The organism is Methanothrix soehngenii GP6 (assembly GCF_000204415.1).
Classification (GTDB): Archaea; Halobacteriota; Methanosarcinia; order Methanotrichales; family Methanotrichaceae; genus Methanothrix; species Methanothrix soehngenii.
The window spans coordinates 856,232-971,574 of record NC_015416.1 but is presented as its reverse complement, the minus strand read 5'-3'; the positions used below and the strand labels follow the sequence as shown (position 1 = coordinate 971,574).

Below are 115,343 nucleotides of genomic sequence, written 5' to 3'. Positions count from 1 at the left end.
ATGGTTCTCTTTTATCTGAATAACCCTTCCTGAGACCTCGGGGCTAGATTAATTCAGAGCCCGGCACGCTTGACGATTACGTCGGCCACCTGCCTGGCATCTTTAAATGGGAAATCGCTGGCTTTCAAGACCTTTCCTGCATCGCCCGCTGTAATTTCCACGTCTCCTGCCTTGCATTTGGTGGCAGCACCCTGGGGCAGGGCAGCCATAAGCTCTTCAGGCGTTTTTATGGGAAACTTTGCTTCCTTTAAGGCACCAACAATTTGGGCATGTATCTCGTCTTTTGCACTCATTGTGTTTCACCAATCCTTCTATTGTCTGGTTACGAATATATACTTTAGCGTTATAAAACTATACAAGGTATAATTGAATACACAAGGTTAACTCTCAGATACATAATAGAAACCTTTTTATCATCGCTTCAGTTTGATGATATCATGAATGCGGATCTTCTGAAGGATGTCAACGCCATAAAGTCGAAGCTAGATATCATGCACGAAGACATGAAGAGGTTCATGGAACGCTCAAATCAGCAGCACTTGAATTCTATTGTCGATGGCTGCAGAAGCGATTTTTTTGATGTAATCCGGGGATACGCAACCGATGAGATAGAGAGCAGCTTGGAAGGCAAGATATCGAAGGACTGTCATATGAAAAATGCTTGCAAAGCGCTGTTCTCAGATCTTCTGAATAGCAGCCTGGATCAGATAAAAAGGGGCGAGGTATCAGCGGATTCCATCAACGATGCGAAATCGAAGCTGGAAGAGATGCGCAGGAAGTCTCCTTATGATCAGTGCAAAACATGCTTTTCTGAGGTGGCCAGGCTATTGGATAAGCAGATAGATCTGATGCGTTCGCTTAGGGTATACCGAGAAAATGATTTGACGGGTGAATCGATGGAGTCCCTTCCCGAAAAAGAGACTGTCGTCGAGCTCCTCGAGCCCCTGAGCAATAAACAGAGACTGCAAATTCTAAAGGCCCTTTTCGCTGAGACGAAGACCTTTTCTGCCCTTGCTGAGCTCACAGGATTGCGGGGCGGCAATCTGCTCTTCCACTTGCAGAAGCTGCAGAATGGAGGAATGATTTTGCAAAGAAATGAGAGAGGGGACTATATGATTAGCGAGAAGGGATATCGAGCCCTCAGGGGAGTTGCAGAGTTATATTCGGACCTGGGCTCGAAAAGGATCAGCTCCGAACCGATAAAAAGGCCATAGAAATGGCGCAAGGGAACTCCGGTCTTCAGGCCGGAGAAGCTGACGAGGTAGATAGCCTTTGCCTTCGGATCCTCGGGGGCGGTCCGCGTTCCTATTGCTCACGAAGACCTCTCATTCCGGCGGCCTGCCTTCGTCTCTGGCCCGGACTTGCAGCCATCCCATATCTACAATTCCATTATTCATCCGCATGCCAGACCTCTGCTCCCCCATTCTCTCGCCAGGATTTCCAATTACCTATTCCTATCTTTGGGAAAGATCTCTGCCACTGTATCTTCTGCATCCTCCAGCCAGGCAGTTCTCTTAACCGGCGTGCTGGTCGCAATCACACAATAGGTCTTCCGATAGAACTCCTCCACCCCGCAGAGCCCAAAGATGCAGTCCTTCCACAGCCTCTGCAGTGGATCGCCAAAAGCCTCGCGCTCCCGGTCCGGGAAGGTGTTGGAGGTGTTGAACACCAGCGCCTTTCTGGCTTTCAAGAGGCCCCTTGGCACTCCTTCGCCGCTGTCCCCCTCCAAAAATTCGTAAGCTACCCCCGGCCGGATCACCCTGTCCACCCATCCCTTGAGGATGGCGGGAGGCATGCCCCACCAGTTGGGGTGGACGATTATGATCCCATCTGCAGAGACGATCTCACCGCAATGCTTCATAAGATTTGAATCTATATCCGCGCCTTTGGGAATCTCCCCATAAGGCAGCACAGGATCGAATCGTTCCCGGTAGAGGTCGTGAAATCTGACGCTGTGGCCGTTGCCGTCAAGGGCGTTGATGGCTGCAATAGCTATGGCATGGTTGAAGCTTCCCTGGTTGGGGTGAGCGAGGATAAGTGAGACATTCATTGGGGATCGTCCTATCGGTAGACTCTATTTGGTTATTTATTGCCATTAATATCCTATTCACTCAATGGGCCATTTTGGTATGGCCTTGTCTATCTCTTCCATAAGGCGCATGGTTTCCTTTAGGGCACGATGATTTGATGAAGATCGAGGCCGCCCACGCCCTGGTTATGCATGCATCTGCTGCCCGAGGCGGAGCCCACCGTCTACTGGCACCGGACTCTGGGGGACATCGTCAACTACTCCGGTCTAAAGACCGGAACTTGTAACTGAGGTAAGATGTTTCCCCGCTACAATAGGCTGGTTGACTTCAGCCCTAAAAGCGATGTTCATCGCGGCAATGTGATCTGCAGGCCCAGCGAAGCCACAGGACTCACATCTGAACTCATCTCTAGTTGGCCGGTTGGCTTTAGAAACATGCCCGCAAGAGGGACATGTCCTGGAAGTGTTCCTGGGGTCAACAAAGACCAACGGAACACCCGCAACCTTAGCTTTGTATTCAACAAACGTCCTAAGCAACCCGAAATTCCAAGTATGCAAGCGACGACGCTGAGCCTTCATAACCGTGACTCTGGATCGGATGCCTTGAAGATCTTCAAGGGAAATGGATCGCAGAGTGTCTTTGGCTTTCGTAACTATATGCTTGGAAATGCAATGGTTGACATCTCTAGAGAACCTGGCAGTCCTGCCAGACAGCTTCTTAAGATGTCGTTTGGCCGATTTAGTGCCTTTGCTCTGGAGTCGGGCTTTCAGAGAATCAAGTCTCTCTCTGGTCTGGTTGATTTGCTCACCGGAATGCACTTCTCCATCAGAATCAACAGCAAGGTACTTGATACCGAGGTCAACTCCAAGGGTTCCTTTAGGGTCGTAAGGAGTCTCTTCGTCAACCTCTACAACTACGCAAAGGTAGAAGATTCCGTTAACCAGAATCAAATCAGCCTGTCCTCGGATTCTGTCGAGCCTTGCTTTCTGGTATTCTCCAAACCGAATAGGGATAGCCTGCCTTCCTTGCAGCGTGATCAAAGAGACCTTCTCAAGTCCTTTCCAGGAAAGGATACGCTGATCATAGACGATCGCACCATCAAGATGGAACTCTGGCTTAATGGACTTGTCTCTCTTGTAGGCTTCGCAGACCTTGGAAATGGCCCTAATAGTAAGCTGAGAGGAAAGACCGAAATGTTCTCTAACAGGATAGTAAACCGTCTTATGGATTTCAACCTTGTTGGCACTATGCATAGCAAATACAGTCTCTGCTATGCGATTACAAGCCTCGTTAAACCTCTTCATAGTTTCACAGAGCATCTTATGTTGCTCCGGGGAGGGATCGAGTTTTACCATCAAGGTCTGAAGCATTGCATTGAAGATTATATTCAATGGATATATAGTTTTCGATATCAAGGGCGGGGTACGCTCCTCCCCGGCCTGAAGGCCGAGGTTTCCACTACCCCTGCACCCCGGAGGACTCTATGAACGAGCTGATCTCCTGCGGCTTTCAGATCGCCAGGGTGATCGAGCCCGAGCCCCCGGAGTGCTGGAGAAGCATGTGCCCGGATCGGATGGATGGCGCTCGGATACCTGATTTTCTGCTCCTGGTCTGCAGGAGAACGCAGCCAAGCAGGACTTAAGGGGAAATCTTCTTATCCTGCACATCCCAAAAGCTGACCGGATATGAGCAGCAATGCAGGACCTGGCAATGCAGGACTCTTGATAGCATTGGGATTTCTCCTCCTGCTCTCCCTGGCAAACTCCTATTACATCTACAGCCTGGAGGGCGAGATCTCCGCCTTGAAGGAGGAGGTAAGAGAGCTGTCTGGCCCCCTGGGGTTATCGGTCTACAGCCAGAGCGATCCTCCCGGGGGGAGCATCACCATGGCCCAGAAGAGCATACCGATAGTGGCGGTATCTGATGATGAGATCGGTGTCATGGGCAAGATGAACCTGAGGCTGATTCCAGGCAGCAATGACATCCTGATCGACACCAATCCCTTCTCCGAGCCCGAGGTTCAATATGCCGTAAAGAAGGCGGTGGCCGTTGCCCGGTCCCGCTATCCCGGCGCCAAACTGGATATGGATTTCGTCTTCAACTTCACCTCCACCAGAGCGCAGCTCATTGGCGGGGAGAGCGCTGGAGCGGCAGCGGCCATCCTCACCATTGCCGCCCTGGTGGACAGGGATATCAAAAAGGATGCGGTGATAACCGGAACCATAAACGAGGACGGATCCATAGGCCAGATCGGCAGCGTGCTGGAAAAGACAAAAGCGGTGTCAGATGCCGGCTACAAGTACTTTTTGATCCCCGAGGGCCAGGCCGATGTTATCTATTATGAGAGGCAGGTTGAGCGCAGGTCAACCGATCTAGGCTTCGATATCATGAGGTCCAAATATGTGCCCAGAACTCTGAACATCTCCCAGGCGGCATTTGAGGAGCTGGGCCTGAATGTGATCGAGGTCTCCAATATCGATGAGGCTCTGCCCTATTTCTTTGAGGATTGACCTTTTGGGACTTAGGGGGATAGGAATATCTATTTTCAGGTGCTACAATCTATATTGGGGTTGATCATATGGATGAATCGGATCGAATTATGATTAAGGATGCTGTCGCATCGATGGACCTGGGCCAGAAAATCCTCCTGTATGAGTCGATGAAGAAGAACGTTGGATTGATCACTCTGATCAGCATCTTCATTCCCGGAGGGGGCCAGATATACCTGGGCGAATATCTGAAAGGTCTGCTGATCCTGCTCCTCGCCTGGCTCGTCCTGCCATGGCTCTACGGCATCTATGATGCCCATACCACAGCAAGCGGCTTCAACCGCGAACTGCACGATCTTATCTACCCGGGACAGATGCTGGCGGAGGCGGAATCGGTGAAGGTTCCCGTGCAGGAGGAGTAGGCAGGGGAAGAGTATTCTTCAGCTGGCTATCTTGTTATCACGATCTATTTGATCCTATCCTCCACCTGCTTGAAGTCGATGAACCCAAGATTCACATCCACCGAGATCAGTTCTACAGTGACCTCATCTCCCACATCGATTCCCTTTCTTTTTCCTTTGAGCATCCCTTCCACTGGAATGTCAAGCAGCCGCACCCAGGTGCCCTTCTCCGATGAGCCGGTGACCATGGCGCTAAACCTCTCCCCAATTCTCGGCTCGAGCAGAAGTGCAGCAGCTGACTTGCTCACCTGCCGCTCCACCTTGGCCACGATATCCTCTTTCCTGGTGCAGTGGTCGGCCAGACGGTCCAGCTCACGTATTGAGTAGGGCAGGGGCTTATTCTCAATGGCTGCTTTGAGCAGCCTCTGGGTGATCAGATCGGGATAGCGCCGGTTGGGGGCGGTGGAGTGGGCGTAATCCTTGACCGCCAGGCCGAAGTGGCCTATGGGCTCCGTCTCGGGCAGTTCTGCCACGTACTCGCCATTTCCCAGCAGCTTGATTACCGCCAGGGACAGATCGGGGAAGCGGAGGGGATCTTTCTTCTTCATCATGTTCAGGAATATCTCCAGCTTTCTTGAGCTGGGGTTGGGGGGAAGCTTGAAGGCATGCTGAGCGGCGATCTGGACGATCCGGTCCCATCTCTTGGGAACCCGCACCACTCTGCGAATGGAGGGCATATTTCGCTCGGTCAGATAGCGGACGGTCACTCCATTGGCGGCGATCATGAAGTCCTCGATGATCTGTTTGGCCCGGTTAGTCTCCTCCACTAAAAGGTCGCAGAGCCTCTCCCCCTTGAAGACCGGTTTGGCCTCAATGGTCTCCAGGCTTAAAGCGCCCTCTTTATGGCGGAGGCTCTTCATATTCTGGGCCACTTTATCCTGGAGGAGAAGGTTCTCCGCCAGGCCGTCCATGGCGCTAACCGCTTGGGGCATGGGCCCAGTTCCCTCCAGCCAGGCGGCCACGCTGTTATAGGCCAGCTTGGCGTGGTTATGCACCACCGCCCGGTAGACGTCTGAGTCGACCAGCGAGCCGTCGGGGGCAACGGTCATATCCACCACCACCGCCAGGCGGTCCTGGTCTAGGTTAAGAGAGGTGAGGTTGGTGGAGAGCTTCAGAGGCAGCATGGGGAAGATCTGGGCGGCGGTGTAGACGGAGGTGGTGTTGGCCTGAGCATCAAGGTCGATGGCAGAGTCCTTGTGGACCAGGCTGTCCACGTCTGCCACTGCTACCCTGATCCTGGCCTTTCCGTCGTCCAGGGGCTCGGCCACGGTAAGCTGATCCAGGTCCTCGGAGTCATCGTTATCTATGGAGGCCCAGAGCAGCCCTCTCAGGTCGCGGATATGGGGGGCGCCATCAGCCTTGGCTGGACCGTTGATACGGGCGAGCTCGGAGAGGCACTCCGGCGAGAAATCGGTTTGAAGGCCCCGCATGAGCATTATTCCTCTGGCGACTTTCTGCAAGATGGTCCGGTTCTGAGCTTCTGGTCTTTTGCCCCTGGTAATCATGAATTATTCCGAAAGAACTCAATTGATATAAATTGTTCCACCTATCTTTTTCATATACTTCTCCAGCTTCTCCTCGCACTCCTCCCAGGTCACATCCACTCCCAAGTGGTCCATGATCTCCACGAGCTGCAGCTTTACCTCCTCCCAGGAGTACTTATTCTCTGATGAACACAGGTCGGTCAATAGCCTCATGGTGGGGACGAAGGCCTTCTTGAACTCCGCCCGGATGAATCTCAGGAAAGGCTCGGACAGATCCCTCCGACCATAGGACCTCAGCTCATCCAGGAGCTGATACTGGCTGGCGCAGGGATCTGAGAAGGGGTCTCGCAGGTCCTGACCGGTTGATTCAGAGAGGTTCCGGTAGGCCTGGGCGAAGATCTGGTCCACAAATGCTTTGTTGTATGCCTTCTCCCCGATCTCGGCGATCAGGCCGTAGGCCACGATCCTGCACCTCAAGAGCTGCACCTTTGCCTCCTCTGGGGGGAGCTTCAGGTGGATCTTGGTTACATACTCCTCCAGATGCATCAATCTGGTGCGAGGCTCAAAAGTAACCGTCATGGCAGATATCGCCTCCCTGAACAAAATTCGCATCATTTATCATGAATGAATGTTCTGGCTCTGATCACTTTTAAGCTTTCTCCAGCCGGGATGGAACCGGGAGAATGACGCTTTGCCTTTGATTCGAAAAATGGAGGTATGGTGTGCAGTTTTTTCAGTCAGGCGTCCGGGGCATTAGCGAATCTAGAGTTTCAGGATAGTTCAAGGCTTGGACACTAGCCTCTCCAATGCTCTTTTGCCCTCTTAAATATCTCTTCTGTGTTCTGATTTTCATATAGTCTTCTTGAGATCTCTACGTAATCAGTAGGTTCATGGTGGAATAGAGCAAGGAATCGGAGCGCTTTGGCTGGACCCAAAGCCTTATTCAAGGCATCTATCCCAACGAGTCTCAGTTCAGCATCATCGAGCGTCTTGGCCCTCTCAGTCATATATCCTCCAATCTGATGTAGTCCACTGGATTTGAGATCACAATTTCCAGTTCTAGTCTCTTGGCCTGATTTAATAATCTGTTGTCGCAGCTTAAGAAGTAATCGGCTCCGATGAAATTGGCAGATGCAAGATGGAGGGCATCTTTTGGTGTTATTCTGGATTTTCTCTGATATTCCAGAGCACACTCATAGATTTTATCATCAGGTCCAATTCTGATCTTGCAGAGGGTGGATAGTATGAAAGCTACATTCATTCTATTTGGAAAGGGGCAGAGTAAGGTCTCGTCCTCATGCATGAAGGACCAGGCCAGTTGGATCTGTTCAATCTCCGCTCTCAGAAAGATCTCTTCACAGGCTAGAGCCTCAAGCTGGATCTTGATCTGGCTGGTATCATCAAATCTTCTTTGAAAGCAATTGTAATCAAGATATATCAGATCCATTGAATATTCCTTCTCCTGTAACATGCATCTTCACGCTGAATTTCCTTTCACAATCCCGATCTCCTCATCCGTCAGCCCGTAGAGCCTGTAGACCACGGCATCGATTAGCTCATCCGTCTTCTCGATCCTCTCCATCAATGGGTCGAGCTTCTTTTTGGACCCCTCGAACTCCGACCGCAGCAACTCCCCCGGCTCCCGGCGGGAGGGGTCGATCGTCAGCTTCTTTTTGTTCTTCTTAAGAACCGCCAGCAGGCTCTCATAATCGCTATCATAGTAGCTCAGGATCCCGGTCTTGGGCTTGAGATCCTCAATCTTCGCCCCTAAATAGCCCTCCAGCCAGTCCAGAAAGCCCCGGATCTCCTGCTGCTTTTGCTTGTTCATCTCCAGCATCCTCTCCGCCAGGAAGGCGAGAAGATCGTGCACCACATCCGACTTCTCCTGCTCGGTGATGAAGTTGCCCGCTTCGTCCCTGGGCAGGCATGACTCCACTCCGGCCAGGATCTCATCGTGCTTTCCTTCGGCATAGAGCTGCTGCAGCTCCGCTGCCAGGCGGGCGCGCTCTGGGGCGGGAGTGGTGAAGGAGATGCGACGGATGGGTGTCTGTTCAACAAAAGCAGCAGAAAAATTGAAGCTATCGCCCTGCAAGTCAGTGCATACGCTGTGAATAAAGATGCGGAGTAGAGATGAATTTAATAGAGCTAATATAAAGAAGTCGCTGTCTGAAATTATGTAGGCTTTATTATTAGCATAGAACTTGGATGCGTCAAAGGTGAATCTCGCACTTCCAGCAATTTCGGGCCAAAAGAGCTTTGGATTTTCAAATTCATCGTAATAGTCACATGGACGGAGTTCCCACCAATATTCTCCTTTATCGTACCTCTTTTCTCCAAATTCTGCAAAAGGTGATAAATGACTGCAAATTGCCGGATAATCTTCTCTAAATTTGCTCCAAACGTCTGCGGATTCGGGATATTTAAGGCGAGTCCAGCCATTTGGTATTAATATCAGGAACTGATCGCTTGCAGGTGGTTCGTATCTCTTAATATCCTTACCAACTAAAAATGGTTTAATAAATTCCGCACTTTTAGGATCTTCCGCAATTAGTTGATCTTTTGCCTTCGCTCCAATCACAAATGCACTATTAAGCCCGGTTAATATCCCTCTATAAACTTTACATCTTGGGTATTTGCCTAATGGAACGCCCGATGATTTCAACTTATCAAGTATTTTTTGAGTATTCTCATTGGCCAGTGACCAGCTATCATCACCTAGAGATGCGCAATTGACGTGATAGCGTAGTTTTGATAGGTAATTCTCCAAATCTCGAAACTCAAGCGTCTCTACTTTTGCCGCATTGAAATTCGATCTCGGAGATGAGTTTGAGATGCGTATAATGCATGGATAAGTAGTGGCAGTTTCAAAAACAGCCAGGTCACCAAAATCAACTATCTCTTCCAAACTCTGCTCTCTCATCCATACCCGTAGAGGCTTGCCGTAATTTGCCTTCATCCATTTATTTGCTACGATGTAGGAAAAGACTCCTCTAGGTCTCAGCAGCAAAACACCACGTTCAATAAAATAAACATAAAGATCAGCGGCGCTTTGATAAGATCTATACTCGTTTTGCAGATAGAGCTTATCTTCTCCCAAATATTCTTGCCTTACATACGGTGGATTCCCAATCACCACGTCAAAGCCGCGCTCCTCTCCTAAAAACGCCTCCGGAAACTCCAGCTCCCAGTGGAAGAACCTCTTCTCCTCCGCAATCTCCTGCGCCCGCACGAACCACTCCTGGCTCCGCAGCCCCGCCCAGTCAGGGAACTTCTCCGGGCTGAGGTGGCCTTGCAGCTCATAGTAATCGTCCTCTTTGACCTTGTTTCCAAAGAACGTGGACAGCCAGACATTGGCCAGCTCCGCCAGCCTCCGGGAGAGCTCCGACTCCTTGATCTGCCTGAACTGCTCCTCCTTCCACTTCACCATCTTAAGGTTGTCATCCGGCAGAGCGGACATGAGGCTGTATCTGTGCAGAAGGCTGTCCGTATGGCTCTTCAACCCAAAGCTCCACAGCGGCGGCTCCTGGGCCTTCGTGCCCGGCAGGACGGAGAGCTTTTCCAGGTCTGCGCCGATGAGGGAGTTTCCGCATCGCAAATGGTGGTCCAAGAAGCTGAGCGGCTTGTTTGAGGCCACCGTCTTGAGCCACAATGAGAGCTTGGCCAGCTCCACCGCCATGGGGTTGAGGTCCACCCCGTAGATGCAGTTTCTCACCACCTCTCTTCTCGCCCAGTGGATGTCGTTCTCCGCTACTGCATCCGAATCCTCATCCTCCTGCCTGGCGATCTCACGAGCATGAATGATCTCCCGGGCGATGTAGTCCGTGGCCTCCACCAGGAAATGGCCCGAGCCCATGGCCGGATCGAGCACCTTTATGGAAAGCAGCTTTCGCAACAAATCGGTCCTGAGATCTGCATCCATCGAGGCTTCCTCCATCATGGGCTTGATGAGAGGTTCCAGGGTGTTCTTCACAATGTACTTTACAATATACTGAGGGGTGTAAAAGGAGCCTGTGGCCTTCCTCTCTCCTTTGTCCGTCACCAGATACAGGCCGCCCGCCTCCACGCTATCCGAGACCTTCTTGCCCGTTGCCTCTCTCTTCGGCAGCCAGACCTCCTTTCCCTTCTTGCTCTTCTCCTTGACCGCCACCATCGATTCTGTGGCGATGTTCAGCCTGTACTCCAAAATGCCCTCATAGATCGATCCCAAATGGCGGATATCTAAAGAGGAATAGTCGACGAAGACCGGGCCGTTCTCTCCCTGGGACCGGGCCAGCAGATCGATGGCCTCCGCCAGATAGGAGTTTCCGATCCTCTTCTCTCTTAGGAATGGATTTTTGGTCGGATCGAACAGGCCTCCATTGTAGGCCGGAATGTAAAACTCCTCTTTGGAGTAGCCGAAGGCCTCGCTCCCGTCATTGATCAGCCGGAAGAGATCCCTCAGGCTCTCCCAGTAGGTGGACTGGATGGCGAGGATTTTTTCACCTCGATCCTTCTTGCCTGCTATCTCCTCCTTCAGCCGACGCAGGCTCATCTCTCTGTAGTGGCGGTTGTCTACTTTGAGGAGCCTTCTGCTCTCCGCATAGAAGATGAATAAAAGGCGGTAGAGCAGACGGAGTGAGTTCTCCTGAACCTCTCTGAGCATCTGCTCCTGATCTTGCGGAACTGTCAGTGGCCATAGCGAGTTTGCCGGCTCATAGATGAAGCCCTCCGCCAGGACCTTCATCGCCCGGTAGACATTCTCCTGCAGGTCCTCGCCCACCTTCTGGGCATATGCTAAGCTTTCCTCCCGAATTTTATCCAGGAAGGAGGGTCCGAGTGGAGTCTCGGGAAAAGCCTCCCTCCGGAAGAAGAGATAAAAATACTTGAATATTGATAGGTCACCAGTCTCTTCGATCCGGGCGATCAGATCGGGAAGGTTCACCTCATAATATGAGTCCATGCTCACGCTTGAGTCCTCATGGTAGAGCCTCCACAGCCTGCCATTGGTGAGGATCGCCCATTTGGGCGGGGTTGCCCTCAGGTAGTTGTCGATCTGAAAGCTGGGGTTGGTCATCTCCCGCAGCACCCTTCCCTGACGGCTCTTATCTAGAACCACATTCCAGGCCTTGGCATCTCCAACGGCCACCGACCTCTTATAAAAGTCATCCGAGCCCTTTTGGGAATAGGCCTCATTCAGCGCCTCAGCATCGGGAAAGAAGGCATAATCGGGCTTCAGGGGATCATGATGCAGGCTCTCCTGGACGCCATAATGGTGGCCCAGGGCGTCTAAGACCGGGCGAATCCAGTTGTGCTCCAGATCCGCCTCAACATACCGAGGAAAGTTCTTCTCCTTCTCAAAGAATCTGTCCTTTATCCTGGTGTAGGCCTCCAAAAGACCGGATTCATCATCCCACTCCGAGGACTTCTGGACCATGTTCTCCAGGTAATGGTTGGAGAAAAGGTTGCTGTTGTTGAACACGTGCTCCTTAATGGTGACCTCTGCCGCTTCATCCAATCCGCTTCCCTCGATCTGCATTAACCATCGCTTGTAAGAAAAGCTTTTGGATGAATGATCTCAAATCAGCTTTACCTTCCCAGTCGATTTGTCCCTTTCGTATAGACTGCTATCCAGAGTCACCAGCGGCACACTTTTTATCCAGGCACAAGAGATAATCCATTATGATCGTCTGGTGGGGTTGGCTGCCGGAGCCGGTCCCTCCCCTACAATTTTTCCGCAAATGATCGCAGTCTATTAATAGGAATAATTATATTAGCACTTTCGCGAGAAAACCGAGGCGCAGCGGATAAATGCCCAGCACAAAATATACCAGAATAGAGATCACCCCCGAGGCTTACAGGGCCCTTGAAGCCGAAGCTATTCTGCAGGAGAAGACACTGAAGAAGCTAGCCTCCGAGCTGATTTTGCGGGGCATTTCCAAAGAGGCCCTCGATTTTATCAAGAAGGCAGGAGAATCCAAAAAAAATCGCCGGGCACTGGACAGCAGCGCCATGGAGAGGGCTATCGAGGAGATCGGGGCCACCGGGATGAGCTTCGATCAGTCTATTCTGGAGAACATGCACGATATCATTCAGGATGAGGGCTATTCCGAGGGAATGCTTTATGCCGTTCAGAACACCGCCTCTATGCAGAGAGATGAGCTTCACCGGGTGCTGAACATTTGCGAGCGCCACGGCCTGACCAACATTCTGGCAGCGGATATCATCCTGAACCTGAACAAGATCGAGTCCGGCACGAGATGAGAATTTGATCAAAATCGGCTCAGGGATTATGGATCTCCGCCCGCACTCTGCCCATCAACCTGTTCCTTTTTGGCCAGGCCAAGGCCGATGAACATCAATGGCGCCCCCAGTGTGACCCAGAGCCCTGCCAGCATGCTCCTAATGTAGTCGAGGGCCCAGTCGGCTGCCTCTATCTGCATCGCCTCTTTCAATCCATACCAGATCAGGACCACTCCTATCATTCCCAGAAGATAGCGGACCAGACGCCTGGATAGTGGACCGTCTGCCAAGAAGCCTCCTCTCCTCTTTAAAATAGCATAGCCAGAAGAGATACCAAGCATCATCCCTGCAGCACAGAATGCATCAACCGGGCTGACTGGATCGATGGGCTCTCCAGTTGCAGCCAGAGCATTGGCCTCCCAGGCAGAGGGCATCTGCCAGGCACCCGTGCCGGCCAGGCCCAGGAGATAAAGGGCGATGATGGCGAAAGAGGCTAGGGCGGCGAGCAGGATCTGGCCTTTCAGATTCATTCTTCCGATCTTCTCCTCCATAACTGGCATTGCCTTGATGGATGAGCCCAGAAGCACTGCACCCACGCCCCAGCCTACAAGCACATCTCCCAGGAAGTGGACCCCCAGATAGGCTCGAGAGAGACCGATTAATAAGCAGGTGCCAGCGGCCAGGAGATAGGCCCAACGCTTGTGGATGAGTTGTGCGGTCAGGCCCCAGATGGAGACGGCATTCTGGGCGTGCCCGGAGGGCATGCCAAAGGAGGGTTCAGTGCTCCAGGCCTGGACATTGGGATCGACCCAGTAAGGCCTGGGGCCGTGCAGAGCGATCTTCAGGGCAGAATTCAGCCCATGGCTCGTGACCAGCATCAGTCCCACCCTGAAGCCCCATTTTGCATCCCAGCACCAGAACAGGAAGGGCATAAAGAGGAGCATGAACTCCAGCGATCCCAATGAGGTGGCCAATCTCATTATCGGGATGGCCCAGTCCTGGCCCTGCAGGAATAGGATTATGGAGAGGTCCGTATCCATCATATTCCAAAAATATCTCTGTCCTATTGCGCCATCTCGTCCGTCTGCATCATGCCGAAGATGTTCTTCTCGCTATCCAGGCAGTAGGCCAGCCAGCCGACACCCATAATTGGCATCTTGGGGACTGCAACCCTTCCCCCTGCCCGAATAACCCGGTCGATATGCTCGTCAAGGTCAGGAACTTCTATTGTGCAGATGAATGAGTTGACCGATTGTCCCTCTGCCGGAGGAGGACCGCGGCGGAAGACGAGACCGCCGTTGATGCCAGGCTCAGCCTCACTGCCGGTCGTAACCTGCCAGTAACGATTCTCATCCTTGATCTTCACTTTTGGGATCAGCCATTCATCGATCTGCCAGCCGAAGACCTCCCGGTAGAAGCTCGCTGCTCTCTCGGGATTCTCTGCCTGTATCTCAAAATGGACTACTCGGTTCATGCGAAATGCATTATTTATGCATTATATTTAGATTAATTGGCTTGCTCCTCTTCCTGAGAGTGATCGTTCTCCGGCACTGGACAAGATGATGCCTCGACCGGCTGCTTCATGATTATGACATTCTGATATGGATACGGGATCTCAATTCCCTCTGCATCAAACCTTTTTTTTACTGCTTCCCTTATGTCGCACCCGGCATCGTATGCCATCCCCCGGCTGGGGGCGTAGAAGGTCAGGCGCAGGTTCATGGCAAAGTCTCCCAGCTCGATGAGGCGGACATTGATGCCCTTCTCCTTCAGAACATGGGGGTGGCTCTCGGCCACCTCTGTGATGATGCTTCGTGCCTTATCGATATCCGATGAGTAGCCTATTCCAAAATTAACCGGCCAAACGGTCTCCGGATTGCCGATGCTCCAGTTCACAATGAAGTCTGAGCCCATCAGCTTGTTCGGCACTATTATTCTCCTCTGGTCCCAGGTGCAGATTATCGTATGGCGCAGAGTTATATCCTCTACATAGCCATACTCGCCTTTGAAGTCGACGTAGTCGCCAATTCGCATCGGCTTGAAGATGGCCAGAAAGATCCCGGATATTATATTGGAGAGGGAGTCCTGGGCGGCAAAACCAATGGCCAGGGTTGCCACACCAGCGCCGGCCAGCATGGCGATGGCAATTCTGTTCAGGGAGGGGATCAGGAGTATGGTCATTAAAAAGCCGATGGAATATATCGCCGCGACGATGAGCCTGCGGGTCATGGCATGGGAGGTCTCATCAAACTCTTTGCCAAGCCGGCTGGATTCCACAATTTTTGGGATCTGCTTCTCCAGCAGACCATTGACCAGCCGGGCGATTAAAATAGTTAAGATGATAATTATAGATATGGATATGATGGTCGAGATAATGTACCATACGTTCTCTGCCAGAGCGCTTCCAATATAACGTATATATATGTATTTAATTATTGATATAATATCCTCTGCAGGACCTCGTCCGGTTAATTGGGAGGAGAACTCTGGAATATCTGCAAAGGGCAAGGTCATAAACCAGATTTCGACATCTGCAATACATAAAGGTTTGTGTTATTCCATGCACCTACCCGGGCCGCTGACCAAAACCTAAAAAATGGATGGAAATCCTTTCCGGCTGTACACAGCTAATCGCATACAGCCGCTTCTGCCAGCGAGCGCAGCGGCACTACATAGGGCCGACCCATAGCGTTCATGACCATGGCCTCTATGCCGTAGACCTGGCTGATATTAACCTCATTAAGAAGGGCCTTCGGCTCTCCTGCTGCATAGACCTTGCCTTCTTTTAGCATCACCAGCTTATCTGAGAAGCGGGAGGCTAAGTTGAGGTCATGGATGGCCATCACTGCGGAGATCTTCTTCTCCTTGACCAGGCTGCTCACCGTCTCCATCACCTCTAGCTGATGGAGCATATCCAGGTTGGATGTGGGCTCGTCCAGGAGCAGGACTGCCGGTTCCTGGGCCAGAGCACGGGCGATGAGCACCTTCTGTTTCTGGCCGCCGGAGAGCTGGGAGAAGTCACGCATGGCCAGGTCTTCCAGATGCAGCCTCTCCAAGACCTCAGCCACCTTATCCAGGTCTGAGTCCTGTACCCTCCAGCCGATATGAGGCCTTCTGCCCATGAGGACGGTATCAAAGACGGTTGTTGCCAGGGGGGTGGAGCTGGACTGGGGCACATAGCCGATCTGCCTGGCTACCTCCTGCCGGCTCATTCTTTCTATCTCCTGGCCGTTCATGAGGATGCTGCCCTTGGGCTTAAGGATGCGGTCCATGCACTTTATAAGGGTGGTCTTTCCCGAGCCGTTTGGCCCCACCAGGCTCAAGATCTCTGAGCTTTTCACAATGATGTTTACTCCATCGAGTATCTTATGGCTGTTGTAGCCGAATACGAGGTTCTTGATCGTGATTTCCACCAAGGGGCTGCCTCCTTTGAATATCGGATATCTAAGACGATGCGGCGCACATCTCAGATGAAGCGCATCTAGATATTCTTCTGTGATCGATTTTGTTAATATCTATTTCCTAATTCATGCTATCTATTATGGATAAATAGCTGTTGGTGTATGGATGGAATTTCGCAAAAACATCTCATTGTAAATGGATTTCATGATAGATGATTATGGTATCATATATCATTTGTGCGCTGATCTCCGAAAATCAAGATCATGAGCTGCTAGCGTGGCAAAATTGCAGTATCAGAAAATGATATTAATTATGGAAAAAATAACATTTATTGTTAACATCTCCTTGGTGGAAAATCAGGATGCCCACTTCTCAAGTTTTTAAAAAAATTAAGTTATAAATAATTAGACATCTGTCAATGATAGGGTGTGACTATTCCATAGACAGTGGTGCCTGGTGGCACATTTATGATCTTCTGCACTCCTTTCTCGAAGTAAATATCCTTCGGGTAGTTGTGCTCTCCATCGAAGATCCTGATGTTGTGGATCATTCCGCCCACCACCTTGAACTTGAAGACACCATCCAGAAGATCGCCACCGGTTCCCTCTTTGCCAATGAGAACTCCGTCCACATAGACATCATAGCTCTTCAAGGTGGTCTGGATGGTCACCGGCGTGTCTCCCGCGACAATTGCAGGCACGGCAGGCTTTGCAGCCACAGCAGCCGGGTATTGAGTGGTGCTGCTGGCAGAGGTGGTCTGCTGGGCCGTTCCGCTGTATGTCTGCATGACGCTGGTTGTGGCTCCGGGGAGCATCTGCACCGCCTGCGTAGGCTGTACGGTTTGCATGGCCTGCACTCCAGAGGCTGCAGGGTTGTTGGTGGATGGTGGCATATCAGCTGCCACTGCCGTCTGCTGGGCTGGAGGGGCCTGGCTGATCACATCGATGATGATGGCGTTGCTGGGCTGATTATTGAGCACAAAGAGGAGAATGTGCCTGCCCACCTCATCAGCCTTGAAGTTCAGGCTGTTGTATCCGGGGTAGAGGTCCAGACGCTTGCTGGTGATGTTGAGGGAGTTGCTCTGAAGGATCCAATAGTAGTCCGCCTGGCCGCCCACGGGGGCAAAGGCGATGAACTGAATGCCGGATCCCGCAGGAACAATGGCGTACTGGGACCAGTCAGCTCCTTTCTGAATCCAGAGCTCATTTCCTCTGCTGGCGGCCACTGTAGATTGGTACTGGGTATATGCGATCCCCTTACCGCTGCCGAAATATATCCGGGAAGGAACATTTTGAGTCACATCGATCTTTACCGGAGCGAAGGTCTTGACCACTGGGACAGAGCTCTCCATATAGAACTCGGAAAAGAAGGTGGTGGCGGTGCTGACATCCTGGAACTCCGGGCCAAACCAGAAACCTTCCCCACCTTCGGTGCCGAACCCGAACAGGCTCTTGACGAATTCTTCATCGAAGTCAGTCTCGGAGACCTCCATGGACTGCGATATGGATACATCATATCCATTTGCCACTCCCAACCCTATGAACAGGGCCAAGAGACATAAGCATAGGCAATTGAATCTCAACTATTGCACCTCAATGAATACTGACTGGACTTGTGTCTATTTAGCCTTAAGTCTTGTATCAGGCTCATCTGAATCTCATGGAAGAGAACAAGAGTTATTTTATCCTGTTATGAAACACCCTCTTTGCCTTTCCTTCCTGGCGGGGCAAGCCTCCCAGGGGGAAGACGTCTCCTTTGGGGGAGAATCCCAGCGCCTCTTTGAGAGCCTTTTCCACCATATAGCCGGTCACTCCCGGTTCGGCTTCGACATTGACCCGGACGCTATTGACTCCGTCCTCCTCCTCCACTATGATCTGGTAGTTGTTGCCAATGCCCGGTATTCCCAGGAGGGTTTGCTCAATCTGCTTGGGGAAGAAGTTCACCCCTTTCACAATCAGCATGTCATCCCTTCGCCCGGTTATCGGTGCTAGACGGATGTGAGTTCTGCCGCATTTGCATCTGTCCCGGGATATGACATGGGTGAGGTCAGCTGTCCGGAAACGGATCATGGGCAGCGCCTCGCGGGTGAGCGAGGTGAAGACCAGCTCTCCCTCTTCTCCGTCATCCACTGGCTCTCCTGTCTTTGGATCGATGATCTCCAGGATATACTGATCCTCCCAGATGTGGATCCCGTCGTGCGCCGGGCAGTCCATGCCTAATGTGCCAACGCCTCCGGACTCAGTCATGCCGTATATGTCGAAGACGTCGATGTCCAGGCCCGAGGAGATCTTCTTTTTCATGGAGTCAGAGAAAACCTCAGCTCCGAAGATGCCTATCTCCAGGTCCGGCAGGCTCTCTTTCTCTTCGGCCAGCACCTCCATCAACCGGATGCCATAGCTCACCACTCCGGTGAAAACCCTGGTCTTCAGATCTCGAGCCAGGCGGATCTGCCGGGCGGTGTTTCCCGGACCGGCGGGGATCACGAACAGTCCTGCTGCCCGAGCGCCATGATACATGCCAAAGCCACCATTGAAAAGGCCGAAGAGGGGTGTGATCTGGGTGGGGTCCCCAGGCTTCGCCCCGGCCATACGGTAGCAGCGGGCCATGCATTCCGCCCATTGATCAAGGTCTGAGCGGGTGTAGGGCATGACTACCGGGGTGCCGGTGGAGCCGCTGGACATATGCATCTCCACGATCTGATCGCGGGGAACGCAGGCCATATTCAGGGGGTAGCTCTCCCTGAGGATGTCCTTGCCGGTGAAGGGCAGTCGGACCACGTCCTCTGCCGTCCTGATATCCTCAGGCCGGACGCCTTTCTCGTCGAATAGACGCCGGTAGATCGGATTGGATTCATAGACGTGACCGACGATGGCCCTCAGCCGCTCGGACTGAATCTGGGTGATTCTCTCTCGGGAGGCCGTCTCCATCGGTTCATTGTGAAATTTGCTCAATTCTGTCATGCTTTGCTCCTGCCAAGTGAAAATGCTCTCAAATTGAGATCTCGGAACTTCTCCCGGACGCACAGGCCGATGGCCTCCTCCCAGGATTCCAGGGGGAGGTCCAGCCCACGGGATATCGTCCCCAATAGTATGATGTTCGCTGCCCTGCTGTCGCCCAGCTCTCCTGCCAGCTTCGGGGCGTCGATATAGACCAGCCGGGGAAAAGCCCTGGCCAGCAGTTCCTCCGCATTCTCTGGGTAGCGGGCAAGACCGGAGGAGACTGTCACCGGCACAATGGCCTGGCTGCTGACTGCGGCCAGGCCGTCCGGCCGGAGAAATTCCCAGTACCGCAGGGCTTCCACCTTCTCCAGCGCCCCCAGGATATGAGCGCCCTTTTTGGAGACCAGGGGGCTCTTGACCTCTTCTCCATAACGAATCTGGGCCATCACCGAGCCTCCTCGCTGGGCCATGCCGTGCACCTCATTGGTCTTGACCTGGTAGCCCTGAATCATCGCTGCCTGGGCTAATATCTCGCTGGCCAGCAGTATCCCTTGACCGCCCACGCCGACGAGGACGATGCTCTTTGTGCCGTTCGAGTCCGGGTTGTCTGCGCTCTCCGTTCTCTCCCTGCTTTCTTTGTTCATCATTCCCTCTGTCCTCTCCGCCACCCTCTCGATCATACTCCCTCCCGGCTGACAATCGCCCCGGCAGGGCAGATCTGTTCGCACAGGCCACAGCCCGCACAGAGGGTCTGATTGATCTTCATCACCCCATCCACTCCCTCTATCGCCGGGCAGCCCAAAGAGAGGCACAGCTCGCAAGCCCGGCACTCCTCCGCCAGGATGGTTCTCATCGCCCCCACCCGTCTCCTCTCCCGCAGGGGGCAGGGAGCGCGGGATACAATAAGAGAGGGCTCAAGAGCCGCCAGCTCCTCTTTGATCGCCTCTCTGGCGTTATCCAGCTGGTAGGGATCTATCGACCTGACCCGATTGATCCCGCAGGCCCGGCCGATATCCTCGATGGAGACGGCGACTGTGGGCTCGCCGCCAATGGTCCTGCCGGTGCCCGGATGGTCCTGGTGGCCGGTCATGGCAGTGGTGCGGTTGTCCAGCACAATTATTGTGGAGTGGCCCTTATTGTAGACAATATCCAAGAGCCCCGTGATCCCGGAATGAAAGAAGGTGGAGTCTCCAACCACGCCCACCACCTTTCTCTTCTCCCCTGCTTTCTCCATGCCGTGAGCCATGGAGACTCCCGCTCCCATGCAGAGGATGCTGTCCATCCGGTCCAGGGGCGGAAAAGCGCCCAGGCTGTAGCATCCGATGTCCCCGGTGACCACCACATCCTCCCTGGAGAGGGCATAAAAGACCCCTCGGTGAGGGCAACCGGGGCAGAGCACCGGCGGGCGGGGAGGAAGAAGCTCTCGGAAAGGATCTTCTTCCTTTCGGGTGGCCTCTCCTCCATCCATCAGCCTTCTGGACTGGAGCAGTCGGTCCACGGACAGCTCCATGATCCCCGGCACGAAATCTCTCCCCTGGCAGGATATCCCCAGGGCTTTTACGTGCTCTTCTATGAATGGATCCAATTCCTCAACCACCAGCAGCCGGTCCACACCTTGGGCAAACTCCCGGATCAATGCGTCTGGGAAGGGATAAGAGAATCCCAGCTTCAGAACCGAGGCCTCCGGCCAGACCTCGCGGGCATACTGGTAGGCGATGGAGGAGGTGATGATTCCCAGGCCTTTTGACCGCCACTCAATGCGGTTTGCTGGCGACTTTTCAGAGAGCGCCTGCAGCCCTTTCAGCCTCTCTTCCACTCTCTGGCGCATGGGCCGGCCCCAGACCGGTATGGGAACGAACCGGGGCGGGTTCTTGACAAAGCCGATCTCCTTCTTCGCCTGCTCCCGTTCTCCCAGCTCGACCAGGCTGCGAGAGTGGCTGACCCTGGTGGTGGTGCGCAGGATGGCCGGGGTCTTGAACTCCTCCGAGACGGAGAGGGCGAGCATGAGCAGATCCTTGGCCTCCTGGCTGTCCGCCGGCTCAAAAAGGGGGACCCGGGCAAAGCGGGCATAGTTTCTGGTGTCCTGCTCATTTTGGGAGGAGTGCATCCCCGGGTCGTCTGCCACGCAGGCCACAAACCCGCCCTCCACGCTGATGTAGCTCAATGTCATGAGGGGGTCAGCAGCCACATTCAGTCCCACATGCTTCATGGTCACAATGGAGCGCGCCCCGGCCAGGGATGCTCCGGCTGCGACCTCAAAGGCCACCTTCTCATTGGGCGACCACTCGCAGTAAACCTCCGGACTGTACCGGGCCAGGTTCTCCAGGATCTCGGTGGAGGGAGTCCCGGGGTAGCCCGTGCCGATGGTTACACCGGCCTCGTAGGCCCCACGGGCTATGGCCTCATTGCCGGAGAGCAATCTTCTCAAATCCTTTTCACCTTCGCCTGAAATTACTCGTTATGGGATTTTTCGCTGGTTTATATTGATCTTTTATGCACATTCTTATACATCAGAGTATGATCTGTCCCTATGGATGAGGGGATATAATTCTTGTGGTTTGCGGGTTTGGAAGTCACAACGTCTAACCCCCTCTATCCCGGAGACAAAATGAATAGAATTCAGGATACGGAGCCACTGTGAATCTACAGCAGTATGTGCGCTACCAGAAGATTGAATAGCAGGAAGTTGAAATATATAGATTCTACACAAGGATGGAGACAATAGCATGAGTGCCAGCGAAACCATAGAATGTGTATACGAAGGCGGTGTCTTCAAGCCGATGGAAGATGTAAAGCTAGAGGAAGGCACAAAACTAAAGATCAAAATTGAAAAGGTAGATCTCTCGAAATACTACGGCATGTTTGGCAAGGCTTCTGCAGAGAGGCTCGAAGAGCTTGAGGGCGAGGTCTATCTGTGATATTCATCGATACCAATATATTTTATAATGCTTTCTTTGATACAAAATTTTCGAACTCCGCCAGGAGATTTATAGATCAAAATCATAAACTCGTCACATCATCCACGGTCATACATGAGCTGATTTTTGTATCGGTTAGAAATCTGTGCGAAGAGCGTTACGGAACGAAAAATCATGCCTCATTCAAGAGGTTCCTCATTGATAACGGCTACGCGCCATTTGAGAAAGAGATAGAAGCTATATTCCGCTTCATCGATGCAAGATGCATTTCCTTGGTGCCAATCAATGATGATATGAACCACTGGCGGGAGACCATGATACAATACAGGCTTCTGCCATATGACGCACTAATAGCTTCGACCTGCTATCGCAACGGAATCAAAAAGATCGCAAGCTTTGACCGGGATTTTCGAAGAGTTGACTTTTTGGAAGTAGTGGAACTCTAGGCGAAACCCCATCCGTCCTTCATCCAATTCTTTCCATCCACGCTGCTGGAGCTTAATGCGCATGTATCCACTCGTTGGAGCGATGAATGTGCTAAAATGGCCAACTTGTCCATTTTCTGCTCACGATCTCTCTTAAATAAAAAGACTTATTAAATCGCACGTATACCGTTCATGGCAAACTGATAAATCGTCTGCAGAAAGCAACAATAATCGGTCATGTGATTTGTGGATGTGGGAGCTATAGATACATGGAAATGTGCATAATTAGATGGCCTGAATTAGGCAGGTGGAAGTAATTGGGCTCCAATTGCAGTATTGAGGATAAGGCTCGAACACATCCGCCTGCCGACGATAGGGTCGACCTTTTCGACCGCTGGTTATCTATTAAAAAGGCAAATTTGGGCAAGCATGTGCTTATTATCTGTAAAGAGAATAACTGCTCGTGCGATAATATTTTCGATGAGCTCCAGAACGTTTTACTCAGTCACTATGTAGCACCAGAAATTACCGCAAAGAGACTTGCAGAATTAGGCGCTCCAAGAACTGCAGAATTGTTGAGGGAGCATTTGCCAACAACAAAGACGGCTCGTTCCGGTGACCTTGGGGAAATCCTTGCCATAGAGTTTACTGAGCGTAGGCTTGGATTTAGCGTCCCAATTCGAAGGCTTCGCTTTAAGGATGGACGCAATATGGCTCTTCGAGGCGATGATCTTATTGCCATCGATCGAGATCTTAAAGGTAGCTTAAAGTTCCTTAAGGGCGAATCAAAGAGTTACGCAAGACTGACTCCAACTGTAATCAAAGAAGCCGCAGATGCACTTGACCGATATCGTGGTCGTCCAAACAGACATTCGGTGCTCTTTGTGGCAGAACGTTTGCGAGACAAGGGAGATCATGACCTTGCCAAGGATTTGGATTATGCTGTGCTGCAGAGCTTCCGTGGTTGTCCTTTCGAGCATTTGCTCTTTACAGTGTCTGGCACCGATCCTAATACCCATCTATCCAATCATCTTAGGGAATGCAGGAATCGCACTCGCAGGTATGCAGTCGGAATTTATATCGTTAACCATGGCGATGTTATTGAGCGCTTGTTTTCGGAGCAGTAAATGACCGAATCTGCGATAGAACTTCAGAATATCCTCGAAAAGGCTATATCCCCTGGATTTCGGGATCGTTTGCTGGATAAGGGATTAGCTCGTGGTCTAATCTGGCGCAATGGGGAACTCCCTACCGGAGCACCATCATTTGGAGACAGTCTTACTGATGATCTTCTCGATTATGCCTACACGGTGCTTGCAATGGCACTGCGTCTGCGCTCGGTCAACGGGGATGAGATTTTATTGCAGCGGGCTTTCCTCGTTGCTGGCGAGGCAATCGAAGCAGCCGTGCGCAATGGAGATCCGTTTCGCATAGACCGCGGATTTAATCTGGTGAGTTCAGCCATCTCCTTTCACCTTGCGAGATATGCAGCACGTGCTTATTCCATGTTGCCTATTGGTGCTAACGACGGGAACCTAGCACCAACTGAGAAAGCCCTTGTCCAGCTTCTGAGGAAATCTCTTGATGAAATGCATGAATTTGTTGCGGCTTGGCTGCTTGATAAAGAGCAATGGGATGAGAGAATTGCAGAGCGCCTTCTTAATGATGCAGATTTCGATGAGACTGACGCGATAAGCGCGGTTATTACCAGATCTTTCATGCGCGGACTCGCACTATTTGACCATGCTATAACAACCGGTGAGGAGGTCTCTGCTATGGAAGCAAAGCGTCTGCTACTTTTTACGGCCGAGGCCGCTAAAGATATGCATGCTGTGAGCCATTGGTGGACTTCTACGATGGCATTCCACCTAATAGACGATCTCTGGCAAATGAGCCTCCACCGCCAAATTCCAAAGATACTCTCAGACGATGATGACATTGAAAAGTGGACTACCTTGCGTCAGGCCTATATTCAGCGACTGCGAGCAGCAAAGAAATCCGCAATCGAACTTTGGCCATCACAGATCGAGGCAGCTCAGCGCGCCATAGATCAATCTGATGATCTCGTAGTAGCGCTACCTACAAGTGCTGGAAAAACCCGAATTGCAGAGCTTTGCATCCTTCGAACATTAGCATCAGATCTCCGTATCATCTACGTCACTCCGCTTAGAGCCTTGTCAGCACAAGTTGAACAGGATCTTGCTGATACATTTCTTCCTCTTGGGATATCCGTATCCTCTTTATATGGATCTGCTGGGATCGAGAGTTCTGACGCTGATACACTTAGGGAAGTTAAGATTGTTGTTTCCACTCCGGAGAAGTTGGACTTTGCCCTCCGCGTTGATCCAACAATTATTGATAATGTTGGCCTCATTGTACTAGATGAAGGTCATATGCTCGGACCAAGCGAGAGAGAAGTTAGATACGAAGCACTCGTGCAACGGTTGCTTCGTCGATCCGATGCTGGTTCTCGACGTATTGTCTGCCTATCCGCATTATTTCCGCCACCCGAAGAAATGAGCGATTTGGTCTCGTGGCTTCGACGAGATGAGCCTGGAACTGCAGTGTATTCCACTTGGCGTCCTACTCGTCAAAGATTTGGTGTCATAAGATGGGTAAGGGATGCAGCGCGCCTTGACATTAAGGTTGAGACAGAGGGCCCCTTTGTGAAGCGATTTGTGGAAACTAAGGTGCCACCCGCGGGATCTCGGCGTTTTAATAGCTTTCCACATGATAAGGACGAATTGACTCTGGCAGCAGCATGGCAATTCGTTGACCAAGGAAAGGACGTCCTCATCTATTGCACAATGAGGAGGTCTGTAGAAAAACTAGGAAGGGTTATCCTTAAGTGTATCAGGCAGGGAATGTTAAAGCCGCTTCGCCTGATGAACCAGGATATTCAGGACGTGATGGCTGCAGGAGCTGAATGGTTGGGCCCCGATCATCCAGCGGTCCAGTGCCTAAAATACGGCATAGCCCTGCACCATGGCCATTTACCTCGTCAATTCTTGAATGAACTAGAAAAGCTTCTACGCAAGGGCGATATTCGTCTTACGATTGCTTCTCCGACGCTTGCACAAGGTCTTAATCTCTCGGCCAGCGTGCTTCTGGTCCCTTCAATATGGCGAAACAGGGATATTATTCCTGCTACAGAATTTGCAAATGTTATCGGTCGTGCTGGCCGCGCTTTTGTCGATGTTGATGGTATTGTATTGCATGTTATATGGGAGGACGATGGAAAAAGCGAAGCCAGAAGACTATATCATTGGCATGATCTCGTCTCCAAAGCAAAAGCGCCAGAAATTTCGAGCGGCCTTTTGCTGCTAGCTAACAAGATTTTCCAGAAAATCTCAGATATTGTCGGGGCGCCATTGGAGGAAGTCATTGAATATCTCACTGGGCATGGAGATGTTTGGGATTTTACTGATTCTCAATTAGAGCAAGTAGAAATGAAGCTTGAAGATTGGGAACATGATATAGCTTCCCTTGATGCGGCTATTTTGGCGCTATTGGACACAGGGATTGAAGAAGAATGTCTTGACAACGAACTTGATAATGTGTTAGAAGGGTCGCTCTTCTCTAGAAAGCTGGCATACTATGAACATAACATGCAAATGCTAGTGCGACGGTTCGTTAAAGCGCGAGCCCATTGTATCTGGAGGCAAACAAGTACATCTCAACGAAGGGGATATCATGTGGCTGGCGTCGGGCTACGAGCCGGTCGGTTCTTGGATGCTAACATTGCAAACCTAGTCGATCTCCTTCTTCGAGCAGAGGCAGCAGTGGTAGCGGGAGATTCGGCTGGTGCCACCGACTCCATTGTTGAATTTGCCAGACTTGTGTTTCAGACTGAGCCTTTTCGCCCCTCTGGGACTATGCCCGACTATTGGGAGAATGCACTACGAGAATGGATTGAAGGCAAATCAGCATCAAAAATTGTTGGCCTTGATTCTAGTAAAGGTGTTGACCTATTGCAGGAGGCCATATCTTACCGACTCCCTTGGGCGATGGAGGCTGTTAGAGTGCACGCAATAGCTGTCAGACAAGACGGTGCAGAGCAGATCAAAGGCCATGCAGCTATGGCAGCAGAGGTAGGAAACGCCAATCTCTCTGTCATAAAATTACTGCGTGCTGGACTGAATTCACGCGAAGCTGCAATCACGGCTGTTACCAAAACAGAAGCGGCTTTTATTGACTACAGAGAAATGCTCGAATGGTTGAGATCGGATCAGGTAGAGTCGATGTCCAAAATGGAGAACTGGCCGACAAAACAGAGCCGTCCTGCATGGCTACAGTTCTTCAGCACCAAGAAAGGAAACCGTCTTAAGTTGACATGCCAAACTCAAGTCGTGCAGGTAGAGTGGTTTATCGACGCACCACCAATCAACACGCATGTCATCGTTGAGCCAGACGCCAGGCTCGTTCTAACAACAGACTATGTAAGACTTGGTGTTCTTATCACTGAGCTTAGTATACAAAGCCATGATATCGTTAATGCATGGGTAGCGGACTGCCCGAATACAGTCGTCGTTGAGTATTTTGGCCCGTCGTAAAGATGATATAATCCAACATTATCAGGCAGATGGTCATGCCTGGCCAGAGCGTGCAATGCAGATCCTAGGATGCCGGCATCTCTAGCAACATATGAAAGTGCTTCTGGGCCTGCTCGCTGCCCCAGGCGAAGGCGAATCGCACAAATCTGCAGATCCATTGCATCGGTCTTGTAGAAGCAGCGCAGATAGTGAAGAGCCAGTAGGTTATCGCCTTCCTGGCTGAATATGACGCCCAGGTTCTTGAGTGCCAACGTGTTTCCGGGGTCGAACGGTCTAGGGCTTATGTAGAGTCCTCGTGGCCCGCATGGAGGTCGCCCTTCTTCTAGCAGCGATCCTCAGGGCCACGCAGGCCCGATAGCGCTGCCGCTCCATCTGCGGGCAGCAGCGCAGAAGCACCATGCTCCGCGCAGCCTCTCTCCGCCGGACTTCCCCTCAGTTTATCCTCGCTATTGCCGCCACCTCGTCTCCCGGCTTGACATTCATGATCCGAACACCTTGGGTCGACCGGCCCTGCACCCGGATGTCGCTTGCCGGTATCCTGATAATCACCCCGTCCCGGGTGGTGACCAATAATTCGTCCTCCTCGGAGACAGTGGTGGTGCAGCAGACATACCCCTTGCGGGCATCGATGTTCTTGACTCCCTTGCCCCCCCGCCTCTGCTGGGGATACTCCTCGAGCTCAGTCCTCTTGCCATAGCCCTGATTGGTGACGGTGAGCAGAGTTGAGCCTGAGCCGGGCTCAATCACATCCATGCTGATCAGCTCGTCGCCCATGTTCAGGCTGATCGCTTTGACCCCCATGGTCCCCCGGTTGGAGGCACGCACATCCCCCTCTTTGAAGCGGATGGCCTTTCCGAATTTGGTGGCCACCAAGAGCTCCTTTTCTCCATTGGTGAGCTTGGCCGAGACCAGGCTATCCCCCTTCAGGTTCACCGCCTTTATCCCTCCCTTGCGGGGATTGGAGAAGGCCTGCAGAGGCATCTTCACAATATTGCCGCTCCTGGTTACCAGCACGATGTATCCCGCCTGGAAGCTTTTCACCGGGATGGCTCCGGCGATCCTCTCATCCGGCTCCAGCTGGAGCAGGTTCACTATGGACTTGCCCCGGGCTGCCCTTCCCAAAGCGGGAACCTCATAAACCTTTAGCCAGTGGGCTTTGCCCTTGTCGGTGAAGAAGAGCAGATAGTCCTTGGTGGAGGCGGTGGAGACATCGGTCACAAACTCCTCTGTCTTGGTCTCGGCTCCTATAACCCCCCGCCCGCCCCTTCTTTGCATGCGGTACGTATTGACGGGCTGGCGCTTGATGTACCCGGAGCTGGTGATGGTCACCGCCACCTCCTCCTCCTGAATGAGGTCCTCATTAGTGACCTCACCATCGGCCTCGATGATCTGGGTCCGCCGCTCGTCGCCGTACTTGCTGATCAGCTCCGTCAGTTCGTCCTTGATGATGCTCAGGATCTCCAGATTGCTGGAGAGGATCTGTCTCAGGTGGGCGATGAGCTTCTCCAGCTCTGCCGCCTCGGAGACTATCTTCTCCTGCTCCAGGCCCGTAAGCCTCTGCAGCCTCATGTCTAAAATGGCCTTCGCCTGCTCCTCGGAGAGGAGAAATGCCTCTATCAGACCATCCCTGGCCTCCGCTGGTGTGGGGGCGGCCTTGATGATCCTTATCACCTCATCGATGTTCTTCAGGGCGATGAGCAGGCCCGCCAGGATATGGGCCCTCTTCTCCGCTGCATCCAGCTCGAAGCGGGTGCGCCTCTCAACCACTATGGAGCGGTAGTAGATGTACTGCTCCAGGGTCTCCTTTAAAGAGAGGATCCTGGGCATCCCGTCCACCAGGACCATGTTGTTGATCCCGTAGCTGGTCTGCAAAGCGGTGTGTTTATGCAGCTGGTTTAAGACCACATTGGCGTTGAATCCGGTCTTGATATCCACTACCATGCGGATGCCTTCTTTGTCTGACTCATCCCGCAGATCGGATATGCCCTCCAGGCGTCCCCCTTTGACCATCTCCGCCATATCCTCGATCAGCTTGGCCTTGTTCACCTGGTAGGGAAGCTCGGAAAAGATGATCCTGGTGCTCTTTGCTCCCTCCTCGATCTCCGACTTGGCCTGCATGATTATGCTTCCCTTGCCGGTCAGATAAGCGGACTCGATTCCCGCCCGGCCCACGATATATCCACCAGTGGGAAAATCCGGGCCCGGCAAATAATGCATCAGCTCGCCTACTGTTGCCTGGGGATTGTCTATCAGATGGATGATCGCCCCTGCCAGCTCATTCAGATTATGGGGTGGGATGTTGGTCGCCATACCCACGGCGATTCCAGTCGAGCCGTTTAAGAGCAGGTTGGGAAGCTTTCCCGGAAGGACTGTTGGCTCCTTGAGCGAGCCGTCATAGTTGGGCACAAAGTCCACGGTATTCTTCTCGATGTCTGCCAGCATCTCCTCGGCGATTTTAGAGAGCCGGACCTCGGTGTAACGCATGGCGGCAGCCGGATCTCCGTCGATGGAGCCGAAGTTGCCCTGGCCATCGATCAGAGGATAACGCATGGAGAAGGTCTGGGCCATTCTGACCATGGTCTCATATATGGCCGCATCACCGTGAGGATGGTACTTGCCCATCACATCGCCCACCACGCGGGCGGACTTCTTGTAGGGCTGATCGTGGGTCATGCCCTGCTCATACATGGCATAGAGAATGCGGCGGTGAACGGGCTTCAATCCGTCTCGGACATCGGGCAGAGCCCTCCCTACGATCACGCTCATGGCATAATCGATGTAAGAGGACTTCATCTCCTCGGTGATGTTAACCTGTACTTCTGTCACGATCCACCTCAGATATCAAGATTCTTCACATACTTGGCATGCTTCTCTATGAACTCCCGGCGCGGCTCCACCTGGTCGCCCATGAGGATAGTGAAGATCCTGTCCGCCTCCACTGCATCCTCCAGGGTGACCCGAAGCATGATCCTCCCCTCCGGATCCATGGTAGTCTCCCAGAGCTGCTCGGGGTTCATCTCACCCAGGCCCTTGTACCTCTGAATGACCGGTTTGTTCATGCCTGCTACCAGCTCGTTAAGCTGCTCATCGCTATAGGCGTAATTGGCCTGCTTTCCCTTCTTGACCTGATAGAGGGGGGGCTGGGCGATGAACACATAGCCGGCATCGATCAGGGGCCTCATATAGCGGTAGAAGAAGGTGAGCAGAAGGGTGCGGATGTGCGAGCCATCCACATCTGCATCGGTCATTATCACCACCTTATGATACCTCGCTTTACTGATATCGAAGTCATCTCCCACGCCCGTGCCGAAGGCCACGATCATATTGCGAATCTCGGCGTTCTTCAGGATCTTGTCCAGCCTCGCCCTCTCCACATTGAGGATCTTGCCCCGCAGGGGCAGTATGGCCTGAAAATGCCTGTTCCTTCCCTGTTTCGCACTCCCCCCAGCACTCTCGCCCTCGACGATATAGATCTCGCATTTCGCAGGATCATTGTCAGAGCAGTCGGCCAGCTTTCCGGGCAGTCCGCCGGAGCTAAGGGCGTTCTTGCGCCGGGTCAGCTCCTTGGCCTTCCGGGCCGCTTCCCGGGCGCGCATGGCTTCTGCAGCCTTCTCCACAATGGTCGTCGCAACAAGAGGGTTCTCCTCGAAGTACTCCCCCAGGCCCTCTGCTACCATCGACTCCACAATTCCCCGGATGGAGCTGTTTCCCAATCGGGTCTTGGTCTGGCCCTCGAACTGGGGGTCAGGCAGCTTTACGCTTATGACTGCCACCAGCCCCTCTCTCAGGTCCTCGCCCCCCAGCTTCATCTCGTTCTTGAATAGCTTGTTATTCCGGGCATAATCATTGACTGTGCGGGTTAAGGCGGCGCGGAAGCCCATGAGGTGAGTTCCTCCCTCGCGGGTGTTGATGATATTGGCATAGGAGAATATGTTCTCTGCATAGGAGTTGTTGTACTGCAGGGCCACCTCCACCTGGGTCCCATTCTTGCTGCGCGAGAAGTAGACCGGCTGCTCGTGCAACACCTCCTTATTCTTATTGAGGTACTCCACGAAGGAGATGATGCCTCCCGCGTACTGGAAGATGTTCTCTTTATCAGATCTATCGTCTTTTATGGTTATCTTAAGGCCGCGATTCAGAAAGGCCAGCTCCCTCAAACGGGAGGAGAGGGTGTCGAAGGAAAACTCGGTCTCCTCGAATATGCTGGTATCAGGCTTGAAGGTGATGGTGGTTCCGGTATGATCCGAGCTGCCCCGTTCCTCCAGATCCGAGACCACCTTGCCCTTTTCGAAGCGCTGCCAGTAGATCCTTCCGTTCCTGCGGACCTGCACCTCCATCCACTCGGAGAGGGCATTAACCACGGAGACGCCCACCCCATGCAGTCCGCCGGAGACGCCATAAGACTCGTGGTCGAACTTGCCGCCGGCATGCAACACCGTTAAGACGATCTCCAGAGCCGGCCGGTTAAACTGGGGATGGTTATCAACCGGGATGCCCCGGCCGTCATCCCGAATGGAGACGCTCCCTCCGGGATTGATTGTCACATCGATCTCGCTGCAGAATCCTCCCAGGGCCTCGTCCACGCTGTTGTCCACTACCTCGTAGACCAGATGGTGTAGCCCCAGGGAGTCTGTGCTGCCTATGTACATCGAGGGCCGGCGCCTGACCGCCTCAAGGCCCTCGAGAACCTGGATATGGCTTGCATCATAGCCTGTAGCTTCGCTCAAAATCAACTAAGCCTCCTTAATAATTAGGACTGTATCACACTCATTTGAGCAGATATAAGCTTTTCCCTGAAAAAATTCGCAAATTGGGAAAATACATTGATACAAAATGATGCCTTCGCAGGGGGAGTCTCATCTCATCTCAGAACTGAGAAGGAGCTATTTGACAAGCGCATACGAAAGAATGAGCTGATCGTAAAAAACTTGAAAACGAGAAGCCAAGGTCCGGATTCGAACCGGAGTGGTAATGCTCTGCAGGCATTTGCGTAGCCGCTCCGCCACCTTGGCATTAGGAAGGTCTCTCTCAAGAGTGCTGCTGATACCACCACCTTTATCGATGTGGGCTCACTCTGAGCAGAGATCCTGCTGCAACCTCTCCCCTTATAAAGATTGCCTTCGAAGGCCGATCCTCACACCTGGATACTATTCTTTCACACCGGGCACTTCTTCCATCGATTATGATCTCACGGCAAGTCTCGGAATGGGAGACTTCTTCGTCGCGCATCTCTTATACCCTCTAGGTGCGGTCAAGTGCCGGGTTGTGGGTGATGGTGCAGATCTTGCATACTATTTTTCGATGATCTTCCATGTCCAGGGTGGATACAGTTGATTTTGAGACGATATTCCGAATGAAGCGAGCAGGTTGTGTCGAGCTTGCCTTTGGCGTGGAGAGTGGAAGCCAGGCCATCTTAGACCTATTGAGGAATGGAATTACTCCGGAGCAGATAATCAGGACTTTTAAACAGGCGGATGAAATTGGATTAGTCTCAGATATGCTTCTGATTGTGGGAATTCCTGGAGAGAACCAGGAGGATATAGATATGACCAAGAGATTGATTGCAGAGTACAAGCCCGAAATGGGTGAATATCGCTTATTCCACTCCCATTCCCGGAACAGAGATTTATAGAGGGTGTGTTTGAGGCGGGGCTTAGGGAGAGGATGAAAGAGTAAATGGACTTTTATTTAGAGAAATTCAAGGGCAGGATTGATCCGAGGTTGAGCATATATGATGGCTCTATGATGGAGGATTAGAATTTGGTTTCCCAGTTCGTTATTTCATTTTATCTTGGCATGTTTCCTCATCGGCGATTGCTTCAGACGGAAACAAATATATACGTTGATGATCGTACTATTATCTGTGCAAAGGTCATATTTCCTATCCCTCCTATTTGAATGACTTTTGCCCCCCTCCTAATTATCTCTCCAATTGAGGTTCGATGAGCATCTCGACGTGCAGCCGAAAGGCTTAAGTCGTCGAATGCCGTATTAGTATGCAGGCAAAAGTCGACGGCCATCAATCCCTCCCGTACGGTGACTTTTGCCCCTCCCTCCTTTTCACAGAATCGGAAGCTCACGTTGATCGTCTACACCCAAAAGGTTTATATCGTCTTACGTCGAACCCCAAGGATGGCAAAAGTCAATCACCAATCCCTCCTACACTGACTTTTGCTGTCCCTCTTCTTCCCTCTAAGGAGGGCCGTTTTCCCTCTTCGTCTGGCCAATTGCCGCCATCCTCTCGCCTAATTTAAATATCGTATGCACTATAGCCCTCTTTTTATGCCAGATCCAAAGGAGAAGATCGAAGATCTGATCAGAGCTTTGGAGGAGCTGAGGCTGCATGTGGCCAGGAAGGATCTTGCCGTCGGCAATCAGCGGATCAACTCTCAGCTCTACTTCTCTATTGCCAACGCCTGCCTGAGAAACCGTGCCCTTCTCCTCTACGGTGGAATGGGTGCGAACAAGACCACACTGGTCAATCTGCTCGGGTCCTCATTCTTATCCCTCTCCTTCAGCGAGGTGGAAGACCAGATGGTGACCGGCTATCCGGAGCAGACGGAGGAGAAGATGGTGGGCTTTCTGGATCCCAGACAGTGGATGAGAGAGGCAGAAGAGCCCTGCACAGTGCTCTGGACCCCTTGGTCCAGGTCCCGCTGGAAGCTGATCAATGAGGTCAACCGCTTTCCTGGTGGCAAGCAGAACCTGTTCTTGGAGATACTGCAGAAGAGGAAGATCAGCTATGCTGGGCAGGTGTACGAGCCAGGAGATACCTGTTACTATCTGACCATGAACCCGGAGTTCTCCGCCACCTATCCCCTGGACGAGGCCCTGCTGGACCGCATATCCGTTTGTGTGCCCGCTTTTCAGCCCAACTTCCTGGCAGGGCTGGCCCTCTCTGAAAGGGAGAGGGATGTCGGGGAGCTGGCAGAGGAGCTGCCCCGCTTCACTCTCCAGGAGTTCGATTCCCTGCCTGGTCTGGTGGCTCAAAAGGAGATCGAGCCTCAGGTGGAGCTGGCAGTGCTCTGCCTGGTGAGGGACTTCACCCTCTGCGAGAGGGCGCCGTCATATGACAAGACCCAGCTATCCTCTGCCCGTCCATCGCGAGGCCTGTGTGCAGGCTGCCATTACAGCGGCAATCCAGAGGCCATCTGCTGGCAGGCGGACGAGGGGCTGTCAGATCGGGTGCGCCAGGATCTGAGATCCTTTTCCCGGGCTCTTGCCTATCTCTTGGATCGTGAGGCCGACCTGGAGGTCTTAAAGGCGGTGGCTCCCTATGTTATCTGGCACCGGATAAATCCCATCCGTTCCATTATCGATCGGCCTCCCTATTATGGAGCGAGAAAGCTGGCTTTTGTGGCAGAGCTGGTAGAAAAAAGCATCAACCGCACCATGAACGAGCGGGCGGATATGAACATCATCTTCTCCCGAGCGGTGGATGGGGAGACATCCGTCTGGAGGGCGATGGAAGAGCTGTCGATCTTTGACGATCCCATCGCCCGGCTGGACTTCATACCCTCCCTGGAGCAGATGAGATGAAGCTGGGCAGATTCATGGATGATGCCTACCGCGGCCTGAACAAGGGACGCAGTCTAAGGAGCGAGAAAGGGGACCCCATCTTCAGCCTGGATGACCTGGGAGAGAGGTTAGGGACCAGGCCCAGCCGGATGGAGGTGGAAGAGCTTCTGCCCCAGGATCCTGGGACCCTGAAAAGGCTGGTTGAATCCGATCCGGGCAATAGATATCAGGTCATCTGGGGGCATCTCTCCAGCATTGCCGCAGAGAGGAGTCAGCAGCCCCTGCACCTTTCGGCTGGGAACTATGCCGGTCTGGAGCTATCCCGGGGCACCATCATCCTGGAGATGGGAGGTGATCATGTGGGCGAGAGGATGAAAGGGGGGAGGATCTATCTTCGCCAAGCGGCAGGCGACTATCTGGGCCAGGAGATGACCGGCGGGGGGATAGTATCTAGAGGTGCTGGGAACTATGCCTTCCGCAGGATGAGCGGTGGTTTGGGAGTGATCAAAGGTGACTGCGGCAACTTCCTGGGACTGGGCTGCTCCGGGGGAAAGGTGGTCTGCCAGGGCAGCTGTGGTGAGAGGGCTGGCTGGCTGATGAGCTCGGGAAGCCTGCGCATTCACGGTGATGCGGGCGACTATCTGGGGCTCTTGATGAAAGGAGGTCGGATCACCGTTTTTGGCCGGGTAGGAAGGAGAGCGGGCTGGCGGATGAAGGGCGGCACGATCAGAGGAAAGGCTTTTGGCCCCGAGGCGGCGGATGGAGTCTTTGGGCTGGATTGAGGTCTGGCGGAGGTCTCGAGAAAGCTGGCACTGGCCTCTTCTTCCTCCTCCCGTTCTGGGCGAAAAAGGCAGGTCGGGCAGTTTTGCCTTCTCGAACTATCAGATCACCTTGGATCAAAAGGCTCTGCAGCTTGGGCCGCTGTATCTGGAGAACCTCTTCCATCATCTCATCGTTCAATACATCTTCTGCCCCCGATCACTGGAGAATGCGGGTATCCTCGCTCTGGCCGCGCTCAAGGGGCTGGGCCATCCTTCAGGATCCAATTCAACATACGTTTCGGCATATGGCTTGACACTAGGTATGGCATCGCAAATCGAGTCCGCCCACAGGATGGTGAATATCTTCTCAGATATTGTATCGGACTCATTTCGCCTGGAGAGGAGCGAGCGAGATGAAGAGCTGGTGCTGATGGGCTGGAGGAGGCTGGGGGAACTGGATGGCCGGTCCCTTAATCCTTTAGACCGAGTGGTTCTGGGCTTCTTAAGGGAGTTTTGGGGAGCTTCTTTTCCCTCCTGTCCCCGTCCGGAGGTCGAACATCTCCTGCGGATCTTCTCAGCTGGTATCAGGGACAAGAGCCTCTGGCCCAGGCAGTGCCAGGAGATGGCCCGTATCCTGGGGGCACTGGAGCCAGGCATCCTGGGTCAGGGACCGGTCCGGGCGCAGGAGATATTGAACGGCAGTGCAGACGCCGTGCCCCTGCTCTGTGCCGCGAACCTGGATGCCGGTGAGTATGAAGAGGCTCTGGCGGTGCTGGGGCAGAAAGGAGATCTAAAACGCTGGTATCGAGACCAGAGCTACTTCATTGAGATCAGAGAGGTTCCCAGGGCCCGCTCAGAGGTCACTCCCTCGGGCTTTGCCAAATGGAGGTTAACCGATCCCTGCTATGATCTGGATGTATCCTACTCCCTGAGCCTGAGCCCCCATCTCATTCCTGGGGTCTCGACCTACAAGAGGGATCATGAGACGAGCCCCATGATGCCGGAAAGAGCGGGGGTACCCGATCTGCTCGTAGTCCTGGACAGCAGCCGCTCCATGGAGGGGCCGCGTAAGGGCACCAAGACCCATAAGGCTACCCTGGCCGCCTTCAAGGCCTGCCAGTTCGCCCATTCCATGGGAGCGGAGCTGGCGGCGATAAACTTCAGCGAGAATTATCGGCTCGCCAGCTGGACGCGGGACCTTAACGCTGTTGAGGATGTCTTGGTCGAGTTCTTAGCCACCCGCACCCATATACCTGGAAAGAGGATACTGGAGCTGGCCCAAGGCCGGCCGGGCTGTCTTATCCTATGCATCACAGACACCCATATTCAAAATCTCTACCAGGAGTGGGAGGACATCAAGAGGGCCTCGGAGGTGGGAAGGTTCGTCCTCTTCTCGATAGACCCGGACTATAGGGATCGGCATGTGGAGGAGTCCCTCTCCAGTCTTGGCCAGATCTACTACATCCGGCAGCTTGATGATCTCATATCCTTAGTAGTGGAGGTTTCGGAGAGAGCCTACGGCGGGGAAAGTTTTATCTTCTCCTAATAGACTGGGATTCTGGCATGCCGGGATAGGGTAGTGGCTATCCTGAGGGACTGTGGATCCCTCGAGCTGGGTTCGAATCCCGGTCCCGGCCCCTTATTACTGATAGATCAAATGGTAATGGGCTTTTTATGCTCTGGCTATTCCTTTTTAGCTGAGCCCGGATTCAGATTATGCGAGACTATCAGGATATGCAATAATCCTCATCCAGCAGCACACCGCATTGAACAGTCTAAAAAAATGAATTAGATATGGATATAAGTGTATAAAACAAATTATTTCAAAAATTTTGGAGTAACAAAGCGCTGAAGTTTTGAGGTGATCGTGAAATGAAAATCAGATCGCATTGGAGTCTATGGGTTTTACTCCTATCGGGGATTTTGGCACTGTCTCTTATCCAGAATGCCACTGCCTATTCGTACGTTTATGTTGTGAACTCCTACGTCCATGGATCTAATCCTGACTGGTCCACCGTGGCTAAAATCGATGGTGAGGATCTCTCTCTTATCGAGACGGTTGAGGTCGGGGATAATGCTCATTCCATTGCCATGGTTCAAAGCCCCAACAGGTTGTGGGTCACCTGTCCGGATTCAGATCATATAGCGGTGATAAATCCCTCGACGATGGAATTGATTGACAACATCGAGATCGAAGGCGCACAACCCACAGGAATAGCCGTTTCCCCTTATGACAGCCGAGTCTATGTGACCTTTTCTGAAACCGGAGAGGTAGGCATTTTTAATCCTCAGGAGATGGAATTGATATCTTCCATCCATGTGGGGGGCAATCCCAGCAGCATCACCTTTACTCCCAGTGGGGCTAAAGCTTATGTGGTCGACTACCAGGAGCCGGCTGTATATGTGATTGATGCAGTGAGGAATGCTTTAATTACCACCCTGAATTTCCCTGGACACGCTATTCAGGATGCAATAGCCAGTCCGGATGGGAGCACAATTTATCTGGCTAATATGGACCAAAATAAAATAGAAGTTATAAGGACCCGCGATGACTTTATCCTGGCTCCAATGGAGACATCCTTGCATCCCAGAGGCATTGCCATATCACCAGATGGTCAATATCTGTTTCTGGGGCATTATACCGCTACAGATGCATATGTGGACATGATCCGTCTCTCAGACGGCCAGGTGGTTTCCACGGCTTCCATACCATCCAATCCGAGGTGCATCAAAGTGAGTTCCGACGGCCAGAGGATATTTGTGACAGAGCACAACGAGGATGCCCTCTATGCATATGATGTATCCGGAGAAACCTTGAGCCCCGCAAGCCATGTCGATTTGAACTCCGTTAGTGGCCAGCAAGCCTCACCAGTAGGCCTGGTGATTCAGGAGGTGGCTCTCATTCCATCTGGAAAGATGATCATTGAAAGACCTCCTCGGCCTCAAGATCTCCTTCCAAATGAGCCGATACGATTAATTGATACCCTGCCCATTAAATTCGAACGATACAAATATACCATGCCTCTAAAGACGCCACCTACTTAACCCTTGATGATGGAGAGACTCAAAAACGCCTTCTTGATGGTTCCATCAAGAGTGGATACCTTGGGGCTTCGTCCCCAAGGGATCTTTGCAGCCAAGAATCTATTTGATATCCGGAGAATACTGTACCTTTCTGGAGACCTTCCAGAGGTTGAAGGAGTCTAGGGAGTTGTCCACTGTGCACTGATAGACCCTGACAAAGCGATCAGAGTACGGCCTGGACAGCTCCTCATAAATGGCCTCATCAGAAAAGTCCACTCCCTGAGTGGCGGCGTCAAAGCGGGTGGCGGCGAAGAGCAGCATGGGGATATTGGCCCAGCAGATGGCAGCGTAGCACATGGGACAGGGCTCTGCGCTGCTGTAGATGACGCAGTGGGACAGATCGCCCGGCTGGGCGAGCTTTGACTCATCCTTTCTGATGCTTCCCAGGTCAAAGACCCCGAGACTTGCGCAGGCGCTTCGAATGGCCATGATCTCCGCATGGGCGGTGGGGTCCAGTGCCGATGTAACCTGGTTATGATTGATCCAGTACCTCAGGATCTGATCGGTACAGTTATCGATCTGCAGTATCAGCGCCGCAAAAGGACCGCCCTTCTCTTCCACCGACTCCCGAGCGGCCAGGCAGGCCAGTTGCATCCAGCGGTCGCCCTCTACCTCGATACCAGAGTAGATGCCGTTCACTTTGATATTAGCGGTCTGGACGGGATAGTACTTGCAGTCCTCTTGATCTTCCAGGGTGCATTTGGGGGCATATCCGCTCCAGGGCTGATGATAATCAACTCTGCCAGAGACGAGCGGAACGGGCTTGAATTCATATTCCTGGCCTTCTACCTCTGTGGGAGTGGAGAGATGGGCAGGGGCAACGGCGCCGCTCACCGAGCGCTGGTAGCCATATAGCAGCCTCTGGAATCTGGCCTTCCCCTCCTCCTCAACTGGCCGTCCTGACATATCTCCTCATATAAATTGTGGGCATTACAGCTGGCTAGTTTTCCTCTATTTTTAGCTTGCCGGCTTGGGGCCGTCTGCCTATTTGCATACCTGTATCTCGAAGGTGATGCTCTCTCCGGGTCCTGGCCTCATCCTGATCTGCTTCCACTTGTATAGATACGGCCCCAGGTCCCGCGAGAAGGCTTCCAGCCACATCCGTCGCTCATGCTCGCTCCAATCCTCTGCGCTCTTGTCCAGGTATTGTGCTTTTTCCAGAGCCAGATCTTCTATCATCTTCCGGCTCACGATGACCTGAACTGCACATCCATCGCCGTTCTCGTCCTCGACCACCATCATCTTGAAGCTTCCGACCTCCATCGACGATTCAGGAGCAAGCCTTCCCGCCCTTGCCTTCAGCGCCCCCTGAGCAATCGCCAGGAAGATCTCCTCCCTGGCGGCCAGTTGCACTGCCCTCATTCTCATCTCCAGCATGTCTCTTCCCCGAAAATGCCACTCGATATCGTAATGGAGCATTGTGAATGAGAACGGATAAATAATGATAGGTCACGATGAATCCATCCGGAGGAAGATATGGGCTGCTTTGAGAGCTATATGGAGTTTCGCGAAGAGTTAGAAAAGATCAAAATCAATCAGAAGAACCGCCCAGATCCGCTAAAAGGCAAAAAAGGTGCATCCGGAGACCTACCTCTCCGGAGGGAGATTGCCCCTGAATTTGATTAAACGATCTGGAAAATCCTGCCAATCTTGGGTCCAATCCTGATTCCCATCATTGCCCAGATCCTTTGATGGCCTTCTGTTCATATCGGTCACATTTACCCAGAGATGCAAATCCCTATAGGGGGCAGTGAAATTTCCCTCTTTGTATAGGAGGAACTGCAGCTTCTGCCGGTCTCCTGTTTCATCCAGGACGTAGGTTAAGGGCTGCTCCCAGGTATCGTTGTGCTGCAGGCTGAGGTTCATGCTCATTATAGGGATGATAGGAGCCGATCGGTCGTGTTCAAATGTGCTCAATGCAATGGCGGTATCATTCAGCTGAATATCAACTGCGGGGGTATTGTTCAGCAGAATCTCCATAGTGTAGTTGGTGAGCCTGTACTCATGGTTGACCACCCCTACGATAACTGTGCTGTTGTTTCCTGCTCTGACCTCTGTCGGATAGTCATAGGCCTTCCCTCCTGGGCCCAGGATATAGAACTCCGTGAACTTCTCTCCCTCCTTGGGAGTGACCACCACATAAACAAGGGCGACGATGGAAGCGATTATGGATAGTATCAGAATTATGGTTAAGGCCTTGTCCACCCAACCCCTCTCTCCCTCTGCTCGGATCTCATCTTTCAATGAGCCTATCCACTGGCGAAGATTAAGGGAGAACCTCTCCTCTGGAGAAAGAGAGATCCGCCGCCAGTAGGCAACTGCAGCCATCAGCAGGGTAAAGGCCACAATGGATAAAACAACCGGTATCAGCCTGATTCCCCAGGGGGTGTAGTTGAGGCCCAGACCGATCAGGGGGACAACGGCGATGCTCAAGCCGAAGCTAAGAGCTATCCTCTCAATCCCATCAAGGTCTCCCTTTTTTGGAAAGAGGGCGGCTATGAGCACATACCCTGGCACAAAGAGCACCATCAAAAGGCCGATGGGGATTCGCAGGAACAGGCTGCTCAAAGGGGTGAGGGTGAAGAGCAGAACCGCCAGGGCAAGCACCACCGCTGCCAGGAGATCAGCTGGCATCTGCTCTAGATCCCTCTCCATCCTTAGTTCCCCTCGAGTTCGCTGCCTATAGCCCCAACCACTCTGTCAGCTTGGAGATCACATCCTTAGTATCACCGGATTCTGCTGGCGGGGTGGCTTTCTCCTCTTTGACCGATTCTTCCCCCGCGGATTCGCTGGCAGCTACGCTGGGCTTTGTTTCATTCTCATCCTTATCTGTTGCTACCTTTTTCTCAGCCACACTGACATCTGAAGCAGATGAGCGGTTTTCTTCTTTGCTCATTATGCGCACGGTCTTCGCATCGCCATCTCCCTCGATCAGGTAATCGCTCTCCGGTATGCCAGTGGTGTCGATGACCAGCTTGTAGCTTCCACTGGAGTCGGCCAATACCCCCGTCTCGGCCTCAATGGTTATGGGAACCTCATTTGCTCCCGGCATAGCGTTGCCGGATACCTTGAGCCTGTACATTCCCGGGGGGATATCCGCTACAGAGAGATGCACCACCCCATCGTGTGATTCAAAGCTTTTGGTGATCCAGATTCCCATCTTCATCCCTGCATCGAGGTTCTGTACGTTTCTGGCCGTAACCGAAAAGCGGTTTGGCTTATTGGGGACTTTGATCTCGGTCTCGTAGTTGTACTTCTCAGAGGTCACAGGCAGATTCATTGTGAAGCTGGAGATGAACGTGTTCTCGCTGTTCGGCTCGCTCGTCCCGGTTATGATCAAATTGTCTCCGGCGGTAACGCTGTCAGCAGACAGCTCAAATGAGATTCCTGGCGATATCAATATGAAGATCAGCATCAAATTGATCGCCATGGCGATAGCCAGGCCCCTGCCTGCATTCCTCATCCATTCTGGTTTCTTTGCCATATTCCCTTCCTTCAGTCTCAGAATGCTCAAGCTGATTATCCAGGCTATTGCCTTCTTAACTCTTAACATATGCTTGGTCACCTCTAGAGATATTCAGGGATCTATTCCTGAGTCATATCATTTAATTCAGCTTTTCTCCTCAAGATTATAGTTGATTCTTTTGGAGATTGTTCTAATGCTCAATTCTATTGAATCTGATATCAGATAAAAACCTCACGCCACAATTGCCCAGAATGATTTGATTCATCATTCTGAAAAAGATAGGAATTACCTCAATATATATATATATAATTGATATAAAATATATCCAAAGCAAAAAATTTTAGAAAAAATTATAACGTCTTATTATAAATACTAATCAAGGGTGCTGGCGGATTAAATCACCTCTACAATTTTCTGCTTCAAACCCTGCAGCCCAACTTCCGGGGAATAGATGGCGCATACGATCACATACTCCCCCTTTTCCCATGATCCATCCGTCTGAAAGATGAGATCAACTGCGGATAGAGTGGCCTCCTGCAAGCTGATGGCGCCATTATCCGGCAGAAGGGAGATCATACTCATAAGCTGGTCTTGAGCAGTGGCGGGATTGACCTCGATCTCAGTGGATCTGCTGCCTATGGAAAGAGCGACAACCGGCCAGGTTTTTGATTCATTCGCGACCAGTCTCATTGTGGCATTATCATACTCTTTGCGCGGCATAATAGCTGCTGCGAATATCTTAGACCGGTTGTCTTCAGTCCCTGTGCTCAGATTGATCTTAATGAATTCATTCTCTGAAGGGATGCTATCTTCCATTTGCAGGACCGCCTCTCCTTCCGTAAAGATGAAGGCCTGAGCGGGGGCAATAGACGATCGATTTCCATCAAGAGCATATAGCGAATAAAAGCCGCTTCTCCTCTCGGCCGTTCTATCTGAAGCGATGCTGAAAGATAGATTGGCCTTCTTTGCTGCGCCATCATTCTCCGCGCTATCCATTACCACGGCCTCTGTGCAGATCGCTTCCTCAGATAACTGTACGTTGCCAAGATCTCCAGCCAGATATCCTGCCAGGCTGAGAGGAGCTATACAGATGTTGATTCCCGACTCGGAAGGGATCTGGAATGGGACTTGTTCTCTGGAGAATTCTATCCTCCCCTGTATCGGCATCCCTCGAGAATAGACGGCGAGCTCCTCTGGCAATAGCAGGTCCTGAGAGGTCTGGTTCTCTTGCAGTAAACGGCCAATTCTAGGCAATTGAATCCGATCGTATCCCTCTAGGCTCCAGAAGGCTTCAGCATTCTCAGAGCTTTCCTGTGATGAGATGTTCATCTGTACATAGTCCACTATCTCTGCGCCTGCTGTCGCGTTGTCCATTGATGCTGTGCCCACTGATGCTCTGTCCAATTGGGATTCATTCGTTGCCGTGCAATTCATTCCCAAGGAACTGATGAGAAGCATAAATAGGCATATCAAAAGCGATATCATCCTCATAGTTCCTAATAACATTTATAAAGTATTTATGCACTTCCCTCTGATATTAAAATGAAATCTGAGAACCATCGACCGATGATTATCTGCAAAAAAAGCTGGGAGTAAAGGACATCTATCGCTTCTTCGGCCAATACGATTTCTTCCTGGTGGGGAAGCCCGAAGATACTACCGGACCATTCTCAGGCGGAGTCGTTTTTCTTCTCCTCTCTCTCCTGGCAGCCCGGCTCAATCAATGGGGCGAACTTCGTGCCATAATAGATTATGCCCCTGTCACCCTCCTTTCCCAGGATTCTGAAGACCGCCCGGACCCTCATCCCGATCTTCACCTCTTCTTGGCTGGATACGATCTGGCCGGTGATCTTGGGCCCCTCATCCAGCTGGATTATTGCCAGATTATAGGGGGTGAGCCTCTCGAAGTCATCGGTGGCATTGTGAATGGTGGTGTAGGTGATGATGGTCCCCGTTCCCTTGAAGGCATGGCTCTCCAAGTGAGCGCCTCTGCGACAGTTAGGGCAGAGGTTTCGGGGAGGAAAGAAGTATTCGTTGCATCTATTGCAGTGCGTTCCCAAGAGATTGTATCTCTGAGGTATGCTTCGCCAGAATCTGGGAGCTTGGGTCGTCATCTTTACCTCGTGAATATATGGACCAAGGCAGTTCCCCCTGACCCACCCACATTATGGGCAAGGCCGATCTCCACCTCATCGACCTGGCGGCGTCCTGCTTCTCCTCTCAGCTGCAGAGCGATCTCATAGGCCTGCTTGATCCCGGTGGCCCCTACCGGATGGCCGCAGGCCTTCAGCCCGCCAGAGGTGTTGACCGCAACCTCTCCATCCAGTGCGGTCAGCCCTTCCTCGGCTGCTCTGCCACCATGCCCCTTCTCCACAAATCCCAGATCTTCAATCGCCAGGATCTCAGCGATGGTGAAGCAGTCGTGGACCTCGGCCACATCCACCTGACGGGGCTCGATCCCTGCCTGGCGGAAGGCAGAACGTCCAGCATGGACGGTGGCATCCAGGGTGGTCAGGTCGCGGCGGTCGTGCAGGGCCAGGGTATCGCTGGCCTGGGCGCAGCCCACGATCTTGATAGGAGTGTCGGAGAACCTGCGAGCGGTCTCGGTGGGAGCCAGAACCACCACCGATGCGCCATCGGATATGGGAGAGCAGTCCAGCACATGCAGGGGATCGGCTACCATAGAGGATCGGTTCACATCATCAATGCCGATCTCCATCTGATACTGGGCGATGGGATTCATGCAGGCATGATGGTGATTTTTCACTGCCACCTGGGCCATCTGGTCGTGGGTTGTGCCGTAGCGGCGCATATGCATCTTGGCCATCATGGCATAGAGCGCTGGAAATGTGGCGCCAAAGAAGCATTCCCACTCCCTGTCTGCTGCTGCTGCCAGGGCGTCGGCGGCGGTGCCTGAGGAGACGTCGGTCATCTTCTCCACCCCGGCGGCGATGACGATATCGCAGTAGCCGCTGGCCACAGCCATGACCGCCTGGCGGAGGGCCAGACCTCCTGAGGCGCAGGCGGCCTCTACCCGGGTGGAGGGGACATGCAGTCGCGACAGGCCGGCGCAGTCGGCGATCAGGGCTCCGATATGCTCCTGCTCTATGAACCGCCCGCCGCTCATGTTGCCCACATAGAGGGCGTCTATCTGCTCACCGGTGATCTCTGCGTCCTCAATCGCCAGGACCCCTGCCTCGGCGATCATGTCGCGCAGGGAAGAGTCCCATCTCTCCCCGAACTTGGTGCAACCTACACCAATAATAGATACAGACCTCATATTCTCAGCTTGCCCTTGTGCTTGGCGTACATTGCATAATCAAGATACTCAGCATCGCCGATATAGTCGCGAACGCTCGGAGCATTGCAGCGGATGTCCTCAATTCTGTCCAATACTTTGATGCTGAAGGCATCGCTGCCCGCACCGGAGCCAAAGCTGGTGACGAAGATCCTCTCACCCGGCCGGGCGATGTCCAGAGTAGCGGCCAGGCCGATGAGGCAGGATGCAGAGTAAGTGTTCCCTATCATGGGCACGACCAGCCCCGGCTCGATCTGCTTTTTGGAGAAGCCCAGCATCTTGGCCACTCGCACCGGGAACTTGCCATTGGGCTGGTGGAAGACTGCATAGTCGTAGTCCTCCGGCCTGGTTTTCATCCTCTCCATCAACCCAGTGGCGGCGCTGGTGACATGCTTGAAATAGGCGGGCTCCCCTGTGAACCTGCCGCTATGCTCTGGGTATGGCATCCCCTCTCTTCTCCAGAAGTCCGGGGTATCGGTGGTGAAGGAATAAAAGCCCTCGATCTGAGCCGCCAGATCCCTCTTTCCGATCAAATAAGCCGCTCCTCCGGCAGCTGCGGTGTACTCCAGCATATCACCTGGCGCTCCCTGGCTGACGTCTGCGCCGATGGCCAAACCCAGATCGATCATATCGGAGCCTACCAGGCCCAGGCAGGCCTGAATCGCCGCGGTCCCCGCCTTGCAAGCGAACTCAAAATCCGCAGTGGTGAAGGAGGATGAGGTGCATACCGCCTGGCCGACGATGGTCCCCGTAGGCTTGACCGCATATGGATGGCTCTCCGAGCCCGTATAGATGGCTCCTATTCGCTTAGGATCAACGTCGGCGCGATCCAGAGCGTTCCTTGCTGCCTCCACCGCTATGGTCACTGCGTCCTCATCAAGATCAGGCACGGATTTCTCGAAGACCCTCAGGCTCGAAGAGATGTCATCACCACCCCCCCATACCCTGGCTATCTCATCTGCCCTTATCCTGAATCGGGGAATATAGACCCCATAGCTGACAATTCCCGAGACCAATGGATTTCACCCTTTGCTCAGAGCACTGGTGATCTCATCCACGGAAAAATGTGTCGTCAAAAGAGGGATATTTTCAACCTCTGCGATCCTGACCGCAATGGGGTCCACATCTACTGGCTCCATTCCTTGCAGGACCACTGCCCCTGGTTTTAGATTGCTCACCCTCACCGCAACCATGCTCGATCGGCCGGTGTGAACGCCGGTGAATATCAGAGCCCTGGCGGTGCTCCGCCCATAGATCTTCTGGAACTGGTCGGGGAGCATCTCCACAATGGCCTTCAGGCTGTCTATCAGCGTATAACCCCAGATGGTGATATCCGTCCGGCCGTAGACGACCTCAGCATCAAGCTTCTTGGCGATATCGTTCAGAGGAAGGGGCTCTTGATACTCGCAGACGCTGCAGATGGAGTCCAGCCCCAGGATATCTCCCCACATATCCTCATAGGCGCGCAGGACATTGCAGCCCCGGCTCTCATCCAGCCTGAGCAGGGCATCGATTATCTTGCTGACTATCATTATGCCTGGGGACTTCCTCCTGCCGCTCTCATAGTCGGATATTACCGAAGGAGATATTTTCAGGTGATTGGAGAGGTCGGTCTGGGTTATGCCGAAGTTGCGCCGCCACTTTCTCAATGTCTCGCCAGGATTTTGGGATAAGGTGATCTCGCCTGCAATCTTCTCTGCCAGCAATCCTCGTGCATTGGAGATCTCCCCACCAGAATTCATGAAATATTAACTGGTGAAACTAGGATATAAATGTAGCGAAAAATATTCGGCATTTAACGTATTGGCTACCAGAATAGGCAAATCCAGAGGAATGAGGCCAAATAATGCGTCGACCGGGATTCGAACCCGGGTTGTAGGCTTGCTTCGCAGATTCTATTGATCTGCCTGGAAGGCCCAAGTCATAACCACTAGACCATCGACGCCCGCCCATCTAGTCTCACAACTTGAACTTAACTGTTTCGATCCGAATCCTCTTCCATCCAGGGCAAGGACGGGCCCTGTCGATCGGAGCCGGAGAAAAATGCATCAGTCGCGAATGCTGCGGCCCGGATAGGCGCTCTCCGCCTCTTCAGATCCGGGAATTGGCGGGTGCAAGCTATCGACAAAAGCTATCGGCAAAATATTATGCGCTGCACGAGCTGGGCGATCAGGTGAGATCGGGCTGAATGATCATCAACTTGATGTACTCTACCAGTATCGGAATCTCCCGAGCGACCACTGGCCTCCAATCCTCATCCACCATCGGAGTCCAACTCGTCCCTCTCCTCTCATAGACGAGGATATCATCCAGGCCGCAGAATCCCGAGGCGATTCCATCGGCCTTATTCAAATAAAAGCCAAAGAACCTCTTGTTTATTGGCCCCCACTCCGCTATATACCAGTGCATCTTCTCATCGTTGAAAAGGTGCAGATGGATGATCTCCTCACCAATCCGGCTGTGATCGAAGCACAGGCTGGGGAGCCTGGCCAGCTCTTTTGCCGTCAGATCGCTGAATCTCCTGCTCAAATAGATGCCTCCTTGGTAATGCTCTCCTCTCTTTTGCTTTTATCGAGCAATCATGAAGCGCATTCGCCCTCAAATAAAGGATATGCTACATCATATCTCACCTGCTTATATTTGCTGGCTGAATGAACATGCCCACCGATCTAATGCTGAGCATCAGATAATTTGATATATGGGGGTGACCGCGAAGGGAAAAAATAGAAAAGAAGAATAAACCGGAAAATAGGAAAAAGAATGATTGCCCTTATCGTCGCCTTCTGGCTGATGCTGCCTGCCTATGTGCCAAACAACTTCGCAGCCATTTTTGGGGGCGGAACGCCCCTGGACATGGGCCGGGTCTTCCAGGATGGGGAGAGAACCTTGGGCGATGGCAAGACCTTTCGGGGGACGATCGCCGGGACGGTTTGCGGCGTCCTGATGGGTCTGGTGCAAAACCAGATCGCGCCGTTCTTCGGCCTGCCGGTCTTTGGCACAGGCTTCGAGCAGCTCCCCATTCTCCTCGGCCTCTCCCTGGGGGCAATGCTGGGAGATATCGTGGCTGCCTTCTTCAAGCGCCGCCTGAGGATGAAACGCGGTGCTCCTCTCGTTCTAATAGATCAGATCGATTTTGTGATAGGGGCATGGCTTCTCACTATGTTAATTGCGCCGCTGTGGTTTTGGCATAACTTCACACCTTTGATAATGATAATAGTGCTGATCATCACCCCCATTCTCCACCGCATAACCAATATCATTGGCTACAAGATCGGCGCAAAGAGAGAGCCCTGGTAGAGGTTTCCTGGTGATATCCGCCTGAGAAATTTTTGCCTGCCAGAGATCGCGAAAGGTTTATAAGTTTGGGTAATTGATACCAAGAGCGTCATAGCCAATTTTATAGTGGAAAACTATGAAATTGGTAAAATGAAAAGGAGGAGGAATAAATGGACGCATTTAGCATGGGGCTTATAGCCGCAATGGGAGCCCTTGCGACGGTTGCTGGTGCCTCTGAAGATATAGAATCCGATGTAGGATCTCAGAGCAATCCCAACTCGCAAGTTCAGCTGGCTGCCCAGGTTGGCAACCCCCACAGGATTTATAATAAGGCCATCTCGGGCGAACCGCCGGCCAATGCCCTGTGGTGTGCCACAGCTGCTATAGTAGCCTATACGCTTATTACCGCCTTCCAGATGCCCGCATTGATGGCCCTGGTAGCAGGCGCATCCGTTGCTGCACTATTCAACGGTGTCTTTTCAATGAGCTCCTACTTTGGCAGGAACTCCAGCCAGGCCAGGTTCAACCAGTGGATTTATCTGGATATCGTCAGGTACACCACGCCATCGATTATGGCGCATGCCTGGATAACATCATTCTGTATTGCAACTATATCGTATATCATGGTATATATGCTGCCAACGCCACATCCCTTCCCAATGCCCATCATCGCTCTGATCTGGGGACTGGCTGTGGGTGCCATAGGCTCCTCGGTGGGAGATATTCATTATGGCGGCGAGAGGGAGTTCCAGAACCGGGCATTCGGCTGCGGTCTGAACACCATGCTCTCCGGCCAGATTGTGAGGAAGGCAGAGGCAGGTCTGAGAAACTCCATAGACAACGCCTGGTTCTGCACCAAGTTCGGCGGGCCGGCCACTGGGATGGGATTCGGCCTGACGGTCTTTCTGGACAACTGGCGGACAACGGTATTCGATCCCGTAACCCAGGCTTCTTATGCCATTCTCATGGGAGTCTTCTTCATTCTTGTTGAGGTCTCTTATAACCACTATATAGAGAGGTCCACCAGGAGAAAGTATGGACCATATCCAGAGTATAAGGGGGATGTAGCAGCATGATATTTGATGCAACTACCATTGTATACATCCTGGAGATCGTCGTGGGAGGGCTTCTGGTAGGCGTCGGCGTTCACTTCGTCCCTGTGGGCGGTGCACCTGCGGCCATGGCCCAGGCTACCGGCATCGGTACGGGAACTGTGCAGCTGGCAGCCGGATCGGGTCTCACTGGCCTCTTGGCTGCGGGCCTGATGATGTCGGTCACAGATAACATCTGGCTCGTCTTAGCTTCTGGAGCTGTCGGCGCAGGAATTATGGTGGGCTCCACCATGCTTACTGGCTCCTGGATATACGCTTATGCAGTAGGAGTGCCCTTTGTCTCGGCCAAGGTGACATATGATCCCATAACCGGATTCTCCCAGCCGCCTTATATCGCACCGGGAACAGTCGGCCATGGTATACCCACGGTCTGCTTTGTCAGCGGCCTAATCGGCGGCATGATGGGGGGTCTTGGCGGAGCCATGATCTACTATGCACTCTATTTGATCAACGGCAATGCCGCTTTGAGCGCCATGTTCGCCATTGGTATTTTCATGGTGAACGCTGTGATTGCCTCCTGGAACATCCAGGGTACAATCGAGGGCTTCCATGATCCGAAGTTCAAGAAATGGCCCTTCGCATTCAGAGCCTGTCTCATCGCCAGCGTACTGCTCGCTTTAGCATCAGTATTGATCACCGGAGGTGCCTAGAAATGTCTGTAGGAGGAAGTGCAGGCGGAGCGCCGTCTGCATATGAGCCCAAGAAGCTGAGAATGTACGGCCTGGTGGGCTCCATTGTGGGAATTTATCTGGGCTCAATACTCAATTCCGCCCTTAACACTGAGGTGTTCTCCTTTATCGGAGCGGTGGCTGCTATATTCGCCGTGGTCATGGGAGCTAATTCAGTGCGAAGAGTCTGCGCTTACGGTATTGGTACAGGAGTTCCATCGATCGGCATGCTCGCTTTGGGCATGGGAATCATCGCCGTTATGTTCGGACTCTCCGTAGCGGAAACACTGGGATTCGGGATGCTCGGTCCGATCATCACCCTGATCTATGCCGGTGTCTTCGGTTACATTATAGGCGTCATCGCCAATAAGGTCATCAAGTTCAACATCCCGGTGATGGAGGAGGGCAATGCCGATCTGTCCATGGCGGGTGCACTGGCCATTTTAGGCTGGAGCTTTGCCATATCTGGCACCCTCGGATATGACGATATCGTGAATGATGTTCTTATGACCGGCTACATCGCCATCATCTTCATCGCTGGAGGTCTGGCCATCCTGCATCCCTTCAATGCCAATCTCGGCCCGGATGAGAAGCAGGATAGGACCCTGGTCAATGCGATAATGGTGGGTGGACTGGCCATGACTGCCACTGGAATTGGGGCCTTGTTGACTCAGGGCCTGGGTGCAGGACTGCTGCAGATCATCATCGGCTTTGCCATATGGTACTACTTCTTCAAGATGTACTACAAGCTGGTGAAGAGGGATGCATCCGCGGTTGTCGGAACAGGATTATTGCCGCCAACGGTGCAGTGAGGTGTTCTAAAATGGGATTTGTTAGAGTTTCACCGGAACTGGGCCTGATCTTCGACCCCATGAAAGGGGTGGTCTCGGAGCAAAGGGCGGACGTGGTCTTGTTCACCTTCGACCCAGTTTATGAGAGAATAGAAAAGATGGACAAAGTGGCTGACGACCTCGTGAATCAGCTTGTGCCGGACAATGAGCTCCTGTCGTCTTACGCCAGAAGAGGAAAGGCATCGTACATAGCGGGCCTATACACCAACATCTGGGTAGGATTCATCATCGGACTGGTGCTGTCCTTCGTGCTGCTGCTGTCTATGGCGTTCACCAATCCGGCCACATTTGAGATCGTCAAGAAAGCTCTCGGAGGTGCTTAGAGATGGTGCTTAAAAAGAAGCCTTCCGACCCCTGGCCGACGATCACCGGCGAGTATGAGGTAGGAAATCCAGAGAGTCCGGTTGCAGTATGCACCTGCGGATCGCACCTTCACAATGCCGATCTGATCAAGGCAGGAGCAGCCCTGGCCGGGCCCTGCAAGACCGAGAACATCGGCATAGAGAAGATGGTGGCCAATGTCATCTCCAATCCCAATATCAGATTTGTCCTGGTCACGGGAATGGAGGTCAAGGGGCACATCACCGGGCAGGCGGTCGAGGCCTTCACCCAGAGCGGAATTGACAAGGAAGGCAGGATCATCGGAGCCAAGGGAGCCATTCCCTTCATCCAGAACCTGACCCCTGAGGCCATTGAGCGCTGGAAGAATCAGGTCGAAGCGGTCATGATGCTGAACACCGAGGACATCGGAGCTATAGCCGGCAAGGTCAAGGAGCTGGCCAGCAAGGATCCAGGTGCTCTTGATGTCGAGCCCATGGCCATTGAGATCAAAGAGGGCGGAGAAGAAGAAGAGGCAGGCGGCCTCAAGCCCATGGCGGCTGAGATGGTGGAGGTAAGGGGAAGGATGCGCGGCATAGACACCGCCGTGACCAACGTCGGCCTCCTCAATAAGCTCCAGGCGGGCATATATGTCGGCAAGATCGAAGGCATCGCCCTAGGCATGACCGTGGTCCTTGTCATCTTCGGATTGATTCTCAGAGTGGCAGGAGGAGTGTAAAATGGCAGAAGAGATTGCATATGGCCAGGGATTGCCCGCGGTGATAGAGCCGAATATGCCTATGATCGACGCAATAGTGGAGGATGTCCGGTACAAGGGCCAGCTTCTGGCCAGAGAGACCAAGCTGAGTTCTGGCGTTATGTCCACGGTCTCCGTAGGATTTGCCATAGGCTTTGTCCTTGCTATTGTGATGATGCTGGGGCCATTTGCCTTTATGGGAGGGATTTGAACCATGCCAGAACATATGCCAGAAGATACCAAGCCGGTAGTACCCGTTGCCGTGGTCGATCCTGATCAGCTCAGGGATGTGATGGCAAGGCTGGAGAAGATAGAGGAGAAGATAGAGTTCTACTCCTCAGAGAAGTACATGAGAGCCGGCAAATCCATCGGCAGAGATCTAGGCATGGCCTATGGTATCTGCGCAGGATTGATCCTGGTCTTAGCATACGTACTGTTCGTTTACGCAGGCAATTGGACGGCGGTGATTTGAATGTTCAGATTTGATAGAAAGCAAGAAGTCTTCGATTTCGGTAAATTCAAGTTAGGGGGCCAGCCTGGCGAGTACCCCACATGCTGCATTGGCACCATGTTCTATGCCAGGCATAAGATAGTCTCTGACCCCGAGCACGGTGTCTTTGACGTAGCAGCCGCAGAGCGGCTCTGGAATACACAGGTAGAGATGAGCGAGGTTACTGGAAACAGCTGCATGAACCAGATCGTGGCCGAGAGCAATGAGGCCATGGCCAAAGAGATAGACTGGTTCGTGGGCATATCCGACTATCCCTTCCTCATCGATTCCTCTGCCCCAGAGGTGCGGGCTTTCGGCGTCAAGCATGCCACTGAGATCGGAGTGGCTGACAGGGCCATCCATAACTCCATCAATGCCTCCATCACCCCCGAGGAGCTGGCAGCAGTCAAAGAGAGCGATCTGGACTCAGCGATCGTGCTCATCTTCAATGCCATTGAGAAGGGGACCAAGGGCAAAATGGAAATGATGAACAAGGCAGCAGGCGGCGCTCAGAAGCCCCTGATGGATTACGCAAAAGAGTGCGGCATCACCAGGCCTCTCATCGACACCGCAGCCATGCCCCTGGGAGCTGGATCCGGTGCAACCTACCGTGCCTGCATCGCAGTCAAGGCTATGTACGGCCTGCCGGTGGGCGGAGGATTCCACAACGGCGCTTCTGCCTGGGACTGGATGAAGAAGTGGAAAAAGCAGCATAAGGAGGCTTTTGCTCCTGTCGATATCGGCTCGAACCTGGTGGCCGGAATCGTCGGTGCTGACTACTACCTCTACGGGCCCATTGAGAACGCCCCCATGATCTTCCCCGCTGCGGCAATGGTGGATATCATGAAGGCAGAGTCCGCCCAGGAGCTGGGACTGGAAGTTCTGGCAGAGAAGCATCCACTGAAGACGACTCTCTAGGTCGCCTTCTCCTTTTCTTTTTTTTGAGGGGATTTATGCCCCGGGTTGTGGTAAAAGCCATATTTGGCAATATACGATTCCAGTGCCAGAGGTGCGGCTCATGCTGCCACCATAAAAGGCCTCTGGAGTTTGATGATCTCATCCCTGCAGAGCAGATAGAGGATTTTTGGAGAAGCTCCAACCTGATTTATCTCACTGAGAAGGATGTCCATGCCATCAGCAATAGGACTGGCATGAGGCCCCCGGACTTTGTGGATACTCTTTACGATTACAGTGAATGCTATGTGAAAATCGAGGACGAGGGCAGAAGGGTGATCCTCGACCTGCCGGTATTGAAAAGCAAAGAGGATACCACCTGCGTCTTCTACCAGGAGGGCTGCAGCATCTATTCCGTGCGGCCGATTGCCTGCCGGCTCTTTCCCTTTCGGGTGGAGGAGGAGACGCTGGACAATGGTGATATCCTTCTCAACATCAGCTACAATCCCACCTGTCCCGGGATTGGAAAGGGGAAGATGGTGGACAGAAAGAAGCTGGAGGGACTGGTGGCAGAGCAGTTCCTGCTGAGAACCGAGGATATCTCGCCTCATATCCAGAAGCTTAATTCCTCCGGAGAGATCGCCTCCGGGGCACGGATTTACAGAACTCTGCCCGGCAGAGGGAGAAAGAGATCCTCTTCGATTTGACCTATTATCGCCCCATTCTGCTCAGTTGAGAATTGGAGCTTGAGGGTGGCAGCATAGAAGGACGAAGAAGATCGTTCGGCCTTGGGTTCGGATTGGAGAATACAGCCAATCCGATCCCAGGCCGGGAGGTCAGATCTGGATGGATGGACTCATCTATGCCAGATGACCGGATAGTGCGGCAATCAAGAATATGATTGCGGATATGATGATGGCGTAAAATCCGCCGTCCTCTGATGTTAAAGATCCCTTGACCTGTACGTCCTTTCCCACATTGGGTGGTTCATTCTGCGTAAAGCCCGTCATATTCATCTCCTGTGCTCTGGACCAATCTTCTCCCGGGCCAGTTCACAATTACGAGGCATGCATTCCGGTTATTTAAAGTTTTTCAGATAACAGACAATTTTCCAATTTATGAATTAATCTATCGATCTGAATTTTTCATTGATGCCACCAAATAGTAAATATCCATTTAACAAAAAGGTTAAATTGCTTTTTACCATTTTTACCATTTTTTACTTTTCACCCAAAGTCCGTTTGAGCCCCAAATCCATGCTGCACTGGGCGGAAGATCCTCTAGCTGCCCAACATCTAGCAGCAAAAAGTTTATCATGGTCTGTACCTAAACCTATTTGGGATAATAATCAATTTCCGGAGGTGAGAAAAGATGGATATGATGTCTCAGATATACGCCATTATTCTATTTGGTGTGCTTGTCGTCGCCCTACCTACGCTCCTGAACAAGTGGTCTGATAGCAGGTCAGGAGTCAGGTAAAGATATGATTGCTTTTATTGCATAGTCCTGGCATCTGTCAGGACTATAATTATCATTCAGATGCTCATCTCATCTTGCACTTCTTGCCGTAATGAGGGCATCTGGTGTTGGTGCAGACATCACGCGATGCCTCGGTGAGATTGAGCAGAAGGATATCAAGGCGGTCGATCAACTCTGACCCCAATCCAGCAGCTTCTGCTCTGGCCATGGCAACCTCGACCTCCTCTTTTAGAACTTTAGCCTTCTCGCCCTTGATGTATGAAGCACGCTCCTCTAGATCCCGTATCTCTTTCTCGGTAATCGTCTCCATAAATTAGAGCTCTGTCCGCCGGACGGATCAACCTTCCTTTCCTGCCCTGACCCTCTCATCGACGGCAATTCCCAGGATATTCTCCTTTCCGGCGAATACATCCTCTGCTATCCTGGCGCAGCCCTGAGCAGCCGCCGATCTCTCCAGAGGGACGACCCTTCTATCCAGATGGGCGGATACCCGGGGCTCGATCTCCCTTGCCGGGCTTCCGGCCAGGAAGAGCTGGGGACACTCAAGACCCCGGTCGCGGCAGAGGACCAGAAGGGCAGCCATCTCCATGGCAGCGAAGAGGGCGAGGGTCTCCATGGCCAGATGGCGCTCCTCCGGGGAGCATTGATCAAGCCCCATCCTTTTCATCTTGGAGAGGATCCCCCCCCAGTTGAAGGCCTGGTTTGCGGTCAGCTTTCCGGAGTCGACATCTCTTATCGCCTGAACGTCCAGGGGACCCTGCAAGAGGCCGGGTGCGAAGATAGGTGCATCTATGGCTGCCACGATCTCGCCCCTCAGCACGGCGAAGCTGACGGTATTGGAGCTGGCGTCGCATACGATGAAGCTGGAGCTGCCCTGCCGGAAAACCCCATAGGCGAGGCCCACCTTCTCCGGGCTCATGCCGTGGCTGAATACCCGAAATCTGGGATCTATTCTGCTTGCGCGATGAATTCCGGGCAGAAGTATGGCCGGCCAGCCTGAGGCCCTGATGGCCTCGAAGACCTGGGTCCCACCACCCTGGTGCAAGCCCGCACCATCCTGACTTATCAGCCCCCGGTTAAGTGCGTCCTCGAGCCGGACGATCCTGGTCAGGCCGTCGCCCATGGAGTAGGAGAGGGCAACCAGGTCCACCCTTTCCGGTCCCAGGCTCTCTTCAATCCGGGATAATATCTGCTCGTAAGAAAGATCAGCGGCCGAGCTGCGCGAGAGCTCATAGATTGAGCCCTTTTCACTGGCAAACCTGATAGCTGTGGTGCCGTGGTCTACGCCTAAGAACATCCGATCAAATCCAGCAAGCCTTTCGCCATTGCCAGACTCTCATTTTTTGTCCTCATAAGGGTTTTCATGCGCACGCAGTCCCCAGTGTAGTCGCTCTTTCCGTCGACCACAAAGATGTCTACCTTGCCCAAAAGTGCTGCCACTCCTTCATCGCTGGCCGGAACTCCCCGGGCCTCCATGAGCTTTGCTGCCGGGCCGCTAACGGGCTTATTTCCTACAAACGGGCTTATGGCCACTACCTTCTTTTTCTTCAGGCGATCTCGCACCCCGGCAAGGGCGAGGATTGGACCGATGCTGGTGACCGGATTGCTTGGACCGATGATGACGGTCTCCTCCCTCTCCAAGAGATCCAGGAATCCCTGGCAGGGGAGGGCCTCTTCCAATCCGGTGAAGGTCACGGATTCGACCCTCGGCCTTCCCTTGAGGCTCGCCCAAAAGTCCTGAAAGTGCATCATCCCCTCTGGAGTGCCGATAACCGTGGATACGATGTCATCGGTCATGGGGACCACCCTCTGCATGACCCCCAGGGCATTGGCTATGGCTTCTGTGGTCAGGCTGAGCTTGACTCCCCGGCGGAGGAGATTGGAGCGAAATATGTGCACTGCCCGGTCCTTGTCCCCAATGGTCAGCTTCTCGTCCACTCCCATCATGAGGAGGAAGTCGTGGGTTAATGTCCGGTCCCCCTTAATGCCCCACCATCGCTTCTCATCGATCATATCCGCCAGGGTATAAAGGACGGAATCAATATCTGGCGATATATAGTTTCCAGAAATCCAGAGGTCTTCGGCGGTGTTCACCGCAACAGAGAGCTCTTGGGGCAAAACGAGCTCCTTTAAGCCTCTCAGGAGCTTGGGGGTTCCTGTGCCTCCGCTTAAGACCAGCATATCAGACTTCCAAAAGCATGATGCCTGTCTGGAGGCGGGCCATGTCCTCATCCGTCAGGGGCGATACTTTCACCTTTTCTGAGGCTATGGCGCTGTTCCCCAGTGGATCCTCGATGATCAGGGTTATGGGAAACTCTCCTTTGCGAGCGAGGGCGATGCTCTCCAGGATCTCTTCTCCTCTCCGAGCGCCATCCTGGTTATCTGCCGCCCGGGCCTGGGAGGTGGCAAAACAGACTATCTCTTCGATTCGGTCCAGCACCCCTTCCACGTTGGAGACATATGAGTCGGAGGCATACCCCGGCTCTACGTCCACCCCAAGCTCTGGCACTCGAATCGTTCCGCTTGATGAGCGAATGACCCTGACGTTCAGATCTTCTATTGTCTCCACCACCAGGGTATTTCTCACCGGCTCCTTCTGGGTCAAAAGAATGGTATCGCTATGCCGAAAGCCGCATTCGCAGACCCCGGCGATAAGCATGGCCTCGCCGAAATATGGTATATCCTGCGTCTCCCAAGAGAACTGCATCTGGGCAGAGCATACAGGGCAGTTGGCATTGGTCGTGAGATTCAATCCTTTCCTCCGACCACTTTTTCTCGGTCAATCTTTATGCCCTTTGGAACCAGAACTATCAGGTCGTCGCCGATGCCAGCAATATCTCCGGATACATCCTCGACTGCCTTCTTCAGCTCACCGATCGCTCTGTCCAGGGCGGCTTTATCCCTCTTCAGGCCGGCGATGTCCGCAAGGACTATATTGCCGTTGTAGATCTCCTGCTTAACCTCAGGCAGAACCTCAATCCGTCCCATCTCCGCCACCCGCAGGATGATCTCATTCGAGCCCCTGGGCTCTTCGAACTGGCTTAAATCCACCTCTATGTAATCCTGCTCGCTGGACTTTCCAATGAGCTTGAGCTTTTCCAGAAATCCTGCCATTTAAGAATCCCTCAAAGGAAAATGTGTATTATTATATTTATATTTAACGCAGCTACATATCATCCAGCTTCAATCCCACGATGCCCATGGCCACGATGAAGAGCAGGATTATTATGGCAAAGCTTGATCCTCTCTCCTCTGTGGGGAGGGTCATCTGCGCCCCCAAAATGAGGATGATCATCAAGAGCACCAGACCTGTGCTCAGCCCTATCTCAAGATATTTCTTATTCACAAAACTCACCACCATTCCCTGGAAGATATACTTTTTCGCCGCAGACCGTCCTCGCTGGCCAGGGCAGCAGTCAGCCTTCGGGTCTTTGAGCCATGCCACCCTCTCCTTATGAACCTTGGGTATACGGGCAGCCTTTCCTTCAGCTCATAGGCGAAAAGGCTCCTTTTCAGCTCCTCTTCCCTCGGCCAGGAGCTATTTGGATTTATCTCATCTCGGGTTATGGGACTGATCCCCCCCAGATCGTCCGCTCCTGCCTCTATCAGGGGCAGAGGGTCAGCCAGGTTGGGCGGGACCTGGACCGCTACCTCTCGAGGGAGTAGCTCGCGGGCAAGTCTTACCGTCCGGACCAGATCCTCCCGCTCGGGCCGGGGATGGGTTGACATGGCAGTTCCCGGCTTGGGGTCGAAGGGCTGCACAATGACCTCTTGAATATGGCCATGCTCATCATGAAGTCGGGATATGGCCTGAATGGATTGGATTCTGTCCTGCCAGCTCTCTCCTATGCCCACTAAAATGCCGGTGGTAAAGGGGATATGCAGCCTGCCCGCCCTGGCAATATGCTTAAGGCGCAGCTCCGGATTCTTGCCGGGAGATTGCTCATGAGCGTCGAGTTTGGCACAGCTCTCCAGCATCAGCCCCATGGAGGCATTATAGGGCTGCAAGGTGGCCAGGTCCTCTTCTGAGAGGAGCCCGGCGTTGGTATGAGGCAGAAGATCATGCTCTATCGCCAGCTCGCAAAGCTCTACCAGGTAGCCCAAAAGGTCCTCTCTGCCCTCTCCTGCCAGCATCAGATGAAAGCCTTCCACCTCCTCCGGCCTCTCTCCCAGGGTGAATAGGGCCTCGGAGCAGCCATGATCTCGCCCCTCTTCCAAAAGTTGCTGGGCAGCAGACCGGCTGATCAGATGGGCCTCATCCAGGTTTCTTCGAAAAGAGCAGTATTGGCAGCGGTTGCGGCAGAGGTTGGTGACGGGCAAAAAAATATTTTTGCTGTAAGTTATCAGCTTCATCTATCGGCGAAACTCCACCAGCTTCAAGATATTCCCCCGGGGGCAGTCCTCCGGCGCCTCACCCACCACCTCTACAATGGTGCACTTTTCTCCATCCTTCAGCCCGATGGGATGGCATATATCGTACATGCTGCAATTATAGTCATCGCATTTCATGGCCTCAAATACGATCTTGGATCCGGGGAATGCCTTTCTGGCATCGAAGGCCGCAATTATTGGGCTTTCTGCTACCTCCACTGCCCTGACTCCTGCCTCATGAATGGGGCACTCATGCACCAGCTCTCCGCGCGTTCCCAGCACCCGGTAGCGCCTCCTCGGCTCCAGATTGATGCAGGTATTCCTCAGCTTGCAGGATTCGCATTCGGGAGTGGGGCCCATGAAGGTGAACTCCATGCCAATGCTGGCAAGCTTTGTTCCAATCAATGTGATTTGGGTAGATGCTTCGGACATATTTCATTCTCCTTTTATTAATCATTATTATCCAATTATTATATATTTCATTGAGGTCGGTTTACCATACTAAATCACTCCCGTTGCCTCGGCCGCTCTGGCGGCTGCATCCCGGTTCAGTCCTGAGTCCAGGATGGTATAGCGCTCCGGCCTGATCCTATGGGCATTGACCAGGGCCTCTACCACGGTTTCTGCATCCAGCCCGATCTGGTCGGCTGAGGTGGGAGCTCCCACCTGGGCCAGTGCCTCTCTTATCATCTTCCAGTCTTTGCCGTGCAAATACATCATCATTATGGTTCCCAGGCCGCAGAGCTCACCATGCAGGCCCCTTCTCGGTGCTATGCGGTTGATCGAATGGGCGAACTTATGCTCCGAGCCGCTTGCCGGCCGGGAGGATCCGGCAATGCTCATCGCCACCCCGCTGGAGATCAGAGCCTTTACCACGATCTTGGCCGATTCCTCCAGCCCTGGCCGGATATCAGAAGCACGCTCGACGATCATTTTAGCGGTCATGCCGGAGAGGGCGGAGGCATACTCGCTGAACTCCTCGCTTCTCAGTCGGTGAGCAAGCTGCCAGTCCAGGATGGCGGTGTAGTTGGAGATTATGTCTCCGCAGCCGGCGGCCAGAAGCCTGGCCGGAGCCCGAGCTATTATCCCGGTGTCAGCGACGATGGCGAGGGGTGATTGGGCGGGCAGGGACACCGCCTCTCCGTTAACCGTCAATGAGGCCTGGGAGGAGCAGATGCCATCGTGCGAAGCGGCGGTGGGCAGGGAGAGGAAGGGAATATTCGTTCTCATGGAGGCGATCTTGGCTATATCGATGGATCTGCCCCCACCAGCGCCGATGAGAAAGCCGGCCTCAATCTCCCTTGCCCTGGCCTCTGCGCGATCCACCTCCTCAAGCTTTGATGCCGTGCAGATGAGGGTTTGGGGCTCGAAACCTCCTGAGTTCAGCAGCTCTAAGATGGTCTTTCCCACCACATCATCGGTATGAGGCCCGGTGACGATGAGTCCGGGCCCCTCCAGATGCAGATAAGAGCAGATCTGGGGCAGCTCCAATATCGCCTCGTTTCCCACGGCCACTATCCGCGGCAGCTCCATCCATCTCGATCCAGTCAACCGACTCACCCGCTTAGAAATGAGGTTAGAATTAGTGCTCTTTGGCGATATAAAACCATATCTCAGCAGCTGGCAATCTCAGTGCGCAGGTCGCAGAGGATGCGATCCCTTATCTGGTTGACCTCAGTGCTGGTCCTAGTCCTGGGCCTGGGGAGGGGGATCTGAATTATATCCTTTATCCTTCCCGGCCGGGCAGACATGATCACTATTGCATCCGCCAGATATATGGCCTCGTCAACGCTGTGAGTGACGAATAGTACCGTCTTCTTCTCCTCCTCCCAAATTCTGAGCAGCTCAGACTGCATGGTATTTCGGGTCTGAGCGTCCAGGGCTCCAAAAGGCTCATCCATGAGCAGGGCCTTGGGGTCGTTGACCAGAGCTCTGGCGATGGCCACCCTCTGCTTCATTCCCCCGGAAAGCTCATGAGGATAGCGCTTCTCAAATCCCTCCAGGCCGACCATCTTCAGATACTGTCTTCCCCTCTCCTCTCTCTTGGCCTTATCGATGCCCTTGAGCTCCAGGCCGAATACGGTGTTATCCAGGATTGTCCGCCAGGGAAAGAGGGAGTACTCCTGGAAGACCATGCCCCTCTCAGGCGAAGGGCCTACTATGGGCTCTCCATCTATTGTGGCGGCGCCAGAGGTGGGCGCCTCCAGGCCGGCCACTATGCGAAGCAGCGTTGTCTTTCCGCATCCCGACGGTCCTATGAAGCAGACGAATTGATTCTCTTCGATGGTCAGGTTGATGTCATGCAGAGCCTCCATCTCCTTGCCATCTGCGAAAAAGTGCTTGTATACCCCTTTGATCTGCAGCAGAGCCATTATCTGGGAACAGGCAGTAGGATGCTTTATCTCTTTCCATAGAGAAGACAGGTGAGCAAATCAAGGGGAAGGCAGCCTTCCATCCCAGAAGCGTGTAGGGGCAGGGCTGCGTTTCTTCCTTTACTGAAATGAAGCTTTCTCATATGGCTATTTATCCTCAACCCGCGCGGGGCGAAAGTATTTGCCTAGATCTTCTCCGGCTTATCCAATAGGCTCAGCTTTTGCATGAGCTCTCCCGTTCTGGCATGGGGTTGGCGAGAAACGGTATCATTCGACTTTTCCAACTCTCTGGCCTCATCAGCCAGACGGGCAGCAGCCCGCATGACCTCGTGCCCTGCTGCAGCGGTGAGGGCGATCGGCTTCAGCTCCTTTAAGCGGAAGCAGGCTGCGGCATCTATGCTGGCAACAGTCTGAGCCATATAAAGGGCGCCCATCGCTTTGGCCTGGGCATAGGGATTAGAGAAGTGCATTCTCTCGGCGCACTTCTCCGGGGTGGCAAGAATTGTGGGCAGCTTGGCCTGTCCGGAGATGATGCTGGCTATGGTCCTGTCCAGTTCCTCCTCCACCAGACGGATGGCTCCGCAGGCGGCCAGGACGCGCAGGGCATCGGAGTTGAAGAGTGCCATCTCCGCTGGATCAAGGAACTCCCTCTTCGCTCCGATGAGGGGATCCATGGGAAGAATGATGTAGCCGTAGCCTTCGGCTGATAGAGCCTCTCTTGCCTCCTTTTTGCTCGGACCGTCGGAGATGATGATAGTTGGAATGCCACGGTACGCCTCCCGGGCGGCGGTGGGGCCTGCGGTAGCAGCATTGGGGCTGCTGATAACCACCAGTTGAGGCTGCCAGGCCTTCAGCTCTTCTGCACCCTTCCCTTCCTTCTCAGTCATCTTGGGCCCGAAGCTGATGATCTTGAACTCTATATCCGTTCTCTCTGCGATCTCATCCAGGGATAGATCGATAGCCGTAGATGTGGCTATGTTTCCCAGCTTCACAAAGCCGATCTTGAACATGCCGGTAGGGAAGTCATGGGGAAGATAAAAGGATTTTGTTTTCTTATTGGGTAAAAGTATTTATCTTTGAATGTGAATGAGCCCACCCCAATATAGTAATGATCAAATGTGTAACAGATCGACAGGCAGCCAATTTGGTATTCGGGAGGGGTATACTATTCCATTTGCAGTCAAATCCGAAAACTCCGGTGGGGAGAGAAAATCTCTCTTTATCAGGCATAATCATCATATCACAGACAGAGGCAACGGTCAGAAATTGAATAAAATTAGTTTACTATTTATATTATTATTCCTAATTTATGATTTGACGCCCGGAAGCGCCGTGGTATTCTGCCCCGACGATCGCTTTCTTATGCCCATGAGCAACTCGCTTCCGTGGGGAGCTGTCGGCTACATGGATAACGGCTGCACGGCGACTCTGATAGATTCCAGGCATATAGTGGCTGCTGCACACTGTTTCTGCTACGATGATACTGGCTCTTGGCAAAACAATCTCTTCTTCTACCCCAACTTTAATCCCAATAGAACCAATACGCAGTCATTTGCCATAGACCGCGCAGTCGTAGGAACCCGCGTAGAGACAGGAGGCGAATTTCAGGCATCGGATTGGGGGATAGGGCATCTGGCAAAAGATGTGACAGACTTTCCGGCTCTGCCGATAGCTTGCATCTTGACTGTTCCTGCAAACGTAAATTCATCCGGGTACGGTCGCGATCTATCCTTCTTCGGTATGGGACAAGCTCCGCCCGGAGGCTCGAGCAAGATGGGATGCAATGTCTGGTGGCAGCCTGCGCTCGTGGACCCTGAATGTAAGGTTTACAAGATTGACCAGGACCAGCTATTCTTTGATTGTGCCACGGTGGGCGGCAACTCAGGCTCCCCAGTGCTTTACAAAATAGGAAATAACCACTTCCTGGCCGGGGTGATCCACGGTCCAGGGAATCCCGTGCAATGGCATGGCTGGTGGAGCATAGCCGATCTCCAGGTCGAGCCCGGATCGCCAGTATCTGTTGCCTCAAGAGGCGCCAATAATCTAGATGTCTTTGTCGTCGGAAAGGACGGCGGAATCTATACGGCTGCCTGGGGACCGCAGACGGACTCTACCTGGAAGGGCTGGTGGCGGATTTCCGATCTGGAGGCAAAACCGGGATCTTCAGTGTCTGTCACATCCAGAGGTGCGGATTGGCTGGATATATTTGTCGTCGGCAATGACGGTGGGATCTATACTGCCTCCTGGAATCCCGCTTTTGAGGACGGCTGGCACGGCTGGTGGAGGATAGGCGATATTGCAGTCGATCCCGGCTCACCGGTGAGCGTTGTATCCAGGAGTGCCAATAAGCTCGATGTTTTTGTTACCGGCTCGGACGGGGGCATCTACACCGCAGCCTGGGAGCCCGGATTTGAGGACGGCTGGCACGGCTGGTGGAGGATAGGCAACAATGCAGTCGATCCCGGCTCACCGGTGAGCGTTGTATCCAGGAGTGCCGATAAGCTCGATGTTTTTGTTACCGGCTCGGATGGGGGCATCTACACCGCAGCCTGGGAGCCCGGATTTGAGGACGGCTGGCACGGCTGGTGGAGGATAGGCAACAATGCAGTCGATCCCGGCTCACCGGTGAGCGTTGTATCCAGGGGTGCCGATAAGCTCGATGTTTTTGTTACCGGCTCGGACGGGGGCATCTACACCGCAGCCTGGGAGCCCGGATTCACAGACGGCTGGCATGGATGGTCGAGAATCGGCGATCTAGCCGCGGATCCGGAGTCTTACATCGCAGCCGTATCCAGGGGCACTGACAAGCTTGATATCTTTGTGGTCGGTCCTGATGGCAAGGTTCAAGCAAACGGATGGGAGCCCAAATTTCCATGCGGCTGGAAGGGCTGGCAAAACGTCCTGGATGCTTCTTTTAAGCCTGGCTCCTGCCTGGGAGCCATATCAAGAAGCAGCGACTGGCTAGACGTCTTTGCGGCGAGCGTCGATTCGAATGTCTACACCGCCGCCTGGAATCCGGCGTTCACCTGTGAAGCATGCGGCGATCAGGGTCCAGCTCTCGATCATTTGAATGCGGGACCAAGCGCCAAGAGATTCCAATATGCACCCAGGTTTGCCAAGAACGTGGCCATAGCCCGCCATGTTGACGGAAGCGCTCGAACTGAAGTTTTTGTCATTGATTCCGACAATGATCTTGTGGTTACCAGAAGCCGAAATGGCAATAGCGTTGCTGACGGTTTCTCTGCATTCAGTTCCTTGGGATCGATCACCAGCCCCAGACAGATTGCAGCTTTCATCCAGACCAATGCCAAGCCGCAAGTGGTAGTCACAAGCGAAGCGGGCAAGCTCTATACTCGGGCAGTGTCCAAGAGCAGCGACAGCTGGAATGGATGGACAACCATCGATCTTCCCGCTGGAGTGACGGAGGCCCTCGATGTGGATGCCGCCTACGACTCTGAGGGCAACAACCAGATCTTTGTGGTGGGGGATGACGGCAATCTCTACACTCGCGGCCGGATTAACAAAGAGCCCGACTCCGCCTGGAAGGGCTGGGAGAAGCTCACCGCATCTGGATCCATTCGTAAGGTGACTGCACTGCGCAGGGCGGACGGAACCGAGCAGGCCTTCCTGATCGACTCGGCCGGCGGGCTGGCCACGCTCTGGCAGATGGAGGCAAAGCCCTCCTCCTCATGGACGGCGCCAGGCAATTTCGAGAACCCTTCAAAATCAGCCATTATCGATATCGATGCGGCCTGGACGGAAGACGAGCAAACCTGGATCTTTGCAGTGGATGAGAAAGGAGCACTTTGGGTCAGAGCGATGGTCTCAAAGGATTCCTCGCAAGGCTGGGGAGACTGGCAACCATGGGCCACCAACCTTTATGCTCCCTCAGCCAAATCCCTTCAGCCTCAACCGGAGGGCATCGTCTCTCTGACGGCCAGCCGGTGGCAGGAGGAGACCGGCGGAGACATAGTGCCGGTCGTATTTGCCACCGATAACAAGGGTAACATATACTATACCACCCATGATCGATCCGGAGGATGGAGCGCCTGGAGATCGTTCTACCACTGAAGCCTTCATGGTGAATGAGAACCATCCTGCATGGCTGGGAATGGACAGGAGGGATCCAGAGGTTTGAGTCTTTGGTCCCTCCTCCTATTTGCAGCACCCGAGGATATCAACTTCTAGCTCCAAATGAGGCTACAGCTCAGTGTAGATGACGCGGATCAGACTCTGAAGCTGAATATCTCGCTGGAGATTTGTTTTCCATCTTTAACATACCACAGCTTGACGGTATATGTTCCTGTCAGCCAGGTATATTGCTGTCCCTGAAACCAAGTGGGGGCCAGGTTCAGCCAGAAATTGCAGTCAATAGGCTGATTTACCGCCGTCGAAGACGTGGCAAAGACGTTTTCAATAATTACGGCAGCCCCGCCGGGCGGCACCGTGATGGTCTCCAGTTTAAAATTAGTCTCATTCAGTCCGCAGATGTCTTCCTGATTCGCTACGGATTTTACCTTCACCCCAACAGTCACCGGCTCGCTATTGCCCGGAGCCGCAGGAGCTATTTTTATTTGACTGATGCTGATGGTGGGCGCAAAGAGCTGCGGATCTGGTTTTTTAACAGATACCTGGCGGAAACCTGGCGCAGGATACCCGCCAGCGACGCTTGCTGCCAGGACCAGCAGCATGATTATGCCTAGAGCAGCTATTCCTCTTTTCATTAGTGATACACCCTTCTATTTAGACATTGCAATTTAGACATTGCAGCAAGGAGTCTATGTAAGTTGATTCTGTTTTTTTTCCATAGACCTGGCAGCAAATTATTCTTCAGATCCTAATGATTATAAGATAGATATCAGTCTTTCGTTCTTTAGAAAAAGATCTCAGCAGGTGTTTGTCCGTGGTTGTGAAGGGAAGGCAGGATAGAAGCTTGAAATTGGGCTCCCTGCTATTTGGCATGGGTGGACTTGAATCGGAAAAACTCTATGTCTCCGTGCCTTCTGTGGTGAACCGCTATGCACTGAATCAACCACAGAGGCGCAGAGGAACAAAAGGCCATATTCTCTGCCTGAACTCACCCACATTATTCAGCGAAGAGCCTGAAATTATCCTACCCTTCCAGGCAGAACTCCTGAGGCCATAGCCCTTTTTCTTTAGGGTCCACGCCTTCAACTTCGAAACGGCATCGGATCATCTCATCAACCTCCGAGAGCGGAACCCTAAAGACCTCTGCCAGAATCTCCTTGGCGGCTTCCAGCTCCATAGCCTTCAGATCACGGTGCACTACCCTATTTTGCTGCCTGATTAGCTGCTCAAGGACTCCTGCCATAGATAACTTGTACTGCGTGCAAGATTAAGTAGATTTGCCAGAAAACAATATCAACAAACCATTTTTACATAATAGAATGTATGAATAAGATACAAATGGGCAAATCAAGGAAAGTGTGTTCAGATCTCAGAGAATAGCCAAATGAAATCGTTTTCTTAGGCTAATTCTTACAGGAAATAAAACGCCCGGACCGGGATTCGAACCCGGGTCGAAGGCTCGACAGGCCTTCATGATGGGCCACTACACCATCCGGACACAACAGATCCCGCCTCCCAGATTCGAACCGGGGACATCGCGGTGACTGCGCGTAGCACCTCTACGGTGCGAGACATACTACAGCCGCGCACTCTACCAGGCTGAGTTAAGGCGGGCCTCTCGCTACCAGGTTAGTTCTTGTACTTAGATCTTTCGGGCTGGCCCAGATGCGACTGCGAGCATGAGCGCAACTGATAAGAATGCTCCAATTGTGGCATAAAGGGATCTTATGTTGATTGGTATTATGTCCGATGCCCATGACCGATTTCAGGGCGTCAAGGATGCCCTGAGGGTCTTCTCCTCCAGAGGTGTCTTTATGATCCTCTTCGCCGGAGATATGATCGGCTCAGGCAACTGCTATACCTTCGAGGGCCTGAATATCCCCATAAAGCTGGTGTATGGCAACAACGATGGGGACCGGGTGGGCCTGGCCAAGGAGTTTGCCCGGGTGGGCGGTGAGTATCTGGGAGACTTCGGAGAGGTTGAAGTGGATGGCTTGAAGATCGCCCTTATGCATGGCACAGAAGAGCCTCTGGTGAGGGCAGTCCTGGCATCCCAGCTCTATGACGTCCTCGTCCGTGGGCATAACCACATCTTTGAGGTATCCAGCCATGGCAGGACCCTGCTGGTCAATCCGGGAGAGATCTGGGGCCACCTCACTGGCTACTCTACCGTCGCCATCTTCGACACCACCAGCAGGGAGGTGGAGCGGGTGGAGCTCGGCCGGTTTAAGACCTACAGGGAGATCATCAAGGGATGACTAAAGGCGCTTTTGTCACTGCCCTTGACCTCTACATCATTGTGGAATGCTCGGGGCAGAAGGTCAAACGAATCTATCTCTCCCAAGGGAGCCCGGACGAGCCCTCTCACCTTGCGGAGAGAATTGCCGCTCATTTGGAGAAGGGTGCGCCCTGTCCCTCTCCGGATCTGGATATTTCCAGAAGCACTGATTTTCAAAAGAGGGTATACTCAGTGGTGCGGGGGATAGGGCGGGGAAAGACTCTGACCTATGGGGAGGTTGCCTTTCTTGCCCAATGCCCGAAAGGCGCAAGAGCTGTGGGAAGTGCCATGGCCACAAATCCATTCGCCATACTCGTTCCCTGCCATCGTGTCGTTGCCCGGAAAGGCTTGGGGGGCTTTGCCTGGGGTCTGGAGGTCAAAGAGAGGATGCTGGCCCTGGAGAGGAATGATGCAGCGGAAATGACGAAATGAAAACGAAGCAGAGCGATCTGTTCCGCAATCAACCCTTCTCCGCCTGCTTCGTAGAGTGACTGAGGTTGATGGTCAGCTCACCGATGTTCATGATATAGTCGAACATCCTCTCCAGGCTGGCAGCCAGGACAAGACGCTCCAGCATCTCCGACTTTCCCAGGCTGTCCGAGGTTACTGTTATCCTCGCGGCGCTCTTTTGGATCTCTCGGATCAGATCTATCATCTCATTGGCCTTGTCTGAGTTGGTCTGCAGTAGATAAGATATGGCGTCGTCGATAAATCCGCACAGCTGAACCTCCATATCCATCAGCTCCTCTTTCAGGTCATCAGCCAGAGTGCAATTATACTCTCTGGCGATCTGGGCAATCCTATGGGCGTGATCGGCAATGCGTTCCAGGTTTGAAGCCGCCTGCATGTAGTTGAACGCATGGATGGGGTTTTGTGTCTCCTGCTTAACCGAACCGGTCCGGAGTATCTCGGTGAACTGGCGGGAGATGAGGAGGTTGAGCCGGTCCACATCATCATCCCTCTGAATCACGTCCATTGCCAGTTCATCCTGGTTGTTGTTCAAGAGGCTGGTAAAAGAATCATGAATCATGGATTTGACCACCGTCCGGATCCTCCTTAAGGCCTTCTCGGACTGAAGCTCCTCTGAGCTCAAAAGGTCCTGAATTACCACCTTATTGATGGTCTCCTCTAAAATCTCAGGCCCGATGAGCTTGTTTACGATCTGATGCAGATCCTTCTTCTGGGCAGATGACATATGAGGGCTTGTGACCTCAATGATCCTGTAGCCGCCAACATAGCATCCGATGATGTCCCTGATCAGATCATCTCCCGTCTTCTCCCCTATATCCAGCTTCACTCGCAGATCCCTCTCCGAGCGATCGGTGGATAGGGTTAAAGCCCCGTTATCCCCCTGATTGATGTAGACTATTGAGCCAGCGGCAATCCCGTTCTTCGTGGCCCAGATTTTGGGGAGGGATACGATGAATGTGGACTTGCCGGTCCTCTGCACCTTTCTGGTGTCCATGAACCTCCTAATTCAGGTGTTCCCTTTTTGCTTCCACTATGTAGACGATTGTCTCACAGATGTTGCAGATGTGGTCTCCCGTCCTCTCCAGATGCCTGTTCACCATGAGCAGCGAGGTCCCTTCCTTTATCACTTCAGGCCGATCGATTATGATTTTCAGAAGCTTATCCCTTGCCTTGACATACAGCCCATCGATCTCATAATCCCACTTGGTGATCTGCCGGGCCGTATCGGCGTCGTCGTTCATCAGGGCCTCCATCGATTCCCTGAGCATCTTTCTGCTGATCTCCGCCATGCGCGGTATGAACTCCAGCTTGGTTATCTCGTTATGGGACTGGGCGGCAACTCGAGCTATGTCCACAGCCAGATCTCCTATTCTCTCCAAATCTATGCCTATCTTCAGGATTCCTATGATCCTCCTCAGATCCCTGGCCATGGGCTGCTGAAGCACCAGGAGCTCCATGCATAGGTTCTCGATCTTGATGCTCAGGTCGTCCACTTCCTGATCATTCTTTATGATCTCTCGTGCCAGGTCAACATTTGAATCGGACAGGGCGATAACGGATTTTTCTATGGCCTCGCCCACATGATCGGCGAGATCCTTTGTCAAGCTTTTTAGATCTGAAAGATCTTTGCGATACCGCTGTCTATAAGGGATCATTCGCTCCTTCCCCACCAGGACTCATCCAAACCGTCCGGTGATATAATCCTCGGTGCTCTTCATCTCGGGCATTTCAAAGACATGCTTTGTCTCTCCTACCTCGATCAGCTCGCCGAGAAGGAAGAAAGCAGTGATGTCAGAGATCCTGGCAGCTTGCTGCATGTTGTGAGTGACTATTATCTGGGTGTACTCTTCCTTGAGGCTCTCCATGAGGCTCTCGATCTTGCCGGTTGAGATCGGATCTAATGCACTGCAGGGTTCATCGAACAAGATAACATCAGGCCGCATGGCCAGGGTCCTGGCGATGCATAACCTCTGCTGTTGGCCACCTGATAGGCCCAGAGCAGGCTGGTCCAGCCTCTCGCTGACCTCCTCCCAGAGGGCGGACTCCTTCAGGCTGCGCTCCACTATCTTGCTAACATTTTTTTGTCCATGAATCCGTGGGCCGTAGGCGATGTTGTCATAAATGGACATGGGAAATGGATTAGGCTTTTGGAATACCATACCTATTCTCTTGCGCAGCTCTACCACGTCTGTATCTTTTCCATAGATGTCCATATCATCATAAAAGACCTTGCCTTCGATTCGAACGCTAGTCACGAGATCGTTCATCCGGTTCAGGCAGCGAATAAATGTCGACTTTCCGCAGCCTGATGGGCCGATGAGAGCAGTTATCTGCTTTTCCGGTATCTTCAGGGAGATGTCCTTGAGAGCCTGCTTCTCCCCATACCAGAGGTTCAGGTTTTCCGAGACTATCTTAGAGGTCAAAGCATATCCCTTTTAGCGTTATCTGCATATGTGCATCCTTGATTGCGGACTCGCTATATAGTTCTTCCTATATAGACTATATGTTAACTGAGCTAAATAACAATGAAGATATCAATCACGCGAATTCTTTATATAGAACTTTAAACTCGTACTAAGAAAAAGTCGGGGAGGACTAAGGTTTGGCAGGTTTGAGCGGAGTACCAGTAATCATAATGAAGGAAGGAAGCGAGCGTGAGAGCGGAAAGAATGCTCAGCACAGGAATATTCTAGCAGCAAAGGCAGTCGCAGAGGCTGTGCGGACTACTCTTGGGCCTAAGGGCATGGATAAGATGCTCATCGATGGCAGCGGTGATGCTACTATAACCAATGACGGAGCTACAATCCTCAGAGAGATGGATATAGAAAATCCTGTGGCCAAGATGATCGTAGAGGTGGCAAAAGCCCAGGATGATGAGATTGGGGACGGAACCACCACCGCAGTGATAATTGCCGGAAAGCTGCTGGAGAAGGCGGAAGCACTCTTGGAGCAGGATGTCCACCCCACGGTTATTGTGCAGGGATACAAGCAGGCGGCCGCCAAGGCGCAGGAAGTCTTGAAGAAGATGGCAATAGATGTCTCCGGAGACCAGGAGATGCTTCTGAAGATCGCCCGGACCTCTATCAGGGGAAAAGGCACTGAGATGGCCCTAGATAGGCTCTCTCAGATATCCGTGGACGCCGCGCGGGCCGTGGTGGGATTTGAGGGCAAGGACATTGAAGAGAATATCAAAATGGTCCATATTCCTGGAGGCAGAATTGAGGAATCATCCATAAACTACGGCATTGTGCTGGAAAAGGAGAGAACCTCTCCTCAGATGCCGAAGTCAATCAAAAATGCCAGGATTATGCTTCTTGAGGGCACCTTAGAGCTGAAAAAGCTGGGAACTGATGCCAAGATTACCATAACTGAGGCCAAGAATCTATCCTCTTTCAAGGAGGGCGAGGAGAAGATCATCAAGGAGCAAGTCGACGCCATTATAGCTACTGGAGCCAATGTGGTCTTCTGTGAGAAGGGAATTGGAGTATTCGCCCAGGGCTATCTGGCTAATCGCGGAATCCTGGCTGCCCGTCGGGTAAAGAGAGAGGATTTGAAGATGCTGGCCCTGGCAACAGGGGCGAAGCTGGTGGGAGATGTAATGCAGCTGCGTCCAGAGGATTTGGGATCTGCAGCCCTGGTAGAGGAGAGACGGGTGGGCAAGGAAAAGCAGATGATCTTCGTTGAAGGCTGCGAGAAGGCTAGAGCGATATCAATCATCCTTCATGGGGTCTCGGATCAGCTCTTAGAAGAGATGGAAAGGGCTCTGGACGATTCGCTCAATGTGGTCATGGATGTCATTCGGTCCGGAAAGATCGTCCCTGGTGGAGGAGCCCCGGAGATCCTGGTGGCTGAGAATCTGAGGCAGTACGCTTCCACTCTGGAAGGGAGGGAGCAGCTGGCCATCAGAGCCTTTGCCGATGCCGTGGAGGCCATTCCATTTACCCTGGCCGAGAACTCAGGATTCGATCCTGTGGATTCTCTTGCCGCTCTGAGAGCCAATCAAGGTGAGGGCAAGATCTATGGATTGGACATCGCATCCGGCAAGCCAGCGGATATGATGGCCCAGGGCGTGGTGGAGCCTTTAAAGGTGAAGACCCAGGCCATTAAGTCTGCAGCGGAAGCCGCTACCATGGTCCTTCGGGTGGATGACGTCATAGCCGCCAAAAGGGAGGAGATGACGCCCAAACCCGGTCAGAGCCCGCATGACTACACCATGCCCCAGATGCCAATGCCTCACTATTGAGGGAACCAGGCGGCTTTTGCCTATCCTCCCTTTTGATCAAATGAACAATGATACTTTGGGTGGAGCAAATGGATGACGATACAGCAGTGAGCGCTCAGGATGAAGAGGAGGATGAAAGCTCCTTAACTGCCAGAATAGATGAGCTGGAAGGGAAGCTGGTGGAGATGCAGATCCTGTCTGAGGAGCGCCTCGATCAATTGATGCGCTGCCGTGCAGATCTCGACAATCTGATGAAGCGATCTGTTCGGGAGAAGGAGGATACAGTTAAATATGCATCAGAAAAGCTCGTCCAAAAGCTTCTCCCCGTGCTCGACAGCCTCGAGCAGGCGGCAAAGCATGACGAGGGCCAAAAGGTGCTCCATATGCAGCTTCTGGGAGTGCTCTTTACGGAAGGTCTCGTTCCCATTGAAGCGGTTGGCAAGAAGTTCGATCCCTACCGGCATGAAGCATTGTTTCAGGTGAAGAAGGATGATCTGGAAGAGGACATAGTGGCCGAAGAGATACAGAAAGGCTATCTCTTCAACTCTCGGGTCATTCGCTTCTCCAAGGTCGCTGTGAATAAGCCCCTGAAGGCAGAAGGCTGTAAATAGGGCGGGTTGAGATACAATTGGAAAGATATGATGATAGGTTTAAATATTTACAGAGTAGTAGCATTTACTAAGTTCAGGAGATGAAATCTTGTCAAAAATTATTGGTATTGATCTTGGAACCAGCAACTCGGCAGCAGCAGTTCTGATCGGCGGCCGGCCCACAATAATTCCCAGCGCAGAAGGGACAAGCATCGGTGGCAAGGCTTTTCCATCCTATGTCGCCTTCACCAAAGATGGTCAGGTTCTGGTCGGCGAGCCGGCAAAGAGGCAGGCTGTAACCAATCCAGATGGAACCGTCCAGGGAATAAAAAGGAAGATGGGCACGGACTACAAGGTCAGGGTTTTCGACAAGGAGTACACCCCTGAGGATATCTCCGCCCAGGTCTTGCGAAAGATCAAGACCGACGCCGAGACCTATTTGGCTGACAGCGTGGATAAAGCGGTGATCACCGTTCCCGCCTACTTCAATGACAACCAGAGGCAGGCGACGAAGGATGCTGGAACCATCGCTGGCCTGGAGGTCGTTCGCATAATAAATGAGCCTACTGCAGCCGCCCTCGCCTTCGGCCTGGATAAGGTGGGCGAGCATAAGATCATGGTCTTCGATCTGGGCGGAGGCACGCTGGATGTCACCATAATGGAGATCGGCGAAGGAGTTTTCGAGGTCCTGTCCACATCGGGCGACACCCAGTTGGGTGGTCGGGATATGGATGACCGGCTGACCAACTATGTGCTGGACAGGTTCAAGCAGGAATCTGGAGTCGATCTGCGTGGCGACTCCATGGCCATGCAGCGTCTGAGGGAAGCAGTGGAGGTAGCGAAGATAGAGCTATCCAGCGTCCTGCAGACCAACCTCAATCTGCCCTATATCACCGCCGATGCCAGCGGCCCCAAGCATCTGAGCATGACCATAGCCCGCTCCAAACTGGAGGAGCTGGTAGCAGATGTGCTGGAGCGCTGCCGTGGTCCCATGATCCAGGCTCTTAAAGACTCCAAGCTGGAGAAGTCCGATATCGGCAAGATCATCCTGGTGGGCGGACCGACCAGGATGCCAATGGTCCAGGAGTTCGTTAAGAACTTCCTTGGAAAGGATATCGAACGAGGAGTGGATCCCATGGAATGCGTGGCTATGGGGGCAGCGATTCAGGCGGGCGTCCTGGGTGGAGAGGTCAAGGATCTACTGCTATTAGATGTAACGCCTCTCTCTTTGGGTATAGAGACCCTGGGAAGCGTCACAACCAAGCTGATCGAGAGGAACACTACCATTCCCACCAGAAAGAGCCAGATATTCACCACCGCTGCCGATAACCAGACCAGCGTTGAGGTCAATGTCCTTCAGGGAGAGAGGCCCATGGCCCAGGATAATGTCTCATTGGGAAGGTTCACCCTGGTCGGCATCCCTCCTGCGCCAAGAGGCATACCTCAGATCGAGGTCACATTCGATATCGATGCCAATGGCATCATTCATGTCTCAGCCAAGGATCTTGCCACCAAGAAAGAGCAGAGGATCACCATCACCGCTCCCCATAAGCTGAGCCAGGAGGATATCGACGCCAAGATCAAGGATGCTGAGAGGTTTGCCGCCGACGACCTGAAGAGAAAAGAGGAGATTGAGGTCAAGAATGCTGCTGAATCTCTGATCTATGCCTCGGAGAAGATGCTCAAAGAGGCAGGCGACATAGCCACAAGCGAGCAGAAGGAGAAGATCGAGAAGGCCATCAGCGACCTGAAGAACGCCCAGACCGGCGGAGAGATCTCCGAGATCAAGGCCAAGACGGAGAGCTTGCAGAACGCAATCTACGAGCTGTCTGCCGCCATGTACCAGAAGGCGGCGCAGGATCAGCAGGCCCAGCAGGGACAGGCAGGCCAGGGCTCAGGCCCGGAGGCGGGTCAGGATTCCACAGGGCAGGATCAGACGGTGGACGCAGATTACGAGGTAGTAAACGATAAGAAGTAAATTGGAGAATAAACTATAAGGAAGAAAAGGGTGCTGGAAGACAGGGAAACCAGAAGAAGGAACTGACTGTACCATGCCGGATAAGAAGGACTACTACGATGTGCTTGGGGTATCCAAGGATGCCAGCGAGAAGGATATCAAGACCGCCTACCGCAAGCTCGCCATGAAACACCACCCCGACCGGTCAGACGATCCCGGGGCGGAGGAGATGTTCAAGGAGCTTTCTGAGGCTTATGCGGTCCTGTCCGATCCGGATAAGCGGCAGAAGTACGACCAGTTCGGCCATGCAGGAATCAACAGTCAGTACTCGCAGGAGGACCTGTTCCGCGGAGTGAACTTCGAGGATCTTCTTCGGGGCTTTGGCGCGGGCGGAGAGAGCATCTTTGATATGTTCTTCGGCGGAGGGGGAGGACGGCGGGGGCCGGCCAGGGGCCGGGATCTGCGCTATGATATCGATCTTACCCTGGAGCAGGCGTCACGCGGCCTGGAGACGACTATAGAGGTTCCGCGGACGGAAAACTGCCCCAAGTGCCAGGGGAGCGGGGCTAAGCCCGGCACAAGTCCCGTGACCTGCAGCACCTGTCGGGGCTCGGGCCAGGTTACCCGGGCCCAAAACACCCCCTTCGGCCAGATGGTCACCTCCTCCACCTGTCCCAAGTGCGGCGGTAGGGGAGAGCTCATCACCAGCCCCTGCGAGGACTGCAGCGGCACGGGACGGGCAAGAAAGGCTCGCAAGATCAATATCAAGATCCCGGCGGGTGTGGAGGACGGCCAGCACCTCAAGCTCCGCGGCCAGGGGGATTCTGCCGGCCCCAAGGGCGTCTCCGGCGATCTTTATGTGGTCATAAATATCCAGCCTCACAGACTCTTCCAGCGGTTGGATAGCGATCTGATCATGGAGACTCCCATCAGCTTCACTCAGGCTGCCCTGGGAGCGGATCTGGAGGTTCCCACCCTGAACGGTCGGGCCAGGATCAAGGTGCCTGCAGGAACTCAGACCGGAACGGTCTTCCGCTTGAGAGGAAAAGGCATGCCCAGGCTGCATGGCACCGGCTCAGGCGATCTGCATGTACGGGTCAAGATCAACACTCCCGCCTCTCTCACCGCCAGGCAAAGGCAGCTATTGGAGGAGCTGGCAGAGGAGTTCGGCGAGGCGAAGCGATCTTCCACTGAGAAGGAGAAAAGCCTCATCGATAAGATCGTAGACGAGGTTAAGAGCGCGGTGCAGTGAAAAGGGGGATTTTGTGCTCTCCCTCGCTATCATGTATGATGCAGCAGTTGCCCTCTTTGTACCCGCCCCGCTGGAAGTCCTGGTATTTTTTGGTGAGCGCTATTGCCTCCACAATCTCAGTGATATGGCGCAAGATGAGCTGCCCGGCGATCTCTTGGGCAGCATCCTCATTTATTCTCATCCCCAGGCCGGGGCATTCCGAGCAGCGTAGCTCGCCCTCCACCAGGTAGAATGGATAGGTGCGGCAGAGAAGGGGGCGCTGGCCATAGATAGTGCATTGCCCCTCATCATAAAACCGGCAGCGCAATCCCTCTTTTTTGAGCCTCCACTCCAGGGTATGGAAGTTGCCGTTGTTGTCCCATTCACCCTCTTCCGGCGGCTGGGCTACCTCCAGCCAATCCAGCTCCCTCTTCGCCATGATTCGCCTTACCTCAAAGGGAAAGACAACCACGCTGTTATCATCGCCCCGGCAGCATTGGCCGCAGCCCAGGCACTGAAATCCGATCCTCTCGATCTGGCCGGCCAGGGACCGGGCCGAGAGGCGCCTAGCTGCTGCGTATGATTGCTCAAGATCTGCTAACAAAAGATTCTTATCGGGCATGAAGATCACACATCCATATTGGACGTCCCGTCACTTAAGAAACGGTTCTGGGCGTGCAGTCATCCCCCCGGGACTCCGTCGGAATCATTTTTTGCATATGTTTATAAAATTATCCAGAAGCTCTTCACCATGCTCAGTGTGCACCACCTCTGGATGCCACTGCACTCCATACAGAGGCCTATTGCGATGCTTCATGGCCTCGATATCACAGATCCTGGAGGTGGCGAGCCTCTGGAACTGAGAAGGAAGCAGTGACACCTGGTCGGCATGAGATGCCCAGGTTTTGAACTTTGCCGGAAAGCCTTTCAGGATGTCGTCTTCATCGATCAGCTCCACATCCACCTGGGCATAGCCTCCAATGCTTCCTGCCGTAACCTGACCACCAAAGGTGGTGCCCATGATCTGCATGCCCAGGCATATCCCCAGGATGGGAATGTCAAGCTTCAAAAGATAATCGCGACAGTTTCCGACGCGATCCAAGGATGGTCCTCCTCCAAGTATCAAGCCGTCGGCATCGATATCTTCTGGTGGCGTCTGGTTGGAGGCGAGGTCACAGTCCACCTTATCCCGTATGCTGCGCCTGATGAGGTGATTGAACTGTCCATAGTTGTTGATTACGATCACTCGCATTAATGCAACAATGCATTGCATTATGATGATATAATTTTTGGCCCACTGCTTAGATTACAAATTTATATGAAAAAGACCAAAAGGTTGGTTATGTCGCAATCTTTTCAGAGGGTACTTGTTGGTGAAGCACTGGTCGGAGAGGGGCCCGAGGTAGCGCATATAGATCTGGTTATGGGACCAAGGGATAGCCCGGTGGAAAAGGCATTTGTGAGGGCACTTGCATCGCCATCCCGGGGCCATACGCCATTGTTGGCCGTCCTTGCCCCCAATCTGCCGGTTAAGCCCTCGACCCTGATGGTCAACAAGGTCACCATAAAGAATGCCCAGCAGGCAATAATGGTCTTTGGCCCTGTGCAGGCAGCAGTGGCACGAGCTGTGATGGATTGCGTCGAGTCGGGAGTACTGCCCGAGGAGTTGGCGGACGATCTTTTTATAATAGTGTCTGTATTTGTGGAGTGGGATGCAAAAGATAAAGATAAGGTTTATGAATATAATTATCAGGCCACGAAGATTGCCATAGAACGCGCAGCGAATAGAGAGCCAAAGCCAGGGGATATTCTGGCCGCGAAGAGCACTGCGAAGCACCCCTTTGCTTGAAATCATCCATCTGCTCTAGATCTATACGGGAATCACAGAGGTTTCACATGAGATTGATCCCCGAAGAGATCTTGATAGAGCCTCTATGTGAAAAATAAGTTCATAATCTCCTGATGGAAGATCTGTGAGATATCAAATGAGCCATTAGATGGAATGCAGAGCAAGAATCAGAATAGGGGTCCAGATAGGGATCAGATGGTTGATGAAATGATAAATCGGATGATAGTTCTCGGCCATGAAGGCCGTTGGAAGGAAGTGGGATAGGAGAGGAGAGTGAGGATATGCGTAAAAGGGATAAGGATAGTGAGTATACAGTTAATGTTAAATTAAAAAAAGTGCTGAATCATAGATACAAGAAGCAATTTCTTGTTCTTGCTATGATCCTGTCTGTGAGCGTGCTCTTGAGTGCGTTCGCTTATGCGCAGGAACAGCCTGGGGGATTTCCCGAGGGGATAGGTTTCCCTGAGCAGGTTGATTCTGCATTTTCAGATATTGCAAATCAACCGCCATCGATCAGAAGCGTCGAGCCAGACAAGCCCAGCCCCCAGCCTATGGGCACCGCTATAAAATGGACGGTTCGGGCGGAGGACCCTGAGAACGATCCAATATCGTATATGTTCCAGCTAAAGGATTCTGCTACATGGGTCCCATTGACGCAATGGATAGATGAGAACACCTGGACATGGAACACGGCTGCATTGGAGCCGGGAAACTACCAGATCAGAGTCTTAGTGAGAGATCCAATGCATACCAGTGGGGACTTCAAGCTCGATGAGAGGATAATAGACTATCAAATAACAGCTCCCCAGGTCCCGGCAGAGGTCAGTGCGCCTGCAGCCGTTCCCGAATTGGAACAGGCTCCTGTGATTGAACAGCCGATAGTGCAGGCCCCTGAGCAGATAGCAGCGCCGGTAAATCAGCCTCCTCAAGTGCTGAGCCTTAATGCCGATCTAGCCAGTCCCCAGATTGCTGGTGCAGCGGTGACCTTCATCGCGGCAGCATCCGATCCGGAGAACGATCCATTGGAGTTCATGTTCCTGGTTGACGGCCAGGCTCGCACGGATTTCATTAATAATCCCAGCTGGACCTGGATGACAACCGAGCAGGATATCGGCTCCCATTCCATCGAGGTTCGGGCCCGGGACAACAACCACAATCCACAGGGTGACAGCTCTCAGGCGACTCAGTTTGCCATTGAGCCGGTGCCAAACAATCCACCCCAGATGGTCGATCTCTCTGCCGATCAGCCCAGCCCCCAAATAGCTGGCGCAGCAGTGACATTCACTGCAGCGGCATCCGATCCAGAGAACGATCCATTGGAGTTCATGTTCCTGGTTGATGGCCAGGCTCGCACGGATTTCATTAATAATCCCAGCTGGACCTGGACGACAACCGAGCAGGATATTGGCTCCCATACCATCGAGGCACGGACCAGAGATAACAACCACAATCCACAGGGTGACAGCTCTCAGGCGACTCAGTTTGCCATTGAGCCGGTGCCAAACAATCCACCCCAGATGGTCGATCTCTCTGCCGATCAGCCCAGCCCCCAAATAGCTGGCGCAGCAGTGACATTCACTGCAGCGGCATCCGATCCAGAGAACGATCCATTGGAGTTCATGTTCCTGGTTGATGGCCAGGCTCGCACGGATTTCATTAATAATCCCAGCTGGACCTGGACGACAACCGAGCAGGATATCGGCTCCCATTCCATCGAGGTTCGGGCCCGGGACAACAACCACAACCCTGAGGGCGACAGCTCAAGGACGATGGATTTTGTCGTTGAAGCAGTTCCCAACAACCCGCCAGAGTTAGTGGATCTGGTTGCCGATCTAGCCAGCCCCCAAATAGCTGGCGCAGCAGTGACATTCACTGCAGCGGCATCCGATCCAGAGAACGATCCATTGGAGTTCATGTTCCTGGTTGACGGCCAGGCTCGCACGGATTTCATTAATAATCCCAGCTGGACCTGGACGACAACCGAGCAGGATATCGGCTCCCATTCCATCGAGGTTCGGGCCCGGGACAACAACCACAACCCTGAGGGCGACAGCTCAAGGACGATGGATTTTGTCGTTGAAGCAGTTCCCAACAACCCGCCAGAGTTAGTGGATCTGGTTGCCGATCTAGCCAGCCCCCAGATAGCCGGGACAGCAGTGACATTCACCGCAGCCGCATCCGATCCGGAGAACGATCCATTGGAGTTCATGTTCCTTTTGGACGGCGTGGCTCAGACCGAGTTCATCTCCAGCCCGAGCTGGACCTGGACAACCACCACTGAGAGCATTGGATCGCACATTATAGAGGTTCGAGCGAGAGACAACAACCACAATCCAGAAGGAGATAGCTCCAAGACAGCGGAGTTTGTCGTTGAAGCAGTTCCCAACAATCCACCAGAGGTAGTTGATCTGGCTTCAGATCTGGCCAGCCCCCAAATTGCTGGCGCAGCAGTGACCTTCACTGCAGCCGCATCTGATCCTGAGAACGATCCATTGGAGTTCATGTTCCTTTTGGACGGCGTGGCTCAGACCGAGTTCATCTCCAGCCCGAGCTGGACCTGGACAACCACCACTGAGAGCATTGGATCGCACATTATAGAGGTTCGAGCGAGAGACAACAACCACAATCCAGAAGGAGATAGCTCCAAGACAGCGGAGTTTGTCGTTGAAGCAGTTCCCAACAATCCACCAGAGGTAGTTGATCTGGCTTCAGATCTGGCCAGTCCCCAAATTGCTGGCGCAGCAGTGACCTTCACTGCAGACGCATCTGATCCTGAGAACGATCCATTGGAGTTCATGTTCCTTTTGGACGGCGTGGCTCAGACCGAGTTCATCTCCAGCCCGAGCTGGACCTGGACAACCACCACTGAGAGCATTGGATCGCACATTATAGAGGTTCGAGCGAGAGACAACAACCACAATCCAGAAGGAGATAGCTCCAAGACAGCGGAGTTTGTCGTTGAAGCAGTTCCCAACAACCCGCCTGAGGTAGTTGATCTGGCTTCAGATCTGGCCAGTCCCCAAATTGCTGGCGCAGCAGTGACATTCACTGCGGCGGCATCCGATCCAGAGAACGATCCATTGGAGTTCATGTTCCTCTTGGATGGCGTGGCTCAGACCGAGTTCATCTCCAGCCCGAGCTGGACTTGGACAACCACCACTGAGAGCATTGGATCGCACATTATAGAGGTTCGAGCGAGAGATAACAACCACAATCCAGAAGGAGATAGCTCCAAGACAGCGGAGTTTGTCGTTGAAGCAGTTCCCAACAATCCACCAGAGGTAGTTGATCTGGCTTCAGATCTAGCCAGCCCCCAAATTGCTGGCGCAGCAGTGACCTTCACTGCGGCCGCATCCGATCCGGAAAATGATACATTGGAGTTCATGTTCCTCTTGGATGACGTGGCTCAGACTGAGTTCACCTCCATCCCGAGCTGGACCTGGACAACAACCGAGCAGGATATTGGCTCCCATACCATCGAGGTCAGGGCTCGGGACAACAACCACAATCCAGAAGGAGATAGCTCCCAGACAGCGGAATTCGTGGTTGAGGCGGTTCCCAACAATCCGCCTGAGGTATTTGATCTGGCTTCAGATCTAGCCAGCCCCCAGATAGCCGGAGCAGCAGTAACATTCACTGCGGCAGCATCCGATCCCGAGAACGATCCATTGGAGTTCATGTTCCTGGTTGATGGCCAGGCTCGCACGGATTTCATTAATAATCCCAGCTGGACCTGGACGACAACCGAGCAGGATATCGGCTCCCATACCATCGAGGTTCGGGCGAGAGACAACAACCACAATCCGGAAGGAGATAGCTCCCAGACAGCGGAATTCGTGGTTGAGGCTGCTCCAAACAATCCGCCTGAGGTATTTGATCTGGCTTCAGATCTAGCCAGCCCCCAGATAGCCGGGACAGCAGTAACATTCACTGCGGCGGCATCCGATCCGGAAAATGATACATTGGAGTTCATGTTCCTCTTGGATGACGTGGCTCAGACTGAGTTCACCTCCAGCCCGAGCTGGACCTGGACGACAACCGAGCAGGAGATCGGCTCCCATACCATCGAGGTCAGGGCTCGGGACAACAACCACAATCCGGAAGGAGATAGCTCCAGGACAGCGGAATTCGTGGTTGAGGCTGCTCCAAACAATCCGCCAGAGCTAATGGATCTGGCCGCTGATCTGGCAAGCCCACAGCTTCTGGGAAGCAGGATCAATTGGACAGCAACGGCCAGCGATGCGGAAAATGATACCATATCCTACCGCTTCCTGGTCAACGATACCCCAGTCACCGACTGGCAACCCGAGAATCTGTTCCCCTGGACGGCAACAGAGGCCGGAACGGCATTGATCACCGTGCAGGTCAAAGACGATCAGCACGATGAGCCTGCAGCTGAAACCGGAAGCATAAGCACCGAATTTGTCATAACCGCTCCTGAGCCAGCAGCTGAGGAGGCAGAAGAGGAGATCCTGCCCGTCGAGCTCAATGAGTCTCCGAGCATTATAAGCCTGGCTCCAGATTTGGAGAGCCCCCAGGTCCTGGGAAGCAGTGTCAACTGGACGGCAACGGCCAGCGATGCGGAAAATGATACCATATCCTACCGCTTCCTGGTCAACGATACTCCAGTCACCGACTGGCAGTCTGAGAATCTGTTCGCCTGGACGGCAACAGGGGCCGGAACGGCATTGGTCACCGTGCAGGTCAAAGACGATCAGCACGATGGACCCGAAGGCGAGAGCGGAAACAGAAGCTCTGAGTTCGCCATAACAATGCCTCTGGCAGAAGAAGCTGTTGAGGAGGTCGCAGAAGCAGAACCGGTCGAAGAGGCCGCTGCTGAGCCGAATGAATCACCAAGCATCACAGAGCTTTCAGCCGATCTGGGAAGCCCCCAGGTTCTGGGAAGCAGTGTCAACTGGACAGCAGTTGCCAGCGATCCGGAAGATGATCCCATATCTTATCGCTTCCTGGTCAACGAGACTGCAGTCACCGACTGGCAGGCAGAAAACAAGTTCATCTGGACTGCATCTGAGGCCGGATCATTCCTGATCACAGCCCAGGCCAGGGACGATCAGCATGAGGGGCCGGAGGGCGAGAGCGGAAATAGAAGCTCCGAGTTCGTCATAATGCCGCTCGATGAAGAAGCTCCCTTTGCAGAGGAACCTGCGGAGGAGATCGCTCCAGCTGAGACAAATGTCACTGACCAGGTCAATGTGACAGCTCCCGCCAATATCACAGATGAAGAGAATGCCACCGCTCAGGCCAATATGACCGCTGAGGCGGAGAATGTGACTGAAGTGGTGGAGATCCCAGAGGATACTCTGGCCCCTCCAGTGACTGAGAACATCACCACTCCCATTGCACCGGAGAACATCACCGAGAACCTGACCGAAGAGGTATCTGAAGAGGATGCAGAGGTCGTAGCTCCTGTTGTGGAGAATCAGACCCCTGTGCTGAACTCTCTGATTCCGGATATCATAAGCCCCCAGAAGCCAGGGGTGACTGTAACCTGGACCGCCAATGCCACTGACGTGGACATGGATCCGTTGCTCTTCCGGTTCTTCCTCAATGGACCGGCAACAAATGGAGCCTGGGAGCCAAAGACAGAATGGATTTCAGATGATACCTGGGCCTGGGTGACATCCTCAATAGATCGGGGAGAGAATCAGGTTAAAGTTCAGGTTAGAGATGGACAGCACTCTGGCGAAGACGGCTTTGACTCCGAGTACTCCGGCTACTTCACCCTCGCCGAGCCGAAGATGAACATCTCGGGCCTGGTATATGAGGACAAGAACGGAAATGGCGTGTCTGACAGCGGCGAGGCCTTATCCGGCTGGACGGTACAGATAACCAAACCGGATCAAAGCCAGGTTAGCGTCTTAACCCGAGAGGATGGAACCTATAGTTTCCAGGATCTTGATGCTGGAAGCTACACCATCAGCGAGACTCTGCCATCTGGCTGGGTAGCAGCAATTCCCGAAGGCGGATCTCATAACGTCGATCTCTCCGAAGGAGACGTTGAAGGCCTGGACTTCGTCAACAAGCTCGTCCAGTACACCATCTCCGGCAGGAAGTTCAACGACCTGAACGGCAACGGTGCCTTCGACGGCGAGCCGGGAATGGAGGGCTGGACGATTGAGCTCTCTAGAGACGGCAGTTTGATCAGCACTGCCACCACGGAAAAGGACGGATCCTATAAGTTCGCAGAGCTATCCCCCGGAAGCTACACCGTATCCGAGGTCGAGCAGGCTGGCTGGACCAGGACTGCACCTCCTGAAGGCTCCTACACCGTGGAGCTGACGGATGGGGATGTAGCAGACATAAACTTCGGCAACCACGGCTCCTTTGCCATATCAGGAACCAGCTTCCTGGACAGCAACGGCAACGGCGTCAAGGATGAGGGCGAGCCGGGCAGGGCTGGAGTGGCCATTCAGCTATCCCGCGACGGTAGCGTCATAAATGCCACCACCACGCTTGAAGATGGCTCTTATGCCTTCCGCAATCTGTCTCCTGGAACCTACAGCATAAGCCAGGTCGCTGCAGAGGGCATCAATCAGATAGCACCTGAAGGCCCCTGGACGGTTGAGCTTAAGGATGCCGATGTGGCCGACAAGGATTTCGCCAACAGCGGCGGTCTTTCCATCTCCGGCCAGAAGTACTATGACATCAACGGCAACGGCCTGCAGGACGAGGATGAGCCTGGCATTCCCGGCGGGGAAGTGAGCCTGGTCGAGAACGGCAAGGTAGTGGCCAATACCACCACCGATGAGAACGGACTCTACAGCTTCGAGAACGTCCTGCCTGGGACCTACACCATAAACGATCCCGTCCCGACGGGCATGGTCCTCACCACCTCTTCCACGGTCACAGTGACCATCAAAACGGTAGTGGTGACCAACGTCAACTTCGGAATACGCGGATCTAATTCCATATCCGGAATGAAGTACGAGGATCTGAATAGCGACAGCACCAAGAATCCCGGTGAGAAGGGCCTTTCCGGCTGGGAGATGGTCCTGACCGGGAGCACCTGGTTTGGCAAGCCGCTTCCCACCCTTACCGCCACCACGGACAACAACGGCAACTACAAGTTCGAGAGGCTCCTTCCCGGCACATACAAGGTTAGCGAGACCTCAAGAACCGGCTGGACGCAGACCGCTCCAGCGGGGGGGAGCCACAGCATAGTCTTCGATGTGAGAACACCTCCCAGAGAGGCAAAGGACAACGACTTTGGGAATAGATTGGCAGCTCAATCCATCTCTGGAGTGAAGTACAACGATATCAACGGCAACGGGGTCAGAGATCCCGGCGAGCCAGGAATGGGCGGCTGGAAGATCAACCTGGAGCCGGCTGGAGGAGGGGTGATAAAGGTTGCAACCACCGAAGCTGACGGCTCTTACAGTTTCACGGATGTTGCCTCTGGAACCTATACCGTTCGGGAGATTCATCAGCCCGGATGGGATCAGAAGGCACCAGCGAGTGGCACTTATACCGTCACCCTGGATTCATCCACTACCAGCGTTTCTGGAAAGGATTTCGGCAACTGGAATCCATTGCCTGCCAATCCATCACTTATCCCGGACAAGAGCAGTCCCCAGAGGTCTGGAACACCGATCATCTGGACGGCCAGGGCAGATGACCTTGATCCTCTCCAGTACAGATTCCTGGTTAGAGGGCCGGGAATCAACCTGGACACCGGCTATAGCAGCAGGAGCGTCTGGACCTGGAACACTCTCGGCTATCCTGCCGGTAAGTATGAGGTTGAGGTCTGGATAAGGGATGGACAGCATTCCGGCCCAGGAGGATACGATGTCAAGAAGACCGTCTCCTTTAGCCTGACCGGCGGCAATCTGCCGCCCAGTGTGCAGGTCCTTTACACCGACCGGCCTGAGCCGCAGTATGCCGGCAGCTGGATCAAGTGGACGGCTATAGCCTCTGATCCAGACAGAGACCCCTTGCAGTACCGGTTCTTCCTGCGCGGTCCTGCCACCCGCGGATTCTGGGTGGATATGACCGGCTGGGGCAAGAGCAACCAGTGGATCTGGAGGACCACTCCTGCAGACGTGGGCTACAGCGAGGTGCTGGTAGCAGTCAGGGACGGCAAGCATGCCGGACCTGCCGGCTCGGATGACTATCAGGTTGGCCGGTTCTTCATCATGAATGTGAACCTGCCTCCGGTGATCACCGGCCTGGGCACGAACCTGCCCAGCGCACAGCCAGTAGGAGCTACCATCAGATGGGCGGCCACCGCCAGCGACCCGGAGGGCAATCCGCTCTTCTTCAGGTACTGGATGAGGGGTCCATCGACCGGCGGACTGTGGCGAATGGTCCGCGACTGGTCCACCGATCCAACCTGGACCTGGCCGACAACGCCGGCTGATGCGGGCACCAGCGAGATCAAGGTGCAGGTGAGGGATGGCCTCCATTCCAGCCCAGCCGGATGGGACGATGATGCTGGTGCGCTGTTCACAGTGCGGCGGCAGAATCTGCCCCCCACTCTGATCTCCCTTGGATCGGACAAACCCAGCTCCCAGAAGGCAGGAACGCCTGTGACCTGGACAGCAATAGCGACTGACCCGGATATGGAGCCACTGCTTTACCGGTTCTGGCTGAAGGGTCCATCCACCGGGAACAGCTGGAAGATAGTGCAGGACTGGTCATATAAGAATCAGTGGACCTGGGCCAGCCTGCCGTCCGATGGCGGAGCCTATACGGTCTATGTCTATGTCCGGGATGGCTGGCATAATCCTGAGACCGGATATGATAGCGCTGTGGGGGCCCCCTTCATCCTGGCCCCCAATCAGCCGCCGGTTCTGACCGCTCTGAAATCCGACCGCCTCAGCCCTCAAGGAGCTGGAACCCCGGTTAAGTGGACCGCTGCGGCAATCGATGCAGATAAAGATCCGATATACTACCGGTTCTGGTTGAAAGGCCCCTCCACCGGCAACGTCTGGCAGATAGCTCAAGACTGGTCCCTGGCGAACCAGTGGACCTGGTCCAGCATGCCAAATGATGGCGGAGCCTATACGGTCTACGTCTACGCCAGAGACGGCTGGCATTACCCTGACACCGGGTACGATAGCGCTCTGGGCTCCTCCTATCAGCTGATCTCCAATCAGCCGCCGGTTCTGACCGCTCTGAAATCCGACCGCCCCAGCCCCCAGGGAGCTGGAACTCCGGTTAAGTGGACGGCAACCGCTAGCGATGCAGATAAAGATCCACTGTACTATCAGTTCTGGCTGAAAGGCCCCTCCACCGGCAATGTTTGGAGGATCGTGCAGAGCTGGTCAGCTAAGAATCAGTGGACCTGGTCCAGTGCTCCCACCGATGCTGGCAACTATAGGGTCTATGTGTATGTCAGAGACGGCAAGCATGCCCCAGCCAATGCTTATGACAGTGCCATGGGCCAGGGCTATATGCTGCAGGATATGGTGAGACGGTAGGAGCCAGCACATCGAATAGAAAGGCAAAGAGACTGCAAATAAGCATAATGCCTGCAGCTTCTGGATCGGAAAGGATGCAAAGGCTGCTGGCTTGAAGCTTTTTGAGGTGGGCAGAGGAGAAATATGCCCACCTCCGATTTTTCTTTCCAAACGTCAGTTAGATTTAAATCCTTTTCATGCAAGCAAGGCGGTTCATGATAAAGCATCTCATTTCGGCTGCCGTGCTCCTAATGCTGGCCAGTACCACCCTGGGAACGACTTGGCTTTATACCGATCCTCTATCCTTCCCGATATCGGAATATTATTCAGCCAACGCCGCCTTCAATATCACAGACACTGCCCTCACCAGGATCGCTGGTTTTACCTATTACTCCACCCTGGGCGAGGACTTCTATATGCGTGCCATTCCGGTCAACTATACAAATGTCACCAACTCTATAATGATCACCAGCGCTGGAAAAGGGACCGCATCTTTCCTGGCCTCTCCCACCTTCGACGGCCATGCAGAGAACAATCTGCTGTATGCCAAAGATAAATCCTCATTCCGAGTGGGTGGCCAGGGCTCCTGGACGAATTTGAGCCAATAAGGATACTGGAACGGATCGCTGCCGAAATCGGGCTGGCGGGAGTTGACCCCTCCTGCAGCTCAATAGGTCTTTTCTGTCACCCTTTTCAGAGCCTATCGGCATCTTCCCTGCTATTTACGGAATCCTCTTTTGCTTCCCGGATGGCAACAGCTCCCAAAGTTATTGCCAGGGCGATCAGAGTGAAGGCATACAAAGCGCCATCAATTCCCTGCATATCCGCCGCCAGCCCGGCCATGATAGGGCCCACCACCACTCCGGACATACGGGCAGTATTGAAGATGCCATAGGTCTCCCCCCTCCGAGATGCATTGGTGGTATCGGCGACGAGTGCGGCAGCCGCCGGGCTGCATATGCCCAGGCCCAAACCCAGGCCGGCAAAGAGGATCAGTACCTGGATGAGGTTTGAGACTATGAAGAGAAGCGCAAATGAGATCAGGCCAGCCAGGCTGCCCAGAAATATGAGCCATTTTCTCCTCCCTCGATCTGCCAGGCGGCCGAAGTAAATGTTGGAGATGGCAGTGATTCCTCCATAGACCAGATAGATGAGCCCTATATCGGTGGTGGAGAAGCCCAGAGCCTTGGCGTAGGAAGGGAGAAGGGTGATGTTGAAGCCGCCCACCACCCCTGACCAGAGGATGACCGCGCAGCAGGCGAGAAATGTGATCGCATATCCAGGGGCGATGAGTGGCTCCTCTCTTCTTTGAGGCTGCTCATCAGCCTTCGGGACTATGCCCCTGGATTCGGGTACTTTAAAAGTGACTATGATGATCGATGCTATTCCCAGGAGGGTCCAGAAGTAGAAGGGTGCTTCAAGCCCCATCTGATCATAGAGCGCTCCCCCCATAAATGGACCTAAAGCCAGGGCGGAGTAAAAGGCAGCATTGTAAAAGCCCATGGCGGCTCCTCTGCTGTGAGCACGAGACTGGTCTATGATCAGGGCCATGGCAGTGGGCCAGACGAAGGCGGCACCGACACCCCCCAGAGCTCTTATGAATAGCAGGGTATAGGCGTTCTCGGCATAGATGTACAGAGGTGGGAGGACTGCAAATGTCATCAGTCCTATGAGCATTAGCCTCTTTCTTCCCATCCGGTCGGAGAGGCGGCCTATAGGCACCTGGACTAGCAGCTGCGACGCTCCGTAGATGGATATTATGAACCCGAGCAGGGTGTAAGATGCCCCCAGGTCCATAACATAGCTGGGAAAGAATGGTACGACCAGAGTGAATCCCAGGACGGCGACGAATACCGCCAGATAGAGGGGCCAGAGCGAACCGGAATCCTTGGTTATTTGCATCCTGTCCTAGAACTTCAGCTCCATGCCCAGAATGGTCTGAGTATTGGTCACTCCGTTTATCTCCCTCACATTCATCACTGCCCGGTTGAGGTCGGAGATGCCTTCCACGTCTACTATGGCGATGAAATCCCTCTCACCGTATACGGGAACGACCTCGCAGATCCCTTTGATCTTCTCCAAGCGATCATGGACTGCTTTCTCTGTCCCTGGCTCTACATTGATCATTATAAAACCCTTCATAGCCTCTCACCTCCCCGTCCAGTTGATGATTCAAAGAGCTTTCCTGCTATTACTCTTTTCTCTCTGCCCCGCCATCCGGCTCGCATTTGGCCTAATCCCCGCTCTGTCCGTCCCTTTCCAGGATCTTTTTCTGCACCATCTCTATCTCATCCTCCAGGCGCTTTAAAGAGAGCTTCTCCCGGGCAAGGTACAGGCAGTTGAGGGCCTCCTCCAGCCTTCCCATAGCGGTTAGAACAACCGCAGTGGACTCGAGGTCTATGGCATCTCCTCCCTTTTCCAGGACGGTATCGTAGGCCTCCAGGGCCTCAGGTAGCCTCTTTTGGTTTCGAAGCAGAAATGCACGGTTTCGCAGAGCATCGAGATTACTCGGATCGAGGGCAATAGATCGGTCGTAGCTCTCCAGAGCCTCATCGATTCGACCCAGGCCATAGAAGGCCACGCCCAGGTTGTTCCAGGCCTCTGGCATATCCGGATTGGAGGCGGTGACAATTTGGAAGTATTCTATGGCTTTCTCAAAATCCATTCTCCGGACGCAATCCATTCCTTTGTGAAGCTGAATCTTTTCTTTGCTGTTCATGGATCATCACATGTAGCCCTGAATGGGGGCAGATTCTCCGGATTTTTCCGTGTTACCCTTCTCGCCAGACCCTGCACCAGGCCTCTTGATTTCCCCAAATTTCTTCTCATAGTCCTTGATATGCTCTTCCAGCCATCTGGCCAGCTCCTTGGCAGCCAGGGGGGATAAGATGATCTCCATCTCGATCTTTCTTTCCATGACGGTGATGTTCTTGTTCCCATCTCTCTGGATCTTGGGCGAATCATTGTAAAAAGCAATTCTGAAGTCATAGGGGCTGTGGCCGCCTATTGCCCCGATGGCATAGATCTGCTTGAACTCGGAGCTGCGCGTGGTCTCTACAGATACTTCCATAGACCGAATTATGGTCTCAAGATTAAAAAAGATGATGATCTCTTTGCTGCGATCTGATCGTCCAACTCATCATCGAAATGTATTTAGACGACCTGGCGTCTTGTTTTCCCGATAATATGATTGGGCTCTTAGGGTTAGAAGACGGTACACGGGTGATAGGTACCGGTTTTGGTGCGCCCGGCGTTGTCGCGGGCGAACTGGTCTTCACAACCATCATGTCCGGTTATGAGGAGGCGCTGACCGATCCCTCTTATCATGGAGAGATGCTGTTGTTCACTTATCCTCTCCAGGGCAATTATGGGGTGAGCGGGGACGATTTTCAGTCGGACGGGATGTGGCCCAGGGCCATGATCTGCAGGGAGCACTGGGACCGTCCGACTCATCACCGCCTGAACAAAACCCTCAATCAGTTCTTGCTGGATGAGGGCCGGCCTGGACTGTGCGAAGTGGACACCAGGATGCTCACCATTAAGGTGAGAGAACAAGGGGTGCTGAAGGCCGCGGTTGCCGTGGGTGAGAAGGACGAGATAATGGATCTGGATGTGGTGGGCCTGGCCCGATCCCAGCCGGACATATCCAGCCAGGACCTCCTGAGGGATGTCACCTGCAAAAAGCCCTACCGGATTGAAGGCCGGGGCAAGAGGATCGCGGTGATCGACCTGGGGATCAAGAGGAGGATATTGAGAAGCCTGTCAGATAGGGATTTTGATCTGATGGTGCTCCCTGCACATAGCACGATTCAGGATATAGAAGCGGCTGGACCTGATGCCCTGTTTCTGTCCAATGGCCCTGGGGACCCGGAGAGAGCGGAGAAGGCCATCCAGGCCGTGCGCCATTTCGCTGGAGAGATGCCCATATTTGGCATATGCCTGGGCCATCAGGTCATATCCCTGGCCCTGGGAGCGGAGACCTTCAAGCTCAAGTTCGGCCATCATGGAGGCAATCAGCCGGTCAAAGACCTGGGGAAGGGGATCGTCTACATCACCTCTCAGAACCATAACTTCGCTGTAGTTCCCTCCTCCCTGGAGGGGACAGGGCTGGAGGTCACCCAGCTTAATGCCAGCGACGGTACGGTGGAGGGGATCCAGAGTAAGAGCCTGGATGTCATCGCGGTGCAGTATCACCCTGAGGCCTATCCTGGGCCTCATTGCACCACCGATCACTTCTTCAGCTCAGTGGTGGGGGTCATGGATAACAAGAAGGGCAAGCATGGCAAGGATGACAAAAATGGCAAAAATGACCGGGCTGTGCCGGGGAGGGGATAGAGGATGCCCAAAAGAGCGGATATACATAAGGTCCTTCTCATAGGCTCGGGGCCCATTCAGATCGGCCAGGCGGCGGAGTTTGATTTCTCCGGGTCTCAGGCCTGCAAGTCCCTGCGCGAGGAGGGGATTGAAGTGGTCCTGGTCAACTCCAATCCGGCCACCATCATGACCGATCCGGACACCGCGGACAAGGTCTATATCGAGCCTCTGGAGCCGGATATCGTCGCCAAGATCATTGAGAAGGAGAGGCCGGATGGAATCATCGCCGGCATCGGCGGCCAGACCGGGCTGAACATCACCTCCGAGCTGGCAGAGATGGGAATTCTAGAGAAGTACAATGTGGAGGTGCTTGGGACCTCAGTCAAATCCATTCAGGAGGCTGAGGACCGGGACCTGTTCAAGCAGGCCATGCAGAAGGTGGGCGAGCCGGTGCCAGAGAGCCGGGCGGTCAACACTTTGGATGAGGCTCTGGAGGTTATGGAGGAGCTTGGTCTGCCCCTGGTGGTCAGGCCCGCATATACATTGGGCGGTTCGGGAGGAGGCATAGCCAAGACCCGGGAGGAGCTCTTGCAGATCTGCGACCTGGGGCTGAAAAGGTCCAGGATCAGCCAGGTGCTCCTCGAAGAGAGCGTGGGGGGCTGGACGGAGCTGGAGTATGAGGTGATGAGGGACAGCAATGATACCTGCATCACCATCTGCAATATGGAGAACATGGACCCCATGGGGATTCACACCGGCGAGTCGATAGTGGTGACCCCCATCCAGACCCTCACCGACCATGAGATTCAGATGCTCAGGAGCGCGGCCATCAATATCATCCGGGCTCTGAAGATCGAGGGGGGCTGCAACATCCAGTTCGCGGTCAAGGATGGCGAGTACCGGGTGATCGAGGTCAACCCCCGTGTATCCCGCTCCAGCGCCCTGGCCTCCAAAGCCACCGGCTATCCTATTGCCCGGGTGACGGCCAAGATCGCCATTGGCATGACACTGGATGAGATCAGAAACGATGTAACCCGGGAGACGCCGGCATCCTTTGAGCCGATGGTGGATTATGTGGTGGCTAAGATCCCCCGCTGGCCGTTTGACAAGTTCGTCCGGGCGGACAAGACCCTTACCACCGCCATGAAGTCCACCGGCGAGGTGATGGCCATCGGCAGGAGCTATGAGGAGGCGCTCTTGAAGGCCGTACGGTCTTTGGATATCGACAAGGATTTCGGATACAAGGGAAAGTATGCCACCTGGACGGACGAGGAGCTGCGGGATCTGCTAGTGAATCCCACAGACGACCGACTGTTTGCCATCTATGAGGCTCTGAAGAGGGGGACGAGTCCCGAGGAGATATCGGATATCACCGGCATTGGGCCCTACTTCATCTACCGGATTGTAAATATCGTCCGGATGGAGGAGGAGATAAGGCGGGCTAAGGGAACAAACGAAAATTCCGTTATGGATGCGGATACCCTGCGTCGGGCGAAGAGGACGGGCTTTACCGATGAGCAGATCGGATCGATGGTGGGACGAAGCCGGGAGGAGATAGCTGACCTGCGCCGCTCCCTGAAGATCATTCCCACCTTCAAGATGGTGGATACCTGCGCTGCGGAGTTCGAGGCCACCACTCCATATTACTACTCCTCCTATGACACCCAGTGCGAGCTTGTGCCCTCCGGCCGGAAGAAGGTCCTCATCCTGGGCTCGGGCCCTATCCGGATCGGCCAGGGGATAGAGTTCGACTACTGCACCGTTCATGCGGTCATGGCCCTGCGAGAGCAAGGGATAGAGGCCCATATTATCAATAACAATCCAGAGACCGTCTCCACCGATTATGATACCTCGGACAAGCTGTTCTTCGAGCCGGTCACCCTGGAGGATGTGATGAACATCATTGAGAAAGAGGAGCCCCACGGCCTGATGGTGCAGTTCGGCGGCCAGACGGCCATCAACCTGGCTCTCCCTCTGGAAAAGGAGATCGCTCGCCTGGGGCTGAAGACGAAAATTTTAGGCACCTCGCCCGACAGCATCGACCTGGCTGAGGACCGGGAGAGGTTCAATGCCCTCATGACCAGGCTGAACATCCCCCAGCCCAATGCGGGCATCGCCTTCTCACCGGCTGAGGCGCGGGAGGTGGCGGCAAAGATAGGCTATCCTGTCCTGGTCCGGCCCAGCTACGTTTTAGGGGGCAGGGCGATGGAGATCGTCTATGATGAGAAGGGACTGGACGTGTACATGCAGGAGGCGGTGCGGGTCTCGAGGGAGCATCCGGTCTTGATCGACGACTTCCTGCAGGATGCGGTGGAGATAGATGTGGATGCCGTCTGCGACGGAAAGGATGTGCTCATCGGCGCCATCATGGAGCATATCGAGGAGGCGGGCATCCACTCAGGCGACAGCGCCTGCATGATACCGCCCCAGACATTGCCCGGCGTCGTCTTAGAGGTGGTGCGGGATTATGTGCGCAAGATTGCCCTGGGCCTGGGTGTGATCGGTATCGTCAACCTGCAGATGGCTTACAAGGACGGCACAGTTTATGTCCTGGAGGCCAACCCCCGATCCAGCCGGACCATACCCTTCGTCTCCAAGGCCACCGGCCTGCCCCTGGCCAAGATCGCGGCCAATGTGATGATCGGCAAATCATTGGCCGAGCAGGGGTACACCAGGGAGCCTAAGGTGCCCTATGTGGCGGTAAAGGAGGTTCTCCTGCCCTTCGATAAGCTGCCCGGGGCGGATGCCCTCCTGGGCCCGGAGATGAGGTCCACGGGAGAGGTGATGGGCATTGACTACCAGCTGGGCCTGGCCTTCTTCAAGGCGGAGCTGTCCGCCTACAATCCCCTGCCCCTGGGGGGAGTGGTCTTCATATCGGTCAAAGACGAGGACAAGGCGGCAGCGGCTGTGGCGGCGAGGAAGCTCGTCGATGCAGGCCTGGATATCATCGCCACGGACAATACCGCAGAGTATCTCTCAAAATCGGGAATAAAGGTGGAGAGGGTGCAGAAGATCTATAACGGCAGCCCCAATGTGCTGGACTATATGAAGCGGGGGGAGGTGAAGCTGATAATCAACACTCCCACCACCAAGCAGTCGGTGAAAGACGGCTATCAGATCCGGAGGAGTGCGGTGGACTATCATGTGCCCTATATCACCACCATCCAGGCGGCGCAGGCGGCGGCCGATGCCATTCTCCTCGCCGGGAAGGATCAGGTCACCATCAAGGCCCTGGATGAGTATCATCGGGAGGTCTATTACACCTGATGGGGTTTGGGGAGTTGGGCAGGATGGCGGGTAAGATGCATTCTCGTCCCTGCAGAATTCTCTCCCCGCGCGCCCTCTCTTTGCCTGACCGAAGCCTTTATCTGCGAGGAAAGATAGGAAACCTGCTTGCGGGCCCGTGGTCTAGCTGGTTATGACGTCGCCTTGACATGGCGGAGGTCATGCGTTCGAATCGCGTCGGGCCCACCTATCAGCCCAAGTAGCTCAGTTGGGAGAGCGTCAGACTGAAGATCTGAATGTCCCCGGTTCGAGTCCGGGTTTGGGCATATAAAATTCTTAAAAGATATCGATGGCATCATATAACTCTCTATGCTTTCAATATTCATAAAAACCTTTTTAATAACGTCGGGGTGTAGGGGCAGAGAAGACCCCTCTCCTTCAGGGGAGGGAATGAATCGTGCCCCACCGTTGTGCAGAAAACTATAAACACAATCAACCACATAACAAGCATCTATGCTCAAGGCATATAAATTTAGGATCTATCCAACAAAGTCCCAAAGGACGAAGATGGAGAGGACCCTAGATCTATGCCGGTGGACATACAATCAGACCTTAGCATACCGAAAAGATGCTTGGGAGAAAGAAGGCAAATCCGTATCCAAGTACGAGACGCACAATCTTCTTCCAACTTGGAAAGAAGAGAAGCCTGAACTTAACGATGTCTTTTCCCAAACCCTTCAGAATGCCCAGGAAAGGGTGGATCTTGCTTTGAAGGCGTTCTTCCGAAGAGTCAAAGCCGGAGAGAATCCTGGATATCCAAGATTTCGGGGAAGAGGTTGGTATGATTCTTTTACCTATCCTCAGAAGGGGTTCAAGCTCAATGCTGGTAAGCTCTATCTTTCCAAGATTGGTAATATCAAGATCAAGCTCCATAGATCCATAGAAGGCAAGATCAAACGGCTGACCGTAAGGAGAGCTGCGACAGGCAAATGGTTTGCCTGCTTTTCTGTGGAGATCGAAGATCAACTTAAGCCTCCCTGGAAAGACGGTTCTCTCGTTGGTATAGATGTTGGTCTGGAAAGCTTTGCGACTCTTTCCAATGGTGAGACGATAGCTAATCCTCGATTCTTCCGAGAAGAGGAAACGGAACTCGCCAGAGTCCAAAGGAAGCTCTCAAAAGCACCGAAAGGCACTCCAGAGAGAAAGAAAGCTCTTCGGATGGTTGAGCGGGTCCATGAGAGGATCACTAACAAGCGATGCGATTTTGCCCATAAGGTTAGTCGGTATCTGGTTAACAGGTTCGGATTGATTGCCTTTGAAGATCTTAGTATTCAAAATATGCTCAAAAACCATTGCCTGGCAAAATCCATCTCAGACGTGGCTTGGAATATGCTTGTGACTCTGACCTCGTACAAGGCTGCAAGTGCCGGTTCGATGGTAGTACTGGTAGATCCAAGAAATACGTCTAAGATGTGTTCCAGGTGTGGCATTCTGGTTGAAAAGACGCTTTCTGATCGCGTCCATAACTGCACTCAGTGCGGGCTATCCTTGGATCGAGATTGGAATGCGGCAATCAATATACTCAGATTGGGACTACAATCTGTCGGAATAAAAACCGTAGAAGCCTGCCCCTTTTAAGGGGTGGGAGTAGTCACACCTTATTAATCTGATTTCCTATCACTGATTCCTTTCTCTCCTCCTGATTAATCATATATCTCAGCCCCATAAGCGTTACTAGATCGACGAAAAGGTCAAAGAGTTCATAGAGCTGGATGTCAAAGAAGTCGAAGACGTGAACGAAGAAAATATAGATCAGCATCGAGTTCTCGAAAAGATGGTAAGCTTTGAGCCTGTCTTTTCGTATGGTTAGAATCCCTGCCACAGAGAAGCTGCCTGCTAGGGCTGTGAAGCCCAGACGGAGCCAGTCGGCCAGGGGCAGGGACGGCAGAGTTAGGCCCAGGATGGTGAAGGGAAGGATTAAGGCCAGGATCATGAGGATCAGGATATAGACTATCTTCTTCATGGTCGATGTCCCCGAGACAATGGCCCTGTATACTCCCAGGGAGGCTAGGGCGAAGATTGCCCAGAAGACGGCATTCTGTATGCCTATGGTGAGGTAGATCACTTCTATCAGGGAGATCAGGGAGTTTAGGAGGAAGAAGGCTATCAGGAACTGGATAAACCATCTCCTCCCGATCATCCAGCTATAGAGGCTCTCGGCTCTGGTCTTGGCAGCGGCGTAGACTTTGGGCTCAGGACTTAGAAGAGAAGGCAGATCAGGTATCTCATCAAGGCATCCTGTGGTCTCATTTGAGCCCTTTAGGCATGCCTTTTGGGCTGCGCTCCTCTTCAGTATGCTTCTGGCCATCTGTATACCATAAGCTTCATCGCCCTTGAGGACCGCCTCCTTGGATATCTCAAGGAGATTAACCTGTCTCTCTTTCTCTGTAAGATAGCTTCTGCTGCTTATCTTCTTAATGAGGACAAAAAGGAGGACGAAGGCGATGTAGATCAGCCCGATGGTTGGTTGGAAGAAGTAATTGTTGTCGCTGGTGATGAACTTCCCCAGCTCGTCTATGAAGGCGCCAAAACCAAAGCCTCCCAGGACTGCAGCTAGACTCTTTGAGTAGCTGCCCAGAAAGGTCAGGAGGATCAGTATGGAGATCAGCATGGCGAGACCTCCAATTAATACATGAGCTATATGGAAACCGCCGCCGCTTACTTGGGGGTAACCTGTAGCTCCCAGAAAGAACCTTATGGTCAGGACGGTGGTCACGGCCGTGACTATAAATATCTCCAGGATGCTGCCCGCATACATGTTGCGGGCGAGCTTTCCCTCCCACGGGCTCTTGATCATTTCTCTTTCCTCTAGATTTGTCTCCAACCCTGCTGTAATCTTTTTCAGATAAACACTTTTCCAGGGAAAGGGTACAACCCTGTCCCTTTATGATAGCAATATGTAAATAGCTCATGTCCAAATCCATATCCGGGGATTTCTTCTTGGAGACTTTTCCATAGCTTCGCAAGCCGTATAGTAGCATCTATGCTCCCGTTACAGCCGTCGACCGCTATCAATCTCGATTCTAACCATTTTTTAGGCTTTGGGCATCGTTTTTTGACCATAAATCCACTTCAGTATGTCAAGAAGTTGAGACCTAACCTCCCGGATCAAATAGGAGCATAAACCGATCAATATCAATTATGAAGCCTCTATTTTGAGAAATAACTCATATTAGCCTTGCGTGGCGAAAGGTATTTATACTTTATGCGCCTACTTATATTGAGGCACATAATGAAACCCACTAGAAGAATCAAAGTGAAAAATGGTATCGAATATTGGTATGAAGAAACACCCTATTATGATAAGGAGAAGAAGCAGATCAGACATAGATCAAAATATTTAGGCAGAAATGTCGATGGCCAGCCGGTCCGGATGCGTTCCGCTCCATCTGAGATCAAAGAGAAGACAAAGAAGAAAACTGCAGAAGTCAAGTCATCTTTTGATTATGGTTCTATACTTGTGCTCCAGTCAATAATGGAAGAACTTAACTTAGATCGCTATCTAGAGAACCTATTACCCTCAACCGAGGCGTCCATGATTCGCGCATTGGCATTCAACCGAATCATAAGACCTACGGCAATGAAGAACGTCGATTCATGGTACGAAGGGACCGCTCTTGCTCTTGAATCTCCTCAAATCGACCTTGCCAGCCAGCGAGTAAGTGAACTTCTCTGCCGGGTGGGTGAAAGCAATATCCCTGACCGCTTTATGTCCCAACTGATTGAAGGAACCAGCACCAAAAGCACTCTCATTTACGATATTACAAGCCTATCAAGTTACTCTCAACTTATCAACCTTCTTGAGTATGGATATAATCGCGATGGAGCGGATCTTCCGCAAATTAATATGTCCTTGATTATGGATAAGGACAAAGGAATCCCTGTGATGTATGACATCTTCCCTGGAAGCATTTCTGATGTCAGTACGCTTTCCGGCACTTTGAAAAAGATTAAAGCTCACGGAGTCCAAAACTATGTTGCTGTGATGGATCGGGGATTCTTTAGCTTGGGCAATCTCTGTGAGTTGTTGGACAATAAAATTTCGTTTGTCATGGCTGCTAAGTTGCAGTTGAATGATCTGAAGCAACTAATGACCGAAGCGCAAAAGGACATCGATGACGTAAAATACCTGCATAAGTTTAACAACGAGCCAATTTTTGCTAAGCCAATTACATATAATATTGATAATATGGAAGTCCGCGGGTACGTGTATTATGATCCTAAATTGGAGCAAAACGAGAAGCAGACCCTTCTTAGCAGGTTGTACGATATTCGAGAAGAGCTGCTCAAGGTTCGCTTGAAGAAGAACAGCAGTCCTCAAGTGGCTTTTAAAGAGAAAGCGCGAGGATTCGGAAACTTCTTTGAATGGAATGTGGTAGATAATCGCTTTGATGTTTCGATTAAACAGAATGCTGTGACTCAAAGAATGAATAAAATGGGTAAGTATATCCTGTTCTACTCAGGGGACTTCGACTGGCTAAATTGTCTTTCTCTTTATCGGGAGCGCGATGAAATCGAAAAAAGCTTTAAGGCTCTGAAGAACGAAATCGATATCCTTCCGCTGAATACTCATAGTGAAAAGACAACAAGAGGCTTCATCTTCGTCGCTTTCCTGAGTCTAATCATTAGGACGAGGTTGATCAATATGATGAGAGAAGCGAAGCTACTGGATAAGTATTCTGTTGAACTCTTGCTTCTGCAATTGGAGAAATTGAGAAAAATCACTTTGGCGGACGGACAGATATTAGTCACCGAAATGACAAAAAAACAGAGGGAAATACTTCAGGCGCTAAACCTGTGCGCCTGAACTTTTCGGGAGGTTAGGTTGAGATCAAACATCCAGAGTCATCTGATTCGCACTAATTTACATTTGAGCTGCAGATTCATGGCGATGAGGGCAATTCTGCCGAATATGGGCTTGCCATTTCTAATTCCTGCCAGCGAAAATCCGCTCTCTTTTTCATGCCTCTTCGCTATAATTAGAGTGAAGTCTCTGATGGATCAAGCTAATTATATTTAATCATCAATCATAAAGCTCAAATAGGAATTGATAGGATAATTATCATCAGTTAGGAGGGAATTGAACTGAAGAGAATGCTGATTTTGGCTGCATTAGTGGTTATGTTAATTGGCATGGCTGGAGCTGCCAACTACATGTACGAAAAGGCATCAGTCAAGGGTGTCGGTTACAAAAATGTAGAGATGATCATCTCCACGCAGACAGGTTTTAACGGTGACAAACTTGTCGAGAAGGAGTCTGGCTCTGGCAATGTGATCGCCGAGAGAACAGAGCTTGAAGCTGAGAGACAGCTCAATAGACAGTCCTTCCCCTTATATTGGGATATGTGGATAGACGAGCCGATTTGTGATTATCCAACGGGTTTTGTTCCAATGGACTACATCAACTTCACCAAGGAGGCTGAGTTCGAGTACATGCCCGTCTCTTACCAGACTGGCACTTACGACCAAAAATGGATTGAGAAGCTGTGCGTGCAGAACTACAGAATCGGCGCTGTGCTGACTGAGATGTATACTCATGCCGAGCATCTGCAAAAGACCACCGAGGTCAAGACAAGGTCATACGGCTTTTGTCCTTATTGCTTGACTGATGCATACCATGAGGGCTATACGCTGGATAAGGATTGTTGCACTGGAGTTCTTGAAGCAAACCTCAACAGCAACGTCATCGGCGTTGCTCATATCGGCTGGATCTCTAGGGATCCTGCGCCCAACAAGCTGCTCAAGGGCCGCCATGCTGAGTACGGCAGATCGGTCGAGGATTTGACCGGCGTCTTCGCCATTCAAAAGTTCATACAGCTCTGGGGTAATTCCACCTGCGGCGCAATCAGCGTTGATTGGCTGCCCTGCGTGTAATCGCAGCCAATACCCATCTCCTTTTTTCAACTTGGTCTGCATTATAGCAGGATGTGCTGCAGCGGCAAGAAACTCTGTGCATTCTCATCAATTCCAGACAATGTCAAAGAACCAAAGCCTGGCTTAAATATCGTCGGGATCTGGCCATCACTTCGGTGATCGGCTCCTCCGACAAGGGCGCTGTGGATTTTCGGCGCTGGCCTGCCTGGGACTTGAGATCTCATTCTCTTGGTGATTTCTTTGGGGTGGAAATGATCTTTTCAGCTTGAAGCTTGAAGCGAAAGGTTTTATATCGGCAATTAACGTATAGTATGTTGGCGAAAGTCGATGGCTATTTTTCCCTCCTACATCCAATTGACTTTTGCCTCCCTCCTTCTTATCCATATTTCAGATATTTCAGGAGTTATGGGGCATAATGGCTGGCCTGGCCAAAAGCTCCATTTATGGTATCTGGGTTCAGAATCGATTTTGTAGAAGGGAATGGGACCACAACGATCTTTCCTCTCATCAATAGATGTCAGGCTCATTATCTACATATTTAGATAGCGCCTGCTGCGAGAGTCTCATAAGTCCTCTGGTGATTTCTCTCTCACCGCTAGATTCCTCCAGGTTGTAAGGGAGATCTCGGGTTATGATCCGGCGCTCTAGAACCTCGCACATAGATATTACCTGGTAATTCTTGCTATTTAGATCTTAATAGCCAGGGACGTGGCTTTCATAGCCATCCAATAGTGATAGGACCGGTTGCCTTTCTTTGTGGGATTGACCTTCTCCACCACCCACACACAAGAGATTTTCCAGCCCGCAGCATACATCTATGAGTCTTCATTGGCTGATATTTATCCTCCAATTGCCGTCCGCACTGATGTCTAGGCAGTATATTCCCCTATCTTCTATGCCTGTTGCTTTTGATCCATCAAATGGGCCAATTTCGTTTACCAGGAGATCAACCATCTCCCCATTGCTATCCAGCAGCCATATGGCAAAATTTCTCTTCCCATCATGCTCCATTTCGAACCGTGCCAGTCCCGGGCCTAACTCGAATAATGGGGGGACTTGTTGTCCTGTTCCGCTAAATGTGATTGGAACGCTTTGGGCAGTCTCGGGTCTTGGTTGGCTTATATCCACCAGCCATGGACCATCAGCCTCTATATCCAAAACAAAGTCATCCGATTGAGATATCCCCACGGCCTTTGCGCCATCAAAATCCTCGACCTCATTGGCCAGCAGATCGACTTTATTACCACTGCTATCCAGCAGCCAGACGGCGAAGTTGCTCGAACCGGAGTGCTTCATGGAGAATATCGACAGGCCTTCATCCAGGAAAAACTCCTGTGATGCCTCCTGGCCATCTCCTGAAATGCTGATATTCTCAGGTTCGGCCATCGTTTCCGCATATGCGATGCATGGCCCTATCAGGAACAAAGATAACGCTAAGATTATAATCGATCTCATTCGATCCCTTTATGCTCAGTCTTTATCTGGAAGATCTATTTAAAAAACCTTCGGGTTTGCATACGGTACTCCCGTGTCCGCGGGCGGCTCGTAGACTTGTGTGCGCCGGAGATTGCCACCTGGATCTGCTCAGAGGGCGTGGATTACTGTTGGGATGTCTGTCTCCAGAACATCGCGCCTTATTCTAAGAGCTTTCTAAATTCTTCCTCTGTTATTTCAAGCTGTTTTAAAATTTCGTACAAAAGCCAGCCTCCAATCTCGCTATTGCCATGTATGGGAATGGTTGTGGCTCGGCCATCGGGATGTTTCCATCTGGCATGGCTGCCCTTTTGCCTTACCACTCGAAATCCAAGTTTTCTGGCTGCTTTTTGCAGGTCTTTAGCTTTGGCAGGCATGAGTAGCCAACGCATCAATATCCGCGGGAAGCATGCGCCCTTCTTCTTTGTACTCATCCCGTATCATCTCGAAGACGTTTGTCAGCTCCATCTGAGCCTCCTGGGGGGTCTGGCCCCAGGCATGGCAGCCAGGAATTGCAGGTACATAGGCCACAAATGTACCATTGTCTTCGGGGCGAAGGATTACAGTGTAGTCATAAAGGCGTTTCATTGGTCTTCAATTTCTCCTTTTTCAGATATAAATCTACGCAAAAGAGCCTTATGACTGCCAGTCTTCACAATGACTCTCGGACCTTCTAACTTTCTGGCCTCGGCATAGATCTTCGAGGCATGCAGAGTATCGCCTATCTCATGACAGTCTGCTATGCTTCCACCAGCCTGCCTTCCCGGCGCAGCTCGCCAGTTGCTTTCATCACCAGATCAAAATCAAGCTCAAGATCCCTTGCTGCCTCATCTGGATAGGCTTCCCCTCTGGCCTTGTAGTAGCCCAAAATCTCTTTCTTGGCCGTCTGGAAATCGACTTCCCTGCATTTGATGACCTTGATTTCAGACAATCTGTGCCTGATGGCGTCTCTGACAAAATCGGACTCATTGAGGTACAATCCCGCCTCGAGCAGCTCCCGGATCTGCGCTGCTTCAGCGGGCGCAATCTTTGCCCCTATTGATACTGACGCAGGCGGAGGCATTCCTTTCTTCGAAGCGTCCATATGTTAATTATGGTGAACTTTGGAGGGTTTCGAAAAACTAATCAATCGAAATGTTTATATACTATTAATATCATAATATTTGATGTATGAGGACGCTCATAGATTTTGCCATGCGAGAAGAATATTCTCGGGTTAAAGCTCTCGGCGATGATCTCTCCGATATTAACTCTTTAATCAATTGGGATCGATTCAGATTTTTAGAACCATTGATCTATAAGAATAAAACTAGCCATGGAGGTCGTCCAAACATTGATATTGTAATTATGGTGAAGGCACTTGTACTTCAGAGTTGGTTTGGTTTATCAGACCCAGAACTGGAACGCCAAGTTACGGACAGAATCTCATTTCGAATTTTTCTTGGCACCACAGAAGTGATTCCAGATTTCAGCACAGTTTGGCTATTTCGCGAGCGACTGATCGAATGTGGCAGATACGAGGATCTTTGGAAAGAGCTCCAGAATCAGCTTGATGAGAAAGGATTTGCCGTAAAGAAGGGCACAATTCAGGATGCTACTTTCATAACATCTGATCCAGGGCAAAAGAGGAATAAAAAAGATCAGAAAGACCAAGATAAAAAGGATCCCAATTTAGAAGCCATCAAGGCGAGACCGACTCCTGATTTTGATAAAGACTTGCTCAATATTTCTAATAATATCGTTAGCAGCAATGCCAAACCAAAGAGACTTGATGATGGTCCAATAAATGAGGGGACTTGGGCAAAAAAGGGCAGCAAATCATTTTTCGGTTATAAGGGCCATATTCTAATCGATACCGAGTACCATCTTATCCGAAAAATCGAGACAACAACAGCATCTCTTCATGATAGTCAGGTGGACCTTGGAATCAATGGATTACCACGTTACGCCGATAAAGGATATAGCGGTGCCAAGACACAAGGATACGATGCTGCGATGAAAAAAGCTGCAAGAGGTCATAAGCTGGGAATCAAAGACATTCTGAGAAATAAAAGGATCAGTAGAAAGCGATCGCAAATCGAAAGATGTTTTGCGGTTATGAAACGAGCCCATAATGCAGGTCATGTTTCTGTAACGACTATCGCCAGAGCAGGGATAAAATTCATGATGAATTCAATCGTTTACAACATAGAGCAGTTGAAATATTTAGGGCGTGTTCCTTCAACATGGTAGCGTATCATTTTTGCTGTAAAATTTGCAGAAATATCAGTAACAAGAACTGACTTGCTCTTCACGAGATAACAGCAAGTTATTTCTTCATGAGATATTATAATTGGCCCTGTATCCCCAAGTCGTCGAAACTTTGGGAGGGACACAGAGCCATGAATATATCCGACATAGCAGATGATTATCTTATCGATCGAAAAGAGGGCATGAAGAAGCTGACCGCGGGTTTTCTGAATGAGGTAATGCAGCTTGAGGCTGAAAATCAAATCCAGGCCCGTCCCTATGAACGGACTGGCAAGAGACGAGCACACCGCAACGGAACGAGATCGCGAAAACTAAAGACCATCTACGGCGAGATAGAGCTTGATAAACCTCAAATCCGAGAATTCCCATTCGAAACCGCAGTATTCGAGAGATTTTCTCGTGTGGAAGACTCATTAAGAGTTGCTGTAGCAGAATCTTATTTTGAGGGAGTATCAACCAGAAAAGTCGAGAAAGTATTCTCGAAGTTTGGATTAAAGAACATATCTGCATCTGAAGTCTCAAGAATTGCTAAAAAGCTGGATAAATTGGTCAAAGATTTCTTGAACAGGCCCATCGAAGGATCAATCCCCTACATATTCGTGGATGCAAGCTACTTCAAGGTCCGAACAGATGGCAGATACGTAAATAAGGCATTGCTCGTTGTCGTTGCCATTCATGATGATGGATATCGCGAGATCCTCAGTGCCACGGTGGATGATAGCGAAGATGAATCCTGTTGGGAAAACTGTTTTGAAAGCTTGAAGGCTCGAGGACTTAAAGGAGTCAAATTGGTGATATCTGATGCGCATAAAGGGATACAAGCAGCCGTCCAGAAGTCATTTCTTGGAGCATCTTGGCAAATGTGTAATGTTTCACTTTATGCGTGCTGTGCTCAAGAACATACCTAAGAAAGAGAAAAAGGAGGTCGCCTACATGCTGAAGGATGCTATTGAAGATGAGTTCAAGATGCAGGAGCTGGCTGTCATTCTTGATGATAAAGGATTCAAAAAGTCGGCGGATACGATTGATAGCTTCCGATTTGACCTTTGGAACTATAAATCGTTTCCCAGATCGCACTGGAAAAGGATCCGAACAACTAACGTCCTGGAGAGAATCAACAAGGAGCTGAAACGAAGAAGTCGTGTGGCTGGAGCCTATTCAAATGATCAGTCGCTTCTGAGGGTGGCGGTTTGCATCATGATGGACATTAACGAGGATTGGATAACAGGTAAAAGGTATTTATCATTGGAAGAGTAGAGTGGAATCAGGATACAGGGCCACTGTGAAATTACAGCAGATATGGCACGCTACCTTCAACATAGCGGAGGCTATGAAAGTGCACGAGAGAATAGAGAAAAAGCAAGGCAAAATGCAGAAAAAGAGGCTACATAATGGATGAATTGACCTAAAAACAACCATAAAGATTGAAAATATTAACGCAGGAATTTAAAGCTCTTCTAATTGGTGCTAAATCGAAACCCTCCATTGATATTGTAATTATGGTGAAGGCACTTGTACTTCAGAGTTGGTTTGGTTTATCAGACCCAGAACTGGAACGCCAAGTTACGGACAGAATCTCATTTCGAATTTTTCTTGGCACCACAGAAGTGATTCCAGATTTCAGCACAGTTTGGCTATTTCGCGAGCGACTGATCGAATGTGGCAGATACGAGGATCTTTGGAAAGAGCTCCAGAATCAGCTTGATGAGAAAGGATTTGCCGTAAAGAAGGGCACAATTCAGGATGCTACTTTCATAACATCTGATCCAGGGCAAAAGAGGAATAAAAAAGATCAGAAAGACCAAGATAAAAAGGATCCCAATTTAGAAGCCATCAAGGCGAGACCGACTCCTGATTTTGATAAAGACTTGCTCAATATTTCTAATAATATCGTTAGCAGCAATGCCAAACCAAAGAGACTCGATGATGGTCCAATAAATGAGGGGACTTGGGCAAAAAAGGGCAGCAAATCATTTTTCGGTTATAAGGGCCATATTCTAATCGATACCGAGTACCATCTTATCCGAAAAATCGAGACAACAACAGCATCTCTTCATGATAGTCAGGTGGACCTTGGAATCAATGGATTACCACGTTACGCCGATAAAGGATATAGCGGTGCCAAGACACAAGGATACGATGCTGCGATGAAAAAAGCTGCAAGAGGTCATAAGCTGGGAATCAAAGACATTCTGAGAAATAAAAGGATCAGTAGAAAGCGATCGCAAATCGAAAGATGTTTTGCGGTTATGAAACGAGCCCATAATGCAGGTCATGTTTCTGTAACGACTATCGCCAGAGCAGGGATAAAATTCATGATGAATTCAATCGTTTACAACATAGAGCAGTTGAAATATTTAGGGCGTGTTCCTTCAACATAGCGGAGGCTATGAAAGTGCACGAGAGAATAGAGAAAAAGCAAGGCAAAATGCAGAAAAAGAGGCTACATAATGGATGAATTGACCTAAAAACAACCATAAAGATTGAAAATATTAACGCAGGAATTTAAAGCTCTTCTAATTGGTGCTAAATCGAAACCCTCTTTGGTTAAAAAGGATACCGTTCGGTTCTTATACGAAGTTCAGAATTCAACCGCAAACTACAAGTATATATAACGATTATATAGATAGTTTGCCGCTTCATGCAAAGGGTGGCGGGTGTGTCGTGGGCTTAACGTATTCCGATAATGCTCTGTTTGGCAAGGATGATTCAAGCGCTGTCCCCATGGGGGGCAGTTTGCGGTCGCATACAGATCGGATCGCTTTCCTTGTTCCAGGAGATGCATGTCGTCGTGGCACTGCATTCGGCTACGAGCCTGGGAGATGAAACTTCGGCAGCAAAAAAAAGTTGCGCACTGTAACTGGTGCAGTAATCTGCCGAAAGCATCTCGCGCTAATACACGACCGGGACATGTTGCGGCACAAAGGCCAAAGGCGAGAGGCGAGCATTAGGCCCAGTGAGTTCGGGTTCCTGCAATTTGGACGCTGTGGCAAAATTCCAGTGCTAATGAGCCTCGAGCCCGGCTTAAATATCGTCGAGCTTCGGGCAGGGTCAGGCCATCACTTCGGTGATCGGCTCCTCCGACAAGGGCGCTGTGGATTTCGGCGCTGGCCCGCCTGGGACTTGAGATCTCATTCTCTTGATGATCTCTTTGGGGTGGAATTGATCTTTTCAGCACTGAAGCGAAAGGCTTTTATCTCGGCAATTGACGTATAGTATATTGGCGAAAGTCGATGGCTATTTTTCCCTCCTACATCCAATTGACTTTTGCCTCCCTCCTTCTTATCCATATTTCAGGAGTTATGGGGCATAATGGCTGGCCAGGTCTGCAGCACCATTTATGGTATCTGGGTTCAGAATCGATTTTGTAAAAGGGAATGGAACTACAACGATCTTTCCTCTCATCAATAGATGTCAGGCTCATTATCTACATATTTAGATAGCGCCTGCTGCGAGAGCCTCATAAGTCCTCTGGTGATCTCTCTCTCACCGCCAGATTCCTCCAGGTCGTAAGTGAGATCTTGGGTTATGATCCGGCGCTCTAGAACCTCGCACATCGATATTACCTGGTAATTCTTGCTATTAAAATCTTGGTAGCCAGGTGTTAGTTGTTCCTGAAATCAACAACGCGTATTGGGGAGACTACCAAGAAGGACCATAGGCCGAAAGGGATATATCCGTTTCAGTTAGGATTATCTATTCATGGCAGAGGCAAAGAACCAAGAAGTCAACCAAGAAGTTATCCAGGATGCAAACGAGGCCGCCTTGCAGGAGTTTGAAGCGGGCCTTGCCCGAAGCATCAGTCAATACAAAGCTGGTTTAGTTAAGACCTTCAAGACCAAAGAGGATTTCTTAGACCACCTGAAGAACCTTGAGTAAGCCTCATGGAATACGACTCCACACCCGAGTTTGATGAGCAATTTTCGAAGCTCATCAGGAAGAACAGGGCGCTGGAGGTGCGACTTCTCAAAAAGATAAGGCAAATCCTTGATAATCCATCGATCGGCACCCCAAAGCTTCACCAGCTTAGACACGCTCGCGGCTCCCACGTGGATCCATATGTAATCGTCTATGCAGTCAAAGGCGACATAATCACATTTTTATATGTAGATCATCATGATTTTGTTTATCAGAAGGCATCGGAAATCATGGCAAGATGGGAAATGGAAATCGGAGATTAAATAATAATGTTTTAGATGCACGCCGAATACAATGATATTCTTAGCGCCCTATCCCTCAGGTCTCTGTTCTTCTTGGTCAGACGCTTGAAGTTCCGATCAATGCGGGCGATAAACGCTGAATGTACGCCATCGAAGTCTTATGTTTCTCTAGATGATCTATAAACTCATCTGCATTGCGAAATCGCTTTCCTAGACCTGCTCTGATCTCAGACTCTCCTTCCAGGGTTCCGGCCACTATTCTTGGATTCTCCTCTGGTGGTACCGTTTTCTTTCCAGGCATCTCGGCGACTTTCGCATTCATCTATCTGATCTTCAATCCAATTCGTTAAGCATTTTTCGGTGTTGATGCCAAGAGCAGTTCTATAATTCCTCTTCAAAGTAGTCTGCATCCAGCCTTTTGATCTCATAGGTCACATCATTCGTTACACCAATCCCATAGTCTATCATTAGCTCGGCAAGCTTCTCTCCGTCAATCAGCACGATCTTCTTCTCAATCCTGGTGACGTAATCCAGTGCATCCGGGCTGAATTGCGATGTCGTGATGAGCACGCCTTTTCGGGCTCTGTGTCCCTCCAGGCTCCCGGCAAAGGCCTGCACCACCTGCCTGCCAATAGTTCTCCCTCCCATCTCTTGGCCTGCAGATAGATGGCATCCAAACCGAGCCGGTCCTCTTTGATGATGCCGTCCACTCCGCCATCGCCGCTTCCGCCCACCGCTTCTCCGGCGTCCTGGCGAGAGCTGCCATAGCCCATGGCCACCAATAACTCCACCACCAGATGCTCAAAGTGGAGTGATACTTTAATGCAAAAATTCTTCAGGCGGGCTCAGCCAACGTTTGAACTGCGCTATAAGAAATTCAGGCCATTATTATGGCTAATTTAAATCAACGCAAACTATTTTTTAGTGGGCGACGCGAGTCGGGCCTCCGGCCCTCCCGCGGGAGTGCCCTGGGCCCCCTCAACGCCGGGGTGGCTTGGATACAACGAGGTGAGCCGTTGATTGGATTGAGATATATCTGATATGATATTCTTCCGCTGGGAAGCATCTCCCTTCGATCGGATTCGGTTATATTGAAATTGCGGGAGAGTGCATCTCTTGCCTCTCTCTGTTTGTGCTCAAGGCCGTCGGCTGCGAAATTGAGCAGCGGCAGCATGAAGCTCTGATAATCAGGAACTGCCATTATCTGACCTCCAGATTTGTATTGCTATTGCGATTCTTCGACAATCCTGTGGAACCCAAGAAAATCGTACCTTGTTCTCAGAAGTCATATGGTATCCCTTCATCTACCAATATTACATTCTCAAAATTCTTGACGAACCAATCTCTCGATTCGGTATGAATTGGAACTAAATAATCTGGATCTACTTGATCAATAACCCATTTAAGATCCTCGCGAGATGCATGGCCCGAAGCATGAAACCGCTTATCAAAGGTTGGATAGTAATTGCCGCCATCTTCTTTCTCCACAGAAAACCCAACCGGATCTATCTTGAAATGCTCCAGCCAATGCCAAAGCCGCACAAAATCGATCTCCATTTCCTCGCTGAACGCCTCGCAAGCAGAATAGATGTAAGTGCCGCCATTCGGTTTTATATCGAGAAGATGTTTCATATCGAAGAATGAAAAGCAGAGAATAAAGTTATCGGGATTCTCTCGTATCGTTTCATGGTTAACATATTGATCAAAGAATAACGGTTGAACTACTTCCTGCTCCCATTTTCGCGACTTATTTCCAATCTCGCTGTATACCCGCAAGGAATCCATTTTACATGCATTATCTATGCAAGCAAGAGCCTGGAGCATATAAATGTCCTTAGCTGGCACTACAAGCTCTCTGCCCATCTTCTCTGCAATATTTTGGAAGGATTCAAGACGCTCAAAGTTCCGAGCGGAAAAATCTGCGATAATAAGACCTGATGCTGACCCTACCTTGTCCCTGCAAACTTCGCATACGGACTTCTCTGATGTTGTTCCGTTATCTGGTGAATCATTCCGCCCGGCACGAGTTCCCTCTGTGATTAAGATAGATGCGTCTTTTGCCTTTTTAACAAAATCGCGCGTTGCGTCTCCATTCCTCCCGTGTAGCCTGAAGTCTCCTGTGTATGCTATTGTAGTGTCTCCTTGCAGGATATAAGCGGTTGCCCCAAAGATGGAGTGATCCACAGGATGTGCTGAGATCTCGAATGGGTAGGCGGCATTATCATAGAAGCTGCATGTTCCTGGCTCCAATTTCTTTGCTCTCTTGCCGTCTTGTCCTGGCCTTCTTGAAAGAAAGTTAGTCAACTCCTCGGATGGCTTCTTGGTACAGCAGAAGTCTCTGCCCTGGTAGTTTATGGTGGCAACTGAAGAAAGATACAAACCCATCTCATCAGATGGCTGCCTGGGAGAAAAATAAGTAGTATCACCTTCTAGTGATGTGCTGGCGGTATCCTGCATTCCTTTCATGATGACTATGGTTTCCGGCGAAGCTACAATAGGAATGTCTTTTCGAAGCATTCCGATGTTTCCGCAGTGATCCATATGGGCGTGAGAGAGGAGAACAGCAGCAACATTTAATGATGGGTATTGGCTGATAGAAAGATCACTGGGAATGAGATCCGGTCGATAGATATTGAGCTTTGGCATGAGGTCTAGATAAATGAGGTCGTGGATACCGCGAGTATCACGGTTCTTTAGAAACTCTTCGTAAAAGGCCCCATATTTCCCGAAGTTTTTCCCAAAATCCAGAAGAACCCCTTTGCCTCCTTCTTCAAGATATAGCTTGTTTCCTCCTATGCCATTGGCTCCATCATAAACCGTAAGTGCTACCACTTTATTTCCTCCTGATTACTTCGTGCTGTCTTCAACTATCTTTTTTTCATCCTCCGTCAGCCCATAAAGCTCGTAGACCAGGCCATCTATCTGCCGGTCGGTGACCTCAATTTGCCGCTGGAGGGCGGTCTCGTCATGGGGCGTGCGGGCCTCCTGGAGCTGCTTGTGAAGGGCAAGCATCCGATCCACCAGGGAGACCATGCGTGAATCCTCCCTCTTTACGGGGAATGCAGCAAGTTGCTTTTTTGGTACGTGTTTAGCTCACACTTGCTTTTTAAGATTTAGCCACCAAACAGAAATAAATTAGACCAGAAAAATTAAGTAATATTATGGTAATATTCTTTTATTGAGAGTATGGACGAATCCGAGATTATCCGGCAACTTCGAGAGCAAAATGAGTTATTAAGGCTTGAGAATGAAATGCTCAAAGCCAGGATCCGTGAGCTAGAAGCCCGATTAGCTAAATACGAGAATGCCCATACTCCGCCAAGTCTTCGACGTGGCCGCAATCTCAAAAAGGATAAGACCAACAAGGGAAAGCCCGGCCAAAAGGTCGGGCATAAAGGTATGACCAGACCGTTGGCTATCCCTGATAGCCAAGTGGAGGTTACAGCCGATCGATGTCCGGATTGCGGAGCAAAGCTTAACCTTCCTTTTCGATTTGAATCTAAGGTTATCGAGGAAATTCCCGAACCACAACCGGTCATAGTCACTGAATACAAAATAGCCCATTACATATGTCCATGCTGCCGGAAAGAAGTCGTTGCTCGCGATGCAAATTGCCCGCATGAAGGCAAATTCGGAAATAACGTTATCGCGCAGGCGACCTTGATGAGATACGAAGACCGGCTGCCTCACAGAAAGATTCAGGATACACTGAAACGAATTCATGGCCTGGCATTGAGCCCTGCCACGATATTCGATTTAACTCGCCGTGCTGGCGAAGCAGTTCGGCCGGAATACGATGCTATCTTGGAACGGATTCGTGGCGCTCCGATCCTTTACGTGGATGAAACGGGAATTCATGTCCAGGGAGAAAAGCACTGGATCTGGACATTCACTACGCCATCTGAGACATTTTTTGTGATTCGGAAGAGCCGAGGAACGAATGTCCTGATAGAAGTCTTGACGCGCAGATTCAGAGGGATAATCGTATGTGACGGATGGAAACCGTATGCTAGATTCACAAAGAACTTGCAGCGATGTTGGGCCCATCTACTTCGAGAATCGAAAGATCTTTCTGAGAAGTTTGGTGAAGCGGTTCCTTTACATGAAGCACTCAAGGGTCTCTATGAATCGCTGACCAAGTCTCTAGAATGCGAGCCTCCGCCAGAGGTGAGAATGAATATCTGGCAATCGGCACGAGAAGTGCTACAGCATTGGATCGACAGAGAGTACTTGGAAGTTAAGGTCAGGAAATTCATTGGAAAAATCAGCAATGGCTTTGACTACTGGTTCACGTTCATTCTTAATCCAGGTGTGGAGACAACCAATAATAGGGCAGAGAGAGCTTTGCGGCCACATGTTGTGCTGAGAAAAATCTTGGGAACTTTGAGAAATAGAAAGGGAACTGCTATTCATGAGCTAATCATGACGGTGCTGGCAACATGGGGACAAAGAGGATTGGATTGTCTCCAAATGTTAACCATAAGACTAGCCAGCTAAACACGTACCTTTTTTGTAAACCATGGGTATAATTTATCATGAATCGAATACTTGTTTACTAAGTACCATGAACAAATACGGGAAAGTAGTATGCCCAAGATATGTTTCAATTCATCTATATCATCTCTTTCAGATATAATTATATATAGTGATTGATCTAACGCAACTGCACCTTCAAAGAGCATACCGTGAAGCTTCGTACCTATAATTTTTCGGATGGCTAGTTTAGGCTTAAAGAAGAATTCTGGAGACCTTGGTTCAGCCAACCATGGCCCGTAAGAAATATATGTATCGTTTGAGCTGAATGTAAAACGATCTACATGTTTGCCTTTTATTTCTAGCAGATATGTATCATCTAAAGGTCTATCTGCATGATACGAGCAAACCTCTTTGTCTTTTAATGTTTGTGGACCTGTGCCGAATTTAGATTTACCGTATCCGTCTGTCCTATAAGCATGAATCCCTCTGTTGATCTTAAAGTCTTGACTAAGTGGTTCAGAATCATATTCCATTTTTTTGATTATTTTATCAAAATTAGAATTCTTTCTGGGATTGATTAAACCATCTACTATGCACTGATTAGGGTCTATTTCGTTTATGGTTTCATGGATTTTTGGTGTGAAAAAGCGATCTATACTTATCAAACTAGGTGGACCAGAAACGTCAACCAAAAATATGGAATTTTCAATGGTTACTTTGTCGAATACAGGGTAATCAAATATTGATATTGATTTAATATTATGTTTTTCTAGTAAGTGATTGCGAACTTTTGAAAAGTACTCTGAATTGAGCCATGAGTCAGGTATTATAAACGAGAACATACTGCCAGGATTGGATAATGATAGGGATCTATCTATGAAATAGACATAGAAGTCCGTCTGATATTGGGCTAATTTATACTTCTTAGTGAAATATTCTAAATTTACTTGTCCGGCAGAATATAAATAAGGCGGGTTTCCAATGATCACATTGAATCCGCCTCTTTGCATGGCATATGGAAACTCCATCACCCAGTCAAACGGATTGATCCTCTCGATATCCTCCTGTCCAAGATCCGGATTGTCCTCCAGGATGTCCCAGCCGATCAATGAATTCCCGCACTTGATGTTCTTGCTTAGATCCGGCAGCGCCCTTTCAGAAAAGAGCGTGAGCTGCTTGGAGATCGTCTCCTCGTTCTCCCCCTCCAGCACCTTCAGGAGAAGCGAGAGCTTGGTCACCTCCACCGCCTGGCGGTCGATGTCCACTCCGTAGATGTTATTCAAGAGAATCCTCTTTCTCTCCGCCGTGGTCAGCCTCCACTCCCCGCCCCGGCCCTGAAAGACTGGCAGCTCCGGCTCCCTCTCCTTCTTCCTGCCCTTACTCGCCCCCTCAATTCCCGGCAGCATATGCCTTATCTGGATGGACGATGGCCTCAGGCCGCTCTCCAGCAACGGCACAAGGTTTTGCACATACCATTCTCTATGCCAGTCCAGCAGATGCTGATAGGCCACAATGAGAAATGAGCCCGAGCCGCAGGCCGGATCAAGAACGCTTATCTTCGTTGCATCCGACGGCGTCTTCTCTTCCAATGTGGGCCACAGGGTGTTCTTCACAATATAGTCCACGATGTAGGCCGGGGTGTACTTGACCCCGCCCGCTTTTTTCACCTCGGGCTTGTCCTCCACCACCGCCCGGTGGCCGTCGGTGAGGCGAATGACCTTTCCCAAAAACTGCTCATACACCTGGCCTAAGATCTCCGCCGGCAGGACT

At 52.1% G+C, this 115,343-nt stretch carries 107 protein-coding genes, 7 tRNA genes and 3 pseudogenes (1 of these 117 cut by a window edge); 49 read left to right on the top strand and 68 right to left on the bottom strand.

All coding sequences use genetic code 11. From position 1 onward, the window contains the following. Window positions 1-53 precede the first annotated feature (53 nt). Window positions 54-293: an MTH865 family protein gene (locus MCON_RS04880; RefSeq protein ID WP_013718908.1), complete on the bottom strand. Its 240-nt coding sequence runs from the start codon at window positions 291-293 to the stop codon at window positions 54-56. A gap of 144 nt (window positions 294-437) precedes the next feature. On the opposite strand from MCON_RS04880, the gene MCON_RS04875 reads away from it, so the two are divergent. Beyond that, window positions 438-1,214 carry a winged helix-turn-helix domain-containing protein gene (locus tag MCON_RS04875; protein ID WP_013718907.1) on the top strand — a complete coding sequence of 259 codons (777 nt, stop codon included), beginning with the start codon at window positions 438-440 and terminating at the stop codon, window positions 1,212-1,214. Window positions 1,215-1,444: 230 nt separating this feature from the next. Here the strand turns inward: MCON_RS04875 and MCON_RS04870 are convergent, their stop codons facing one another. After that, a complete protein-coding gene (locus MCON_RS04870; protein WP_013718906.1) occupies window positions 1,445-2,050 on the bottom strand; it encodes an NAD(P)H-dependent oxidoreductase in 606 nt (201 codons plus the stop codon). A gap of 246 nt (window positions 2,051-2,296) precedes the next feature. Beyond that, a complete protein-coding gene (locus MCON_RS04865) occupies window positions 2,297-3,400 on the bottom strand; it encodes an RNA-guided endonuclease InsQ/TnpB family protein (protein WP_048132921.1) in 1,104 nt (367 codons plus the stop codon). Window positions 3,401-3,513: 113 nt separating this feature from the next. Between MCON_RS04865 and MCON_RS16030 the strand changes: the two genes are divergently transcribed. The 3 genes from MCON_RS16030 (at window position 3,514) to MCON_RS04855 (ending at window position 4,941) form a co-directional block, all read left to right on the top strand. Further along, on the top strand, window positions 3,514-3,672 hold the full coding sequence (locus MCON_RS16030; RefSeq protein WP_013718904.1) for a hypothetical protein: 159 nt from the start codon (window positions 3,514-3,516) through the stop codon (window positions 3,670-3,672). Window positions 3,673-3,715: 43 nt separating this feature from the next. Further along, entirely contained in the window at window positions 3,716-4,540 is an 825-nt protein-coding gene (locus tag MCON_RS04860; RefSeq protein WP_013718903.1) for a S16 family serine protease, read from the top strand. A gap of 68 nt (window positions 4,541-4,608) precedes the next feature. Continuing rightward, complete coding sequence (locus tag MCON_RS04855) at window positions 4,609-4,941, top strand: hypothetical protein (protein WP_013718902.1); 333 nt, start codon at window positions 4,609-4,611, stop codon at window positions 4,939-4,941. Window positions 4,942-4,985: 44 nt separating this feature from the next. On the opposite strand, the gene MCON_RS04850 is transcribed toward MCON_RS04855, so the two are convergent. The 5 genes from MCON_RS04850 to MCON_RS04830 form a co-directional block, all read right to left on the bottom strand. Next, on the bottom strand, window positions 4,986-6,485 hold the full coding sequence (locus tag MCON_RS04850; protein WP_013718901.1) for an RNB domain-containing ribonuclease: 1,500 nt from the start codon (window positions 6,483-6,485) through the stop codon (window positions 4,986-4,988). Between the two features lie 18 nt (window positions 6,486-6,503). Beyond that, the gene (locus MCON_RS04845; protein WP_157863678.1) at window positions 6,504-7,043 is read right to left on the bottom strand and encodes a hypothetical protein; all 540 of its coding nucleotides are present in this window, start codon (window positions 7,041-7,043) and stop codon (window positions 6,504-6,506) included. Between the two features lie 215 nt (window positions 7,044-7,258). Further along, the gene (locus MCON_RS04840) at window positions 7,259-7,471 is read right to left on the bottom strand and encodes a hypothetical protein (RefSeq protein WP_013718899.1); all 213 of its coding nucleotides are present in this window, start codon (window positions 7,469-7,471) and stop codon (window positions 7,259-7,261) included. After that, complete coding sequence (locus MCON_RS04835; protein WP_013718898.1) at window positions 7,468-7,911, bottom strand: PIN domain-containing protein; 444 nt, start codon at window positions 7,909-7,911, stop codon at window positions 7,468-7,470. The genes MCON_RS04840 and MCON_RS04835 overlap by 4 nt, the downstream gene beginning before the upstream one ends. Before the next feature lie 30 nt (window positions 7,912-7,941). Next, window positions 7,942-11,979, bottom strand: a complete 4,038-nt coding sequence (locus tag MCON_RS04830; RefSeq protein ID WP_013718897.1) for an Eco57I restriction-modification methylase domain-containing protein — start codon at window positions 11,977-11,979, stop codon at window positions 7,942-7,944. Between the two features lie 272 nt (window positions 11,980-12,251). Between MCON_RS04830 and MCON_RS04825 the strand changes: the two genes are divergently transcribed. Continuing rightward, window positions 12,252-12,704 (top strand): hypothetical protein, encoded by a 453-nt coding sequence (locus MCON_RS04825; RefSeq protein ID WP_013718896.1) that lies wholly within the window; start codon window positions 12,252-12,254, stop codon window positions 12,702-12,704. Window positions 12,705-12,730: 26 nt separating this feature from the next. Here MCON_RS04825 and MCON_RS04820 read toward each other — a convergent pair whose 3' ends face one another. The 8 genes from MCON_RS04820 to iorA all read right to left on the bottom strand — a co-directional run bounded on the left by MCON_RS04820 (window position 12,731) and on the right by iorA (window position 21,452). Continuing rightward, the gene (locus MCON_RS04820; RefSeq protein WP_013718895.1) at window positions 12,731-13,726 is read right to left on the bottom strand and encodes a phosphatase PAP2 family protein; all 996 of its coding nucleotides are present in this window, start codon (window positions 13,724-13,726) and stop codon (window positions 12,731-12,733) included. 20 nt (window positions 13,727-13,746) lie between these two features. Then, window positions 13,747-14,157 carry a VOC family protein gene (locus tag MCON_RS04815; protein WP_013718894.1) on the bottom strand — a complete coding sequence of 137 codons (411 nt, stop codon included), beginning with the start codon at window positions 14,155-14,157 and terminating at the stop codon, window positions 13,747-13,749. 32 nt (window positions 14,158-14,189) lie between these two features. After that, complete coding sequence (locus MCON_RS04810) at window positions 14,190-15,197, bottom strand: mechanosensitive ion channel family protein (protein ID WP_013718893.1); 1,008 nt, start codon at window positions 15,195-15,197, stop codon at window positions 14,190-14,192. A 113-nt stretch (window positions 15,198-15,310) separates the two neighbouring features. Then, window positions 15,311-16,099 carry an ABC transporter ATP-binding protein gene (locus tag MCON_RS04805; protein ID WP_013718892.1) on the bottom strand — a complete coding sequence of 263 codons (789 nt, stop codon included), beginning with the start codon at window positions 16,097-16,099 and terminating at the stop codon, window positions 15,311-15,313. A gap of 401 nt (window positions 16,100-16,500) precedes the next feature. After that, the gene (locus tag MCON_RS04800) at window positions 16,501-17,637 is read right to left on the bottom strand and encodes a hypothetical protein (RefSeq protein ID WP_048131911.1); all 1,137 of its coding nucleotides are present in this window, start codon (window positions 17,635-17,637) and stop codon (window positions 16,501-16,503) included. Between the two features lie 124 nt (window positions 17,638-17,761). Continuing rightward, on the bottom strand, window positions 17,762-19,045 hold the full coding sequence (locus MCON_RS04795) for a phenylacetate--CoA ligase family protein (RefSeq protein ID WP_013718890.1): 1,284 nt from the start codon (window positions 19,043-19,045) through the stop codon (window positions 17,762-17,764). Further along, window positions 19,042-19,704, bottom strand: coding sequence for an indolepyruvate oxidoreductase subunit beta (locus MCON_RS04790; RefSeq protein WP_013718889.1), 663 nt, complete (start codon window positions 19,702-19,704; stop codon window positions 19,042-19,044). The genes MCON_RS04795 and MCON_RS04790 overlap by 4 nt, the downstream gene beginning before the upstream one ends. Continuing rightward, window positions 19,701-21,452, bottom strand: coding sequence for an indolepyruvate ferredoxin oxidoreductase subunit alpha (gene iorA, locus MCON_RS04785; protein ID WP_013718888.1), 1,752 nt, complete (start codon window positions 21,450-21,452; stop codon window positions 19,701-19,703). The genes MCON_RS04790 and iorA overlap by 4 nt, the downstream gene beginning before the upstream one ends. A gap of 298 nt (window positions 21,453-21,750) precedes the next feature. Here iorA and MCON_RS04780 point away from each other — a divergent pair, with 298 nt between their 5' ends. The 4 genes from MCON_RS04780 (at window position 21,751) to MCON_RS04765 (ending at window position 26,920) form a co-directional block, all read left to right on the top strand. After that, complete coding sequence (locus MCON_RS04780) at window positions 21,751-21,942, top strand: antitoxin family protein (RefSeq protein ID WP_013718887.1); 192 nt, start codon at window positions 21,751-21,753, stop codon at window positions 21,940-21,942. Then, on the top strand, window positions 21,939-22,388 hold the full coding sequence (locus MCON_RS15580; protein WP_013718886.1) for a PIN domain-containing protein: 450 nt from the start codon (window positions 21,939-21,941) through the stop codon (window positions 22,386-22,388). The genes MCON_RS04780 and MCON_RS15580 overlap by 4 nt, the downstream gene beginning before the upstream one ends. A gap of 296 nt (window positions 22,389-22,684) precedes the next feature. Further along, on the top strand, window positions 22,685-23,494 hold the full coding sequence (locus MCON_RS04770) for a Hachiman antiphage defense system protein HamA (protein ID WP_013718885.1): 810 nt from the start codon (window positions 22,685-22,687) through the stop codon (window positions 23,492-23,494). Next, complete coding sequence (locus MCON_RS04765; protein ID WP_013718884.1) at window positions 23,495-26,920, top strand: DEAD/DEAH box helicase; 3,426 nt, start codon at window positions 23,495-23,497, stop codon at window positions 26,918-26,920. A gap of 273 nt (window positions 26,921-27,193) precedes the next feature. Here the strand turns inward: MCON_RS04765 and MCON_RS16850 are convergent, their stop codons facing one another. The 4 genes from MCON_RS16850 to MCON_RS04750 all read right to left on the bottom strand — a co-directional run bounded on the left by MCON_RS16850 (window position 27,194) and on the right by MCON_RS04750 (window position 31,932). Further along, a complete protein-coding gene (locus tag MCON_RS16850) occupies window positions 27,194-27,319 on the bottom strand; it encodes a hypothetical protein (RefSeq protein WP_269798843.1) in 126 nt (41 codons plus the stop codon). Between the two features lie 33 nt (window positions 27,320-27,352). After that, a complete protein-coding gene (gene gyrA / locus MCON_RS04760) occupies window positions 27,353-29,746 on the bottom strand; it encodes a DNA gyrase subunit A (protein WP_013718883.1) in 2,394 nt (797 codons plus the stop codon). Between the two features lie 8 nt (window positions 29,747-29,754). After that, complete coding sequence (gyrB, locus tag MCON_RS04755; protein WP_013718882.1) at window positions 29,755-31,647, bottom strand: DNA topoisomerase (ATP-hydrolyzing) subunit B; 1,893 nt, start codon at window positions 31,645-31,647, stop codon at window positions 29,755-29,757. 213 nt (window positions 31,648-31,860) lie between these two features. Next, window positions 31,861-31,932 (bottom strand) — tRNA-Cys (locus tag MCON_RS04750). 299 nt (window positions 31,933-32,231) lie between these two features. Between MCON_RS04750 and MCON_RS04745 the strand changes: the two genes are divergently transcribed. From MCON_RS04745 to MCON_RS04720, 6 genes are all read left to right on the top strand, one after another. Beyond that, a complete protein-coding gene (locus tag MCON_RS04745) occupies window positions 32,232-32,552 on the top strand; it encodes a radical SAM protein (protein WP_013718881.1) in 321 nt (106 codons plus the stop codon). 650 nt (window positions 32,553-33,202) lie between these two features. Then, entirely contained in the window at window positions 33,203-34,459 is a 1,257-nt protein-coding gene (locus MCON_RS04740) for a MoxR family ATPase (protein WP_157863676.1), read from the top strand. Next, on the top strand, window positions 34,456-35,220 hold the full coding sequence (locus tag MCON_RS15105) for a GltB/FmdC/FwdC-like GXGXG domain-containing protein (RefSeq protein WP_013718879.1): 765 nt from the start codon (window positions 34,456-34,458) through the stop codon (window positions 35,218-35,220). Before MCON_RS04740 ends, MCON_RS15105 begins: the two co-directional genes overlap by 4 nt. Continuing rightward, complete coding sequence (locus tag MCON_RS04730) at window positions 35,180-36,745, top strand: VWA domain-containing protein (protein WP_232844345.1); 1,566 nt, start codon at window positions 35,180-35,182, stop codon at window positions 36,743-36,745. Before MCON_RS15105 ends, MCON_RS04730 begins: the two co-directional genes overlap by 41 nt. Before the next feature lie 19 nt (window positions 36,746-36,764). Then, window positions 36,765-36,836: transfer RNA gene (locus MCON_RS04725), tRNA-His, on the top strand. A gap of 286 nt (window positions 36,837-37,122) precedes the next feature. Then, entirely contained in the window at window positions 37,123-38,244 is a 1,122-nt protein-coding gene (locus tag MCON_RS04720) for a YncE family protein (RefSeq protein ID WP_157863675.1), read from the top strand. A gap of 99 nt (window positions 38,245-38,343) precedes the next feature. Here the strand turns inward: MCON_RS04720 and MCON_RS16650 are convergent, their stop codons facing one another. From MCON_RS16650 to MCON_RS04665, 11 genes are all read right to left on the bottom strand, one after another. After that, window positions 38,344-39,189, bottom strand: a complete 846-nt coding sequence (locus MCON_RS16650; RefSeq protein ID WP_013718876.1) for a nucleoside deaminase — start codon at window positions 39,187-39,189, stop codon at window positions 38,344-38,346. A gap of 78 nt (window positions 39,190-39,267) precedes the next feature. After that, a complete protein-coding gene (locus MCON_RS04710; RefSeq protein WP_157863674.1) occupies window positions 39,268-39,645 on the bottom strand; it encodes a hypothetical protein in 378 nt (125 codons plus the stop codon). A gap of 225 nt (window positions 39,646-39,870) precedes the next feature. Then, window positions 39,871-40,917 (bottom strand): DUF1616 domain-containing protein, encoded by a 1,047-nt coding sequence (locus MCON_RS04705; RefSeq protein ID WP_232844344.1) that lies wholly within the window; start codon window positions 40,915-40,917, stop codon window positions 39,871-39,873. A gap of 46 nt (window positions 40,918-40,963) precedes the next feature. Continuing rightward, complete coding sequence (locus MCON_RS04700; RefSeq protein ID WP_048131901.1) at window positions 40,964-41,836, bottom strand: hypothetical protein; 873 nt, start codon at window positions 41,834-41,836, stop codon at window positions 40,964-40,966. Between the two features lie 306 nt (window positions 41,837-42,142). Then, window positions 42,143-43,183, bottom strand: coding sequence for a hypothetical protein (locus tag MCON_RS04695; RefSeq protein ID WP_157863673.1), 1,041 nt, complete (start codon window positions 43,181-43,183; stop codon window positions 42,143-42,145). Window positions 43,184-43,419: 236 nt separating this feature from the next. After that, a complete protein-coding gene (locus tag MCON_RS04690) occupies window positions 43,420-43,863 on the bottom strand; it encodes a Zn-ribbon domain-containing OB-fold protein (RefSeq protein WP_013718871.1) in 444 nt (147 codons plus the stop codon). Between the two features lie 2 nt (window positions 43,864-43,865). Continuing rightward, the gene (locus MCON_RS04685) at window positions 43,866-45,029 is read right to left on the bottom strand and encodes a thiolase domain-containing protein (RefSeq protein WP_013718870.1); all 1,164 of its coding nucleotides are present in this window, start codon (window positions 45,027-45,029) and stop codon (window positions 43,866-43,868) included. Continuing rightward, a complete protein-coding gene (locus tag MCON_RS04680) occupies window positions 45,026-46,063 on the bottom strand; it encodes a hydroxymethylglutaryl-CoA synthase (RefSeq protein ID WP_013718869.1) in 1,038 nt (345 codons plus the stop codon). Before MCON_RS04680 ends, MCON_RS04685 begins: the two co-directional genes overlap by 4 nt. 6 nt (window positions 46,064-46,069) lie before the next feature. Continuing rightward, a complete protein-coding gene (locus tag MCON_RS04675; protein WP_013718868.1) occupies window positions 46,070-46,789 on the bottom strand; it encodes a helix-turn-helix domain-containing protein in 720 nt (239 codons plus the stop codon). A gap of 105 nt (window positions 46,790-46,894) precedes the next feature. After that, window positions 46,895-46,992: transfer RNA gene (locus tag MCON_RS04670), tRNA-Gly, on the bottom strand. A gap of 224 nt (window positions 46,993-47,216) precedes the next feature. Beyond that, window positions 47,217-47,576, bottom strand: coding sequence for a hypothetical protein (locus tag MCON_RS04665; protein WP_013718867.1), 360 nt, complete (start codon window positions 47,574-47,576; stop codon window positions 47,217-47,219). A 231-nt stretch (window positions 47,577-47,807) separates the two neighbouring features. Here MCON_RS04665 and MCON_RS04660 point away from each other — a divergent pair, with 231 nt between their 5' ends. The 10 genes from MCON_RS04660 to MCON_RS04615 all read left to right on the top strand — a co-directional run bounded on the left by MCON_RS04660 (window position 47,808) and on the right by MCON_RS04615 (window position 54,120). Then, window positions 47,808-48,344, top strand: coding sequence for a CDP-2,3-bis-(O-geranylgeranyl)-sn-glycerol synthase (locus MCON_RS04660; protein WP_013718866.1), 537 nt, complete (start codon window positions 47,808-47,810; stop codon window positions 48,342-48,344). Window positions 48,345-48,493: 149 nt separating this feature from the next. Beyond that, window positions 48,494-49,399, top strand: coding sequence for a tetrahydromethanopterin S-methyltransferase subunit E (gene mtrE, locus MCON_RS04655; RefSeq protein WP_013718865.1), 906 nt, complete (start codon window positions 48,494-48,496; stop codon window positions 49,397-49,399). Further along, entirely contained in the window at window positions 49,399-50,085 is a 687-nt protein-coding gene (gene mtrD, locus MCON_RS04650) for a tetrahydromethanopterin S-methyltransferase subunit D (RefSeq protein ID WP_394296220.1), read from the top strand. Before mtrE ends, mtrD begins: the two co-directional genes overlap by 1 nt. A gap of 2 nt (window positions 50,086-50,087) precedes the next feature. Further along, entirely contained in the window at window positions 50,088-50,915 is an 828-nt protein-coding gene (gene mtrC, locus MCON_RS04645; protein WP_013718863.1) for a tetrahydromethanopterin S-methyltransferase subunit MtrC, read from the top strand. A gap of 11 nt (window positions 50,916-50,926) precedes the next feature. Beyond that, window positions 50,927-51,277: a tetrahydromethanopterin S-methyltransferase subunit B gene (locus MCON_RS04640; protein WP_013718862.1), complete on the top strand. Its 351-nt coding sequence runs from the start codon at window positions 50,927-50,929 to the stop codon at window positions 51,275-51,277. Window positions 51,278-51,279: 2 nt separating this feature from the next. Beyond that, window positions 51,280-52,011: a tetrahydromethanopterin S-methyltransferase subunit A gene (mtrA, locus tag MCON_RS04635; RefSeq protein WP_013718861.1), complete on the top strand. Its 732-nt coding sequence runs from the start codon at window positions 51,280-51,282 to the stop codon at window positions 52,009-52,011. Window position 52,012: 1 nt separating this feature from the next. Next, window positions 52,013-52,240: a tetrahydromethanopterin S-methyltransferase subunit F gene (locus MCON_RS04630; RefSeq protein ID WP_013718860.1), complete on the top strand. Its 228-nt coding sequence runs from the start codon at window positions 52,013-52,015 to the stop codon at window positions 52,238-52,240. 3 nt (window positions 52,241-52,243) lie between these two features. Beyond that, window positions 52,244-52,501 (top strand): tetrahydromethanopterin S-methyltransferase subunit MtrG, encoded by a 258-nt coding sequence (gene mtrG / locus MCON_RS04625; protein ID WP_013718859.1) that lies wholly within the window; start codon window positions 52,244-52,246, stop codon window positions 52,499-52,501. Further along, window positions 52,502-53,437 carry a tetrahydromethanopterin S-methyltransferase subunit H gene (gene mtrH / locus MCON_RS04620; protein ID WP_013718858.1) on the top strand — a complete coding sequence of 312 codons (936 nt, stop codon included), beginning with the start codon at window positions 52,502-52,504 and terminating at the stop codon, window positions 53,435-53,437. 35 nt (window positions 53,438-53,472) lie between these two features. Beyond that, entirely contained in the window at window positions 53,473-54,120 is a 648-nt protein-coding gene (locus MCON_RS04615; protein WP_013718857.1) for a YkgJ family cysteine cluster protein, read from the top strand. Window positions 54,121-54,273: 153 nt separating this feature from the next. On the opposite strand, the gene MCON_RS16025 is transcribed toward MCON_RS04615, so the two are convergent. From MCON_RS16025 to MCON_RS04560, 12 genes are all read right to left on the bottom strand, one after another. Then, window positions 54,274-54,423: a hypothetical protein gene (locus MCON_RS16025; protein WP_157863672.1), complete on the bottom strand. Its 150-nt coding sequence runs from the start codon at window positions 54,421-54,423 to the stop codon at window positions 54,274-54,276. Window positions 54,424-54,956: 533 nt separating this feature from the next. Beyond that, complete coding sequence (locus tag MCON_RS04610) at window positions 54,957-55,202, bottom strand: hypothetical protein (protein ID WP_013718856.1); 246 nt, start codon at window positions 55,200-55,202, stop codon at window positions 54,957-54,959. Window positions 55,203-55,229: 27 nt separating this feature from the next. Further along, window positions 55,230-56,189 (bottom strand): methanogenesis marker 12 protein, encoded by a 960-nt coding sequence (locus MCON_RS04605; protein WP_013718855.1) that lies wholly within the window; start codon window positions 56,187-56,189, stop codon window positions 55,230-55,232. Further along, window positions 56,180-57,073, bottom strand: a complete 894-nt coding sequence (gene cofD, locus MCON_RS04600; RefSeq protein ID WP_013718854.1) for a 2-phospho-L-lactate transferase — start codon at window positions 57,071-57,073, stop codon at window positions 56,180-56,182. Before cofD ends, MCON_RS04605 begins: the two co-directional genes overlap by 10 nt. A 1-nt stretch (window position 57,074) precedes the next feature. Next, window positions 57,075-57,644, bottom strand: coding sequence for a ZPR1 zinc finger domain-containing protein (locus MCON_RS04595; protein ID WP_013718853.1), 570 nt, complete (start codon window positions 57,642-57,644; stop codon window positions 57,075-57,077). Next, window positions 57,641-58,006, bottom strand: a complete 366-nt coding sequence (locus MCON_RS04590; protein ID WP_013718852.1) for a cell division protein SepF — start codon at window positions 58,004-58,006, stop codon at window positions 57,641-57,643. Before MCON_RS04590 ends, MCON_RS04595 begins: the two co-directional genes overlap by 4 nt. A gap of 52 nt (window positions 58,007-58,058) precedes the next feature. Continuing rightward, complete coding sequence (locus MCON_RS04585) at window positions 58,059-58,238, bottom strand: hypothetical protein (protein WP_013718851.1); 180 nt, start codon at window positions 58,236-58,238, stop codon at window positions 58,059-58,061. A 5-nt stretch (window positions 58,239-58,243) separates the two neighbouring features. After that, window positions 58,244-59,245, bottom strand: a complete 1,002-nt coding sequence (gene cofG, locus MCON_RS04580) for a 7,8-didemethyl-8-hydroxy-5-deazariboflavin synthase subunit CofG (protein WP_013718850.1) — start codon at window positions 59,243-59,245, stop codon at window positions 58,244-58,246. Next, window positions 59,246-59,695 (bottom strand): UPF0179 family protein, encoded by a 450-nt coding sequence (locus tag MCON_RS04575; protein WP_013718849.1) that lies wholly within the window; start codon window positions 59,693-59,695, stop codon window positions 59,246-59,248. 69 nt (window positions 59,696-59,764) lie between these two features. Further along, window positions 59,765-60,796, bottom strand: a complete 1,032-nt coding sequence (locus tag MCON_RS04570; RefSeq protein WP_048131894.1) for an NAD(P)-dependent glycerol-1-phosphate dehydrogenase — start codon at window positions 60,794-60,796, stop codon at window positions 59,765-59,767. Window positions 60,797-60,876: 80 nt separating this feature from the next. Further along, entirely contained in the window at window positions 60,877-61,635 is a 759-nt protein-coding gene (locus tag MCON_RS04565; RefSeq protein WP_013718847.1) for an ABC transporter ATP-binding protein, read from the bottom strand. 185 nt (window positions 61,636-61,820) lie between these two features. Continuing rightward, window positions 61,821-62,645: a F420-dependent methylenetetrahydromethanopterin dehydrogenase gene (locus MCON_RS04560; RefSeq protein ID WP_013718846.1), complete on the bottom strand. Its 825-nt coding sequence runs from the start codon at window positions 62,643-62,645 to the stop codon at window positions 61,821-61,823. 304 nt (window positions 62,646-62,949) lie between these two features. Here MCON_RS04560 and MCON_RS04555 point away from each other — a divergent pair, with 304 nt between their 5' ends. Then, window positions 62,950-65,706: a trypsin-like serine protease gene (locus MCON_RS04555; protein WP_157863671.1), complete on the top strand. Its 2,757-nt coding sequence runs from the start codon at window positions 62,950-62,952 to the stop codon at window positions 65,704-65,706. Between the two features lie 155 nt (window positions 65,707-65,861). On the opposite strand, the gene MCON_RS04550 is transcribed toward MCON_RS04555, so the two are convergent. The 4 genes from MCON_RS04550 to MCON_RS04535 all read right to left on the bottom strand — a co-directional run bounded on the left by MCON_RS04550 (window position 65,862) and on the right by MCON_RS04535 (window position 67,338). After that, the gene (locus MCON_RS04550) at window positions 65,862-66,359 is read right to left on the bottom strand and encodes a hypothetical protein (RefSeq protein WP_013718844.1); all 498 of its coding nucleotides are present in this window, start codon (window positions 66,357-66,359) and stop codon (window positions 65,862-65,864) included. 389 nt (window positions 66,360-66,748) lie between these two features. Further along, complete coding sequence (locus tag MCON_RS04545) at window positions 66,749-66,967, bottom strand: hypothetical protein (protein WP_013718843.1); 219 nt, start codon at window positions 66,965-66,967, stop codon at window positions 66,749-66,751. 182 nt (window positions 66,968-67,149) lie between these two features. Next, window positions 67,150-67,222, bottom strand: a tRNA-Asp gene (locus MCON_RS04540). An 8-nt stretch (window positions 67,223-67,230) separates the two neighbouring features. Beyond that, window positions 67,231-67,338 (bottom strand) — tRNA-Tyr (locus MCON_RS04535). Window positions 67,339-67,451: 113 nt separating this feature from the next. On the opposite strand from MCON_RS04535, the gene MCON_RS04530 reads away from it, so the two are divergent. Beyond that, on the top strand, window positions 67,452-67,982 hold the full coding sequence (locus MCON_RS04530; RefSeq protein ID WP_013718842.1) for a metallophosphoesterase: 531 nt from the start codon (window positions 67,452-67,454) through the stop codon (window positions 67,980-67,982). Beyond that, a complete protein-coding gene (locus MCON_RS04525) occupies window positions 67,979-68,434 on the top strand; it encodes a methylated-DNA--[protein]-cysteine S-methyltransferase (RefSeq protein ID WP_013718841.1) in 456 nt (151 codons plus the stop codon). Before MCON_RS04530 ends, MCON_RS04525 begins: the two co-directional genes overlap by 4 nt. A 28-nt stretch (window positions 68,435-68,462) precedes the next feature. Here MCON_RS04525 and MCON_RS04520 read toward each other — a convergent pair whose 3' ends face one another. The 3 genes from MCON_RS04520 to pstB are packed head-to-tail and all read right to left on the bottom strand — an operon-like array spanning window position 68,463 to window position 70,896. Continuing rightward, the gene (locus MCON_RS04520) at window positions 68,463-69,467 is read right to left on the bottom strand and encodes a PhoU domain-containing protein (RefSeq protein WP_013718840.1); all 1,005 of its coding nucleotides are present in this window, start codon (window positions 69,465-69,467) and stop codon (window positions 68,463-68,465) included. A gap of 7 nt (window positions 69,468-69,474) precedes the next feature. Beyond that, window positions 69,475-70,128, bottom strand: coding sequence for a phosphate signaling complex protein PhoU (gene phoU, locus MCON_RS04515; protein ID WP_013718839.1), 654 nt, complete (start codon window positions 70,126-70,128; stop codon window positions 69,475-69,477). 21 nt (window positions 70,129-70,149) lie between these two features. Then, complete coding sequence (gene pstB, locus MCON_RS04510) at window positions 70,150-70,896, bottom strand: phosphate ABC transporter ATP-binding protein PstB (RefSeq protein WP_013718838.1); 747 nt, start codon at window positions 70,894-70,896, stop codon at window positions 70,150-70,152. A gap of 179 nt (window positions 70,897-71,075) precedes the next feature. Here pstB and thsA point away from each other — a divergent pair, with 179 nt between their 5' ends. The 4 genes from thsA (at window position 71,076) to dnaJ (ending at window position 76,494) form a co-directional block, all read left to right on the top strand. Continuing rightward, on the top strand, window positions 71,076-72,716 hold the full coding sequence (thsA, locus tag MCON_RS04505) for a thermosome subunit alpha (protein ID WP_013718837.1): 1,641 nt from the start codon (window positions 71,076-71,078) through the stop codon (window positions 72,714-72,716). A gap of 68 nt (window positions 72,717-72,784) precedes the next feature. Then, window positions 72,785-73,306, top strand: a complete 522-nt coding sequence (locus tag MCON_RS04500; RefSeq protein ID WP_232844341.1) for a nucleotide exchange factor GrpE — start codon at window positions 72,785-72,787, stop codon at window positions 73,304-73,306. An 88-nt stretch (window positions 73,307-73,394) separates the two neighbouring features. Beyond that, entirely contained in the window at window positions 73,395-75,263 is a 1,869-nt protein-coding gene (gene dnaK / locus MCON_RS04495; RefSeq protein ID WP_013718835.1) for a molecular chaperone DnaK, read from the top strand. A 73-nt stretch (window positions 75,264-75,336) separates the two neighbouring features. Further along, a complete protein-coding gene (gene dnaJ, locus MCON_RS04490) occupies window positions 75,337-76,494 on the top strand; it encodes a molecular chaperone DnaJ (RefSeq protein ID WP_013718834.1) in 1,158 nt (385 codons plus the stop codon). Here the strand turns inward: dnaJ and MCON_RS04485 are convergent. After that, window positions 76,475-77,095: a YkgJ family cysteine cluster protein gene (locus tag MCON_RS04485; RefSeq protein WP_013718833.1), complete on the bottom strand. Its 621-nt coding sequence runs from the start codon at window positions 77,093-77,095 to the stop codon at window positions 76,475-76,477. The two genes, dnaJ and MCON_RS04485, sit on opposite strands and share 20 nt — an antisense overlap. 84 nt (window positions 77,096-77,179) lie before the next feature. Continuing rightward, on the bottom strand, window positions 77,180-77,725 hold the full coding sequence (locus MCON_RS04480; protein WP_048131892.1) for a GMP synthase subunit A: 546 nt from the start codon (window positions 77,723-77,725) through the stop codon (window positions 77,180-77,182). A gap of 90 nt (window positions 77,726-77,815) precedes the next feature. On the opposite strand from MCON_RS04480, the gene fae reads away from it, so the two are divergent. The 3 genes from fae to MCON_RS04465 all read left to right on the top strand — a co-directional run bounded on the left by fae (window position 77,816) and on the right by MCON_RS04465 (window position 88,349). Next, the gene (gene fae / locus MCON_RS04475) at window positions 77,816-78,322 is read left to right on the top strand and encodes a formaldehyde-activating enzyme (protein WP_013718831.1); all 507 of its coding nucleotides are present in this window, start codon (window positions 77,816-77,818) and stop codon (window positions 78,320-78,322) included. A gap of 377 nt (window positions 78,323-78,699) precedes the next feature. Next, window positions 78,700-87,762, top strand: a complete 9,063-nt coding sequence (locus tag MCON_RS04470) for an SdrD B-like domain-containing protein (protein ID WP_162144996.1) — start codon at window positions 78,700-78,702, stop codon at window positions 87,760-87,762. 194 nt (window positions 87,763-87,956) lie between these two features. After that, entirely contained in the window at window positions 87,957-88,349 is a 393-nt protein-coding gene (locus tag MCON_RS04465) for a hypothetical protein (protein WP_048131888.1), read from the top strand. 85 nt (window positions 88,350-88,434) lie between these two features. Here the strand turns inward: MCON_RS04465 and MCON_RS04460 are convergent, their stop codons facing one another. The 4 genes from MCON_RS04460 to MCON_RS04445 all read right to left on the bottom strand — a co-directional run bounded on the left by MCON_RS04460 (window position 88,435) and on the right by MCON_RS04445 (window position 90,811). Beyond that, complete coding sequence (locus MCON_RS04460; protein ID WP_013718828.1) at window positions 88,435-89,643, bottom strand: MFS transporter; 1,209 nt, start codon at window positions 89,641-89,643, stop codon at window positions 88,435-88,437. A gap of 6 nt (window positions 89,644-89,649) precedes the next feature. Beyond that, the gene (locus MCON_RS04455; RefSeq protein ID WP_013718827.1) at window positions 89,650-89,883 is read right to left on the bottom strand and encodes an Lrp/AsnC ligand binding domain-containing protein; all 234 of its coding nucleotides are present in this window, start codon (window positions 89,881-89,883) and stop codon (window positions 89,650-89,652) included. Between the two features lie 91 nt (window positions 89,884-89,974). Continuing rightward, entirely contained in the window at window positions 89,975-90,460 is a 486-nt protein-coding gene (locus MCON_RS04450) for a tetratricopeptide repeat protein (protein ID WP_013718826.1), read from the bottom strand. A gap of 6 nt (window positions 90,461-90,466) precedes the next feature. Next, entirely contained in the window at window positions 90,467-90,811 is a 345-nt protein-coding gene (locus tag MCON_RS04445; RefSeq protein ID WP_013718825.1) for a DUF3467 domain-containing protein, read from the bottom strand. Window positions 90,812-90,927: 116 nt separating this feature from the next. Between MCON_RS04445 and carA the strand changes: the two genes are divergently transcribed. From carA to MCON_RS04420, 5 genes are all read left to right on the top strand, one after another. Beyond that, the gene (gene carA / locus MCON_RS04440; RefSeq protein WP_048131886.1) at window positions 90,928-92,076 is read left to right on the top strand and encodes a glutamine-hydrolyzing carbamoyl-phosphate synthase small subunit; all 1,149 of its coding nucleotides are present in this window, start codon (window positions 90,928-90,930) and stop codon (window positions 92,074-92,076) included. Window positions 92,077-92,079: 3 nt separating this feature from the next. Continuing rightward, window positions 92,080-95,322, top strand: a complete 3,243-nt coding sequence (gene carB, locus MCON_RS04435; protein WP_013718823.1) for a carbamoyl-phosphate synthase large subunit — start codon at window positions 92,080-92,082, stop codon at window positions 95,320-95,322. 130 nt (window positions 95,323-95,452) lie between these two features. Then, window positions 95,453-95,526: transfer RNA gene (locus MCON_RS04430), tRNA-Val, on the top strand. Between the two features lie 7 nt (window positions 95,527-95,533). After that, a tRNA-Phe gene (locus tag MCON_RS04425) sits at window positions 95,534-95,606 on the top strand. Window positions 95,607-95,793: 187 nt separating this feature from the next. Next, a complete protein-coding gene (locus MCON_RS04420) occupies window positions 95,794-96,918 on the top strand; it encodes an RNA-guided endonuclease InsQ/TnpB family protein (RefSeq protein ID WP_013718822.1) in 1,125 nt (374 codons plus the stop codon). A gap of 13 nt (window positions 96,919-96,931) precedes the next feature. Here MCON_RS04420 and MCON_RS15100 read toward each other — a convergent pair whose 3' ends face one another. Further along, window positions 96,932-98,137 carry a hypothetical protein gene (locus MCON_RS15100; RefSeq protein WP_013718821.1) on the bottom strand — a complete coding sequence of 402 codons (1,206 nt, stop codon included), beginning with the start codon at window positions 98,135-98,137 and terminating at the stop codon, window positions 96,932-96,934. A gap of 435 nt (window positions 98,138-98,572) precedes the next feature. On the opposite strand from MCON_RS15100, the gene MCON_RS04410 reads away from it, so the two are divergent. Then, complete coding sequence (locus MCON_RS04410) at window positions 98,573-100,147, top strand: IS1634 family transposase (protein ID WP_013718820.1); 1,575 nt, start codon at window positions 98,573-98,575, stop codon at window positions 100,145-100,147. A gap of 287 nt (window positions 100,148-100,434) precedes the next feature. Then, window positions 100,435-101,214, top strand: coding sequence for a hypothetical protein (locus MCON_RS04405; RefSeq protein ID WP_013718819.1), 780 nt, complete (start codon window positions 100,435-100,437; stop codon window positions 101,212-101,214). An 825-nt stretch (window positions 101,215-102,039) separates the two neighbouring features. On the opposite strand, the gene MCON_RS04395 is transcribed toward MCON_RS04405, so the two are convergent. The 4 genes from MCON_RS04395 to MCON_RS04380 form a co-directional block, all read right to left on the bottom strand. After that, window positions 102,040-102,600: a hypothetical protein gene (locus MCON_RS04395; RefSeq protein ID WP_157863669.1), complete on the bottom strand. Its 561-nt coding sequence runs from the start codon at window positions 102,598-102,600 to the stop codon at window positions 102,040-102,042. A gap of 248 nt (window positions 102,601-102,848) precedes the next feature. Continuing rightward, window positions 102,849-103,064 (bottom strand): type II toxin-antitoxin system HicA family toxin, encoded by a 216-nt coding sequence (locus MCON_RS04390; protein WP_013718814.1) that lies wholly within the window; start codon window positions 103,062-103,064, stop codon window positions 102,849-102,851. After that, window positions 103,048-103,275, bottom strand: coding sequence for a type II toxin-antitoxin system HicB family antitoxin (locus tag MCON_RS04385; protein ID WP_013718813.1), 228 nt, complete (start codon window positions 103,273-103,275; stop codon window positions 103,048-103,050). Before MCON_RS04385 ends, MCON_RS04390 begins: the two co-directional genes overlap by 17 nt. A gap of 151 nt (window positions 103,276-103,426) precedes the next feature. After that, window positions 103,427-103,771, bottom strand: coding sequence for a ribbon-helix-helix domain-containing protein (locus tag MCON_RS04380; RefSeq protein ID WP_232844340.1), 345 nt, complete (start codon window positions 103,769-103,771; stop codon window positions 103,427-103,429). An 86-nt stretch (window positions 103,772-103,857) separates the two neighbouring features. Between MCON_RS04380 and MCON_RS04375 the strand changes: the two genes are divergently transcribed. The 4 genes and pseudogenes from MCON_RS04375 to MCON_RS04365 form a co-directional block, all read left to right on the top strand. Then, a complete protein-coding gene (locus tag MCON_RS04375; protein ID WP_013718811.1) occupies window positions 103,858-104,919 on the top strand; it encodes an IS5 family transposase in 1,062 nt (353 codons plus the stop codon). Window positions 104,920-105,068: 149 nt separating this feature from the next. Continuing rightward, window positions 105,069-106,194: pseudogene (locus tag MCON_RS04370) on the top strand (IS256-like element ISMco4 family transposase). Between the two features lies 1 nt (window position 106,195). Next, entirely contained in the window at window positions 106,196-106,336 is a 141-nt protein-coding gene (locus MCON_RS16390) for a hypothetical protein (protein ID WP_162144995.1), read from the top strand. A 76-nt stretch (window positions 106,337-106,412) separates the two neighbouring features. Further along, window positions 106,413-107,318, top strand: a pseudogene (locus MCON_RS04365) (IS5 family transposase); the annotation flags it as partial. Window positions 107,319-108,341: 1,023 nt separating this feature from the next. On the opposite strand, the gene MCON_RS16020 reads toward MCON_RS04365, so the two are convergent. Further along, window positions 108,342-108,494, bottom strand: coding sequence for a hypothetical protein (locus tag MCON_RS16020; protein WP_013718806.1), 153 nt, complete (start codon window positions 108,492-108,494; stop codon window positions 108,342-108,344). 145 nt (window positions 108,495-108,639) lie between these two features. On the opposite strand from MCON_RS16020, the gene MCON_RS16015 reads away from it, so the two are divergent. Both MCON_RS16015 and MCON_RS04355 read left to right on the top strand, forming a co-directional pair. Then, on the top strand, window positions 108,640-108,816 hold the full coding sequence (locus MCON_RS16015) for a hypothetical protein (RefSeq protein ID WP_013718805.1): 177 nt from the start codon (window positions 108,640-108,642) through the stop codon (window positions 108,814-108,816). Between the two features lie 5 nt (window positions 108,817-108,821). After that, entirely contained in the window at window positions 108,822-109,118 is a 297-nt protein-coding gene (locus tag MCON_RS04355) for a type II toxin-antitoxin system RelE family toxin (RefSeq protein WP_013718804.1), read from the top strand. A 76-nt stretch (window positions 109,119-109,194) separates the two neighbouring features. On the opposite strand, the gene MCON_RS04350 is transcribed toward MCON_RS04355, so the two are convergent. The 5 genes and pseudogenes from MCON_RS04350 to MCON_RS04330 form a co-directional block, all read right to left on the bottom strand. Next, window positions 109,195-109,419 carry a hypothetical protein gene (locus MCON_RS04350; protein ID WP_013718803.1) on the bottom strand — a complete coding sequence of 75 codons (225 nt, stop codon included), beginning with the start codon at window positions 109,417-109,419 and terminating at the stop codon, window positions 109,195-109,197. Window positions 109,420-109,478: 59 nt separating this feature from the next. After that, window positions 109,479-109,903: pseudogene (locus tag MCON_RS17100) on the bottom strand (restriction endonuclease); the annotation flags it as partial. Window positions 109,904-110,001: 98 nt separating this feature from the next. Further along, window positions 110,002-110,271, bottom strand: coding sequence for a winged helix-turn-helix domain-containing protein (locus MCON_RS17095; protein ID WP_232844374.1), 270 nt, complete (start codon window positions 110,269-110,271; stop codon window positions 110,002-110,004). Between the two features lie 104 nt (window positions 110,272-110,375). Beyond that, window positions 110,376-111,929: an MBL fold metallo-hydrolase RNA specificity domain-containing protein gene (locus tag MCON_RS04335; RefSeq protein ID WP_013718801.1), complete on the bottom strand. Its 1,554-nt coding sequence runs from the start codon at window positions 111,927-111,929 to the stop codon at window positions 110,376-110,378. Between the two features lie 15 nt (window positions 111,930-111,944). Further along, window positions 111,945-112,130, bottom strand: coding sequence for a hypothetical protein (locus tag MCON_RS04330; protein WP_013718800.1), 186 nt, complete (start codon window positions 112,128-112,130; stop codon window positions 111,945-111,947). Between the two features lie 153 nt (window positions 112,131-112,283). Here MCON_RS04330 and tnpC point away from each other — a divergent pair, with 153 nt between their 5' ends. After that, a complete protein-coding gene (gene tnpC / locus MCON_RS04325; RefSeq protein ID WP_013718799.1) occupies window positions 112,284-113,594 on the top strand; it encodes an IS66 family transposase in 1,311 nt (436 codons plus the stop codon). On the opposite strand, the gene MCON_RS04320 is transcribed toward tnpC, so the two are convergent. Further along, a protein-coding gene (locus tag MCON_RS04320) for an Eco57I restriction-modification methylase domain-containing protein (protein WP_013718798.1) crosses the window boundary here: on the bottom strand, window positions 113,591-115,343 show its 3' portion. 968 nt of this gene lie beyond the right edge of the window; the window shows 1,753 of its 2,721 coding nt (coding positions 969-2,721); the start codon falls outside the window, past its right edge — the gene reads right to left on this strand; it ends in the stop codon at window positions 113,591-113,593. The two genes, tnpC and MCON_RS04320, sit on opposite strands and share 4 nt — an antisense overlap.

Excerpts from the sequence above, each read along its gene's own strand:
- MCON_RS04610 (WP_013718856.1), bottom strand. The coding sequence starts at position 55,202 with ATGGAGACGATTACCGAGAAAGAGATACGGGATCTAGAGGAGCGTGCT.
- MCON_RS04560 (WP_013718846.1), bottom strand. The coding sequence starts at position 62,645 with ATGTTCAAGATCGGCTTTGTGAAGCTGGGAAACATAGCCACATCTACG.
- MCON_RS04840 (WP_013718899.1), bottom strand. The coding sequence starts at position 7,471 with ATGACTGAGAGGGCCAAGACGCTCGATGATGCTGAACTGAGACTCGTT.
- MCON_RS04675 (WP_013718868.1), bottom strand. The coding sequence starts at position 46,789 with ATGAATTCTGGTGGGGAGATCTCCAATGCACGAGGATTGCTGGCAGAG.
- MCON_RS04875 (WP_013718907.1), top strand. The coding sequence starts at position 438 with ATGAATGCGGATCTTCTGAAGGATGTCAACGCCATAAAGTCGAAGCTA.
- MCON_RS04405 (WP_013718819.1), top strand. The coding sequence starts at position 100,435 with ATGCTGATTTTGGCTGCATTAGTGGTTATGTTAATTGGCATGGCTGGA.
- MCON_RS04455 (WP_013718827.1), bottom strand. The coding sequence starts at position 89,883 with ATGAAGGGTTTTATAATGATCAATGTAGAGCCAGGGACAGAGAAAGCA.
- MCON_RS04660 (WP_013718866.1), top strand. The coding sequence starts at position 47,808 with ATGATTGCCCTTATCGTCGCCTTCTGGCTGATGCTGCCTGCCTATGTG.
- MCON_RS04825 (WP_013718896.1), top strand. The coding sequence starts at position 12,252 with ATGCCCAGCACAAAATATACCAGAATAGAGATCACCCCCGAGGCTTAC.
- MCON_RS04695 (WP_157863673.1), bottom strand. The coding sequence starts at position 43,183 with ATGAATTGCACGGCAACGAATGAATCCCAATTGGACAGAGCATCAGTG.
- fae (WP_013718831.1), top strand. The coding sequence starts at position 77,816 with ATGTCGCAATCTTTTCAGAGGGTACTTGTTGGTGAAGCACTGGTCGGA.
- MCON_RS04605 (WP_013718855.1), bottom strand. The coding sequence starts at position 56,189 with ATGTTCTTAGGCGTAGACCACGGCACCACAGCTATCAGGTTTGCCAGT.
- mtrH (WP_013718858.1), top strand. The coding sequence starts at position 52,502 with ATGTTCAGATTTGATAGAAAGCAAGAAGTCTTCGATTTCGGTAAATTC.
- MCON_RS04830 (WP_013718897.1), bottom strand. The coding sequence starts at position 11,979 with ATGCAGATCGAGGGAAGCGGATTGGATGAAGCGGCAGAGGTCACCATT.
- MCON_RS04390 (WP_013718814.1), bottom strand. The coding sequence starts at position 103,064 with ATGCCTGCCAAAGCTAAAGACCTGCAAAAAGCAGCCAGAAAACTTGGA.
- MCON_RS04545 (WP_013718843.1), bottom strand. The coding sequence starts at position 66,967 with ATGGCAGGAGTCCTTGAGCAGCTAATCAGGCAGCAAAATAGGGTAGTG.
- MCON_RS04850 (WP_013718901.1), bottom strand. The coding sequence starts at position 6,485 with ATGATTACCAGGGGCAAAAGACCAGAAGCTCAGAACCGGACCATCTTG.
- cofG (WP_013718850.1), bottom strand. The coding sequence starts at position 59,245 with ATGAAGCTGATAACTTACAGCAAAAATATTTTTTTGCCCGTCACCAAC.
- MCON_RS04385 (WP_013718813.1), bottom strand. The coding sequence starts at position 103,275 with ATGAAACGCCTTTATGACTACACTGTAATCCTTCGCCCCGAAGACAAT.
- MCON_RS15100 (WP_013718821.1), bottom strand. The coding sequence starts at position 98,137 with ATGATCAAGAGCCCGTGGGAGGGAAAGCTCGCCCGCAACATGTATGCG.
- MCON_RS04410 (WP_013718820.1), top strand. The coding sequence starts at position 98,573 with ATGAAACCCACTAGAAGAATCAAAGTGAAAAATGGTATCGAATATTGG.
- dnaJ (WP_013718834.1), top strand. The coding sequence starts at position 75,337 with ATGCCGGATAAGAAGGACTACTACGATGTGCTTGGGGTATCCAAGGAT.
- MCON_RS04500 (WP_232844341.1), top strand. The coding sequence starts at position 72,785 with ATGGATGACGATACAGCAGTGAGCGCTCAGGATGAAGAGGAGGATGAA.
- carB (WP_013718823.1), top strand. The coding sequence starts at position 92,080 with ATGCCCAAAAGAGCGGATATACATAAGGTCCTTCTCATAGGCTCGGGG.
- carA (WP_048131886.1), top strand. The coding sequence starts at position 90,928 with ATGATTGGGCTCTTAGGGTTAGAAGACGGTACACGGGTGATAGGTACC.
- MCON_RS04460 (WP_013718828.1), bottom strand. The coding sequence starts at position 89,643 with ATGCAAATAACCAAGGATTCCGGTTCGCTCTGGCCCCTCTATCTGGCG.
- MCON_RS04795 (WP_013718890.1), bottom strand. The coding sequence starts at position 19,045 with ATGACAGAATTGAGCAAATTTCACAATGAACCGATGGAGACGGCCTCC.
- MCON_RS04855 (WP_013718902.1), top strand. The coding sequence starts at position 4,609 with ATGGATGAATCGGATCGAATTATGATTAAGGATGCTGTCGCATCGATG.
- MCON_RS04375 (WP_013718811.1), top strand. The coding sequence starts at position 103,858 with ATGAGGACGCTCATAGATTTTGCCATGCGAGAAGAATATTCTCGGGTT.
- MCON_RS04685 (WP_013718870.1), bottom strand. The coding sequence starts at position 45,029 with ATGAGGTCTGTATCTATTATTGGTGTAGGTTGCACCAAGTTCGGGGAG.
- MCON_RS04705 (WP_232844344.1), bottom strand. The coding sequence starts at position 40,917 with ATGCCAGCTGATCTCCTGGCAGCGGTGGTGCTTGCCCTGGCGGTTCTG.
- MCON_RS04765 (WP_013718884.1), top strand. The coding sequence starts at position 23,495 with ATGACCGAATCTGCGATAGAACTTCAGAATATCCTCGAAAAGGCTATA.
- MCON_RS16020 (WP_013718806.1), bottom strand. The coding sequence starts at position 108,494 with ATGTGCGAGGTTCTAGAGCGCCGGATCATAACCCAAGATCTCACTTAC.
- MCON_RS16030 (WP_013718904.1), top strand. The coding sequence starts at position 3,514 with ATGAACGAGCTGATCTCCTGCGGCTTTCAGATCGCCAGGGTGATCGAG.
- MCON_RS04870 (WP_013718906.1), bottom strand. The coding sequence starts at position 2,050 with ATGAATGTCTCACTTATCCTCGCTCACCCCAACCAGGGAAGCTTCAAC.
- MCON_RS04530 (WP_013718842.1), top strand. The coding sequence starts at position 67,452 with ATGTTGATTGGTATTATGTCCGATGCCCATGACCGATTTCAGGGCGTC.
- MCON_RS04590 (WP_013718852.1), bottom strand. The coding sequence starts at position 58,006 with ATGGCAGGATTTCTGGAAAAGCTCAAGCTCATTGGAAAGTCCAGCGAG.
- phoU (WP_013718839.1), bottom strand. The coding sequence starts at position 70,128 with ATGATCCCTTATAGACAGCGGTATCGCAAAGATCTTTCAGATCTAAAA.
- MCON_RS04640 (WP_013718862.1), top strand. The coding sequence starts at position 50,927 with ATGGGATTTGTTAGAGTTTCACCGGAACTGGGCCTGATCTTCGACCCC.
- MCON_RS04845 (WP_157863678.1), bottom strand. The coding sequence starts at position 7,043 with ATGACGGTTACTTTTGAGCCTCGCACCAGATTGATGCATCTGGAGGAG.
- mtrG (WP_013718859.1), top strand. The coding sequence starts at position 52,244 with ATGCCAGAACATATGCCAGAAGATACCAAGCCGGTAGTACCCGTTGCC.
- MCON_RS04790 (WP_013718889.1), bottom strand. The coding sequence starts at position 19,704 with ATGATCGAGAGGGTGGCGGAGAGGACAGAGGGAATGATGAACAAAGAA.
- MCON_RS04570 (WP_048131894.1), bottom strand. The coding sequence starts at position 60,796 with ATGGAGCTGCCGCGGATAGTGGCCGTGGGAAACGAGGCGATATTGGAG.
- MCON_RS04550 (WP_013718844.1), bottom strand. The coding sequence starts at position 66,359 with ATGAAAAGAGGAATAGCTGCTCTAGGCATAATCATGCTGCTGGTCCTG.
- MCON_RS04835 (WP_013718898.1), bottom strand. The coding sequence starts at position 7,911 with ATGGATCTGATATATCTTGATTACAATTGCTTTCAAAGAAGATTTGAT.
- MCON_RS04745 (WP_013718881.1), top strand. The coding sequence starts at position 32,232 with ATGTCCAGGGTGGATACAGTTGATTTTGAGACGATATTCCGAATGAAG.
- MCON_RS04740 (WP_157863676.1), top strand. The coding sequence starts at position 33,203 with ATGCCAGATCCAAAGGAGAAGATCGAAGATCTGATCAGAGCTTTGGAG.
- MCON_RS17095 (WP_232844374.1), bottom strand. The coding sequence starts at position 110,271 with ATGCTGCCGCTGCTCAATTTCGCAGCCGACGGCCTTGAGCACAAACAG.
- MCON_RS04820 (WP_013718895.1), bottom strand. The coding sequence starts at position 13,726 with ATGATGGATACGGACCTCTCCATAATCCTATTCCTGCAGGGCCAGGAC.
- MCON_RS04810 (WP_013718893.1), bottom strand. The coding sequence starts at position 15,197 with ATGACCTTGCCCTTTGCAGATATTCCAGAGTTCTCCTCCCAATTAACC.
- MCON_RS04350 (WP_013718803.1), bottom strand. The coding sequence starts at position 109,419 with ATGAATGCGAAAGTCGCCGAGATGCCTGGAAAGAAAACGGTACCACCA.
- MCON_RS04470 (WP_162144996.1), top strand. The coding sequence starts at position 78,700 with ATGATCCTGTCTGTGAGCGTGCTCTTGAGTGCGTTCGCTTATGCGCAG.
- MCON_RS04330 (WP_013718800.1), bottom strand. The coding sequence starts at position 112,130 with ATGGTCTCCCTGGTGGATCGGATGCTTGCCCTTCACAAGCAGCTCCAG.
- MCON_RS04420 (WP_013718822.1), top strand. The coding sequence starts at position 95,794 with ATGCTCAAGGCATATAAATTTAGGATCTATCCAACAAAGTCCCAAAGG.
- MCON_RS16850 (WP_269798843.1), bottom strand. The coding sequence starts at position 27,319 with ATGGTGCTTCTGCGCTGCTGCCCGCAGATGGAGCGGCAGCGCTATCGG.
- MCON_RS04860 (WP_013718903.1), top strand. The coding sequence starts at position 3,716 with ATGAGCAGCAATGCAGGACCTGGCAATGCAGGACTCTTGATAGCATTG.
- MCON_RS04815 (WP_013718894.1), bottom strand. The coding sequence starts at position 14,157 with ATGAACCGAGTAGTCCATTTTGAGATACAGGCAGAGAATCCCGAGAGA.
- mtrA (WP_013718861.1), top strand. The coding sequence starts at position 51,280 with ATGGTGCTTAAAAAGAAGCCTTCCGACCCCTGGCCGACGATCACCGGC.
- MCON_RS04880 (WP_013718908.1), bottom strand. The coding sequence starts at position 293 with ATGAGTGCAAAAGACGAGATACATGCCCAAATTGTTGGTGCCTTAAAG.
- mtrE (WP_013718865.1), top strand. The coding sequence starts at position 48,494 with ATGGACGCATTTAGCATGGGGCTTATAGCCGCAATGGGAGCCCTTGCG.
- MCON_RS04700 (WP_048131901.1), bottom strand. The coding sequence starts at position 41,836 with ATGTTAAGAGTTAAGAAGGCAATAGCCTGGATAATCAGCTTGAGCATT.
- MCON_RS04865 (WP_048132921.1), bottom strand. The coding sequence starts at position 3,400 with ATGCTTCAGACCTTGATGGTAAAACTCGATCCCTCCCCGGAGCAACAT.
- MCON_RS04485 (WP_013718833.1), bottom strand. The coding sequence starts at position 77,095 with ATGCCCGATAAGAATCTTTTGTTAGCAGATCTTGAGCAATCATACGCA.
- MCON_RS04480 (WP_048131892.1), bottom strand. The coding sequence starts at position 77,725 with ATGCGAGTGATCGTAATCAACAACTATGGACAGTTCAATCACCTCATC.
- MCON_RS04615 (WP_013718857.1), top strand. The coding sequence starts at position 53,473 with ATGCCCCGGGTTGTGGTAAAAGCCATATTTGGCAATATACGATTCCAG.
- MCON_RS04395 (WP_157863669.1), bottom strand. The coding sequence starts at position 102,600 with ATGGCCGAACCTGAGAATATCAGCATTTCAGGAGATGGCCAGGAGGCA.
- MCON_RS16650 (WP_013718876.1), bottom strand. The coding sequence starts at position 39,189 with ATGTCAGGACGGCCAGTTGAGGAGGAGGGGAAGGCCAGATTCCAGAGG.
- MCON_RS16025 (WP_157863672.1), bottom strand. The coding sequence starts at position 54,423 with ATGACGGGCTTTACGCAGAATGAACCACCCAATGTGGGAAAGGACGTA.
- MCON_RS04445 (WP_013718825.1), bottom strand. The coding sequence starts at position 90,811 with ATGGAAGTATCTGTAGAGACCACGCGCAGCTCCGAGTTCAAGCAGATC.
- mtrC (WP_013718863.1), top strand. The coding sequence starts at position 50,088 with ATGTCTGTAGGAGGAAGTGCAGGCGGAGCGCCGTCTGCATATGAGCCC.
- MCON_RS15105 (WP_013718879.1), top strand. The coding sequence starts at position 34,456 with ATGAAGCTGGGCAGATTCATGGATGATGCCTACCGCGGCCTGAACAAG.
- cofD (WP_013718854.1), bottom strand. The coding sequence starts at position 57,073 with ATGCTGGTCTTAAGCGGAGGCACAGGAACCCCCAAGCTCCTGAGAGGC.
- MCON_RS04380 (WP_232844340.1), bottom strand. The coding sequence starts at position 103,771 with ATGGACGCTTCGAAGAAAGGAATGCCTCCGCCTGCGTCAGTATCAATA.
- MCON_RS04355 (WP_013718804.1), top strand. The coding sequence starts at position 108,822 with ATGGAATACGACTCCACACCCGAGTTTGATGAGCAATTTTCGAAGCTC.
- MCON_RS04565 (WP_013718847.1), bottom strand. The coding sequence starts at position 61,635 with ATGGCTCTGCTGCAGATCAAAGGGGTATACAAGCACTTTTTCGCAGAT.
- MCON_RS04525 (WP_013718841.1), top strand. The coding sequence starts at position 67,979 with ATGACTAAAGGCGCTTTTGTCACTGCCCTTGACCTCTACATCATTGTG.
- MCON_RS04690 (WP_013718871.1), bottom strand. The coding sequence starts at position 43,863 with ATGACGACCCAAGCTCCCAGATTCTGGCGAAGCATACCTCAGAGATAC.
- tnpC (WP_013718799.1), top strand. The coding sequence starts at position 112,284 with ATGGACGAATCCGAGATTATCCGGCAACTTCGAGAGCAAAATGAGTTA.
- MCON_RS04465 (WP_048131888.1), top strand. The coding sequence starts at position 87,957 with ATGATAAAGCATCTCATTTCGGCTGCCGTGCTCCTAATGCTGGCCAGT.
- MCON_RS04575 (WP_013718849.1), bottom strand. The coding sequence starts at position 59,695 with ATGTCCGAAGCATCTACCCAAATCACATTGATTGGAACAAAGCTTGCC.
- MCON_RS04780 (WP_013718887.1), top strand. The coding sequence starts at position 21,751 with ATGAGTGCCAGCGAAACCATAGAATGTGTATACGAAGGCGGTGTCTTC.
- MCON_RS04450 (WP_013718826.1), bottom strand. The coding sequence starts at position 90,460 with ATGAACAGCAAAGAAAAGATTCAGCTTCACAAAGGAATGGATTGCGTC.
- MCON_RS04630 (WP_013718860.1), top strand. The coding sequence starts at position 52,013 with ATGGCAGAAGAGATTGCATATGGCCAGGGATTGCCCGCGGTGATAGAG.
- MCON_RS04710 (WP_157863674.1), bottom strand. The coding sequence starts at position 39,645 with ATGAGGGCAGTGCAACTGGCCGCCAGGGAGGAGATCTTCCTGGCGATT.
- MCON_RS04520 (WP_013718840.1), bottom strand. The coding sequence starts at position 69,467 with ATGGACACCAGAAAGGTGCAGAGGACCGGCAAGTCCACATTCATCGTA.
- MCON_RS16015 (WP_013718805.1), top strand. The coding sequence starts at position 108,640 with ATGGCAGAGGCAAAGAACCAAGAAGTCAACCAAGAAGTTATCCAGGAT.